The organism is Bradyrhizobium algeriense (assembly GCF_003062295.1).
GTDB lineage: Bacteria > Pseudomonadota > Alphaproteobacteria > Rhizobiales > Xanthobacteraceae > Bradyrhizobium > Bradyrhizobium algeriense.
In genome coordinates this window covers 1-105,448 of record NZ_PYCN01000024.1, presented here as the reverse complement: position 1 = coordinate 105,448, position 105,448 = coordinate 1, and the positions used below count along the sequence as shown (strand labels likewise).

97 protein-coding genes, 2 tRNA genes and 1 pseudogene are annotated in these 105,448 nt (G+C 62.2%); 55 read left to right on the top strand and 45 right to left on the bottom strand.

From position 1 onward, the window contains the following. Positions 1-362: 362 nt before the first annotated feature. The 8 genes and pseudogenes from C7G61_RS32125 to C7G61_RS45675 all read left to right on the top strand — a co-directional run bounded on the left by C7G61_RS32125 (position 363) and on the right by C7G61_RS45675 (position 7,261). Entirely contained in the window at positions 363-836 is a 474-nt protein-coding gene (locus C7G61_RS32125; protein WP_108521502.1) for a DUF992 domain-containing protein, read from the top strand. A 176-nt stretch (positions 837-1,012) separates the two neighbouring features. Beyond that, positions 1,013-1,843: an alpha/beta fold hydrolase gene (locus C7G61_RS32120; protein ID WP_108521499.1), complete on the top strand. Its 831-nt coding sequence runs from the start codon at positions 1,013-1,015 to the stop codon at positions 1,841-1,843. A 5-nt stretch (positions 1,844-1,848) separates the two neighbouring features. Continuing rightward, a pseudogene (locus C7G61_RS32115) lies at positions 1,849-2,004 on the top strand (DUF992 domain-containing protein); the annotation flags it as partial. 218 nt (positions 2,005-2,222) lie between these two features. After that, positions 2,223-4,271: an elongation factor G gene (locus tag C7G61_RS32110; RefSeq protein ID WP_108521497.1), complete on the top strand. Its 2,049-nt coding sequence runs from the start codon at positions 2,223-2,225 to the stop codon at positions 4,269-4,271. 134 nt (positions 4,272-4,405) lie between these two features. Beyond that, positions 4,406-5,239: a shikimate dehydrogenase gene (locus tag C7G61_RS32105; RefSeq protein WP_108521495.1), complete on the top strand. Its 834-nt coding sequence runs from the start codon at positions 4,406-4,408 to the stop codon at positions 5,237-5,239. Positions 5,240-5,326: 87 nt separating this feature from the next. Next, a complete protein-coding gene (locus tag C7G61_RS32100; protein ID WP_108521493.1) occupies positions 5,327-5,953 on the top strand; it encodes a hypothetical protein in 627 nt (208 codons plus the stop codon). Positions 5,954-6,181: 228 nt separating this feature from the next. Next, a complete protein-coding gene (locus tag C7G61_RS32095) occupies positions 6,182-6,808 on the top strand; it encodes a hypothetical protein (protein ID WP_108521491.1) in 627 nt (208 codons plus the stop codon). Between the two features lie 276 nt (positions 6,809-7,084). After that, positions 7,085-7,261 carry a hypothetical protein gene (locus tag C7G61_RS45675; protein ID WP_210205917.1) on the top strand — a complete coding sequence of 59 codons (177 nt, stop codon included), beginning with the start codon at positions 7,085-7,087 and terminating at the stop codon, positions 7,259-7,261. A 416-nt stretch (positions 7,262-7,677) separates the two neighbouring features. On the opposite strand, the gene C7G61_RS32085 is transcribed toward C7G61_RS45675, so the two are convergent. Next, positions 7,678-8,814 carry an alpha-hydroxy acid oxidase gene (locus C7G61_RS32085; RefSeq protein WP_108521518.1) on the bottom strand — a complete coding sequence of 379 codons (1,137 nt, stop codon included), beginning with the start codon at positions 8,812-8,814 and terminating at the stop codon, positions 7,678-7,680. 109 nt (positions 8,815-8,923) lie between these two features. On the opposite strand from C7G61_RS32085, the gene C7G61_RS32080 reads away from it, so the two are divergent. The 11 genes from C7G61_RS32080 to C7G61_RS32030 all read left to right on the top strand — a co-directional run bounded on the left by C7G61_RS32080 (position 8,924) and on the right by C7G61_RS32030 (position 20,721). Then, positions 8,924-9,103 (top strand): hypothetical protein, encoded by a 180-nt coding sequence (locus tag C7G61_RS32080; RefSeq protein ID WP_108521486.1) that lies wholly within the window; start codon positions 8,924-8,926, stop codon positions 9,101-9,103. Positions 9,104-9,314: 211 nt separating this feature from the next. Then, positions 9,315-10,661, top strand: a complete 1,347-nt coding sequence (gene glmM, locus C7G61_RS32075; protein WP_108521483.1) for a phosphoglucosamine mutase — start codon at positions 9,315-9,317, stop codon at positions 10,659-10,661. 147 nt (positions 10,662-10,808) lie between these two features. Next, positions 10,809-12,068, top strand: a complete 1,260-nt coding sequence (locus C7G61_RS32070; RefSeq protein ID WP_190242055.1) for an MFS transporter — start codon at positions 10,809-10,811, stop codon at positions 12,066-12,068. Between the two features lie 290 nt (positions 12,069-12,358). Continuing rightward, positions 12,359-13,192: an outer membrane protein gene (locus tag C7G61_RS32065; RefSeq protein ID WP_108521478.1), complete on the top strand. Its 834-nt coding sequence runs from the start codon at positions 12,359-12,361 to the stop codon at positions 13,190-13,192. 211 nt (positions 13,193-13,403) lie between these two features. Next, positions 13,404-14,228 (top strand): outer membrane protein, encoded by an 825-nt coding sequence (locus C7G61_RS32060; RefSeq protein ID WP_108521476.1) that lies wholly within the window; start codon positions 13,404-13,406, stop codon positions 14,226-14,228. Positions 14,229-14,307: 79 nt separating this feature from the next. After that, complete coding sequence (locus C7G61_RS32055) at positions 14,308-14,898, top strand: glutathione S-transferase family protein (RefSeq protein ID WP_108521473.1); 591 nt, start codon at positions 14,308-14,310, stop codon at positions 14,896-14,898. A 17-nt stretch (positions 14,899-14,915) separates the two neighbouring features. Further along, complete coding sequence (locus C7G61_RS32050; protein WP_108521471.1) at positions 14,916-15,386, top strand: GNAT family N-acetyltransferase; 471 nt, start codon at positions 14,916-14,918, stop codon at positions 15,384-15,386. A 255-nt stretch (positions 15,387-15,641) separates the two neighbouring features. Then, positions 15,642-15,836 (top strand): hypothetical protein, encoded by a 195-nt coding sequence (locus C7G61_RS32045; protein ID WP_108521469.1) that lies wholly within the window; start codon positions 15,642-15,644, stop codon positions 15,834-15,836. A gap of 79 nt (positions 15,837-15,915) precedes the next feature. Beyond that, positions 15,916-17,088 (top strand): phosphoserine transaminase, encoded by a 1,173-nt coding sequence (locus C7G61_RS32040; protein WP_108521516.1) that lies wholly within the window; start codon positions 15,916-15,918, stop codon positions 17,086-17,088. A 203-nt stretch (positions 17,089-17,291) separates the two neighbouring features. Continuing rightward, on the top strand, positions 17,292-18,881 hold the full coding sequence (gene serA, locus C7G61_RS32035; protein WP_108521467.1) for a phosphoglycerate dehydrogenase: 1,590 nt from the start codon (positions 17,292-17,294) through the stop codon (positions 18,879-18,881). A 178-nt stretch (positions 18,882-19,059) separates the two neighbouring features. Continuing rightward, positions 19,060-20,721 (top strand): mucoidy inhibitor MuiA family protein, encoded by a 1,662-nt coding sequence (locus C7G61_RS32030; protein WP_108521463.1) that lies wholly within the window; start codon positions 19,060-19,062, stop codon positions 20,719-20,721. An 83-nt stretch (positions 20,722-20,804) separates the two neighbouring features. Here C7G61_RS32030 and C7G61_RS32025 read toward each other — a convergent pair whose 3' ends face one another. The 5 genes from C7G61_RS32025 to C7G61_RS46225 form a co-directional block, all read right to left on the bottom strand. Beyond that, entirely contained in the window at positions 20,805-22,157 is a 1,353-nt protein-coding gene (locus C7G61_RS32025; RefSeq protein WP_108521460.1) for an esterase-like activity of phytase family protein, read from the bottom strand. 108 nt (positions 22,158-22,265) lie between these two features. After that, entirely contained in the window at positions 22,266-23,072 is an 807-nt protein-coding gene (locus tag C7G61_RS32020) for a heme ABC transporter ATP-binding protein (RefSeq protein ID WP_108521457.1), read from the bottom strand. Further along, positions 23,069-24,112: a FecCD family ABC transporter permease gene (locus C7G61_RS32015; protein ID WP_244608553.1), complete on the bottom strand. Its 1,044-nt coding sequence runs from the start codon at positions 24,110-24,112 to the stop codon at positions 23,069-23,071. The genes C7G61_RS32020 and C7G61_RS32015 overlap by 4 nt, the downstream gene beginning before the upstream one ends. A gap of 50 nt (positions 24,113-24,162) precedes the next feature. Continuing rightward, positions 24,163-25,116, bottom strand: coding sequence for a heme/hemin ABC transporter substrate-binding protein (locus tag C7G61_RS32010; protein ID WP_108521452.1), 954 nt, complete (start codon positions 25,114-25,116; stop codon positions 24,163-24,165). A 16-nt stretch (positions 25,117-25,132) separates the two neighbouring features. Next, the gene (locus C7G61_RS46225) at positions 25,133-25,339 is read right to left on the bottom strand and encodes a hemin uptake protein HemP (RefSeq protein ID WP_244608552.1); all 207 of its coding nucleotides are present in this window, start codon (positions 25,337-25,339) and stop codon (positions 25,133-25,135) included. 256 nt (positions 25,340-25,595) lie between these two features. Between C7G61_RS46225 and C7G61_RS32000 the strand changes: the two genes are divergently transcribed. From C7G61_RS32000 to C7G61_RS31975, 6 genes are all read left to right on the top strand, one after another. Then, positions 25,596-27,956: a TonB-dependent hemoglobin/transferrin/lactoferrin family receptor gene (locus tag C7G61_RS32000; RefSeq protein WP_108521448.1), complete on the top strand. Its 2,361-nt coding sequence runs from the start codon at positions 25,596-25,598 to the stop codon at positions 27,954-27,956. Positions 27,957-28,084: 128 nt separating this feature from the next. Further along, positions 28,085-28,420 carry a heme-degrading protein HmuQ gene (hmuQ, locus tag C7G61_RS31995; protein WP_108521446.1) on the top strand — a complete coding sequence of 112 codons (336 nt, stop codon included), beginning with the start codon at positions 28,085-28,087 and terminating at the stop codon, positions 28,418-28,420. A gap of 12 nt (positions 28,421-28,432) precedes the next feature. Next, positions 28,433-28,948 (top strand): heme utilization cystosolic carrier protein HutX, encoded by a 516-nt coding sequence (gene hutX, locus C7G61_RS31990; protein ID WP_108521444.1) that lies wholly within the window; start codon positions 28,433-28,435, stop codon positions 28,946-28,948. A 56-nt stretch (positions 28,949-29,004) separates the two neighbouring features. Then, a complete protein-coding gene (gene exbB, locus C7G61_RS31985; protein WP_108521442.1) occupies positions 29,005-29,766 on the top strand; it encodes a tonB-system energizer ExbB in 762 nt (253 codons plus the stop codon). A 4-nt stretch (positions 29,767-29,770) separates the two neighbouring features. Continuing rightward, positions 29,771-30,214, top strand: coding sequence for a TonB system transport protein ExbD (gene exbD / locus C7G61_RS31980; RefSeq protein ID WP_108521440.1), 444 nt, complete (start codon positions 29,771-29,773; stop codon positions 30,212-30,214). A 5-nt stretch (positions 30,215-30,219) separates the two neighbouring features. Then, on the top strand, positions 30,220-31,041 hold the full coding sequence (locus C7G61_RS31975) for a TonB family protein (protein ID WP_108521438.1): 822 nt from the start codon (positions 30,220-30,222) through the stop codon (positions 31,039-31,041). Between the two features lie 105 nt (positions 31,042-31,146). On the opposite strand, the gene C7G61_RS31970 is transcribed toward C7G61_RS31975, so the two are convergent. From C7G61_RS31970 to C7G61_RS31955, 4 genes are all read right to left on the bottom strand, one after another. Next, entirely contained in the window at positions 31,147-31,989 is an 843-nt protein-coding gene (locus C7G61_RS31970; protein ID WP_417021284.1) for a carbohydrate ABC transporter permease, read from the bottom strand. 46 nt (positions 31,990-32,035) lie between these two features. Further along, entirely contained in the window at positions 32,036-32,992 is a 957-nt protein-coding gene (locus tag C7G61_RS31965) for a carbohydrate ABC transporter permease (protein ID WP_108521514.1), read from the bottom strand. Between the two features lie 163 nt (positions 32,993-33,155). Continuing rightward, positions 33,156-34,502 carry an ABC transporter substrate-binding protein gene (locus tag C7G61_RS31960; protein ID WP_108521434.1) on the bottom strand — a complete coding sequence of 449 codons (1,347 nt, stop codon included), beginning with the start codon at positions 34,500-34,502 and terminating at the stop codon, positions 33,156-33,158. 72 nt (positions 34,503-34,574) lie between these two features. Next, on the bottom strand, positions 34,575-35,618 hold the full coding sequence (locus tag C7G61_RS31955) for a C-terminal binding protein (RefSeq protein ID WP_108521432.1): 1,044 nt from the start codon (positions 35,616-35,618) through the stop codon (positions 34,575-34,577). 251 nt (positions 35,619-35,869) lie between these two features. Between C7G61_RS31955 and C7G61_RS31950 the strand changes: the two genes are divergently transcribed. Continuing rightward, positions 35,870-37,555 (top strand): methyl-accepting chemotaxis protein, encoded by a 1,686-nt coding sequence (locus tag C7G61_RS31950; RefSeq protein ID WP_108521429.1) that lies wholly within the window; start codon positions 35,870-35,872, stop codon positions 37,553-37,555. A gap of 53 nt (positions 37,556-37,608) precedes the next feature. On the opposite strand, the gene C7G61_RS31945 is transcribed toward C7G61_RS31950, so the two are convergent. Then, positions 37,609-39,141 carry an ATP-binding protein gene (locus tag C7G61_RS31945; RefSeq protein WP_108521427.1) on the bottom strand — a complete coding sequence of 511 codons (1,533 nt, stop codon included), beginning with the start codon at positions 39,139-39,141 and terminating at the stop codon, positions 37,609-37,611. Further along, a complete protein-coding gene (locus C7G61_RS31940; RefSeq protein WP_108521425.1) occupies positions 39,138-39,857 on the bottom strand; it encodes a response regulator in 720 nt (239 codons plus the stop codon). The genes C7G61_RS31945 and C7G61_RS31940 overlap by 4 nt, the downstream gene beginning before the upstream one ends. Before the next feature lie 1,099 nt (positions 39,858-40,956). On the opposite strand from C7G61_RS31940, the gene C7G61_RS31935 reads away from it, so the two are divergent. Beyond that, entirely contained in the window at positions 40,957-42,093 is a 1,137-nt protein-coding gene (locus C7G61_RS31935) for an OpgC domain-containing protein (protein ID WP_108521423.1), read from the top strand. A gap of 212 nt (positions 42,094-42,305) precedes the next feature. Here C7G61_RS31935 and C7G61_RS31930 read toward each other — a convergent pair whose 3' ends face one another. Continuing rightward, positions 42,306-43,532: a Spy/CpxP family protein refolding chaperone gene (locus C7G61_RS31930; protein ID WP_108521421.1), complete on the bottom strand. Its 1,227-nt coding sequence runs from the start codon at positions 43,530-43,532 to the stop codon at positions 42,306-42,308. Positions 43,533-43,814: 282 nt separating this feature from the next. Continuing rightward, complete coding sequence (locus tag C7G61_RS31925; protein ID WP_108521419.1) at positions 43,815-44,453, bottom strand: response regulator transcription factor; 639 nt, start codon at positions 44,451-44,453, stop codon at positions 43,815-43,817. A gap of 380 nt (positions 44,454-44,833) precedes the next feature. Between C7G61_RS31925 and C7G61_RS31920 the strand changes: the two genes are divergently transcribed. Continuing rightward, positions 44,834-45,148, top strand: a complete 315-nt coding sequence (locus tag C7G61_RS31920) for a helix-turn-helix domain-containing protein (RefSeq protein ID WP_244608551.1) — start codon at positions 44,834-44,836, stop codon at positions 45,146-45,148. 166 nt (positions 45,149-45,314) lie between these two features. Here C7G61_RS31920 and C7G61_RS31915 read toward each other — a convergent pair whose 3' ends face one another. The 5 genes from C7G61_RS31915 to C7G61_RS31895 form a co-directional block, all read right to left on the bottom strand. Continuing rightward, positions 45,315-46,241, bottom strand: a complete 927-nt coding sequence (locus C7G61_RS31915) for a Bug family tripartite tricarboxylate transporter substrate binding protein (RefSeq protein ID WP_244608554.1) — start codon at positions 46,239-46,241, stop codon at positions 45,315-45,317. Positions 46,242-46,392: 151 nt separating this feature from the next. Beyond that, complete coding sequence (locus tag C7G61_RS31910) at positions 46,393-47,331, bottom strand: DMT family transporter (RefSeq protein ID WP_108521413.1); 939 nt, start codon at positions 47,329-47,331, stop codon at positions 46,393-46,395. 186 nt (positions 47,332-47,517) lie between these two features. Continuing rightward, positions 47,518-48,672, bottom strand: a complete 1,155-nt coding sequence (locus tag C7G61_RS31905) for an alpha-hydroxy acid oxidase (protein ID WP_108521512.1) — start codon at positions 48,670-48,672, stop codon at positions 47,518-47,520. 99 nt (positions 48,673-48,771) lie between these two features. After that, on the bottom strand, positions 48,772-49,593 hold the full coding sequence (locus C7G61_RS31900; protein WP_108521411.1) for an MlaD family protein: 822 nt from the start codon (positions 49,591-49,593) through the stop codon (positions 48,772-48,774). A gap of 103 nt (positions 49,594-49,696) precedes the next feature. Next, the gene (locus C7G61_RS31895; protein ID WP_108521409.1) at positions 49,697-50,596 is read right to left on the bottom strand and encodes a LysR family transcriptional regulator; all 900 of its coding nucleotides are present in this window, start codon (positions 50,594-50,596) and stop codon (positions 49,697-49,699) included. 103 nt (positions 50,597-50,699) lie between these two features. On the opposite strand from C7G61_RS31895, the gene C7G61_RS31890 reads away from it, so the two are divergent. After that, positions 50,700-51,689, top strand: coding sequence for a zinc-dependent alcohol dehydrogenase family protein (locus tag C7G61_RS31890; protein ID WP_108521407.1), 990 nt, complete (start codon positions 50,700-50,702; stop codon positions 51,687-51,689). 2 nt (positions 51,690-51,691) lie between these two features. Here C7G61_RS31890 and C7G61_RS31885 read toward each other — a convergent pair whose 3' ends face one another. Further along, the gene (locus C7G61_RS31885) at positions 51,692-52,621 is read right to left on the bottom strand and encodes a DMT family transporter (RefSeq protein ID WP_108521404.1); all 930 of its coding nucleotides are present in this window, start codon (positions 52,619-52,621) and stop codon (positions 51,692-51,694) included. A gap of 395 nt (positions 52,622-53,016) precedes the next feature. On the opposite strand from C7G61_RS31885, the gene C7G61_RS44975 reads away from it, so the two are divergent. After that, positions 53,017-53,181, top strand: coding sequence for a hypothetical protein (locus tag C7G61_RS44975; RefSeq protein ID WP_190242053.1), 165 nt, complete (start codon positions 53,017-53,019; stop codon positions 53,179-53,181). Positions 53,182-53,204: 23 nt separating this feature from the next. Here C7G61_RS44975 and ybaK read toward each other — a convergent pair whose 3' ends face one another. Further along, complete coding sequence (gene ybaK / locus C7G61_RS31880) at positions 53,205-53,678, bottom strand: Cys-tRNA(Pro) deacylase (RefSeq protein ID WP_108521402.1); 474 nt, start codon at positions 53,676-53,678, stop codon at positions 53,205-53,207. A gap of 279 nt (positions 53,679-53,957) precedes the next feature. On the opposite strand from ybaK, the gene C7G61_RS31875 reads away from it, so the two are divergent. Both C7G61_RS31875 and C7G61_RS31870 read left to right on the top strand, forming a co-directional pair. Further along, positions 53,958-55,250 carry an adenylosuccinate synthase gene (locus C7G61_RS31875; protein WP_108521400.1) on the top strand — a complete coding sequence of 431 codons (1,293 nt, stop codon included), beginning with the start codon at positions 53,958-53,960 and terminating at the stop codon, positions 55,248-55,250. Between the two features lie 50 nt (positions 55,251-55,300). Next, positions 55,301-56,923 carry a hypothetical protein gene (locus C7G61_RS31870; protein WP_108521397.1) on the top strand — a complete coding sequence of 541 codons (1,623 nt, stop codon included), beginning with the start codon at positions 55,301-55,303 and terminating at the stop codon, positions 56,921-56,923. Positions 56,924-57,106: 183 nt separating this feature from the next. On the opposite strand, the gene C7G61_RS31865 is transcribed toward C7G61_RS31870, so the two are convergent. Then, positions 57,107-57,376 carry a hypothetical protein gene (locus tag C7G61_RS31865; protein WP_108521395.1) on the bottom strand — a complete coding sequence of 90 codons (270 nt, stop codon included), beginning with the start codon at positions 57,374-57,376 and terminating at the stop codon, positions 57,107-57,109. A gap of 729 nt (positions 57,377-58,105) precedes the next feature. On the opposite strand from C7G61_RS31865, the gene C7G61_RS31860 reads away from it, so the two are divergent. The 4 genes from C7G61_RS31860 (at position 58,106) to C7G61_RS31845 (ending at position 60,801) form a co-directional block, all read left to right on the top strand. After that, on the top strand, positions 58,106-59,242 hold the full coding sequence (locus C7G61_RS31860; protein ID WP_108521393.1) for a DUF2336 domain-containing protein: 1,137 nt from the start codon (positions 58,106-58,108) through the stop codon (positions 59,240-59,242). A gap of 186 nt (positions 59,243-59,428) precedes the next feature. Then, complete coding sequence (locus C7G61_RS31855; RefSeq protein WP_108521391.1) at positions 59,429-59,851, top strand: DUF5413 family protein; 423 nt, start codon at positions 59,429-59,431, stop codon at positions 59,849-59,851. Between the two features lie 219 nt (positions 59,852-60,070). After that, the gene (locus C7G61_RS31850) at positions 60,071-60,265 is read left to right on the top strand and encodes an AraC family transcriptional regulator (RefSeq protein ID WP_244608550.1); all 195 of its coding nucleotides are present in this window, start codon (positions 60,071-60,073) and stop codon (positions 60,263-60,265) included. After that, positions 60,265-60,801 carry a DUF4112 domain-containing protein gene (locus tag C7G61_RS31845; RefSeq protein WP_108521389.1) on the top strand — a complete coding sequence of 179 codons (537 nt, stop codon included), beginning with the start codon at positions 60,265-60,267 and terminating at the stop codon, positions 60,799-60,801. Before C7G61_RS31850 ends, C7G61_RS31845 begins: the two co-directional genes overlap by 1 nt. An 82-nt stretch (positions 60,802-60,883) precedes the next feature. On the opposite strand, the gene C7G61_RS31840 is transcribed toward C7G61_RS31845, so the two are convergent. The 5 genes from C7G61_RS31840 to msrA form a co-directional block, all read right to left on the bottom strand. Further along, positions 60,884-61,168 (bottom strand): hypothetical protein, encoded by a 285-nt coding sequence (locus tag C7G61_RS31840; RefSeq protein WP_108521386.1) that lies wholly within the window; start codon positions 61,166-61,168, stop codon positions 60,884-60,886. A gap of 225 nt (positions 61,169-61,393) precedes the next feature. Next, a complete protein-coding gene (locus C7G61_RS31835) occupies positions 61,394-61,558 on the bottom strand; it encodes a DUF3309 family protein (RefSeq protein ID WP_108521384.1) in 165 nt (54 codons plus the stop codon). Positions 61,559-61,808: 250 nt separating this feature from the next. Then, positions 61,809-62,183 carry a hypothetical protein gene (locus C7G61_RS31830; protein WP_108521381.1) on the bottom strand — a complete coding sequence of 125 codons (375 nt, stop codon included), beginning with the start codon at positions 62,181-62,183 and terminating at the stop codon, positions 61,809-61,811. Between the two features lie 123 nt (positions 62,184-62,306). Next, entirely contained in the window at positions 62,307-62,717 is a 411-nt protein-coding gene (gene msrB, locus C7G61_RS31825) for a peptide-methionine (R)-S-oxide reductase MsrB (RefSeq protein WP_108521379.1), read from the bottom strand. A 96-nt stretch (positions 62,718-62,813) separates the two neighbouring features. Next, positions 62,814-63,530 (bottom strand): peptide-methionine (S)-S-oxide reductase MsrA, encoded by a 717-nt coding sequence (gene msrA, locus C7G61_RS31820; RefSeq protein ID WP_108521377.1) that lies wholly within the window; start codon positions 63,528-63,530, stop codon positions 62,814-62,816. 252 nt (positions 63,531-63,782) lie between these two features. Between msrA and C7G61_RS31815 the strand changes: the two genes are divergently transcribed. Beyond that, the gene (locus C7G61_RS31815) at positions 63,783-65,492 is read left to right on the top strand and encodes a caspase family protein (RefSeq protein ID WP_108521375.1); all 1,710 of its coding nucleotides are present in this window, start codon (positions 63,783-63,785) and stop codon (positions 65,490-65,492) included. Positions 65,493-65,595: 103 nt separating this feature from the next. Here C7G61_RS31815 and C7G61_RS31810 read toward each other — a convergent pair whose 3' ends face one another. Continuing rightward, positions 65,596-66,711 (bottom strand): ATP-dependent DNA helicase, encoded by a 1,116-nt coding sequence (locus C7G61_RS31810; protein ID WP_108521510.1) that lies wholly within the window; start codon positions 66,709-66,711, stop codon positions 65,596-65,598. Between the two features lie 200 nt (positions 66,712-66,911). Between C7G61_RS31810 and C7G61_RS31805 the strand changes: the two genes are divergently transcribed. Beyond that, a complete protein-coding gene (locus tag C7G61_RS31805) occupies positions 66,912-68,120 on the top strand; it encodes an LLM class flavin-dependent oxidoreductase (RefSeq protein ID WP_108521372.1) in 1,209 nt (402 codons plus the stop codon). Positions 68,121-68,182: 62 nt separating this feature from the next. On the opposite strand, the gene C7G61_RS31800 is transcribed toward C7G61_RS31805, so the two are convergent. Both C7G61_RS31800 and C7G61_RS44110 read right to left on the bottom strand, forming a co-directional pair. After that, positions 68,183-69,169, bottom strand: a complete 987-nt coding sequence (locus C7G61_RS31800; RefSeq protein ID WP_190242052.1) for an ABC transporter substrate-binding protein — start codon at positions 69,167-69,169, stop codon at positions 68,183-68,185. An 84-nt stretch (positions 69,170-69,253) separates the two neighbouring features. Next, positions 69,254-69,640: a hypothetical protein gene (locus C7G61_RS44110; protein WP_145963717.1), complete on the bottom strand. Its 387-nt coding sequence runs from the start codon at positions 69,638-69,640 to the stop codon at positions 69,254-69,256. A gap of 19 nt (positions 69,641-69,659) precedes the next feature. On the opposite strand from C7G61_RS44110, the gene C7G61_RS31795 reads away from it, so the two are divergent. The 7 genes from C7G61_RS31795 (at position 69,660) to C7G61_RS31765 (ending at position 75,245) form a co-directional block, all read left to right on the top strand. Beyond that, positions 69,660-70,607 (top strand): sulfonate ABC transporter substrate-binding protein, encoded by a 948-nt coding sequence (locus tag C7G61_RS31795; protein ID WP_108521367.1) that lies wholly within the window; start codon positions 69,660-69,662, stop codon positions 70,605-70,607. Positions 70,608-70,629: 22 nt separating this feature from the next. Next, the gene (locus tag C7G61_RS31790) at positions 70,630-71,583 is read left to right on the top strand and encodes a sulfonate ABC transporter substrate-binding protein (protein ID WP_108521364.1); all 954 of its coding nucleotides are present in this window, start codon (positions 70,630-70,632) and stop codon (positions 71,581-71,583) included. Further along, entirely contained in the window at positions 71,577-72,746 is a 1,170-nt protein-coding gene (gene ssuD / locus C7G61_RS31785; RefSeq protein ID WP_190242056.1) for an FMNH2-dependent alkanesulfonate monooxygenase, read from the top strand. Before C7G61_RS31790 ends, ssuD begins: the two co-directional genes overlap by 7 nt. After that, a complete protein-coding gene (locus C7G61_RS31780; protein ID WP_108521358.1) occupies positions 72,743-73,549 on the top strand; it encodes an ABC transporter permease subunit in 807 nt (268 codons plus the stop codon). Before ssuD ends, C7G61_RS31780 begins: the two co-directional genes overlap by 4 nt. A 7-nt stretch (positions 73,550-73,556) precedes the next feature. Continuing rightward, the gene (locus C7G61_RS31775) at positions 73,557-74,402 is read left to right on the top strand and encodes an ATP-binding cassette domain-containing protein (protein ID WP_108521356.1); all 846 of its coding nucleotides are present in this window, start codon (positions 73,557-73,559) and stop codon (positions 74,400-74,402) included. Positions 74,403-74,409: 7 nt separating this feature from the next. Further along, the gene (locus C7G61_RS31770; protein ID WP_108521353.1) at positions 74,410-74,994 is read left to right on the top strand and encodes a flavin reductase family protein; all 585 of its coding nucleotides are present in this window, start codon (positions 74,410-74,412) and stop codon (positions 74,992-74,994) included. Between the two features lie 71 nt (positions 74,995-75,065). Continuing rightward, on the top strand, positions 75,066-75,245 hold the full coding sequence (locus tag C7G61_RS31765) for a hypothetical protein (protein WP_108521351.1): 180 nt from the start codon (positions 75,066-75,068) through the stop codon (positions 75,243-75,245). A gap of 75 nt (positions 75,246-75,320) precedes the next feature. Here C7G61_RS31765 and flbD read toward each other — a convergent pair whose 3' ends face one another. From flbD to C7G61_RS31725, 8 genes are all read right to left on the bottom strand, one after another. Then, complete coding sequence (gene flbD / locus C7G61_RS31760) at positions 75,321-76,700, bottom strand: sigma-54-dependent transcriptional regulator FlbD (protein WP_108521348.1); 1,380 nt, start codon at positions 76,698-76,700, stop codon at positions 75,321-75,323. A gap of 55 nt (positions 76,701-76,755) precedes the next feature. After that, a complete protein-coding gene (fliN, locus tag C7G61_RS31755) occupies positions 76,756-77,106 on the bottom strand; it encodes a flagellar motor switch protein FliN (protein ID WP_108521346.1) in 351 nt (116 codons plus the stop codon). A 19-nt stretch (positions 77,107-77,125) separates the two neighbouring features. Beyond that, a complete protein-coding gene (locus C7G61_RS31750) occupies positions 77,126-77,752 on the bottom strand; it encodes a FliH/SctL family protein (protein ID WP_108521344.1) in 627 nt (208 codons plus the stop codon). Continuing rightward, complete coding sequence (gene fliG, locus C7G61_RS31745) at positions 77,752-78,834, bottom strand: flagellar motor switch protein FliG (RefSeq protein ID WP_108521341.1); 1,083 nt, start codon at positions 78,832-78,834, stop codon at positions 77,752-77,754. Before fliG ends, C7G61_RS31750 begins: the two co-directional genes overlap by 1 nt. Before the next feature lie 6 nt (positions 78,835-78,840). Then, positions 78,841-80,457 (bottom strand): flagellar basal-body MS-ring/collar protein FliF, encoded by a 1,617-nt coding sequence (gene fliF, locus C7G61_RS31740; RefSeq protein ID WP_108521508.1) that lies wholly within the window; start codon positions 80,455-80,457, stop codon positions 78,841-78,843. 171 nt (positions 80,458-80,628) lie between these two features. Next, a complete protein-coding gene (gene sciP, locus C7G61_RS31735; RefSeq protein ID WP_002714638.1) occupies positions 80,629-80,904 on the bottom strand; it encodes a CtrA inhibitor SciP in 276 nt (91 codons plus the stop codon). A 207-nt stretch (positions 80,905-81,111) separates the two neighbouring features. After that, a complete protein-coding gene (locus C7G61_RS31730; protein WP_108521339.1) occupies positions 81,112-81,804 on the bottom strand; it encodes a flagellar hook capping FlgD N-terminal domain-containing protein in 693 nt (230 codons plus the stop codon). An 11-nt stretch (positions 81,805-81,815) separates the two neighbouring features. Further along, positions 81,816-83,474, bottom strand: a complete 1,659-nt coding sequence (locus C7G61_RS31725) for a flagellar hook-length control protein FliK (RefSeq protein WP_108521337.1) — start codon at positions 83,472-83,474, stop codon at positions 81,816-81,818. A 348-nt stretch (positions 83,475-83,822) separates the two neighbouring features. Between C7G61_RS31725 and mnmA the strand changes: the two genes are divergently transcribed. From mnmA to C7G61_RS31705, 4 genes are all read left to right on the top strand, one after another. After that, on the top strand, positions 83,823-85,022 hold the full coding sequence (mnmA, locus tag C7G61_RS31720; RefSeq protein WP_108521506.1) for a tRNA 2-thiouridine(34) synthase MnmA: 1,200 nt from the start codon (positions 83,823-83,825) through the stop codon (positions 85,020-85,022). Between the two features lie 21 nt (positions 85,023-85,043). Continuing rightward, positions 85,044-85,682 carry a class I SAM-dependent methyltransferase gene (locus C7G61_RS31715; protein ID WP_108521335.1) on the top strand — a complete coding sequence of 213 codons (639 nt, stop codon included), beginning with the start codon at positions 85,044-85,046 and terminating at the stop codon, positions 85,680-85,682. A 54-nt stretch (positions 85,683-85,736) separates the two neighbouring features. Next, complete coding sequence (locus C7G61_RS31710; RefSeq protein ID WP_108521333.1) at positions 85,737-86,105, top strand: hypothetical protein; 369 nt, start codon at positions 85,737-85,739, stop codon at positions 86,103-86,105. Between the two features lie 115 nt (positions 86,106-86,220). Beyond that, positions 86,221-86,297 (top strand) — tRNA-Met (locus C7G61_RS31705). Here C7G61_RS31705 and C7G61_RS31700 read toward each other — a convergent pair. Beyond that, a complete protein-coding gene (locus tag C7G61_RS31700) occupies positions 86,254-87,918 on the bottom strand; it encodes a recombinase family protein (RefSeq protein WP_108521504.1) in 1,665 nt (554 codons plus the stop codon). The genes C7G61_RS31705 and C7G61_RS31700 overlap by 44 nt on opposite strands. Positions 87,919-88,422: 504 nt before the next feature. Here C7G61_RS31700 and C7G61_RS44390 point away from each other — a divergent pair. After that, a tRNA-Glu gene (locus tag C7G61_RS44390) sits at positions 88,423-88,520 on the top strand. A 390-nt stretch (positions 88,521-88,910) separates the two neighbouring features. After that, on the top strand, positions 88,911-89,093 hold the full coding sequence (locus C7G61_RS47540; RefSeq protein WP_044590027.1) for a helix-turn-helix domain-containing protein: 183 nt from the start codon (positions 88,911-88,913) through the stop codon (positions 89,091-89,093). A gap of 24 nt (positions 89,094-89,117) precedes the next feature. Here C7G61_RS47540 and C7G61_RS31690 read toward each other — a convergent pair whose 3' ends face one another. Both C7G61_RS31690 and C7G61_RS31685 read right to left on the bottom strand, forming a co-directional pair. Next, the gene (locus tag C7G61_RS31690; RefSeq protein ID WP_108521331.1) at positions 89,118-89,702 is read right to left on the bottom strand and encodes a mobile mystery protein B; all 585 of its coding nucleotides are present in this window, start codon (positions 89,700-89,702) and stop codon (positions 89,118-89,120) included. Further along, a complete protein-coding gene (locus C7G61_RS31685) occupies positions 89,699-90,151 on the bottom strand; it encodes a mobile mystery protein A (protein ID WP_108521329.1) in 453 nt (150 codons plus the stop codon). The genes C7G61_RS31690 and C7G61_RS31685 overlap by 4 nt, the downstream gene beginning before the upstream one ends. A 197-nt stretch (positions 90,152-90,348) precedes the next feature. Between C7G61_RS31685 and C7G61_RS31680 the strand changes: the two genes are divergently transcribed. The 4 genes from C7G61_RS31680 (at position 90,349) to C7G61_RS31665 (ending at position 101,992) form a co-directional block, all read left to right on the top strand. Further along, the gene (locus C7G61_RS31680; protein ID WP_108521326.1) at positions 90,349-92,835 is read left to right on the top strand and encodes an ATP-binding protein; all 2,487 of its coding nucleotides are present in this window, start codon (positions 90,349-90,351) and stop codon (positions 92,833-92,835) included. A 186-nt stretch (positions 92,836-93,021) separates the two neighbouring features. Further along, positions 93,022-95,688 (top strand): hypothetical protein, encoded by a 2,667-nt coding sequence (locus tag C7G61_RS31675; RefSeq protein WP_108521324.1) that lies wholly within the window; start codon positions 93,022-93,024, stop codon positions 95,686-95,688. A gap of 8 nt (positions 95,689-95,696) precedes the next feature. Beyond that, a complete protein-coding gene (locus C7G61_RS31670) occupies positions 95,697-97,223 on the top strand; it encodes a YaaC family protein (RefSeq protein ID WP_108521322.1) in 1,527 nt (508 codons plus the stop codon). A gap of 152 nt (positions 97,224-97,375) precedes the next feature. Beyond that, positions 97,376-101,992, top strand: a complete 4,617-nt coding sequence (locus tag C7G61_RS31665; RefSeq protein WP_108521320.1) for a hypothetical protein — start codon at positions 97,376-97,378, stop codon at positions 101,990-101,992. 599 nt (positions 101,993-102,591) lie between these two features. Here the strand turns inward: C7G61_RS31665 and C7G61_RS31655 are convergent. From C7G61_RS31655 to C7G61_RS31640, 4 genes are all read right to left on the bottom strand, one after another. Continuing rightward, positions 102,592-103,209 (bottom strand): hypothetical protein, encoded by a 618-nt coding sequence (locus C7G61_RS31655; RefSeq protein ID WP_108521315.1) that lies wholly within the window; start codon positions 103,207-103,209, stop codon positions 102,592-102,594. 33 nt (positions 103,210-103,242) lie between these two features. Continuing rightward, the gene (locus tag C7G61_RS31650) at positions 103,243-104,652 is read right to left on the bottom strand and encodes an AlbA family DNA-binding domain-containing protein (protein ID WP_108521313.1); all 1,410 of its coding nucleotides are present in this window, start codon (positions 104,650-104,652) and stop codon (positions 103,243-103,245) included. 147 nt (positions 104,653-104,799) lie between these two features. Continuing rightward, positions 104,800-105,060 (bottom strand): hypothetical protein, encoded by a 261-nt coding sequence (locus C7G61_RS31645; protein WP_108521311.1) that lies wholly within the window; start codon positions 105,058-105,060, stop codon positions 104,800-104,802. A 12-nt stretch (positions 105,061-105,072) separates the two neighbouring features. Beyond that, the gene (locus C7G61_RS31640) at positions 105,073-105,312 is read right to left on the bottom strand and encodes a hypothetical protein (protein WP_108521309.1); all 240 of its coding nucleotides are present in this window, start codon (positions 105,310-105,312) and stop codon (positions 105,073-105,075) included. Positions 105,313-105,448 lie beyond the last annotated feature (136 nt).

Genomic DNA, 105,448 nt, shown 5'->3' with positions numbered 1-105,448 from the left:
GGATCGATGGCGGCAGCAGCCAAACCTGATCAACGTCCCAAGGACGAAATGTCTTGCTCATCCACCGTTTGAATCACGACGCTTGTTCTTCGTCGAGAAAAATCCGATTACTCGGACAGGCTCCTAGGTCGTCATTCCGGGGCGCGCGAAGCGCGAACCCGGAATCTCGAGATCGTTTCACTCGATCGAGATTCCGGGTTCGATGCTGCGCATCGCCCCGGAATGACGTCGCGAACAACGACTGCTCCCGGCAAATTCTGGAACTGCCCGACACGTTGTGGCATAGAACGGTGAGCGCCGCGGGCACGGCGTTGTTTTTGATTCTTTGCTCGCATCACCGTTTTTCAGCCGGAGATTTCTTCATGCGTCGTTCTCTCATCCTCGCCGCCGCCGCTCTCGCCATGCTGGCTTCGTCGCTCGGCGGCGCCCATGCGCAGCGCGTGCAGGTCGGTGTGCTGGAGTGCCGCGGCGGCGCCAGCGTCGGTTTCATCGTCGGCTCCGTCACCAATCTCGGCTGCGTGCTGCGCGCCGACGGCATGCCGGAAGACCGCTACATCGCCACCATTCGCAAGGTGGGGCTCGATCTCGGCATCACCCAGGAATCGGCACTGGCCTGGGGCGTGTTCGCGCCTGTCGCGCGCCTCGGGCCGGGCGGCCTGTCCGGCGACTATGTCGGCGCGCAGGGCAGCGCGACCCTCGGCGTCGGCGTTGGCGGCAACGTGCTGGTCGGCGGCTCCGCCAATTCGATCGCGCTGCAGCCCTTGAGCGTACAGGGCCAGGTCGGCGTCAGCATCGCTGCCGGATTGGAAAGCCTGGAGCTCCGGCCGGGGCGTTAATTAACGCTGTCTCCCCGTCATTGCGAGCGAAGCGAAGCAATCCATTTCTCCGCGCGGGGATAGATGGACAATGACGGGTTAGGGGGACAGCGGGGGCTTCCGGCTTGTCCTTTTCCGCGCATATCGTTGCGCCTGCGCGGGTTACTTGCTGGCCGCTCCCTTCGGCACCGGCTAGCATGAATCATGAATTCAATCATCAGATTGCGTCCGGCCAAGCCAGGCTGGCTGTGAAAGCCGTCGGCGACGGCGACCCCGTTGTCTTTCTGCACGCCGCGGTCTGCGACAGCCGCATATGGCGCGCGCAACTCGATGCCGTCGGCGCAAGCAACAAGGCGATCGCGTATGATCGGCGCGGCTTTGGCGAGACGCGCTCACAAAAGGAAGACTTTTCCGCCGCCGCGGATTTGCTGGCGGTGATTGACGCCGTCGGGAACGGCGCGCCGGCGATCCTTGTTGGATGCTCCCAGGGTGGACGGGTCGCGCTCGACACCGCGCTTTTGCGTCCATCCCATGTTCGCGCCCTCGTTCTCATAGCGCCCGCCGTGAGCGGCGCGCCTGAGCCGATCCATCCGCCTGACATCGAGGGCCTGATGGCCAGGCTCAAGGACGCCGAACAAGCCGGCGATCTGGATCGCGTGAACGCCATCAAGGCGCATCTTTGGCTGGACGGTCCACTGCAGCCCGAAGGTCGTGTCTCGGGAGAGGCGCGCCGGCTGTTCCTCGACATGAACGCCATTGCGCTACGGTCGTCGCCGGTTGGCTCGAACCTCGATGTCGCGCCCGCCTTCCATCGTCTCGGCGAGATGTCGGCGCCATCGCTTGTGATCTGGGGCGACCTCGATTTCCCGCACATTCAGGAACGATGCCGTCATATCGCAACGACGATGCCGAACGGGTCGGGCCATATGTTGACCGGCATGGCCCATCTGCCGAGCCTGGAGCGACCAACCGAGATCACGGGCCTCCTCGCCGAGTTCATCGATGGCTGTTCCGACCGCCGGGCATAGCAAACGGCGCGCAGGGCAGCGCGACGCTCGGCGTCAGCGGCAACGTGCTGGCCGGCGGCTCCGCCAATTCGATTGCGTTGCAGCCGCTGAGCGTGCAGGGCCAGGTCGGCGTCAGCATTGCTGCCGGATTGGAAAGCCTGGAACTGCGGCCGGGACGTTAACTTTCGTCGTCCTTCGTCGTCATCGCTGTGCATGTTCACTAATTCGCTGATTGGATCGCTCCTCTGGAGGACCATCCGATGCGCGATGACGGGTTAGGTCCCAGCCCGCCTCACGCCGCAGCGCAGCGAATTTTTCCCGCTTGCCAAAATCACGAGACAGGCGGAGCATCCAATCCGCCGACCCAATCATGGGCCGAGCTCCAAACAAGGAGGCGGCAATGGGACAAGACGTCAGAAGTCCCCGAGGTCCACGGTGCATAGCGCTGGTGGGCCCTTTCCAGAGCGGTAAAACCACACTTTTGGAGGCGATATTGGCGCGAACAGGCGCCATTAAAAATGCCGGCAGCGTCGATGCCGGAACCTCGGTCGGCGATTCCAGCCCCGAGGCACGGAACCACAAGATGGGCGTAGGCCTCTCCGCCGCCACGACCAGCTTCATGGGCGATAGTTACACCCTTATCGATTGTCCCGGCTCGATCGAGTTCGCGCATGACATGCGCGCCGCGTTGCCCGCGGTCGATGCCGCGGTCGTGGTCTGCGAGGCGGATGAGAAGAAGCTGCCGCAACTGCAGATCATTCTGCGTGAGCTGGAAGATTTGGGCATTCCCCGTTTTCTGTTTTTGAACAAGATCGACCGCGCCAACAAGCGCATCCGCGAGACGCTGGCGACCCTGCAGCCGGCTTCGCGCGTGCCGCTGGTGCTGCGGCAGATTCCGATCTGGAACGGCGACCTGATCGAAGGTTTTGTCGATCTCGCGCTGGAGCGCGCCTTTGTTTATCGCGAACACAAGCCTTCCGAAGTCGTCGCGCTGGAAGGCGGCAATCTCGACCGCGAGAAGGAAGCGCGGTTCTCGATGCTGGAAAAACTCGCCGACCACGATGATGCGTTGATGGAGCAACTGCTGGAAGACATCCAGCCGCCGCGCGACGCGGTGTTCGACGATCTCGCTCGCGAATTGCGCGAAGGCCTGATCTGCCCGGTGCTGCTCGGCGCCGCGGCGCGCGAAAACGGCGTGCTGCGGCTGATGAAGGCGCTGCGGCACGAAGCGCCCGGCGTTGCGGAGACGGCGAAGCGGCTCGGCGTATCCGCGCAAAAGGAAGCGCTGGCCTATGTGTTCAAGACGCTTCATTTGCAGCACGGCGGCAAGCTGTCGCTGACGCGGCTGCTCGCCGGTCATCTCGATGACGGCGCGACGCTGCAATCTTCCTCCGGAGAGGCCGGGCGGGTTTCCGGTATTCAGGCGGTGAACGGCGGACACGACACCAAGCGGGCCGCGGCCGAGGTTGGAGACACGATCGCGCTCGGCAAGCTCGACGCGATCAAGACCGGCGATACGCTATCGAGCGGCAAGACCGCGCCGTCGGCGCTGGTGCAGATCGCGCCGACGCCACCGGTGCTGGCGATGTCGCTTGCGGCGAACGACCGCAAGGACGACGTCAAGCTCGGCCAGGCGCTGCTGCGGCTGAACGAGGAGGACCCGTCGCTGACGATGATCCAGAACCAGCAGACCCACGACATCGTGCTGTGGGGGCAGGGCGAGATGCATCTGCGGGTCGCGCTCGAGCGGCTCAAGGACCGTTTTGGCGTCAACGTCAAATCGCAACCACCGGCGATCGGCTATCAGGAGACCATCCGCAAATCGGTCACCCAGCGCGGCCGTCACAAGAAGCAGTCCGGCGGCCATGGCCAGTTCGGCGATGTGGTGCTGGAGATCAAGCCGATGCCGCGCGGCTCGGGCTTCGCATTCGACGAAAAGGTCGTCGGCGGCGCGGTGCCGCGCAACTATATCGGCGCGGTGGAGGAGGGCGTGGTCGATGGCCTCGCGAAGGGCCCGCTCGGCTTCCCCGTCATCGACGTGCAGGTAACGCTGACGGACGGCTCCTATCACAGCGTCGATTCCTCCGATCTCGCCTTCCGCACGGCGGCGCGGATCGGCATGAGCGAAGCGCTGCCGCAGTGCCAGCCGGTGCTGCTGGAGCCGATTCACATGGTGGAGATCGTCTGCCCGACGGAGGCGACGGCGAAGATCAACGCCATCCTGTCGGCGCGGCGCGGCCAGATCCTGGGCTTCGACACCCGTGACAATTGGCCGGGCTGGGATTGCGTCCGCGCCACCATGCCGGAAGCGGAGATCGGCGACCTGATCGTGGAATTGCGCTCGGCCACCGCCGGCGCCGGCAGCTTTACGCGGGCCTTCGACCGCATGGCCGAAGTCACCGGCCGCGCCGCCGACCAGATCATCGCCGCGCACCGCGTGGCGGCGTAGTTGACGGAGGGTCGCCGCTGCCTTGGCCGGCCGCGGTGGTCTGCGTTTAGCTTGACACACCTCCAGGGAAGATAAATTGATCGTCGTGGCCGGGCTCATCCCCGGCCATCGACGTCTTTGAGGAGGTTGTTGCCGTGACCAAACCCCCCGCCGCGTGCCTGATCGGATGGCCGGCCGCGCATTCGCGCTCGCCGCTGATCCATCATTACTGGCTGCGGACGCTCGGCATCGCGGGCGGCTATGTCATCGAGGCGGTGCCGCCCGACGAGTTCAAGGATTTCTTGTTTCGGCTGTCGCTGCGCGGCTTCGTCGGCGCCAACGTCACCATTCCGCACAAGGAGCGGGCGCTTTCGCTGTCGAAGCCGGACGAGCGGGCGCGCGCGGTCGGCGCGGCCAATACGCTGTGGTTCGCCGATGGCGAGTTGTGCTCGACCAATACCGACGTCGAAGGCTTTATCAACAATCTCGATGCTTGTACTGATGGATGGGACACATGCGAGGAAGCGCTGGTGCTCGGCGCCGGCGGCTCGTCGCGCGCCGTTCTGTTTGGCCTGCTCGACCGCGGCATCAAGCGCGTGCATCTTGCCAACCGCACCATCGAGCGCGCCCGCGCGCTGGCGGATCAATTCGGCCCGAGCGTGTTGCCCGTGGCATGGGATGCGCTCGGCGATCTGCTGCCGCGCGCCGGGCTGCTGGTGAATACGACCGCGCTCGGCATGAAGGGCCAGCCGCCGCTCGAAATCGATGTCGCGCGGTTGCCGTCACACGCCGTCGTCGCCGATCTGGTTTATTTGCCGCTCGATACGCCACTGCTGACGGCTTCGCGCGCGCGCGGCCTCAAGACCGCCGACGGGCTCGGCATGCTGCTGCACCAGGCGGTGCGCGGCTTCGAATTGTGGTTCGGCCGGCGCCCCGAGGTGACGCCGGAACTTCGCGCGCTCGTCCAGGCCGATCTCACGAATACATGATCGGCTGATCGCGGAGACTTGAGCCGGAATTTTTTTGAATGGCCGGGGTCAATGGTTACGTCAGGTCTGCCACCGGAGATTCCTGCCATGCCCGTCCGTCGCTTTCAGTTCGTCCGCCCGCTTGTCGCCGTTGCGATGGTCGCCGGCTCCACGCTTTACGCCATCGCCCAGCAGCCGCCGGCGCCGACGCGTGTTCGCGGCACCATCGAGGCCGTCGATGGCGATGTGCTCGCCGTGAAGTCGCGAGGCGGTGAAGACGTCAGGCTGCATATGGCCGGCGACATCAACATCGTCGGGATCACCAAAATCGCGCTGTCCGACATCAAGGTCGGTTCCTTCATCGGCACCACCACGGTGCCGGGGCCGGACGGCAGCCAGAACGCGGTTGAAGTGCACGTGTTTCCGGAAGCCATGCGCGGCACCGGCGAGGGCTCGCGGCCCTATGATCTGCGTCCCAACTCCACCATGACCAACGCCACGGTGGCGGACTCCGTGGTCGGCAATGACGGTCACACCCTGATGATCAAATACCGGGGTGGCGAGAAGAAAGTCGTGGTCTCCCCGGAGACGCCGGTCGTGACCTACGTTCCCGCCGACAAGTCCGACCTCAAACCGGGCGCCAAGGTGATCGCCTTCATGAAGAAGCTGCCGGACGGCTCGCTCGAGACCAGCCGGGTCAGCGTCGGCCGCGACGGGTTGACCCCGCCGATGTGATTTTCTTCCCTTCTCCCCTTGTCGGAGAAGGTGCCTTCGCGAAGCGAAGGCGGATGAGGGGTTCTCTCCGCGGAGACAGACCCCTCACCCGTCTCGAATGAGCTGACGCTCATTCGATCCACCTTCTTCCACAAGGGGAGAAGGGAAGCGAAGAACAGGCGCCCTGGAATAGCACCTCCCGTGCGGTGTTTGCGTTGAGTTGGGCGCTAACATCTTGGGAGGGATGCCATGCCAAAATCTTCTTCCTGGCCGCGAATGCTCGTGGCCTTGCTGACCTTTGTCACCCTGCTTGGATCGACGGCGTGGGCGCAGCAGCCGCCGACGGTCCGCATTCGCGGCACCATCGAGGCCGTAGACCTGCCCATGCTGTCGATCAAATCGCGCGAGGGCACCGACATGAAGGTCCGCGTCACCGATAACGTCGCGGTGTTCGGCGTGGCCAAGACCGAACTGTCTGAGATCAAGGAAGGCTCCTATATCGGCGTCACCGGAATGCCGGAGCCGGACGGCACCCAGAAGGCGGTCGCGGTGCATATCTTTCCGGAGAACCAGCGCGGCGCGGCCGAAGGTTTCCGGCCCTGGGACCAGCGTCCGAACTCGACCATGACGAATGCCACCGTCGCCCAGACGGTGAAGGGCACCGATGGCCAGAACATCTTGGTGAAATACAAGGACGGTGAAAAGAAAGTCGTGGTGCCGGAGGGCACGCCAATCGTTACCTTCGTCGCCGGCGACAAGTCCGAACTGAAACCGGGCGCCAAGGTGATCATCTTCAGCGCGGTGAAGAAGGACGACGGCACGCTGGAGGCGGCCCGCGTCAATGTCGGCCGCAACGGGATCACGCCGCCGATGTGAGGACTGTCCCGTGGCTAAAGCCCAATAGCGAACTCTCTCAACGGGTCGTCCCCGCCTAGTGCGCAATTGCGCACTAGGCGGGGACGACGGTAGAGTTTGCTTCGCCGCCATCACATTCCGGCCAAGGCGGAACTTCGTCATCCCGCCAGAGCCTTGATCTAGGTCAAGCGCGAGTTCAGTCAGAGTCGAACCCTGCCAGGGGGTGGATGCGAATTGGGTTGATTGCTGTCCGAACGCTCGGGCCCAATCGACAGGAAGGAACCACCATGTTTCGCTATGTTCTACCGGTTCTTGCAGCACTCGTTCTGGTTACGGCCAGCCTTATCCCGGATGACGCGTTCGCGCGCCGTGGGGGTGGTGGTGGCGGGTACCGAGGCGGTGGAGGGTTCCACGGCGGCGCCGTCCGAGCCGGAGGCGTTTACCGAGGTGGAGCCGTTCATGCCGGTCGCGTAGCGCGGCCCGGATATGGTTACCGGGGAGGGTATTATCCACGTCGCGGATACGGCGCGGCGGCGGTGGGGGCCGCAGCGGTTGGTGCCGCGGCCTACGGCGCCTACGGCGCTTACAACAACTGCTACGACGCGTACGGCAACTATATCTGCGGCCAGTATCGATACTGACACACGCCGGGAGCCTGACGCGGTCAATGCGCTACGTACTTTCCTTCTCCCACAAGGGGAGAAGGAAGGTTGCGCTCCATTCGCGAGTCGTCCCGCGAAAGCAGGGACCCACAAGCATAATTGCTTACTGTGGATGGAAGGCGTCTACCGCATCGCTTAACCGAAGGGCCGCGGCATATGGGTCCCCGCGCCCGAGCGCAATTGCGCACTGGGCGGGGACGACCCGTTGCGGGATCGTGCTAATCCGCCTTACACCGCCAGCACGTTGTCGTCGATCTCGGCAATCGTGTTGACGCCGCACAATCCCATTGTCGTGAGCATTTCCTTGGCGAGGATGTCGAGCGCCTTGGTGACGCCGGCTTCGCCGCCGGCGCCGAGGCCATAGGCATAGGCGCGGCCGATCATGCAGGATTTGGCGCCGAGCGCGAGCGCGCGGACCACGTCCATGCCGGTGCGGATGCCGCCGTCGAACATGATTTCAATCTTCGAACCGACCGTGTCGACGATCTCGGGCAGCACCTCGATCGACGACGGCGCGCCGTCGAGCTGACGGCCGCCATGGTTGGACACCACCAGCGCCTGCGCGCCGGTTTTCGCAGCGAGCTCGGCGTCCTCGACGTCCAAAATGCCTTTGAGGATCAGCTTGCCGGGCCAGATCGAGCGGATCCAGTCGATGTCCTTCCAGTTCAGCGAGGTGTCGAACTGCGACGCCGTCCATTCAGAAAGCTTGGTGAGATCCTCGGTGCCTTTGACGTGGCCGACGATGTTGCCGAAGCTGCGGCGCTTGCCGCGCATCACGCCGGCGACCCATGACGGCTTGCTGGCGAAGTCGAGCAGTTTCGACAGCGACCATTCCGGCGGCACCGACATGCCGTTCTTGATGTCCTGGTGGCGCTGCCCGATCACCTGCAGATCGACGGTCAACACCAGCGCCGAGCATTTCGCCGCGATCGCGCGCTCGATCAGCGATTTGATGAATCCGCGGTCCTTCATCACGTAGAGCTGGAACCAGAACGGCTTGTCGACGCTGGCTGCGATATCCTCGATCGAACAGATCGACATCGTGCTCTGGGTGAAGGGAATGCCGGCGGCCTGGGCGGCGCGGCAGGCATGAATCTCGCCATCGCCATGCTGCATGCCGAGCAGGCCGACGGGAGCCAGGATCAGCGGCATCGCGGCGGGCTCGCCGAGGATCGTGGTGGAGAGGTCGCGCTTCGATACGTCGACCAGGATACGCTGGCGGAACTTGATCTGCGCAAGATCCTCGGAATTGGCGCGCAGCGTATCCTCGGTATAGGAGCCGCGGTCGCAATAGTCGAAGAAGGCCTTCGGAACGCGGCGCTTGTGCAGCTGGCGCAGATCTTCGATGCAGGTGATGTGTTTCATGGACGTGTCCCGGCCCTTCTTGAATTCCTTCGTTGTGTTGTCATCTATCATGGTTGGTTGGCGAGCCAAATTGCATCTCGCGGCGCCATTGCCCAGGCAAGGACATGCCATGACCGGACCGCGCAAAGTTTCCAGTACCGACGCCGGCTCACAGGATCGCGCAGAAAAGCGCCGGTTGGACGAAGCCTTGGAGGAGGGGCTGGAGGAGACCTTTCCGGCCTCCGACCCGGTCAGTGTCACCCAGCCGCCGCCCTCGAAGGGCGACCATCACGTCAAGCGGCGGGACTAGCGCTTCGGCCCGGCGCAGCCTGTTTTTAAAAATATCAAGTTATAACAATTGGTTATACATGAAAACGGTCGCGATGGCCGTAATGATTCATCATATTTTTTGAAGCCATTTTGGCGGCTGAGGGATTATAACGGCTGCACGCTACCATGGAGCGCGTTCGGGGATTCCTGGCTATTATGGCCTGAAGAAGCCCCGAAATGCTGGGGGTCACATGAGCCGCAAATATTTCGGTACCGACGGAATTCGGGGCCGCGCCAACGGGTTGATCACGCCGGAGCTCGCGCTCAAGGTGGGGCAGGCGGCCGGCCTGGTGTTCCAGCGCGGCGAGCATCGCCACCGCGTCGTCATCGGCAAGGACACGCGTCTCTCCGGCTACATGATCGAATACGCCATGGTGGCCGGCTTCACCTCGGTCGGCATGGATGTGCTGCTGCTCGGCCCGATGCCGACGCCGGCGGTCGCGATGCTGACCAAGTCGATGCGCGCCGATCTCGGCGTGATGATTTCAGCTTCCCACAATCTGTTCGAGGACAACGGTATCAAGTTGTTCGGTCCGCAGGGCTTCAAGCTTTCCGACGACGTCGAAAAGCAGATCGAGCAGTTGCTCGACGAGCCGATCGACCGTCGCCTCGCGCAGAGCGCCAGCCTCGGGCGCGCCCGCCGCATCGACGGCGTCCATGACCGCTACATCGAATTCGCCAAGCGCACGCTGCCACGCGAGCTCTCGCTCGACGGCCTGCGCGTGGTGATCGATTGCGCGCACGGTGCGGCCTACAAGGTGGTGCCGGAAGCGCTGTGGGAACTGGGCGCCGACGTCATCGCGATCGGCGTCGAACCCGACGGATTCAACATCAACAAGGAATGCGGCTCGACCTCGCCGGAGGCGCTGGCGAAAAAGGTGCGCGAGATGCGCGCCGATATCGGCATCGCGCTCGACGGCGACGCCGATCGCGTCATCCTGGTCGACGAGCGTGGCCACGTCGTCGATGGCGACCAGTTGCTCGCGGTGATCGCGCAAAGCTGGAAGGAAGACGGCCGGCTCTCGAAGCCCGGCATCGTCGCCACCGTGATGTCGAATCTCGGGCTCGAACGTTTCCTCGAAGGGCAGGGCATCGGCATGGTGCGCACGCCGGTCGGCGACCGCTACGTGCTCGAGCAGATGCTCAAGCAGGGTTACAATCTCGGCGGCGAGCCTTCGGGCCATATCATTCTCTCCGACTACGCCACCACAGGCGACGGCTTCGTTGCTGCGCTGCAGGTGCTGGCCGTGGTGCAAAAACTTCGCCGGCCGGTGTCGGAGGTCTGCCGCCGTTTCGATCCGCTGCCGCAGATCCTGAAGAACGTACGCTACCGCAGCGGCAAGCCGCTCGACCATGCCGAGGTGAAATCGGCGATCATGGACGGCGAGAATCGCCTCAACGGCCACGGCCGGTTGCTGGTCCGTTCGTCCGGCACCGAGCCCGTGATCCGCGTGATGGGCGAGGGCGACGACCGCATCCTGGTCGAGGATGTCGTCGATCAGATCGTCACCGCGCTCGGTCACGCTGCGGCGGCATAAGCCAGCTTTATTTTGATGGTGCGCGATTGCTGATCGGTGGTGCGGCAACGCATCGCAGCCATAAGCTATTGATGCTGGTCGCGACGATGGCCCGGCCGTAGAACACGAGACATTGCCTGTCTCGCGATTCTTTTCGGGAATACGCCCTTGAACAAGCCCGTCATCGTCTCAGAGGAAACGCCAACCGCGCCGGTGGTCGTGCCTGACGCGGCGCCGGGCCTCGCTGTCAAGGCGGCTGTCGCGGGGCCGGCCTATGTCGTGCTGACCGGCATCAGCTTCTCGCATTTCCTCAACGACACCATGCAGTCGCTGATTGCCTCGGTCTATCCGATTCTGAAGGACGCTTACGCGCTGGACTACGGACAGATCGGCATGATCACGCTGGCGTTCCAGTTTACCGCATCGCTGCTGCAGCCGCTGGTCGGGCATTTTACCGACAAGAAGGCGCAGCCGTTCTCGCTCGCGATCGGCATGGGTTTTACGTTTTTCGGATTGCTGCTGCTCAGCGTCGCGCATCTCTATCCCATCATCCTGATCGCAGCCGCCCTGGTAGGCCTCGGCTCGGCGGTGTTTCATCCGGAGTCGGCGCGGATCGCGCGTCTCGCTTCGGGCGGGCGTTACGGATTCGCGCAATCGGTGTTTCAACTCGGCGGCAGTTTTGGTACGTCGATGGGGCCGGTGCTGGCGGCGCTGATCGTGGTGCCGTTCGGTCAGCCCTCGATCGCCTGGTTTTCATCGATCGCGTTTCTGGCGATCGTGATCCTGTGGCGGATCGGCGTCTGGTACAAGCCGCAGATCGTGACGAAGAAATCGGCCGTGGTGGAACGCCATCCGGACCTGCCGGATTCGCGGCGCGTGAAAATAGCGCTCGCGGTGCTGGTCGCGCTGCTGTTCTCAAAACAGCTCTACGTGTCGAGCCTGTCGAGCTATTACATCTTCTATCTGATCGACAAGTTTCAAGTCTCGACCCAGGCGGCGCAGCTTTATCTGTTCATCTTCCTTGCCGCCAACGCGGCGGGTGCGTTCTTCGGCGGGCCGCTCGGCGATCGCTTCGGCCGCAAATACATCATCTGGTTCTCCATCCTCGGTGCGCTGCCGTTCACGCTGGCGCTGCCATATGCGGGTCTCGTCGGCAGCGCTGTGCTGACAGTCTTCATCGGCCTCATCCTCTCGTCGGCAACGTCTTCGATCATCGTGTTTGCGCAGGAACTGATGCCGCACCGCTTCGGGATGATCTCGGGCGTATTCTTCGGCGTCGCCTTCGGCATCGGCGGACTTGGCGCAGCCGTGCTCGGCAAGCTCGCCGATCACACCGGGATCGCCTTTGTCTATCACCTCTGCGCGTTCCTGCCCGCGCTCGGCCTGCTCGCGGTGTTCCTGCCGAAGATGCCGAGACATGTACGTTGAAGCACACGCGCCGACGCATTTCCGCGAGGCGAGGGCGCGGCTCACGACATCAACAAAGTCTTAATGGCGCAGCAACACATCGTTAGGATGTTGTGTCGGTTTCGTCGCATTTGTCGTGTTGCAAATGCATCGTCACTCGACTCGCAAACGGCGCCGCGAAAAAAGTCATAGATTGTCAACCTTAAAAATTAGGGTTAAGCGCCGCTTAAGCATTTAATGCCATCGTCCGTCCGTGAGTTTTTGAAGTGGGGCTCATCGCAGTCAGCCTCACCGGACAAAGGACGAAGCCCATGCGTAGCGTTAAGTCTTTCATTGCCGCCGGTGCGGCCACATTATTGTCCCAGGCGGCGTTTGCTGCCGATATGGCCATTGCGCCTCCTCCGGCATATGCGCCGGCGGTAGTCGAGGATTTTGGCGGCTGGTATCTGCGCGGCGACATCGGCTTCAGTAACCAGCGCGTCGATCGGCTGAACAACGCGCTTGACTCCACGCTTACCTCGTCGGTGCAGAGGAACAACTTCAACAGCGCGGGCATCTTTGGCCTCGGCGTCGGTTACAAGGTCAACAACTGGTTCCGCGCTGATGTCACCGGTGAATACCGCGGCAACTCGCAATTCCACGGCACCGACCGCATCACCTATGTGGGTGGCGTCGGCACCGACACCTATCACGCCACCAAGAACGAGTGGGTCGTTCTCGCCAACGCCTATGTCGATCTTGGCACCTGGTGGTGCATCACCCCGTTCATCGGCGCCGGCGTCGGCGGCGCGCGGGTTGCGATCAACGGTTTCACCGACGAGGGCATCGCGCTGAATGGCGGCGTTGGCCCCGCATTGCCAGGTCTCGCCTTCGGCGACAACGTGTCGAAGTGGAATTTCGCATGGGCCGCGCATGCCGGTCTCGCCTACAAGGTCACGCCGAACTTTACCGTCGAACTCGCCTATCGCTATCTCGATATGGGCGACGGCCTGACGGGCGACCTTCGTGCGTTCGACGGCACCAACGGCATCAACAATCCGATGACCTTCAAGAACATCACGTCGCATGACCTGAAACTCGGTGTGCGCTGGGATCTGACCAGCCCGCAGGTCTACGCACCGCCGCCGCTGATCCGCAAAGGTTAATCGCGACTTCCATTCGTTAACGGTTGCCGAACGGCGCGGGAGTTTCCCGCGCCGTTTTGCTTTTGGCGCATGCTGATGCGGATGCAGCGGCTGACGAAAAATGTTGCCGGCTTTCCGACAAGATTTCGCCAATTGGATGCCGCGACAACGATTGGTTAAGGTTAACAGGCGATGATCAACGCAAGTTCAGAGTGTCCGATGGAGTGTTGCGATGCGTCGATTGTTGCTGGTGGCTGTGATGTGCGGAGCGGCGAGTGTCGCCTCGGCGGCCGATATGCCGGACCTGCCGTTTCTCCGCGGCAGCTTCACCGAGGGGCTGAGCACCAGCACGGTGAACTGGCAAGGTTTTTATGTCGGCGGACATGGCGCCTATGGCACCTCCAACATGAATTTTACGGGTGCGACGAGGACTGTCGCGGCGCGCCTCATGGACGGCCTGGAGATGGAGCAGGTCCAGCGAATATCGGAATGGCCGGTTATGGGAAAAGTGTCGGTCCACGGACACGGCTTCGGCGGATTCGTCGGCTTCAACTCGCAGTGGACCGACGTCGTCGTGGGCCTTGAACTGAACTACACGCACGGCAAGTTCGGCGGTTCGCAGACCGGCAGCATATCGCGGTTTTTCACGCTCCCTTCGGGATATACCGATAGCGTCACCTATGAAGGGACTGCGCGGATAAATATCACCGACATGGGCACGCTTCGGGTGCGCGGCGGCTACACGTATGGCTCGTTCCTTCCTTATATGTTCGCCGGCTTAGCGCTGGGGCAGGCCGATATCATTCGTACCGCCCGGGTTTTCGGAGTTCAGGTCAATCCGGCGGCTGCGCCGGGATTCCAGAATGTGCCATTCGATATCAGCGCAACCGACGCCCAGTATAGCCATTTGATCTACGGCTATTCGTTCGGCCTCGGCACCGAAGTGATGCTGGTATCGAACCTGTTCCTGCGCGCGGAATGGGAATATGTTCGCTTTGCCTCTTCGATCGACACCAGCATCAATACGGTGCGCGCCGGCCTCGGCTACAAGTTCTGATCTCGCCGACAGCGGCATCCAGCGCCGTTGACAGATTTGCCGCCGCCTGTTGCAGTGCCGCCGTAAACGAGGGCGGCGCATGAAGGTCTACGGCGATACCAATTCCGGCAATTGCCTCAAGGTGAAGTGGGTGTGCGACCATCTCGCGCTGCCCTACACCTGGATAGCGGTCGATACGCTGAAGGGCGAGACGCGCACCGCGGAGTTCCTCAAGCTCAACGGCGCCGGCCAGGTGCCGGCGATCGAACTCGACGACGGCCGCACGCTGGCGCAATCCAACGCCATCATCCGTTATCTCGCACGCGGTTCTCGTCTCATTCCGCAGGATGCGTTCGCGGCAGGGAAGATGGACGAGTGGCTGTTCTGGGAACAGTACAGCCATGAGCCGTATATCGCCGTCTGCCGCTTCCAGATGTTCTATTTGAAGAAGCCGGTTTCCGATCTCGACCCCGACAAGGTCAAGCGCGGCTATGCGGCGCTGGCGCGGATGGAGCACCAGCTCGCCATCACGCCCTTCCTGGCCGGCGACGCCGTCACGCTCGCCGACATATCGCTGCTGGCCTATACCCGCGTCGCGCATGAAGGCGGCTTTCACCTCGACGGCTATGCCGCGGTGCGCCGCTGGATCGGCGAGACCGAAAAATTCCTCGGCCTGCCGCCGGCGCGCTGACCACACCGGAAATTGTCATGTCTGCCATCTCAGAGGTCACCATCCGTCGTACCCGCCGCGAGGATGTCGGCGTCATCGTCGCCATGCTGGCGGACGATCCGCTCGGCGGTGTCCGTGAGCGGATCGAAGACCCGCTGCCGCAATCCTACTTCACGGCGTTCGAGCAGCTCACGCGCGATCCGAATATCCTGCTCGTCGTCGCCGAGGACGGCGAGGGCGCCGTGGTCGGCTGCCTGCAGCTCTGCATCCTGCCGGGGCTGAGTTCGCAGGGCGCCTCGCGCGGCCTGATCGAGGATGTCCGCGTCGCCAAACACTGCCGTAGCCGCGGCATCGGCGAGCAGATGGTGCAGTGGGCGGTTGTGGAAGCACGCGCGCGGGGATGCAAAGTGGTCGAACTGCTGACGCATCACACCCGCGTCGACGCGCAGCGATTCTACGAGCGGCTGGGTTTTGCGCGCAGCCATGTCGGCATGACCGTGCGATTTTGATACCCGTAGCGTTTTCGAGCGAAAGCCTGCTCCGGACTTGATCCGGGTGGAATCCGGTTCGCGTAAAGAAAACGCGTCAGAATAAAGGTCAATTGCGGTTGAAGCTTATTTGCGACGAATGCCTGAGGTAGTCGTCGACTCTACGATCCGGTTAACAACCGATAAACTACGCGTGCGTCCGTGATTTTACGGACCGGAACGTCTCCGCTATGCCGACGTCTCCCATGGGGCTTTGGGCAGCTTGGGGATTTCCAAATGAAAAGATATTCGATTGTCCGGATCGGAAGCGAATATGTCGTGCAGGCTGGAAAGACCAGCATTCTGAAGGTCTCGAGCCGGCGGGAGGCCGACAAGCTGATCACCGATGCCGCAGAACTCCTGCAGCAGGAGCCGGATCCAGTCTCGGACGAGCATCCATCAATCGGGCATGAAGCTCCCGAACTTCCTTGACGATCGGGCGCGATTCCCTTAATGACCGCGGCGGGACACCTCCCCCCAACGGGAGGCTTACTATCTGGAAGGATAGATGATGACCGTAGCGAAGCCCGCTTCGCGGCCCAACGTGCCGCATTTTTCCTCCGGCCCCTGCGCCAAGCGCCCCGGCTGGAACCCCCAAAATCTCAAGGACGCAGCCCTCGGCCGCTCGCATCGCGCGAAGGTCGGCAAGGCAAAACTCAAGCTCGCGATCGAACTGACACGCGAAGTGCTTGAAGTGCCGGCCGATTACAAGATCGGCATCGTGCCGGCGTCCGATACCGGCGCGGTCGAAATGGCGCTGTGGTCGCTGCTCGGCGCGCGGCCCGTCACCACCATCGCCTGGGAATCCTTCGGCGAGGGCTGGGTCAGCGACATCATCAAGGAATTGAAGCTGAAGGACGTCACCAAGCTGCATGCCGGCTATGGCGATCTTCCCGATCTTTCCAAGGCCGATCCGGCGTCCGACATCGTCTTCACCTGGAACGGCACGACGTCCGGCGTGCGCGTGCCCAACGCCGACTGGATCAGCGCGACCCGCGAAGGCCTCACGATCTGCGACGCGACGTCGGCCGCTTTCGCGCAGCCGCTCGATTTCGCAAAGCTCGATGTGGTGACGTTCTCCTGGCAGAAGGCGCTGGGCGGCGAGGCCGCGCACGGCATGCTGATCCTTTCGCCACGCGCGGTGGAGCGGCTCGAGACCTACAAGCCGGCCTGGCCGCTGCCGAAGATTTTCCGCCTGACCAAAGGCGGCAAGCTCAACCAGGGCATCTTCGAAGGCGAGACCATCAACACGCCGTCGATGCTTTGCGTCGAGGATTATCTCGATGCGCTGAACTGGGCGAAATCGATCGGCGGCCTCAAGGCGCTGATCGCGCGCGCCGACGCCAACACCAAGGCGCTGGCCGACTGGAAGGCGAAGACGCCGTGGATCGATTTCCTGGCGAAGGAGCCGTCGATCCGCTCCAACACTTCGGTGTGCCTGAAGATCGTCGATCCCGCGATCACCTCGCTGACGCCGGACGCGCAGGCTGACTTCTCGAAAAAGCTGGTGGCGCTGGTCGAGAAGGAAGGCGCCGGTTACGATTTTGCGTATTACCGCGATGCGCCCGCGGGCCTGCGAATCTGGTGCGGCGCCACCGTGGAAGCTTCCGACGTCGCGCTGCTGACGCAGTGGATCGATTGGGCATTCGCCGAGACCAAGGCTGCGCTGCCGAAGGCGGCTTGACTTTCTTTTTGCCTCTCCCCGTTCTTGCGGGGAGAGGTCGGCGCATCGCGCCGGGTGAGGGGCTCTTTCCGCGCGCACCTCGCCTGTGGCTGCCCCTCACCCCGACCCTCTCCCCGTAAGGGGGAGAGGGAGAAGAGCTCGCAAAACATAGCCATTCTGGCCTCGCAGGCCGATCCTCCCTTTGGGAGGTGAAGGAACATCAAATGTCCAAACCCAAAGTTCTCATTTCCGACGCGCTGTCTCCCGCTGCCGTGCAGATCTTCAAAGACCGCGGCATCGAGGTCGACTTCCAGCCCAATCTCGGCAAGGACAAGGACAAGCTCGCCGAGATCATCGGCAATTACGACGGGCTTGCGATCCGCTCCGCGACGAAAGCGACCGCCAAGATCATCGAGAAAGCAAAGAAGCTGAAGGTGATCGGCCGCGCCGGCATCGGCGTCGACAATGTCGAGATACCGGCGGCGACCGCCAAGGGCATCATCGTGATGAACACGCCGTTCGGCAATTCGATCACGACCGCCGAGCACGCCATTACCTTGATGCTGGCGCTGGCGCGTGAAATTCCGCAGGCCGACGCCTCCACCCAGGCCGGCAAGTGGGAGAAGAACCGCTTCATGGGCGTCGAGATCACCGGCAAGACGCTGGGCGTGATCGGCTGCGGCAATATCGGCACGATCGCCGCCGACCGCGCGCTCGGTCTGCGCATGAAAGTGGTCGCGTTCGATCCGTTCCTGTCGCCGGAGCGCGCCAAGGACATCGGCGTCGAGAAGGTCGAACTTGACGAATTGTTCAAGCGCGCCGATTTCATCACGCTGCACACGCCGCTGACCGAGAAGACCAAAAACATCATCGACGCGGCGGCGATTGCGAAAATGAAAAAGGGCGTGCGCATCGTCAATTGCGCGCGCGGCGGCCTGGTCGACGAGCAGGCGCTGGTCGATGCGCTGAATTCCAAGCACGTCGCGGGCGCCGCCTTCGACGTGTTCGTCGAGGAGCCCGCCACCAAGAACGTGCTGTTCGGCCATCCCAACGTGATCTGCACGCCGCATCTCGGCGCTTCCACCACGGAAGCGCAGGAGAACGTCGCGCTGCAGGTCGCCGAGCAAATGTCCGACTATCTGCTGACGGGTGCGATCTCGAATGCGGTGAACTTCCCGTCGATCACGGCCGAGGAAGCGCCGAAGCTGAAACCGTTCATCGAGCTCGCCGAAAAGCTCGGCTCGTTCGCGGGCCAGCTCACCGAGAGCGGAATTTTGAAAGTCCAGATCACCTATGAGGGACATGTCGCCGAGATGAAGATCAAGGCGATCACCTCGGCGGTGCTGTCGGGCCTGCTGCGGCCGATGCTGGGCGAGGTCAACGTGGTCTCCGCGCCGGTCGTTGCCAAAGAGCGCGGCATGGTGGTCGACGAGATCGTGCGCGCGGCGCAGAGCGACTATGAAAGCCTGATCACGGTCACCGTCACCACCGAGCGGCAGGAACGCTCGGTGTCCGGCACCGTCTATCACGACGGCAAGCCGCGGCTGGTCGACATCAAGGGCATCCGGGTCGATGCCGAGTTCGGCAAGTCGATGATCTATGTCACCAACGAGGATAAGCCCGGCTTCATCGGCAGCTTCGCCGGCCTGCTCGGCGCGGCCCAGATCAACATCGCCACCTTCCATCTCGGCCGCACCAAGCAGGGCGGCGACGCCATCGCACTGGTCGAGATCGACGGGCCGGTCCCGGCGGACGTGCTGACGAAGGTGCAAGCCTTGCCCCAGGTGAAGCAGGCCAAGGCGCTGGCGTTCTAACCGCGCATCGTTCTTTTCCCTTTGGAGAGGGGATTGCTTATGCTTCGCCGCGGTGCCGCCGCGGCGAAGCCACATGGAAACCTCAATCGAACCGGTTCCTCCCTCGCAACGTCTCACCACCGGGGGTGGTGGGCGTTTTCGCGCATCGCCATCCGGCGAACGGTTCAGGAGAGAATCCATGCGATTGATTGCGAACAGTTTTTTAACAACGAGCCTCGTCGTGTTGACCGCGCTTGCGGCGGGCCAGGTGCGGGCGGCTGACGTCGATGCCAGCTCGACGGTCGATGCCGTTACCGTCTATCCCGACGGCGCCAGCGTCACACGCGTCGTCACGCTCGACCTTCCTGCCGGCGACAATTCGGCCGTGCTGAAGGATTTTCCCCTGACGCTCGATCCATCCTCGCTGCGGGTCGAGGGTGAGGCCGCCGCCAAGCTCACGATCGGCGCGATCGATGCCCGGCCACCGCACGCAGCGCCGCAAGTCGATCTGCCCGAACTCGACAAGCGCCTTCAAGCGCTGCAGGACCAGCGCGACGATCTGCAAGATGCATACGACCCCGCCGTCGAGCGGCGCAAATTCGTCCTACGCTTTGCGGAAGCTTCGCCGGTCGGAATTGGCGATAAGGGCGAAGCTCGTCCGATCGCCGAATGGCGTGCAGCCTTCGCCGCAGTCGCAGAGGAGGTTGCGATCACCGACGCCACGATCCGTGGCGTCCAGCGCAAGCAGCGCGAGCTCGATCGTGAAATCGCGCGGCTCCAGCAGGATCGAGTGCAGAAGCCGCCGAGCAAGATGGAAGTGCGGATCGAACTCGCATCCGCCGCCGCGACCAAGGCGACGCTGCGGGTCACCTATACGGTGCGCAACGCGCGCTGGACGCCGCTCTACGATGCTCGGCTCGATACCGGCGCCAAGGACCGCAAGCCGGCGCTGGAACTGGTGCGCCGCGCCGAAATCACCCAGGAAACCGGCGAGGACTGGTCGAATGTCGCGCTCGCCGTCTCCACCGTGCGCACCGCGCGCGGCGGCAAGGCGCCGGATTTGAATTCGTTGATCGTGCAGTACCCGCAACCGCCGCGTCCCGTCGCGTCCGTCAGTGCACCCGCGAGTGCGCCCTTCGACAGAGTGCTGCAGTTTCGCTTTGGAGGAGGGACCAGCGGTGCGCTTGAAAAGGCGGACGAGAAACAGGCCGCGGCCGAAGTCGGCAGCTTCCAGGTGGTGTTCAAGATTCCCGGCCGCGTCAGCCTCGGCGCCAGCGAAGGGGCCAAGAGCCTGCGCGTCTCCAGTGCGAGCATCGCGCCCGATCTGGCGGTGCGCGCCGTGCCGGTGATGAATCCGACCGCGTTCCTCGAGGCGAGCTTCAAGCAGACCGAGGATGCCCCTTTGCTGCCCGGCGGGGTCGCGGTCTACCGCGATGGCGCCTTCGTCGGCCGCGGGCTGATGGCCGCCGCCAGCAAGGATGAAACCGTTCGGCTCGGGTTTGGCGCCGACGACAAGATCAAGATCGAGCGCACCGTCGTCAAACGCAACGAGGGTTCGGCCGGCCTGATCGTGACGACGTCGAAGACCGATGAACGCGCGTTCAAGACCAATGTGCGCAACGGCCATGATTTCCCGATCCGGATCGCGATCGAGGATCAGTTACCGGTCAGCGAGAACGAGGACATCGTGGTCGAGATGCTGTCGTCCGCGACCCCGCCGACCGCGAGCAACATCCGCGACAGACGCGGCGTGCTGGAATGGGCTTTTGACGCCAAGGCAGGCGAGGTCAGGGACATCAACTTCGCCTGGCGGATACGCTGGCCGAAGGACAAGGGCGTGGTGATGGTGCCGGCGGGGTAGGGCGCTCGGTGCTTATACGGCAGTGCTCGCCACGGACTTCTCCCTCTCCCCGCAAGAGGCGGGGAGAGGGAGGAGCGACACCGTCACTTCGCCTTCAAAAACTCTCCGACCTCCAGCAGCACGAACTCATTGTCATCCGCCTTGTTGGGATCGCGGCTCGACGAGAACGGTAAATTATTGTCGTTGCCGACGATGATATGGGTGTCGTCGACGCGGTCGACGTTCTCGATGGTGAAGAACGGGAACGTCAAGACGCCGTCGTTGAGCGGCTTGCGCGCCTTCTTGTCGGGATCCTTGATCTTCATCAGGTCGATATAGGCGATCTTGCGCACCGGCTTGCCGACATTGGCGTCTGACAGTTCGATCTTGTAGACGCGCTTGAATTTGGCGAGGTCCGGAAAGCAGTTCTCGCCGCGTTGACCCTGCGGGCAGGCCTTGTCCGCGGTGCCTTCGCCATTGTCGCGCTCGATGATCAGGCCGCTTGACGCGTCGATCATGTTGAAGTCGCCGATGGCGTTGCCGTTCTGCTCGAACGCGTAAGTCCAGTAGCGGCCGGTAAATTTTCCGGCGGCAACGTCGAATTCGATGATACGCGAGGCTTCCTTGCCGTCGACCTTTTCAAAATCCTTCTTCTCGGTATCCCACAGCGGGCCTTCCAGCAGGCCGTAGAGGAACTTGCCGTCCTTCGAGGCGGCAAAACCTTCATAGCCCTTGGAGCGGCGCAGGTTGACCGTGGTGTAGCTCGCGCCGGGTGCGCCCGGCGACTGCACCGACCAATGGTCGGGCGAGCGCACCGGCTTGCCGTCGGCCATGGTGTCGAACACGGCCAGGATCTTGCCCATCCTGTCGGCCTTCAGCACATAGGGCCCGAACTCGTCGCCGATCCAGAAGGTGTCGCCGATGATCTGAAAACCTTCGGTGTCGAAGTCGGCGCCGGTGAGATAACGTTTTGCGGTGTCCTCATGCAGGATGCGGAACGGCACCTTCCTGTCGGGATCGTGCAGGAAGATGGTTTCCTGCCGCTCGATCTTGCCGGTCGCCCAGTCGATCTTGTGGCGGTTGAGATAGAGCATCGAGTCGGCCGAGTTGTAGCGCGAGCCCATGCCGTTGTCGGTGAGCACCCAGAATGAACCGTCCGGCATCACCTTGATGCCGGAATGGCCCTGCAGCGGCTGGCCCTTGAACGGCAGCGATACGCTGGTCGGCCGCTCGTAGGATTTGCCCATCACGCTGCCGACGGCGTCGACGCGCTTGCCGGTGGTGTATTTGCCCGCAGTCTTGAGATCGTCAGGCGCGTCCGTGGGCGCATCGATGAAGCTCTGCGCCGGCAGCACGGCGTGGCCCTTCAGCGTGGCGGGAAACTCGCCTTCGCCTTGGGCGAAGGCGGCGCTGGCCAGAAATATCGACGCGACGGAGCAGAGCAATGACACGCGCATGGCGGACCTCCTGTGAATGATGATGCGGTGTGTCTTGCGGAGCGGCTGTTACAGTTGGCTGACAGTTCTGTGAAGAACCTGTAACGCCGTTGGATAAGCCTTGCGGCGTTATGCCGTGGGCGGGCCTGCAGGCCGCATGGTTTGCGGCAGCAGGAACGGGACGCCCTGATCGGTGTAGTCGATCGTGACGTCGACCTCAAAAATCCGGCGGATGGTCTCGGCCGTGATCGCATCAGTGCGGCCGCCGTCGACGGCGAGCTTGCCGCGATGCAGCAGCACGATCCGGTCGGCGAAACGCATCGCCAGATTGAGGTCGTGCAGCACGGCGATGACGGCCGTGCCATTCTGAGCGCGCCCTCTTGCCGTCTCCACCAGATCGATCTGGTGGCGCATGTCGAGGCTGGAGGTCGGCTCGTCCAGCAGCAGCAGGCCGGGGCCGTGCTGTTGTTCGCCGCAGGCGAGCTGCACCAGCACGCGGGCAAAATGCGCGCGTTGCTGCTCGCCGCCGGAGAGCGTCGGCAATTGCCGGTGACTGAAATGCGTGAGTCCGACCTCGTCGAGAGCGGCATCGACCAGCCGTTGCGCGGCGGCGCGGCCGGTGTCGCCTGCGCCCATATGGACGATCTCCTCGACCGTGAACGGGAAGGTGACGTTGACATGCTGCGACAACATCGTGCGGTGATAAGCGAGCTGTCGCGGCAGATAGAGATGGATGTCGCGCTGCTTCAATTTGATCTGCCCGCGCGTCGGGCGGAGATCGCCGGACAGCATCCGCAGCAGCGTCGATTTGCCGGCGCCGTTGGGGCCGACGATCGCGACCATCTCGCCGGCCGCAATTTTCAGATCGATGCCGTCGACCAGTGTGGCGCCCCCGACCGCCATCGAGATCGATTGCGCTTCGAGAATCGCGGTCATAGCGAAACCAGCCCGCGCTGGCGCAACAGCATCCCTAAGAAGAACGGCGCACCGATCGCCGCTGTCAGGATGCCGATCGGCATTTCCGCGGGCGCCACGATGGTGCGGGCCAGCGTATCGGCGCCCACCAGCAGCACCGCCCCCAACAGCATCGAGGCCGGCAGCAGCAGCCGGTGCGCCGGCCCGATCACCAACCGCAACAGATGCGGCACCACGATGCCGACAAAGCCGACGACGCCGCAGACCGAAACCGCAACGCCCGTCATCGCCGACACCAGCACGATCGAAATCCGCTTCAGCCGCTCGACATCGACGCCGCTGTGAAACGCCTCGGCCTCGCCCAATACCAGCACATCGAGCCCGCGCGCGATCGAGACGCAGGCGATCAAGGCGAGCCCCAGCACCGGCGCCAGCGTGGCGAGCTTGGGCCAGGTTGCGCCGCTCAGCGAGCCTAATAGCCAGAACGTGATGTCGCGCAACTGGCGATCGTCGGCGATGAACACGAGTAACCCGACGCCGGCATTGGCGATGGCGGCAATCGCAATTCCCGCCAGCAGAAAGATCGCAATCGACGTCCGTCCCGAGCGGCTGGCGATGGAGTAGAGGATGATCGTCGTTGCCAGCGAACCGATAAAGGCGGCGAGCGGCAACAATTGATTCTGCATAAAGTGGAGGCTCTGGCCGAACCGGCTGTCGGTGAACACGATCGCCGCGGCGGCTGCGAACGCGCCGCCGGAGGAAACGCCGACGAGGGCAGGATCGGCCAGAGGATTGCGAAACAGCCCCTGCATGATCGCGCCGGATGCCGCGAGCAGAGCGCCCACCATCGCCGCCGCAGCAATCCTCGGAATCCGGATCGACCACAGCACGAGTTGGTCGCGCGCGAGCGTTGGACCGGGTGCGGCGTCAGCCCACAGCCCGAGCGCGGCCGGCAGCCGCGCCAGCGGAATGCCGGCGGCGCCCATGGTGAGTGCGACCAGCGCCGCACCGGCAAGTGCTGCCAACAGACAGAGGAGGGTCAGCGAAGCAGGAGGGCGCAACGCGTATCCGCTGCGGCGCTTCGCCCGTTCCGTGCTGTCGGATAGCGCCGTCACTGCCGGCAGTTTGCGGAGAGTGCCGCCGGCTTGAATATCTCGGCCTGCGGCGCCAGCGCCGGATACAGCTTGATCGAGAGATCGCGTGCGGCTGCCGCCGTGCGCGGCCCGAAGCCGAGCAGGTAGAGGCCTTCCATGGAGATGAAGGTCTTGTTGGCCGCGACGGGGGTCAGCGCAAAGCCGGGATGGACGTATACGGCTTCGGCGTCCACCGAGTCCTTGCCGCGCTGGATCGACAGTACCACGTCGGGCTTTGCAGCCACGATCGCCTCGTCATTGATGATCTTGTAGCCGTCATAGCCATCGATCGCGTTGACGGCACCGGCCATCGCGATGATTTCGTTGGCGGCGGTCTTCTGGCCCGCGGCCATCGCCCGGCCGTTCAGCAGTGACATCACGAACATCACGCGCACCGGCTTGGTCACCTTGGCGCGCAGCTCGCGCAATTGCGCCAGATCGCCGGTGACGACATCGGTCAGGCATTCGGCCCGCTTGTCCGCACCCATCGCGTGGCCGACCAGCTTGATCTTGTCGATCAGGCCCTGTTCGGAAAAGGTTTCGGGCACCAGCACCAGCGGCACGTTGGCCGCCTCCAGCACGTCCATGGTTTCCTTCGGCCCGGACCCCTGTACCGCGAGCACCAGCGAGGGATTGAGCCCGAGCACGCCCTCGGCCGAAAGCTGCCGCATGTAGCCGACATTCGGTTTGTCGCGCAGCGCCGCGGGCGGATAGAAGCTGGTGGAGTCCACGCCGGCGAGGCGGTCCTCGAAGCCCAGCGCGTAGAGGATTTCGGTGATCGCGCCGCCGATCGAGACGATCCGCGCGGGATCTGAGATCGTGACGTCGCGGTTACGGGCATCATGTACCGTAATGCCTGCGGCGAGCGCGACGTTGCCGAGCAGGAAGCAGCCCGCAGCGGCCGACAATGCGAGTATGCGACAAAATGTCATTGCCGGTTCACCTGGTTCACTTGGTCAGGATCAGCTTGTTCTGCGACGTCAGCCGCAGGCGATAATTGTCCTCGCCATGCGCGATGATGATTTCGCGCTCGGTCGCGAACAGCTCGCGGCTGTCGATCCGGCTGCCGTTCATGGTGAGAAGGCGTCTCGCAGACGGCGGATTTTCGGCATGTTTTCCGGCGCCTCCGACATTGTCTCCTGAAGGTGCCGCCATAATTGCTGTGGTGTCCCGATGTTCCCGACTAGCTGCTTGTATAATTTGATCGGCGCGCAATCCAACTGCTGCACTTTACAATCGATATAAAGTGCGCCGTGCCGTCATTGACCGGTTCCGCAACGCGGCGTAACCAAGATGAACGCGATACGAGCGGGGGTGCCCGGTCGCGAAAATCGTTAGCCAGCAAGCAGCCGCGCATCACCGCGGCGCCCGCCAGCCAAACCCAAGAGACAGAACAACAGGTTGGGGCAGTATGGCTTTCGGGGTCAAGCATTCGCGCGCCTTGGTTTTGGGCGCATCGGCATTTTCGTTCGCATTGATGTCGTCGAGCGCGGCGTTCACGCAGGCGCTCGAAGCGGAGGCCGTCACGCGCTCTCCCGAGCAGAAGAAACAGAAGCAGGCCAAGCGCCAGCAAGCCAAGCCGCAGCAGGATGCGCAGACGCCGGCGATGAATGCGCGGGCGCAGATTGGAGCTGCGCCGGTGCAATCGCTCGATACGATTACGGCAGTCGCGACCAAGACCGAGGAGCGCGCCATCGACGCGCTGGCTCCCGTCAGCGTGGTGACGCTCGAGCAGATCCAGGGTCTGCAGCCGAACCGGCTGTCCGGCATCCTCTACCAAATACCTGGCGTGTCGGTCCAGGAGCGCGGCGACGATCCCTCGACCGTCATCAACATCCGCGGCCTGCAGGATTTCGGCCGCGTCGCGGTCGTCGTCGACGGTGCGCGGCAGAACTACCAGCGCACCGGCCACAACGCCAACGGCTCGTTTTTCCTTGATCCCGAGTTGGTCGGCAGCGTCGACGTGGTGCGCGGCCCGACCGCGAACGTCTACGGCTCCGGCGCAATCGGCGGCGTGGTGTCGTTCCGCACCAAGGACATCGACGATGTCGTGCGCCCGGGCGAGCGCTGGGGCGTCGACATGACCGGCTCCGGCGGCACCAACAGTGCGCGCGGCCTCGGCTCGATCTTCGGCGGCGTGCGCGCCGATCCCAATGTCGATGTATTCGGCGGCGCGGTCTACCGTACGCAGGGCAATTACAAGGACGGCAACGGCACCGAGATCGGCAATACCGGCAACGAGATCGCGGCCGGCCTGATGAAGCTGACGGTGCGCCCCGCCGACGGCCATGAGATCAAGTTCGGCGCCATATTCCAAGATTATCAGTACAGCATCGGCCAGTTCAATCGCGGGCCGACGACGACCGCCGCACTGCGCGCGCTGAACCAGGGATCGTCGGTCTATGCGTCCGATGCCAAGAACTACACGGGGACATTCACCTGGAAATACAGCAAGCCGGATGACAATCTCTGGGACTGGAATATGTCGCTCTACGGTAACCGCACCGACAATGACCAGATCAAGACCGCCCACCTCAGCACGACGCCCTCGACCTATTGCGGCGGCGGCTTCGGCAACAACGTTTCCGGCTGCGTGGGTGACAAGCGAGGCTACGTGCTCGATACGCTCGGGATCGACGTCTACAATACGACGCGGTTCAATGTCGGCGACTGGCGCAACGCGGTCACGCTCGGGGTCGATGCGTTTCAGGATGACGTGAGAACCTTCGACAGCCGCGGCAATTCCAACATCACCACACCCGGCGGCCTGCGCACCGTGTCTGGCGGATTCGCGCAGTTGAAGCAGAACTATTCGACCTGGTTCGAGGCCGTCAGCGCCATCCGCTACGACCGCTACGACCTTCATTCGCCGACGGTGGCGACCGGTGGCGGCGGCGACCGCTTCTCACCGAAGATCACCATCGGTGTGACGCCGGTGGCGGGCTTCACGCCCTATGTCAGCTATGCCGAAGGCTATCGTGCGCCCTCGATCACGGAAACGCTGATTGCCGGCGAACACGCGACCGGCGGCGGCCCTCCGTTCTTCCCCTGCCCGGGTGGTACGGTCGGATTGTTCTGCTTCCTGCCGAATCCGAACCTGCGGCCGGAGGTCGGCAAGAACAAGGAAGTCGGCATCAACCTGAAGTATGACAACATCTTCAACGCCGGCGATAGCTTCCGTGGCAAGATCAACGTGTTCCGCAACGATGTCTCTGATTACATCGATCTTGTTGGATCGACACCGCGGCCGCCCATCCTCTTCCCTACCCCGGGACTTTTCAGCCAGTTCTATCAGTACCAGAACATCACGCAGGCCCGGATCGAAGGCTTAGAGGTGGAGACGCTGTATGATGCCGGCCTGTGGTATGTCGGCGTCGCCGGCCACTTGATGCGCGGCAAAAACGTCGCGACCAATATCGGCCTTGCAACCATCACGCCGCGCAAAATCACCACGACCGGCGGCGTGCGGCTGCTCGACCGCAGGCTGATCCTGGCGGCGCAGTGGTCCTCGTTCGGCCCCAACAACGACGTGCCGGCCGGCTATCTGCCCGCGACCGGCTATGAACTGGTCAATCTGTATCTGACCTGGAACGCGACCAAGGACATTGTCTTCTCGGCATCGATCGACAATTTGTTGAACCAGTACTACCGGCCCTATGCGATCCCCGGCAGTTCCACCGACGGTACCTCGCAGAACGACGTGTTGTGGTCGAGCCCCGGACCGGGCAGGGTCTATAAGGCCGGATTGAAGATCCATTTTGGCGGAGCGTAGTTCGACGAGCTGACAAGCCAATAAAGTTGCACCGGGCCGCGCTGATGCTCCAGCGCGGCTGTGGTGCGTTCATGTTTCCAACCAACTCAAACCGTCCGCCAGGCGCAACCCAGCAAGGAGATTTTGAAATGTTTATCGCAATGAACCGGTTCCAGGTGAAGATTGGCTCTGAAGCGGCCTTCGAGACCGTCTGGCGCACCCGCGAATCCTACCTCAGCAGCATGGCCGGCTTCGTCGAGTTTCATCTGCTGAAGGGACCCGTCGCCGAGGATCACACGCTGTATTCCTCGCATACGGTCTGGGCCGACAAGGCTGCCTTCGAAGCCTGGACCAAATCAGACGAGTTCCGCCGGGCCCATGCCCGCGCCGACAACAAGACCGGCGAAAGCCTCTATCTCGGCCATCCCAAGTTCGAAGGATTCGACGTGATCCTGAGCGAGCGTAAGTCCAGCGCCGCCGCGTAAGGGGAGGGTGCGATGTTGAACACGGACTTTGCCGGCCTCAAGGCCCATATGGCTGAGAACCCAGGCGCTGTCATCGAGGACGTGGCGCGGGAGCGGAAAGTGAGCCCGCGCGCCGTCCTGGAGGCGATGCCTGAATCGATGGTGCGCATCGGCGCCGGCGGCGAGTTTGGCGCTGCCATGAACGATGTCGCGCAATGGGGCGAGGTAACGCTGATCGTCCATACCGACGATGCGATCTTCGAGTTCACGGGCTCGATCCCGGCGGGCGAGGTCGGGCGTGGCTATTTCAACCTGATGCAGCCGAAGGGATTGCACGGCCATCTCCGCCACGAGCGCTGTGCGGCTATCGCTTTCGTCGAGCGCCCCTTCATGGGCAAGTCGTCGGCCTTCATCGCCTTCATCAATGTCGACGGCGGCATCATGTTCAAGGTGTTCGTCGGCCGCGACGAGACCCGCGCGTTGCGCGGCGACCAGTTACAGCGCTTTCACGCGCTTGCCGAGAGGATCGCGCCCGCCCGCGCGGTGTAGCCGATCCCTTGTTGTCAGCCCGGGAGACGATCATGCAGCATAGAGTGCTGGGAATTATGATCAGTTGGTGTGGCGCGGCCGGCATGGCCGCCTTCCCGAGTGCGGCGCTCGCCGCCACCGATGTCGCGCTGCTGCCGCGCAACCTGTCGCCCTGGAACATGTTTGTGAATGCGGACGTCGTGGTGCAGGCGGTGATGATCGGGCTTGCCTTCGCCTCGCTGGTGACGTGGACGATCTGGCTGGCGAAAACCATCGAGCTCCGCCGCAAGACGGCGATCGCCAGGCGGCGCCTGAGCCTGCTGGAAACCGATACGGTGCTGGCCAAGGCAGAGCAGGAAAGCCACGGCGGCAATGACGCCGTGGCGCAGATCATCCAGTCTGCCGCGCGCGAGGCCAGCCTCTCCGGCGGTCATTTCGACGATGGGCTCAAGGAACGGGTGGCGCTGCGGCTGGAGCGGGTCGAGGCCGCAATGTCGCGGCAGATCGCCCGCGGCACCGGCATGCTCGCCACCATTGGCGCCACCGCGCCGTTCGTCGGGCTGTTCGGAACGGTCTGGGGCATCATGAATTCGTTCATTGGCATTTCCGAAGCCAAGACCACCAACCTCGCCGTGGTCGCGCCGGGCATCGCGGAGGCGCTGCTCGCGACCGCGCTCGGTCTCGTCGCGGCAATCCCGGCAGTCGTGATCTACAACCATCTCACCCGCACAATCGCGGCCCATCGGGCGTTGCTTGGCGACGCCTCGGCGCTCGTGCTGCTGCTGATCAGCCGCGAGGGCGACCGCGGCTCGTTCCGGCTCGCCCGCGCCGCGGAGTGAAGCGATGGGCGTGAAGCTCGGTCAAGCAGTCGGCGGACGAGCGCGCGGCGGCAGCGACGATCTTGTCGCGTCTCATGAGATCAACGTCACGCCGTTCATCGACGTGATGCTGGTGCTCCTGATCATCTTCATGGTCGCTGCCCCGCTCGCAACCGTCGATCTCGGCGTCGATCTTCCCGCCAGCGCCGTCGAGCCGTCGCCGCGGCCGGACAAGCCGGTTTTCGTCACCGTGAAGCCGGATCTTTCGGTAGCGGTCGGCGAGGAGATCATCGCGCGCGATACGCTGACGGCCATTATCGACGCCGCCACCAAGGGCGACAAGAGCGAGCGCATCTTTCTGCGCGCCGACAAGGCCGTCAGTTATGGCGATCTGATGGAGGTGATGAACCTCCTGCGCAACGCCGGCTATCTCAAGATCGCATTGGTCGGCCTCGATGGCCGAAGCTGAGCGCCATGAACGCGTTCGCCCTGCATGATGTCTCCGACCAGGCCGTCGTCCGGCGCTGGGGAGTTTCGGCGATGGCGATCGTTGCCGCGCATGCCGCGCTAATCGCATTGGCCATGAACTGGTACACCCAGCGGCCGGACCCCGGCGTGGCGATGCCCGCCATCATGGTCGATCTGGCGCCCATCACGTCGTCGCCAGAGGCGGCGCCGATGGACATGATGCCGGGACCTGAGATGCAGCAGGCGGACGCGTCGCCGCCCGAGCCCGCGGCCGCAGAGGCCGTGCCGGAGCAGATCGCGCCGACCCCGCCGCAGGAGAAGCCGGAGGTCGTTGCGCCGCCGGAGCAGAAGCAGCAGCCGGTACCGGAAAAGCCCGAGCCCACGAAGGTCGTTCCGGAACAGAAGCCGCTGCCTGTGAAGCCGAAAATCGTCAGGCCAGACGCCAAGAAGCCTACGGAGGCGACACCCGCGCCGCGCACCAGCGCGCCGCCGCGCGCCGAACGTCAGGCCCCTGCCGCATCGGCGATGAGCGCGGGTGCCGCGGCCTCCGCGATGGCCGCTTACAGTCAGCGCGTCCGAGCCCATCTGATGAGCTTTCATAAATATCCATCCGGCCACACCGAGCAAGGCGTCGTAAAGTTGTCTTTCACGCTGGGCCGCAACGGTCAGGTCGTGGCGGGCCGCGTTGGCGGCTCGTCGGGAGTTGCGGCGTTCGATGCTCAGGCCATGGCATTACTTCGCCAGGCCCAGCCGTTCCCCGCATTTCCACCCGAAATCACTTACTCGACGATGCCTATGACCGTTCCGGTAGCGTTCAGGCCCCGCTAGAACCGATCGTTTCGGTGAAAGTCACATATCAACGCACTTGCCGTTACGCCGGCCGGTGTGCCCACGCGCTTCAGCTAGCGGGATGAAGTCTGGCTGGTCGCTGCCTTACTCCTTCACCGCGCCCGTCAGCGACGACACGTAGTAATCCACGAACAGCGAGTAAAACAGCGCGACCGGCAGCGAGCCGAGCAGCGAACCCGCCATCAGCGCACCCCACTGGTAGACGTCGCCGGTGACGAGCTCGGTCAGGATCGCGACCGGCACCGTCTTGTTGGCGCCGCTCTGGATGAAGGCGAGCGCGTAGATGAACTCGTTCCACGACAGCGTGAAGGAGAAGATGCCGGCCGAAATCAGGCCGGGCACGGCGAGCGGCAGCGTGATCCGCCGCAGGATCTGCAGGCGCGTCGCGCCGTCGACCAGCGCGCATTCCTCCAGTTCATACGGGATCGACTTGAAATAGCCGATCAGGAGCCAGGTGCAGAACGGCACCAGGAAGGTCGGATACACCAGGATCAGCGCCATCGGCGAGTCGAACAGGCCGAACTGCACGATCACGGTGGCCAGCGGAATGAACAGGATCGAGGGCGGCACCAGATAGGCGAGATAGATGCCGAGCCCCACGTAGGGGCTGCCGCGGAAGCGCAGGCGCTCGATCGCGTAGGCAGCGAGCGTCGAGGCGAACAGTGACAGGAACGTGGAGCCGATCGCCACCAACATCGTGGTTTTCAGCCAGGTCGGATAGGCGGTGTTGAACAGCAGGTGCTTGATATGGGCGAGCGTCGGCGAGGAGATCCAGAACGGATTGTGCTCCTTGTAGTTCAGAAGCTCGGCGTTCGGCTTGAACGACGTAATCGCCATCCAGTAGAACGGGAACAGCAGGATCAGCACAAAGCACGACAGCGGCAGGTAGATCATCATCACCCGCCGCGCGCGGGAATCCCACGCCATGGTGTCGGGCGTGGCGCTGGCGACGTTGGTGGATTGGCCGGCTACGTCAGTCATTGGCTTCTCCCTGCTGCCATTTGCGGCGCGCGAGGCCGAAGTAGCTGAACAATGTCGCGAACACCAGGAACGGGATCATCGACACCGCGATCGCCGCACCCTCGCCGAGCTCGCCGCCGGCGATGCCGCGCTGGAACGCGAGTGTCGCGAGCAGATGCGTGGAGTTGACCGGCCCGCCGCGGGTGATGGCGTAGACGAGCTGGAAATCCGTGAAGGTGAAGATGATCGAGAACGTCATCACGATCGCGAGGATCGGCATCATCATCGGGAAGGTGATGTAGCGGAAGCGCTGCCAGGCGCTGGCGCCGTCCAGCATCGCGGCTTCATAAAGCGATGGCGAAATCGTCTGCAGTCCCGCCAGCAGCGAGATCGCCACGAACGGAATGCCGCGCCAGATATTGGCCGCGATCAGCGAGAAGCGCGCCGGCCAGGCCGTGCCGAGGAAATCGATATAGGTGGTGCGGATGTGCAGCACGTCGACCAGGAGATAGGAGATGATCGAGAACTGCGGATCGTAGATCCACCAGAACGCCAGCGCCGACAGCACCGTCGGCACGATCCACGGCAGCAGCACGATGGCGCGCAACAGGCTCTTGAGCGGAAAGTGGTTGTTGAGCAGCAGCGCCAGCCAGAAGCCGAGCGCGAATTTCCCGAAGGTCGCGATCGCCGTGTAGAACACGCTGTAGAACACCGCGCCCCACCACAACGGATCGGTCCACAGATACTGGAAATTCTCGAGGCCGATAAAGATGCCGCGCTGGCCGATCGTGGTGTCGGTGAAGGCGAGCCAGACGCCGAGGCCCAGCGGGTAGGTGAGGAATACCGCGAGCAGCCCGATCGCGGGCGTCAGGCACATCACGATCAGGAACGGCTTGTAGTCGAACAGGCGTGCGATCCAGCCCGGTTGCCGGAGCGCCACGCCGCGCGATGGTAGTGTGGTTACGGACATCAACATTTACCCCGATGCGAGCTATGCCAGGTCGTCGTCATTGCGAGCGAAGCGACTTGTCCGCCGGAGCTTAGCGAAGGCGGAAGCAATCCATGTCTGCATGGAAAGAAAGAATGGATTGCTTCGTCGCTCCGCTCCTCGCAATGACGGTCGCTCTGTTCGGCTATCGGCCCTGTCGCCGGAAATACCGCTTCGCACGCTGCTCGGCTTCCGCCGCGGCGGCTTCCGGGGTCGAGGCGCCGGTGGCGACCGCTGCACACATCTGGATCAGCACGTAATCGGCACTGACCGCACCTGTGGCAGTCGAGATCGGTCCCTTGTAGCCATCGTAGTAGGTGCTCTTCATCGTGTTCTTGAAGATCGACACCTTGGGATCGCCGGACCAGACCGCGGCGTCGGCATAGGCGGTGAGCGGCTGGGACCAGTAGCCGGAGTTGGCGTTGAGCCACGGCTCGTATTGCTCCTTTTCAAGCATGAATTGCAGGAACGCCTTCGCGGCATTGGGATACTGGCTGTGCTTGAACAGCATGGCGTTCAGCGTCAGGCCCGCCATCGGCGAGACCTTGGCGAGGCCCTTCGGCAACAGCTGATGCTCGCTGTCCTCGGCGATCGCCTTGGTGGCCGGATCGTTCTTCAGCGAGAAATACAGCGAGACGCCGTTGGCGGTCAGCGAGATTTCCTGCGAGGAGTAGGCGCGGTTGTTGCTGACATCGTTCCACGACGGCGTGCCGGCAATAAAGGTCGGGTAAAGTTCCTTGACCCAGTTCAGCGCGGCGATGGTCTCCTTGCTGTTGATGACGATGTTACCCTCTTCATCCAGCAGGGAAGCGTTGTGCGACCACAGCACCCAGTTGGCGAAGCCGTTGCCGTCGCCCTTGGCATTGCCCAGTGCGAAGCCGGCCGGCTTGCCGGCCTTCTGCAGCTTGCGGCACAGCTCCAGGATTCCGGCATGGTCTTCCGGAACCTTGTCGTAGCCGATCGATTGCAGCACCGATTTGCGGTAGATCAGGGGGCCGGCGGTGGCGCCGAACGGCAATCCGATCCAAGCGTTGCTCTTGCTGCGCTTGCCGTATGTCTGCGCCAGCGGAAGCCACTCGCCATAGCGCTTGCCGAGATAGTCGGCGACGTCGGTCAGTTCGACCAGCTTGTCGACATAGATGTGCGGCGCATCGGAGAAGCCGATGATGATGTCGGGGCCGGCGCCGGAATTCGAGGTCACCGCGGTCTGCTGGTTGATGTCTTCCCAGCCGACGAAATCGACCTTGACCTCGATGCCGGTCTTGTCGCTGAAGGCCTTCGCGTTGGCGCGGAACACGTCCTCGTCGGCCTGCACGAAACGGACCGGGCGCAGCATGCGCAAGGACGCGCCTTTCTCGATCGCAAACTTGGGGGCCGGGACGTCGACGGCCTTGATGGCGGATGCGGTTTGGGCAGACGCGCCGGTCGCGGCCAGCGCGGCGGCGGAAACGCCCAAAGCCAACGCGTCACGACGGGTGATGTCGTTCTTCATGCTTCTCTCCCTGTTCTGGTTCCCGGCGTTGCATCGCTGGTGAACCTGTCGTTCAAAACGCCTTTTGCCGCTCTAGCTGTTCGGGCCGCGATCCATGCTGACAGGTTGCCAGCGTCGAAGCGAGGTGTTTTGCAGCACCGACGGATTGACGCAGCTTACCGGCCACATCCCCTGCAGGACCAGTGACAATTCGTAGCCTACGCGGCGCTTGCGCGCCTCGTCAAAACGTGCCGATGCCGACGCCACATGCGCGGTCAGGGTGACGTTTTCCATCGAAAGCATCGGGTTGTTGTGGGACGGCGGCTCCTTTTCCAGCACGTCCAGCGCCGCATGCGCGATCCAGCCCTCCTGCAGCGCCTTGATCAGCGCTTCCTCGTCCACGGTGGCGCCGCGGCCGGTATTGATGAAGACGGCGGATTTTTTCATCTGGCGGAAATGCTTTTCGGTGAGCATGTGATGCACCTCCGGCCGCGCCGGCGCGTGCATCGAGACGAAGTCCGACTGCGACAGCACCTCGTTCAGCGTCGCCGGGATCACGCCGTGGTCGTACATCAGCGTTTCCTGGATGAAGGGGTCGTAGGCCATCATGCGCAAGCCAAAGGGCGCCGCGCGCTTGGCGACCGCACGGGCCACCCGGCCGAACGAGATGAAGCCGAGCGTCTGGCCCATCAGCCGGGGGATCTTCAAAAGCGCCGGCCGGCCCTCGGACCAGCGGCCGGTGCGCACCATCTTGTCCTGCTCGACCAGCCGGCGGAACCCGGCGAGAAGCAGCATCATGGCGTGGTCGGCGACCTCCTCGATGAAGGTGTCGGGGATGTTGGTGACGGGAATGCCGCGGGCGGTGGCGGCCTTGACGTCGACCGAGTCGACGCCGACGCTGCCGAGCGTGATCACCTTGCAGTTTTCGAGCGCGTCGATGACCGCCTTCGTGATCGGCATGCCCTTGGCGTAGATCGCGTCCGCGGTCTTTGCGGCGGCGATAAATTCCGCCTCGTTGGCCGGCGCCTCGATGATTTCGGCCCCGATCGGGTCGAGCGCTTCCTTCTCATAATCGTAGCCGCCGCCGGCCACCGTGAAGCTCGCCCCCTTCGGCGTCACCACCCTGAAATTCGGCATTTCCTGCTCCCGATTTTATTCTTCGGTGTTGGTTCAGGGCGGCGGGCGCCGCCCGTTTCTTTTACGCGACTTCATCTTTTACGCGACCTGACCGCTCCCCGCTACAATCGCCGGTTGCTGCTTCGATTGGAAGCGACGTTTTGAGCCGGGTTTCCGCTCGCCATCGTAACAAAGCGCTAAAGGGTCTCACGATATTGTGCGCCAAATCAATCGGCCAATCGCGTGCCACGCGCCTATTTCCGGAGATCCCCGTGAAGCTCACCAATCTCAAGATCACCCCCAAGCTCGGCATTTTGGTGGGTGTGACCCTGCTCGGCCTCTGCGTCGCCGGCTTGCTCGCGGGCTATCTGATGCAGCGTGAGATGCTGAATGCGCGGGTCGAGCAGACAAAAGCGATCGTCGACATGGCGCGCAACATGGCGCTCGGCTTGCAGAAGCAGGTTGCCGCGGGCCAGATGACCAAGGAGGCGGCGATTGCCGAGTTCAGCAAGCGCGGCAATACGCTGACCTTCGACAACGGCAACGGCTACGTATTCGCCTACACGATGGATGGCGTCGCTGTGCTGGCGCCGGTTCCCTCGCAGATCGGCCAGAACCGCATGGACATCGACACGGGCGGCAGAAAACTCGTGCGCGAACTGCGCGACGGCGTCGCGGCCAATGGCGAAATCATGCTGCGCTACGAATTCCGCAAACCCGGCGAGGAAGCGCTGATCCGCAAATTCTCCTACGCGGTCCCGATCCCCGGCTGGAACATGTTCGTCGGCACCGGCGCCTATCTCGACGATCTCGACACCAAGATGAAGCCGATCGCGGCCGTGCTCGGGCTCGCCATTCTCGGCATCGCGCTGGTTTCAGGCAGCATCGCCTGGATGATCGGCCGCAGCATATCGAAGCCGCTCAGTCAGCTCGGTACCCGCATGCAGGACCTGGCCGAAGGCCGGCTGAACGGTGAAATTCCCGGCATCGGCCGCGGCGACGAGATCGGCGCGATGGCCGCGGCCGTCCAGATCTTCCAGGACAATGCGGTGCGCATCCGCGGGCTTGAACAGAAGGAAGCCGAGGTGCAGGCGCGCGCCGAGGCCGAGCGGCGGGCGGCGATGGAAAGCATCGCCAGCGACTTCGAACGCAGCGTGACCGGCATCGTGCGCTCGGTGTCGACGGCGGCCGCCGGCATGCAGACCACCGCGCAGTCCATGACGGCTACCGCCAGCGACGCCAGCGCGCGGGCTGCGACCGTCGGCGCGGCTTCGCAGCGTTCGTCCGACAATGTCGGCACGGTTGCATCCGCCGCGGAAGAGCTCTCCAGCTCGGTGACCGAGATTTCCCGTCAGGTGGCGCGCTCCAGCGAGATCGCCAGCAAGGCGGTCAGCGACGCCGAACGCACCAACGCCACCGTCGGCGCGCTCTCGACCGGCGCCGAGAAGATCGGCGAAGTGGTCAAGCTGATCCACTCGATCGCAGCGCAAACCAATTTGCTCGCGCTCAACGCCACCATCGAGGCGGCGCGCGCCGGCGATTCCGGCCGCGGTTTTGCAGTGGTGGCGTCGGAAGTGAAGGCGCTCGCCAACCAGACCGCGAAGGCGACCGAGGAAATCTCGTCGCAGGTCGCGGCCATGCAGGCCTCCACCAGCGAAGCCGTGGCCTCGATCGGCGGCATCACCGAAACCATCGGGCAGATGAGCGAGATCACGGTTTCGATCTCGACCGCCGTCGAGCAGCAAGGCGGCGCCACCCGCGAGATTGCTCGCAACATTCAGTCGGTGGCGGCCGGATCGAACGAGATCTCCACCCATATCGGCGGCGTCACCACCGCGGCGGCAGCGACCGGCAAGGCAGCCTCCGAGGTGCTGGCGAACGCCCGCGAGCTCGACAACCAGTCCGGCGCGCTGCGCAGCGCGGTCGACGAATTCTTGGGCAAGGTGCGGGCGGCGTAGGGCGTGTGCACTCATCCCTCCGGCCTTTCGCGCATCGGCGGTCTGCTGGGTGATCAATATGATTTCGACGCGCGCTGCAAGATCGTGGCCACCGACGAAGGCTTTGCCGGCTCGAGAGCGTTGATGACGTCCTTTGCGCCCGCGACCGGCCGGCTGATAGAAGGCGGCCCGCCATCCAGCGCTGGCAAGCTAATGGCCGCGTGTAGTCCCTGTTCCTTGTTGATCAGGGCGATATCTCCGCCGTGGTGGCGGACAATAGACCGGGCAATGGAAAGGCCGAGGCCTACGCCTCCAGTTTCGCGGTTCCGCGAACTCTCCATCCGGAAAAACGGCGTAAAAACCTGCTCCTTGGCGGTATCGGGAATCCCAGGCCCATCGTCCGAAACGATGATTTCGATACTGTCTGCTCGTCGCTCCACGCTGACGCGCGCCCGCTCGCCATAACGAACGGCATTTTCGACGAGGTTACGGCATGCGCGGCGCAGCGCGTCCGGTCGGCAGCTGTAGCTGATCTTCTGTCCCTCGGAGAAAGAGACGTCATAACCGAGTTCGGCGAGATCGTCGCAGAGACTTTCCACGAGAGCTGAGAGGTCCACGGTCCGCGTGTTTTCTGCGGTTGCATCTTCGCGAGCGAATGCGAGGGTTGCCTCCGTCATCGTCTGGATCTCCGAAATTGTGGAGAGCATTTTCTCGCGGACGTCGTCGTCGGGCACGAATTCCGCACGCAAGCGGAGCGAGGTCAGGGGTGTACGCAGATCATGGCCGATGGCGGCCAGCATTTTGGTGCGGTCGTCGACGAAACGGTGCAGACGCGCTTGCATGCGATTGAATGCCTCGGCGGTGCGTCGGATATCGTCGGGGCCGGTTTCCGGCAGCGGTACGACCTCCTGACCACGGCCGAGGGCTTCGGCCGCTACGGCGAGCCGGCGCAATGGTTGCGCGATGCCGCGTGCGGCGAATACGGCAATGATCGACAACGACAACGCGGAGAGGCCGAGAGCCAAGGTGGATTTGGAGGTCCAGAAGCCGTCTTGCGCGGGTTTTGCAAATGCAGTGTTCAGCCATGCACCGTTCGCCAACCGGACGGCCAATCCCATGCCGGTGGCGTCATCGAGATAAAGAAATTTCGCTGGTCGAGACAGCGGCCAGGCTTCCGGCCTTAAATCGATCCATTGCGAGGAGGAGGCGCTGCCACTGCTGGCATTATTCCGGGCGAAATCCGGCCTCGCTTCGGCCGGCACGGTATGGCCGGGAAAGGACACGCGCGGCAATGGCTGGGCCAAACGCTCCCATGCCTCCTCTCGCCACGCGGAGGCATCCTTCAGACCGTTGGTCGATATCCAATATCTCGCTGTACTGGTGTTACTGGCGTTAAGGATATCGGTTTGAAGCGCCGGAGGCGTCGCCTCCAACACCCGGGCGAGCGAAGCGCACCGGCTGAGTATCTCGCCCTTGGCGGCCTTCCGAATCGTCTGCCCGTGCTCATCCCACGAAATGAAGAACACGATTGCTTGCGACAGCACTAACGACAGCAGCGTGAAACAGATGAAACGGGCCGCAAGACTGCGCTTCCACAAGTTCATCATGGTTGCTCGACCTGTGCGGCGAGGCTGTATCCACCGCCCCAGTGAGTCTTGATCAATGCTGGTACTTTCGGGTCAGCCTCGATCTTCTTCCGCAAGCGGCTGACTTGATTGTCAATGCTCCTGTCGAATGGATCGGCATCTCGGCCGACCGTCAGGTCAAGGAGTTGATTACGGCTGAGTACCAGGCCCGGATGATCGAGAAATGCGCACAACAGGCGGAACTCCGCCGTGCTGAGCGGCACTGCGACGCCGTCGTGTCCAACCAGCTCGCGCCGGTTGACCTCGAAGGTCCACCGATCGAAGCGCACGACCTTGGTCGCGAGTCGCCCCCTTTGCGGCGGCAGGCTTTGGACTCGTCGAAGCACCGCTTTGATACGGGCGAGAAGTTCGCGGGGATTGAACGGCTTGCTCACGTAGTCATCGGCACCTACTTCCAGGCCGACGATGCGATCGGTTTCCTCTGCCATCGCAGTCAACAGGATAACGGGAAGGTCCGTGGTGCTGCGCAGATGGCGGCAGAGGGACAGCCCGTCCTCGCCCGGCATCATAACGTCAAGAACCACCAGGTCCAGAGCACTTCGTTCGAGCAAACGGCGGAGTGCAACAGCGCTCTCCGCAAGGCTGATGCGGTAGCCATGCTGCATCAGATATTTGCCGACCAGATCGCGAATATCGCGATGATCGTCCACGACGGCGATGTGAGGTGCCGAGTCCATCTAGTTTGCTCCGTCCCGGATCATACTGAAGTCCTGCACCCAACCCATCGGAAAAGTGTATCAGAATGTATCGGCCGCATATGATCGACCGAAATCAAATGCTTGTGGCTGGCTTCACTGATAGCGCCGCGGCATCGGATCGGGATCGCAGGATCCCGATGCCGAGCCGGCCGATCCGAGCGGGAACCGGCCTCATGTGCATGATTCCCCGATCTGGCTGAAACAATTTAGGCACAAGCTGTCGCAGAACATTGTCCCGGTGAGCCATCTTTGTCGCAAATTGTCGCAGACCCGTATGCCTGCCAAGACTTGATGCAACTTAAGAAGCCGCATTCAGAGCAAGGTCATTGAAAAGTAGCAGGAGTGGCCATCACCGAGGCCGCAACTGTCGCGGACTATGCGATGCAGCATTCCTGAGACAGATCGCGACAATTCCCGGCACCGGCCGGCAAAGTTCTGCGACATCCGGACTTCATCGTGCGCACGCTCAACGAAGCAGGAGCGTTACATGTACGATGCGAGGCACGCCGTTTCCCACGGGGTCGTTCCGGAAATCTTGAAAGGCTCATCGGCCGAGGGCGATGAAGACTACGCTACACCGAAGGGACAGTTTCTTCGCAGAGCCGCAGTGCGAATAAGCTGGCTGCTCGTTTTCGTGTTGCGGAATACCTCGACCTCGACCGCGCCCCTTGATTTGCTGCACAGTGGAGATCGTAAGGCTGTTTCTCGCCTCGTGACGGAGGACGACGGTTTGACGCCCGAGCAGAATCCCAAGTTCGTGTGCAGAGTGCCCGCCTTTACTTCTCGCGGGTCATGCCTTCGTGTCAGTCACGAAAGCTCATCCTCTGGGCCGATCAGCCTGACTACCGTCGCGTACAAACGCTCTTCTCCAAGAGCCGACTTGAGGAGAAATCGTCAAGCGCCGAAGGCGGGCGGCCGTAATTGCGTGGCTCAACGGATCAATTGCGAAGCCGGCAACGCTCAACGTTGGCGCGCAGATTTGTCTCAAGTGACAGCGCAAAAATAATCTTTGAAGGTGAACCAGCTCACACCAGAGCCTCCAGCGGCAGGTTCAGTTTGCCGGCTTGGGATAACCCAGATGCACGATCGAGTCACCATCCCCAAGCTAATCGTCGGCGAGCTTCCGGAGTTGAAAGGCCACGCCCGCGACCTACGAATAGATGCCTGCCGAGGCATCGCGCTGTGGTGGATATTTCTCGACCATGTCCCCAACAACATCGGAAGTTGGCTGACGCTGCGGAACTACGGCTTCGGCGATGCCGCGGAAATATTCATGTTCGTATCGGGCGTAACCTGCGCGCTGGCCTACGGCAAGGCATGGCGCTGCGAGGGATGGACTGCAGTGATCCGCCGGACGCTGCGGCGAAGCTTTGACATTTATGTCGCATTTCTGCTGCTCACGCTCGCCTGCGCCATCCTGGTTCACCTCACAGGCGGCGGGCGTCTCGCTGACGAAAGCAATACGCGCATTCTATTGGACCATCCGGGCGCGACGCTCGCGCACGCGGCGATACTGCAATACCGTCCGGTCAACACCGACGTGTTGTCGATCTTCGTGCTTCTTCATCTCTTGTTCGCGCCGTTGCTGTGGCTGCTGCTGCGACTGCCGAACGTGACGCTTGGCGCGTCGCTGGCGCTTTATGTGCTGGTGCATGTCTTCGGCTGGACCGTCCCGGCGTGGCCCAGCGGCCATTGGGCCTTCAATCCGCTGGCCTGGCAGCTGCTCGTTGTGCTTGGCGCGTGGTGGATGCTCGAGGAAAAGAGAGTCCGGCCGTGGCTCACCTCACGCACGGTGCTTGGACTTGCGGTCCTGTATCTGCTCTTCAGCCTGGTCATCGCCTTGAGCTGGCGCATCAAGCCGCTGGAAGCACTGATCCCGCAGGCGCTGGCGGAGCTGCACCCGTTGGATAAATCGAATCTCGATCCATTGCGATTGCTGCATTTTTTGGCCGTAGCGGTTTTGGCAGCATGGTTCGTGCCTCGCAATTGGCGAGGGCTGTCGACGCCGGTGATGCGCGGCGCGATCTGCTGTGGCCAGAACTCGCTGCCAATCTATTGCCTCGGCGTTCTGCTGGCGTTCGCCGGCCACATGGCGCTGTTCGACATCTCGGACGGGCTTGCGATGCAGATAGCGGTGAGTCTCGTTGGCATTGCGGCGATGATCGCGACCGCAACGCTGCTGAACCTGGTTAGCATCAAGCCCAGGCAGCGCTAGTTTAGCGAACACTGCGATCAGCGAGAATATCAATGAAAGACGAAGAATGCCGTCATCGCCGATGATCGCCGCCAGGCTGCGGCGCTGATGGCATTTAGTTTGTGCGCTCGCGCCATTGCAGCAGCTTACCTTGTCCTATGCTGCCGTGACCGTGGGGACGTAGCAGTCCTCTGGATCGGGCTGCGGTTCAGCGATGGCAACCGATCGGGAAATTACGCCGTTCGTTTTTGTCCGATCGCCTCGAACTGCGCCTTCTGCTCGTCGCTTAACGTAGCATAGAAGCCCTCGAGCGCGGCGCTCACCAGATAGACCGCTTGCTGCATGTCAGCGAGCCGCACGTCCACTGCGTCAAGGCGAGCGGATGGTGTGATCGCGTCTTTCGGCTGGCATCCGGCGGTCAGGATGTCGACAGCCCTGGCATTGGCGTCCTGCAGCACTTTAAGAGCCGCGCGTTGAGTGTCGTTCGGGTGTAGCCTGGCCTCGATCTCGTCCGCCGGCCATTGCAACACGGCCGGTTGTTGCGCCGCGCCGCAACCTTGGGCAGGCGCTTCCGTGGCCCTGCTTGCGGCGGACGTCCTGCGTCGATCCTCGGCGAGTGCATTGAGCCGTGCTTCCTGTTCGTCGTCCAGCAGGTCGTGGAATTTCCCCAGCGGCTCCCGCACGGCTAACACTGCCCCGATCATCGCCCCGATGCGCTGGTGCATGACGGCCAACCGGGCCGGTGCTGTGAACGCCGTCTGCGTCAGACACGACGCCCGAATCATCTGAGCGGAGAAGATCCATGCGTTGGCAAGATCGTCCAAAGCGGCGCGCTGCGCCTCATTCGGCTGTATCGCCTGCTGAATCTGATTGATGGGGAGGCCGGCAATTTCGCGGCCGTCATCGCCGCAGAGCCGCTGTAGCGGAGGGACCCTGCGATGTCTTGGGCCGTGTGGGCGCGGTCCCGTATAGGCGGCGAGATCATCACGGCCGTAAGGCGCAAAGATCGCGGCATAGATGTCAGGATAACCGTAGTCCCAGAAGCCGATGCCGTCCTCCCAGATGGTGTAGTCGTAGATATCGTAAATGGCGAATGGCCAGAACAGCGGCCCGACCCATCCGTATCCGCCGTCGCCGTGTCGCCACCACCCCTTCGCGGTGCGACCGCCATGCCAACCCGCCAACGCTGCAGCAGCGACGATTTGCCTGCGCACCGCCGGGTTGCCAAGCCCGGAATCCATAGCGTTGCGCACGTTTTGCGATTTGAGGGAAGCCGTTCGGATTTGGCTGTGACGAGCAAGGGCACGACCGTGATGTAATCCCCCTAGTGACAATACGCGGGCTGCTGCGAATTTCGCGACCCCGAGGGGACCGATGCCAAGACGTACCCTGGCCAGGGCCGGACTCGACAGCAGGGTTGCCAGAACGACAACGGCGATTCCAATGCGGGTCTTCGACATGGCACCCTCCCGCGCCAAGCCTTATCGCGTCACTTTGGATGACGCGGAGAGGAACCGAAAGTTCCCTGCATTTGCCATACAGACCAAGGCATCGCGCTGAAAGCCAGCGGTAACGAGATCACCTCCGGTCCTCCCCGATGGGCGGACATTCTCAGAGTCCGTCGGCATGTCTCAAAGGTGCCCGGAAGCGGATACTGGCTGGCGATGGAAGCCGCCTTCTTGAAATCGTCGTGCTTCTGAACAGCTTCGGTATGCTAATAACCATTGTGTTGAGAAAACTCTTCACGCCGGCGGTCCGTTACCGGACGTGCCGCCCAAAACGCCGACCCGCTCGGCGAGGGAAACCAGCTGGGCCAGGGATTGAACTTGCATTTTCTCCATCACCTGTTGGCGGTGGGCTTTGATTGTGCGTTCGGTCGTGCCCAACGCGTTCGCGACCTGCTTGTTGGTGTGGCCGCGAATGATACGCTCAAAGACTTGCCGTTCGCGCGGCGTCAGTTTCCCGATATGAGCGCGAACCATGTCCAGCGTGCCCTTCAGGCGACGCGTCGCTTCATGGCGCGCTATTGCCTGCTCAATTGCCCGAAGAAGGTGGTCCGATGATACGGGCTTGGTGAGAAAATCGTCGGCGCCCGCCTTGATGGTCCGTACCGTCGTCCGAACATCGGGATAACCAGTTAGAAAGACGATAGGCAGGGTCGAGCCGAGCTCGCTCAAACGACGCTGGAGCTCCGGACCGCTCAGTCCCGGTATCCGTACGTCGAGAAGAATACAGCCCATCTCACTCTCGCTGGGCATACGATCCAGCAAATGCTGAGCCGACGGATAGGTCACGACCTCGTAGCCAGCCTTCCTCAAACGACGTTCTATTGCTGTTCGGAAAGAAGCATCGTCGTCAACAACATGCACGCATCCCGGCAACAGTCGCTCCTAAGACTAGGCTAGTGGTCTGGCAAGCGGCCTCCATCGATGCGCGCACTGTCGTTAGTAATCGCGCCACGCCGCCCCCGCACAGGCGAGCCGCTAGAGATTCTCTAGCGCTTTCCCAGCGAGCGGGAACAACAATCCTGAGAAGTCGGTGATCGGCAATAGGACGAGCACCGGTCGGGTCTCTTTGGCGCAAGAAAAGCTATTCAGCGCAATTTGTGAGACTGTAATGTTGCATTTCAAGCGCTCCCCAAGGTAACTTTAACAACTCGGGAAATTTCGATATCTCGAAGGGAACTATCGGTAGTCCATTTGAGCACGACCGACCGGACCCGCGACTGAGACCGGTTCGCGGAGGTTTAACGGGACATCAGTTGAGCCGCATCAAAGAGTTTGTTGATGCTCACGTTTCGAAAGAAATCGGGATATCCGAGTTAGCGGGCTTGATCGGATTGAGCCAGTTCCACTTTGTTCGGGCGTTTAAACATTCAGTGGGACTTTCGCCTTATCAATACGTCCTGTCCGAACGGATCAGTGTTGCGAAGGAGATGTTGTCGGTAAGCAATCTGTCGATTGCCGACGTGGCGCTCGCGGTCGGATTTAGCGGTGCGCCTCAACTGAACCGCGTGTTTCGAAAGTTGATTGGAGTTACGCCAACGGCCTTTCGACGCGAGAATGATTTGTGTTGAATCGTTGGATGCGCCGGCCTTCGAGAGAGTTAGTTTGGCCGCGCTGCGAAACGCCCGAACTATAGCACAACGAGATAGATCGCCGTAACGGGCCGCGCTACGCGCGAACCCGTTGGCACCTCCTCACCCTGAGGGCTCAATGGTTGCTCCGCAGTGCGGTCTCGTCCTACTGCTTCTCAATCCCCGCTTCCGTGATCAGCTTCTCCCACACCTTGAGCTGGTCCTTCACAAAGGCGTCGAACTCTTCCGGCGTACCGGAAAACGCCTCCATGCCGCGCTCGGCGAGCTGGCTCTTGATGTCGGGCCGTTCGATTACCTTGCGGATTTCCGCGTTCAACCTGGTGACCACGTCCTTCGGCATGTTGGCCGGGCCGAAATAACCCTGCCATGAGGTGATGTCGAAACCCTTCACCGTGGCGTCCATGGTAGGCAGATGCGGCAGCAGCGCCGAGGGCTTTTTGGTCGTGACCGCAAGCGCCTTCAGCGCCTTGGCGTTGACGTGGGGCAGGCCGGTCGGGACATCGATGAACATCATCGAGACGCGGCCGGCGATCAAATCGGTCAGCGCAGGTGGCGAGCTCTTGTAGGGGACGTGAAGCAGATCGATCCTGGCGAGACGGGCGAACGTGGCGCCCGACACGATCGCCGACGAGCTGCCGCTGGCGTAGGAGTATTTGCCCGGCTCCTTCTTGGCCAGTGCGATCAGCTCGGCCACCGAATTTGCCGGAACGTCCGGATGGATCACGAGCATGAACGGCAGGTCGCCGGTCCGCGCGATCGGCGTGAAATCCTTGATCGGATCGTAGGTCATGTTCTTCAGCAGATACGGATTGGCCGAATGCGACGTATTCGTCGTCACGAACAGCGTGTAGCCGTCGGGCGCGGAGCGGGCGACATGGCTCGCCGCGATCGAGCCGTTGGCGCCCGCCTTGTTCTCGATCACCATGCTGACGCCGAGGGCTGTACCGAGTTCTTTCCCGATCAGGCGCGTCGTGGTGTCGGTGCCGCTGCCGGCGGCGAACGGCAGCACCAGCGTGATGTTGCGGTTCGGGTAAGGCGCCTGCGCGGTAGCCGTGGCGATCGTCGCCAGCATCAGGGGAGCCACTGCGGCGACGTGCCGGTACCGTTTCCATAACGCGAACATATCGTTGTTTCCTCAAGTTATTTTTATGTTGAATTGGCCGGCAAGCTAGCCTGCCCGGATCGAAAGGGGAAGCCGGTACGACGCCACGCGGCGGGCCGGCTCAAGCCTTCTTCGCCGAGGCCCGCCTGGAAGCGATCACGACACCGGCCAGCACCAGCGCATAGCCCACCAGATGGAATATCCGCAATTGTTCGCCGAGCAGCAGGATCGCCATCGCCGAGCCGAACACCGGCACCAGATGAAAGAACGGCGCGGCACGGTTCGGCCCGATCAGCGCCAGCCCGCGGTTGAAGAACAGATAGGCCAGCGTCGAGGGAAAGATCACGGCATAGCCCAGCGTCGCCATCGAAATGATGTCGAACTTCAGCGTGGCGCCGGTCGAGAATTCCCAGATCGAGAACGGCACCAGCATCAGTGCGCCGCAGCAGGTGGTGAACGAAATCAGCGACAGCGCGTGCGTCACCGGCCGGCGCGGGATCAGCGCCGAATACAGCCCGAACGACACCAGTGAACTGGCAAACATCAGGTCGCCGCGGTTGAAGCTGATGCTGGCGAGTGCGCCAAAATCGCCGCGCAGGATGATGGTCAGGACGCCGGCGAGCGAGATGGTGATGCCGGCGAGCTGCGCACCGGTCAGGCGGATGCCGAACAGCGCCAGCGACCACAGCGCGACAAACAGCGGTCCGGCCGACTGGATCAACAGCGCGTTCAGCGCCTCGGTATATTGCAGGGCCCAGTAGGAGATCGCATTGTTGTAGGCGAATCCGACCAATGACAGAAACAACATCATCGGCAAATGCGCGCGCAGCACCGGCCAGTCCTGCTTCAGGTGCGGCCAGGCAAAGGGCAGCAGGATCAGAAAGGTGCCGATCCAGCGGACGCAGGACAGCGTCAAGGGCGGCACGTGGCCGGCAACATGGCGCGCCAGCACGATGTTGCCCGCCCAGAACAGCGAGGTCAGGCTCAGCAACAAATAAGGCTGGTTGTTCAGCCACCGGACCGGATCGAGGGCAGGCGGCGCTGGTGCGGGCTGGGTCATGGTCGCGAGGCCAGATAGGCCGGATTTTCCGCCGCGCGACAAGTCCCATGCATGCAATGCTACAATGTCTTGAATTGTCGCGATCCCGTAGCCCGGATGGAGCGCAGCGCATCCGGGACAGCCCACCAATCATTTGCGCGAAAGTCCCCGGATTGCGCTGCGCTCCATCCGGGCTACGCCAACCACTCAAAACTTCCGTACCAAATCCGGCGTGATCTCGCTGATCGAGCGAATACCAAGCAGCGCCAGGTCGCGGTCGATCTCGGCTTTCAGCAGCGTGATCGCGCGCTGCACGCCGGCTTCGCCGCCGGCGATCGCGGCATAGAGGAAGGGACGGCCGACCCAGACGAAATGCGCGCCGAGCGCGAGCGCCTTGATGACGTCGGTGCCGCGGCGGATGCCGCCGTCGACCATGATCGTCATGCCCTTTGCCTCAGTCGCGATCTCCGGCAGCGTGCGCAGGCCCGACATCGTGTAGTCGAGCTGGCGGCCGCCATGGTTGGACAGCATGACGCCGTCGACGCCGCTCTCGCGCGCGATGCGCGCGTCGGCCGGTGAGACTAGGCCCTTGATCACGAGCTTACCCTTCCAGCGTTTGCGGATCAGTTCGACATGTTTCCAGGCGAGCTGGTCGCGGGCGCCGATGTTGCGCATCAGGTTTTTCGCCAGCACCGGCGGGCCGCGCTTGGCATCCATGTTCTCGAAATGCGGCATGCCGAAATTCATCACGGTGCGCGCCCAGGTGCCGAACAGCCAGTGCGGATGCGTGACCGTGTCCCAGAACACGCGCGGCGTGATCGCGAGCGGCACCTGAAAGCCATTGCGGATGTTGTTCTCGCGGTTCGGCGGCACCGGCACATCGGCGGTGACGACGAAGGTGTCGTAGCCGGCCGCCGCTACGCGATCGATCAGCGGCTCGATCCGCTCCGGCAGGCCGGCGAGATAGGCCTGATACCACGCGGCCTGATTGGCGGCGCGCACATCCTCCAGCGTGATCAGCGACGAGGCGCTGAGAATCATCGGCACATTCTCGGCCTTCGCCGCCTGCGCCAGCACGATGTCGCCGCGATAAGCGCACAGCGCCGAGGAGCCCATCGGCGGAATGCCGAACGGCGAGGCGTAGGTCTTGCCGAACAGCGTGGTGGTCTGGTCGCGGCCGGAGACGTCGTTTAGCACGCGCGGCACGAAACCGTATTCGTCGAGGGCCTTGCGGTTGTCGCGCATGGCCGCGTCGGTCTCTGCACCGCCGGAGATGTAGCCGTAGAGGAATTTTGGAATCCGGCGCCGTGCGACAGGCTCGAAATCGTCGAGCGCGAGATACTTTTGCAAAGCGCGCGGCACCGCGCTCTCGGTGCGGGTCACGGTCGCGGGCGGCGCGGTCACAGCGGTGGATTTGTCGAGCACGTCGGGCGTTCCGTTATTTTTGGTTTTGATTTCAAGCTATCGTCTGGCGGGCGAGGCGGGGGGCCTGCTGCCGTACTTGCTATTGTTGATGGATTGGCTGATTTCGCCAAACATTTTTCGCGTGTCCGCCATCAGCATCCCGGATTTCTTGTCAAAACTTTCGATCAGCTCGCGCATCGAGATCACGGTCGGCAGCAATTCGCCGCCATATTTGTCGCTGGCGAGGCTGCCGAAGAAATCCTTGGTCTTGGTCAGCGCGCCGTCGACGGCGTTGACGCCGTTTTCGGCGGTCGCGATGATGCTGGTGATCTTCTCGCCGTCACCGGACAGCGAGGCCGTGAAGGTCTCGAAATTCCGCAGCGTATCCTTGATCGCTACCTCATTGTCGGCGATCACCCGGTCGACGTTGCGCAGCGCCACCCGGATTTTTTCCTGGGTGTTGAGCGTCCCGTCCCGATCGGCGGTCAGCTCGGGAATGCCGTCCGGGCCCTTTGGCGGCGGCAGCGCTTCGTCGGAGCCGCCGGTGAAGGAGATCGCGGCGATGCCCGTCAGCCCCTGAAATTCGAGGCCGACTTGCGTGTCGCTTTTCACCGGCGTGTTGCCGTCGATCATGGCCAGCGCCACGACGCGGCGCGGATGGTCGAGCTTGAGCGACACCACCTCGCCGACCCGGATGCCGGCGAAGTTCACGCTGCCGCCCTTGCGCAGACCGGACGCCGAGCCTTCGAAGATCACCCGGAACGGCACCTTCTGCTTGGCGCTGACGAACTTCTGGTAGCCGAGAAACCCGCCCAGCGATCCCCCGATCAGGGCCAGGACGAGCGTGCCGATCAACAGATTGCTGGCGCGAACCTTCATCGAATGCCTTAAGCGAAACACGCTTCAGGAGTAACGGATCTGGCAGATAAAGTCACCGCGGATGCATGCGCTGCCAGCTTTCCGTGGCGGGCGTGATCGCCGTTCACGTCATCAGCCCCGGCAAGGCCGCCGCCAGCGCGTCGACCGCAAGACGAACCTTCAGAGGCAAATAAGGCGCCTGCAGCCAAAGCGCATAGCCGTCGTACAGGAAACCGGTTTGATTGGGCAGTAACGGGACAAGGGCGCCTGCCTGAATCCGTTCGCGAACCAGCCAATAGGGCAGCCACGCAACTCCCATCCCCGCAGCCGCAGCATCGGCGATGGCGTCGAGATCGTCGAGCCGGAACCGGCTGACCGGCATGAGCTGCATCGGAGGCTGATCGTCGCGCGGAAACAGCCAGGGGCTCGCATGACCGGAACGGCCATAGAGGATGGCTTGATGTTTGCCGATATCCTCGATCTCTCGCGGGGTTCCGTGAGTCGCCAGATAGGATGGCGAGGCGCAGACAATCATGCGCTGGCGCGCGATGCGACGGGCGATCAATCCAGCCTTGTCCTCCAGCGTGCCAGTGCGGATTGCGAGGTCGAAGCCGCCGTCAGAAAGATCGGTGAGAGAATCGCTGAAAGAAAGATCGAGCTCGAGTTTGGGATGCCGCCCCGCCAACTCCAGCAACACCGGAGCAACGCAGCGGCGGCCGAACAGCACGGGCATAGTAACCCGCAGCTTGCCGCGCGGCTCGGAAAGTTGTTCGGCCGCGAGTGCGTCCGCGGCCTCGGCTTCAGCAAGCACTGATCGGCACCGATCATAGTAGGCGCGGCCGAACTCGGTCAGGCTCTGACGGCGCGTGGTGCGGTTGATAAGGCGAACCCCCAGACGTTGTTCGAGAAACCGGACGTGCTTGCCGACCATGGGCCCAGACAGATCGAGCGCATCCGCCGCGGCCGCGAACGAGCCGAGGTCGGCGGCTTTGACGAATACGGCCATGCTGGAAAGACGATCCATAATTCAAAACTATTAGTTTCGACTGTCCTGCTTGGGAAGGGATTTATTGCTCCAGTGAAGCTCGGCATTACCTATTCAGCTCAATTGCTTTGGAGTTTGTCGAATGGTTCGCGTCGTCCGTTTTCATCAGCATAGGGGTCCCGAGGTGCTGCGCATCGAGAATATCGATGTGCCACCGCCCGCTCCGGGCGAGGTGCAAATCCGCGTTCGGGCGTTGGGCCTCAACCGTGCCGAAGTGCTGCTCCGTTACGGCTCTTATATCGAGACGCCGACATTACCTTCCGGGCTTGGCCTGGAAGCAGCCGGCATCGTCGAAGCGGTCGGTGCAGGCGTCGACAGCTTCGCGCTGGGCGATGCCGTCAGCGTGGTGCCTCCGCTATCGATGGTCCGCTGGCCCGCCTATGGCGAGCTGGCGAGCTTCCCTGCCGAACTCGTCGTCCAGCACCCGCGTTCGCTCAGCTTTGAGGCGGCGGCAGCGATCTGGATGCCAACCGTTACCGCCTATGGCGCACTGATCGAGATCGCCACGCTGCGGCGGGAGGATTTCGTGGTCATTACGGCGGCATCCAGCAGTGTCGGACTTGCCGCCATTCAGATTGCCAACCAGACCGGCGCGACTGCGATCGCGGTCACGCGGACGTCCCGTAAAAAGCGGGCCTTGCTAGGGTTCGGTGCCGCGCATGTAATCGCTTCGGCGGAGGAGAATCTGGAAGCGCGGCTGAAGGAAATCGCCGGCCCCACGGGCGTTCGGGTCGTGTTCGATGCGGTTGGAGGCCCGATCTTTGAGCCTCTGACGGCGGCGATGTCGACAGGCGGCATCCTCATCGAGTATGGCGGCCTGAGTTCGGAGCCGACACCTTTTCCGCTGTTCAATGTGCTGAGCAAGCGCCTGACGCTGCGCGGCTACCTCATGCACGAGATCGTCGGCGACCCGGCGCGGCTTGAAGCCGCCAAGGCGTTCGTGCTCGCGGGGCTGAAGTCGGGTTCGCTACAGCCGGTAATCGCAAAGACCTTTTCGTTTGATCAGATCGTGGAGGCGCATCGATTTCTCGAGTCGAACGAACAGTTCGGCAAGATTGTCGTGACGCTCTGAGCTCAGCCCGTCTTCGGTTTTCGCGACGCCACGAATACCCCGGCCAGCACCAGCGCGAAGCCGATGAAGTGAAACGCCTGCGGGTGCTCGCCGAGGAAGACGATCGACATGATGGTTCCGAACACCGGCACCACGTGGAAGAACGGTGCGGCGCGGTTGGCGCCGATCAGCTGCACGCCGCGATTGTAGCAGAGATAGGCGATCGTCGAGGGAAACAGCGCTACGTAGGCGAGCGTCAGCAAATTCGCGGTGTCAATCCGCATCAACGGCTGTGCGAACAGTTCCCAGATGAACAGCGGGATCAGGCAGGCCGCGCCGGCGCCGAAGGTGAAGGCGACGAACGACAGGCCGTGGATATCGGGGCGTTTCAGCGACAGCACCGAATAGATTCCGAAGATCGCCAGCGCCACGATGAAGATCAGGTCGCCGATGTTGAAGTCGATGCCGGACAGCTTGGTGAGGTCGCCATGCATCAGGATGATCAGCACGCCGGCCATCGACAGCATGACGCCCGCGGCCTGCGCCAGCGTCAGCCGTACGCCCAGCAGCAGCAGCGACCACACCGCGACCACCAGCGGGCCCGCTGACTGCAGCAGCAACGTGTTCAGCGCCTGGGTGTGCTCGAGCGCCCAGTATTGCAGGGTATTGAACGCGCCGATGCCGGTGATCGAGAGCAGGATCATGATGCCGAGGCGGCTGCGGATCGCGGCCCAGTCGCGGACCAGATGCCTCCAGGCGAACGGCAGGATGATCAGGAACGCGAACGACCAGCGCAGGAACGAAAGCGTCACCGGCGCGATGTGGCCGGCGGCCATCCGTCCGACGATGGCGTTGCCGGCCCAGCACAGCGCGGTGATGCAGAGCAGCAGGTAAGGCTGGTTGGCGAGCCAGTTCCCGGATCGGGCGGATGAAGTCTGTTCGGTAGCCGACATTTCAGGATAAGGCCCGGTTCATGGCGCCGCGGCCCGCCCGGCCGATGTCGCCAGGCCGGAAATGTAGCCCGGCTCTGCCACAGACACGGATTTGCGGTGCTCATCAATGGTGCAGGACGCATCGCGACCATGCAGCCGGCCTTAATTTGTTCCTTGTCTGTTGTTTGGGGTTGCCAGCGGGTGGGCGAGTATGCAATCAAGGGACGATAGACTAATGCGACCCAACCTTGGTTTGTTTTCCGGGCGCATGCGGTGGGTTATTCCGGGTTAATTTCAGTACAGGGCGTTCGTTCGATCGCTGGGACCACGGTTTTGCAGGCGGCGGCTGCGCAGCAGCTTCGTCTGTCCGTGAGGCGAATTTCTAGAGATGATGGGTTATTCCTTTGAACAAGCCAATGTCGGCCGAAGAAGCCGAAGCCGAAACACGTCACCAGTTTGCCGTTCGCGCCAATTCGATACTGGCGTTCATCGAATGCGATGAGGAGCAGCGCCCGAAACTGCGCAGGGCCATCATCGAGGCGATGCTATGGGCGCAGACGCAGCCACAGCTCTCCCCGTAGGGCCCCGCCGGAGCCGGGGCCGCTCACGCCACCAGTGCGCGCGCGATCGCGCCCGCAGCTTTCACGGCGTCCTGGGGAGCGAGTTCGACCTGCAAGCCGCGCTGGCCGCCATTGAGGAACACGCTGGCATGGCCGAGCGCCGCTGCCTCGATCGCGACCGGCACGCGCTTCTTCTGCCCGAACGGCGAGATGCCGCCGACATGGTAGCCGGTCAGCCGTTCGGCATCCGCCGGCCGCATCATCTTGGCCGCCTTGGCAGCGAAGGCGCCTGCGAGCTTTTTCATGCTGACTTCGCAGTCCGACGGCACCACGGCGCACACCGGCTTGCCGTCGACCTCGGCCATCAGCGTCTTGAGCACGCGCGCAGGCGGCACGCCGAGCGCTTCCGCCGCCTGCAGCCCGATGCTCGCCGCATCCGGGTCGTAGTCGTAGGCATGCAGGGTGAATTTCACGCCCAGCTTTTCCAGCGCCTGCGTTGCGCGGGTGGTTTTCGACATGGCCTTTCCGTCATTGCCGGATGTTAATGGGTCTCTCGCCCGGTGGTCAGGAATTTTACGGGGATATCAATGGGTTGGAGCCTTTCTAAGGCCCCCTTAAAGATGCCTTCTCACTTGCCTAGAGCAGCCGCTTCCTTTATCCGGTGGGGCTGCCTTGCATGCGAACGGCCCCGGCCGTGATTTTGGCTGGGCAAGCTAGCGCATGATCCGGAAAAGTGGCTACCGGTTTTCCGGAAAGGTCATGCTGGGACCATCAGATTTGCAGGGAACACTTTAGAAATGGCCAACGTTGTCGTCGTCGGCGCCCAGTGGGGCGACGAAGGGAAGGGCAAGATCGTCGACTGGTTGTCGGAGCAGGCCGATATCGTCGTGCGCTTCCAGGGCGGCCACAATGCCGGCCATACGCTTGTCATCAATGGCCAGACCTACAAGCTGGCGCTGCTGCCGTCCGGCGTGCTGCGCCCCTCGAAGCTTGCGGTGATCGGCAACGGCGTGGTGTTCGATCCGCAGGCCTTTCTGGACGAAGTTACGAAACTGAAGGGCCAGGGCGTCGCCATCAGCCCGGAAAACCTGCGCGTCGCCGAGAACGTCACGCTGATCCTGCCGCTGCACCGTGATCTCGACGCCTTGCGGGAATCTTCCAATGCGGTCACCGCGATCGGCACCACGCGTCGCGGCATCGGCCCCGCCTATGAAGACAAGGTGGGCCGCCGCGCCATCCGCCTGATGGACCTCGCCGACCTCGACACGTTGCCGCACAAGATCGACCGTCTGCTGGCGCATCACAACGCGCTGCGCCGCGGGCTCAATCTGGAGGAGATCGACGGCGGCGGCATCCTGAAGGAGCTCACTGCACTCGCGCCAAAACTGTTGCCCTACGCCGAGACGGTGTGGCGGCTGCTCGACATCAAGCGCCGCGAGGGCAAGCGCATCCTGTTCGAGGGCGCGCAAGGCGCGCTGCTCGACGTCGACCATGGCACGTACCCTTACGTCACCTCGTCCAACACGGTGGCGGCGCAGGCGGCGACCGGCACCGGCATGGGGCCGGCCTCGGTCGGTTACGTGCTTGGCATCTGCAAGGCCTACACGACCCGCGTGGGGCTGGGACCGTTCCCGACCGAGCAGGATAACGACATCGGCCGCAAGATCGGCGAGCGCGGCCGCGAGTTCGGCACTAATACCGGCCGTCCACGCCGCTGCGGCTGGTTCGATGCCATGTTGGTGCGCCAGACCGTCCGCACCTGCGGCATCACCGGACTCGCACTTACAAAACTCGACATTCTCGACGGCTTCGACACCATCGAGGTCTGCACCGGCTACATGCTGGACGGCAAGGAGATCGACCATCTGCCGGCGGGCGAGGGCGCCCAGGCCCGGGTGGTTCCGATCTACGAGACCATCGAGGGCTGGAAGGAGCCCACCGCCAACGCCCGCTCTTGGGCAGATCTCCCGGCCCAGGCCATTAAATATGTCCGCCGGGTCGAGGAACTCGTGGGTTGTCCCATCGCATTGCTTTCCACCAGCCCCGAACGCGAGGATACTATTCTGGTACAGAACCCGTTCGAGGCTTAACGGGATGTTACCGCCAAGGCTCCAATATCGACCTGCAGTATTGAAGAGAAATGGCTGATTATTACCCGCTGATCGCACGCGCTATCGCCGGCCTGGACCCCAATGCTCCAGGCGAGAGCCGCCGTGCGCTTTATGAGCGGGCCCGCACCGCGCTGATCGCGCAGTTGCGCAGCGTTCAGCCGCCGCTTTCCGAATCCGAAATCACCCGCGAACGGCTGTCGCTGGAAGAGGCTGTGCGCAAGGTCGAATCGGAAGCCGCCCAGCGCGCCCGCGAGGCAAGCCGGCCCGGTGGCGGCGGTGGCGCCGCGCGCGGCGGCGATGCTTTCCGCCGCGCCAATGCCCGGCCGCCGGAATCCGCAGGCCCTCCGGGCGCGCCGCCCGGTGCGATGCGCCAGCGTCCGCCTTCTCCTCCTTCGCGCGAGGCCCGTCCGCCGCTTGGCCAGGATGAGCAACGCCCGCCGCGCAATCTGCGCGCCGATGCGCCGCCGCCCGGCGCGCCGCGTCCGCAGCCGCCGCAGATTCCGATGCAGGATGCCGGGCTCCCGCCGCCGCCCCCTCGCGGAGGTGGCCCCCGCCGCGGTCCCGACAACGGCGCACCGCCGCAGCCGCCCGGCATGCGCGGCTTCCGCGACATCGCCGCCGACGCCGACGATCTCGGCCGCGCCGCGGCCCAGGCCAACCGCGCCGCGCGAAAGACCTATGCCAACGTGCCGTCGCCCTCGCCGGAATTCGACCGGCTCGAGCCGAGCATGGAAAACCGCGGCGCCGATCCCGACGCGCCCTATTCGTATGACGAATCGCTGGAGGAGGCCGACCGTTACGCGCCGCAGCCGCCGCAAATGCCGCCGCCGCGTGAGCGTTCGCGGCTGTCGCAGGATCGCGACCGCGAGCCGAAGAAACAGCGCGCCCGGTCGGCGGCGGTGTTTCCGTTCAAGAGCGCGATTGCGGTCGGTATCGTGCTCATTCTGGTCGGCGCCGGCATCCTGTGGGGCAAGTCGGCCGTCACGGCCGTGGGCGGCCTGTTCAAATCCTCCACTGTGGTGGAAGCACCGAAGGATCCGGCCGCACCCCAGTCGCGCCCAAAAATCCCCGATCGCGTCGGCCAGCCGTCGCCAGGCGAGAACGTCGCGCCGGTGGCGCAGCGCGTCGTGCTGTATGACGAGGACCCGTCCGATCCCAAGGGCAAGCAATATGTCGGCTCGGTGATCTGGCGCACCGAACCGATCAAGGCGAGCGGCAACCAGAAGCCGGATGTCGCCGTGCGCGCCGACATCGAGATTCCCGATCGCAAGTTCAAGATGACGATGTCGTTCCGCCGCAATACCGACAGTTCGCTGCCGGCGAGCCACACCGCGGAATTGACCTTCATCCTGCCGCAGGATTTCTCCGGCGGCGGCGTCGGCAACGTGCCGGGCATTTTGATGAAGTCCAACGAGCAGGCGCGCGGCACGCCGCTGGCAGGCCTCGCCGTCAAAGTCACCGACGGCTTCTTCCTGGTCGGCCTCTCCAACGTCGATTCCGACCGCGCCCGCAATTTGCAGCTCCTGAAGGAGCGCTCCTGGTTCGACGTGCCGCTGGTCTATGTCAACCAGCGCCGCGCCATCATCGCGATTGAAAAGGGCTCCCCCGGCGAACGCGCGTTCAACGACGCGTTCGCGATGTGGGGGGAGTAGCTCTGGGGGAGTGGCTGGAGCGCAGCGGATGCGCTCTCAGCCTGAGCTGATCTCCGTTGAGCCAGGAGATCGATCGTTAAATCGATCTCCTGCGCGGGTAAAGAATCCAGCAGGAAGACAGCCTCAGCATTGCACATCATCCGGCTGAGGCCGTTCGCGTTCGTCTTCGAGCGCAGCGGCCGATCACTCGGCGGTGGCGGCTCGCCTCCGTGCGGCGTGCTCGCGGTCCATCACGGCGCGGCAGCCCGGACTGAGATTCGCGCGTTGCTTGACCATGCAGGCGGTGATTCGCTGGACGTTGGGGACTTCATGGCCGCATAGCCGCATGGCGTCGCCGGTGCACATTTGCTGCGCCTCCGACGAGAAGGCGAGGTTCGGGCGGGCGAAAAGCGCCGTCGCCGCGCAGGCGATGGCGACGAGAAGTGCGATCCTGCTTGTACGGTGGAAAGTCATCGATGCGATCCCCAAGGTTGCGCGCGCGGTGCTGGCCGCTGTTCATTGGGGGCGCTGCACGCGGCTTGCGCTGCCGCACACGTCATCCATCACCCGGGAATCACCCGGTGTGTGGTTGCTCGAATTCTGCCGATGTTCGAATCAAAAGTGCTGCGCCGCCCCGCAACGAATTATGCGCCAATGCTGTGAAGCTGCAATGGCTCGCGTCAACACTTTCCTAACTGTTGCGTGCGCGACACGTCGACCGAAGCGCAGATGCGCGACAACGCGGTTTTCGAAGAAGGAACAGATGCGGGCCCGCTACCCAACCCTTCCATGGCGCGCCTTCCCTGACCCTGCGATCCCTGGGGCCGAAGGCGGATATTGCCCGGCCCGGCGGGCCCCAGCCGGCCGGGCTCGCCTTCCACGCCACAAAACTTAGTACAAATGCGGATAATCCCGGGTTCGAAACAACCACCCGTTAGGGAAGCCCGGGTACGATCGGTGGCTATTGCTCGCACCCGGCTCGTTGCTTTCGTTGGAGTGAAAAGGCTGCCGACACCGGCCTTTCGAATGGCGCCCAAATGCTTGTTCATTCCGCTACAGATGGATCCACGACGACCCCGGCCATCCCTGCGATGGCGCGGCCACTGGAAGCGTTCCGAACCGTGGGCCTGAAGGCATGACGCGAGCCGGCGGAAACGGGGTCATGCGGCGAGCCGGCACGACCGATGCGGAGGTGGGATAGCCATGCCCGCCGCTTCGTCGGATCTGCGTAAAGAATTGAACGGCGCCGAAGAGAGTGGACCCGAGCACGACGCCCGGATTTTTGGCGAGGTGACGGACCTGTTCCTGTCCAATGTCGGCCGTCTCGGCGACTCCCAGATCGCAGCCGTTGATGGCGTCCTCGCCCACCTGGTCGCGCGGGTGGAAGCCGCAACCGTGATCCAGCTCAGCGAGGCGCTCTCCACCATCGAGCGGGCCCCGCGCCAGACCATCCGCCAGCTTGCGTTCCACGAACAGCCCCAGGTGGCCGCGCCGGTGCTGAGAAGCTCCAGCTGCGTTTCGGAAGCAGACCTTCTTGAAATCGTCAAAAGCCGTAGCCAGCAGCACCTGCTGGCGATCTGCGACCGGAAGACGCTCAACGAAGCGCTGACGGACGCGCTGATGAGATTTGGCGACGTCAACGTCTCCAACGCGCTTGCCCGGAATTCGGGCGCGCGTTTCTCCGAATGCGGTTACGCGACGCTGGTGGGCCGGGCGGAGCGTGACGAAGGGCTGGCGGAAAAGCTCGGCGTTCGCATGGATATTCCCGGCAGCTTGCTGCGGGAACTCATTGGCAAGGTTGCCGACGTCGTTCGCGCGCGCTTCCTGACGGCACCGCGGCCTGTCGCGCGCCAGAAAGCCCAAAATTCCGCCGCGGCGGTCGCCGCACAGGGCGGCGTAGCCCGGAAGGCGATTGACTACACCCAGGCGCAAAGCGAGGTCGTTGCGCTCAATCGCACCGGCAAGCTGAGTGATTCAATCGTCAACCGGTTTGCGGTGCGGGGCGAATACACGCACGTGGTTGCGGCCCTTGCCTTGAAGGCCGACGTCAAGGTCGAGGCGATCGAACCCCTGCTCGAAGCCGACCGGGTGTACGGACTGATCGTTGCCTGCAAGGCCGCGCGGCTGACCTGGTCGACCACGACGATGATTGTCCGCAACCGCCCCAATTGCCCGCCATCCACCGACCGGGAACTCGAACAATGCGTGGCGGTGTTTGAGTCGTTGTTGCTGTCGGTGGCGCAATGGACCATTCGATGGGGGTCGGATCGGATTCTGGCCAGGAAGAATGAGCCTGCCGCGGCGCCGACGGCGGGCAAGAAGGTGAGCCAGCCTGCTTGACGTCGCCTTCGCAGACGCGCGAAGGTTGCATGGAAGGCTGCTTGCCCCTTGACTCCATCCTGACTGGATTTGAAATTGCCTGCGACCAGGGCGTTGATGAGAAGCCGGATCATGTCCGGTTACGGAAGCGCGCGGTTGGTCCGATGGTGAGTCTTCTCGATCCATAGACTCAACGCAGAGGTCGCCATGAAACGCTATCTGATCTTCGGAACGATCGGCCCTCCCATCGGCGGGCTCCTGATGCTGTTCGCGACCTCGATGGCATCGGGTTACTGGGCCGAAACCAGCTGGTCGGAGATCAGCAAGTTCCTTGGTGCCTTCGTTACGACGCTGCCATACAGCTATCTGTTTGGCATTGTGCCGGCGCTGATGATCGGCGCCATCGACGACATTCTCTATCACGTCAAGCGCATTGCTCCGGTGGCGCGGATACTTATCGTGGGCGCAATCGGCTTTGCCGCCGCCTCGCTGCTCTATGGCTCGCGCGGGCAGGATACCGGCGTGATGCAGTTTGTGCTCTATGGCGTCGGCGGCCTGGTGCCCGCGATGCTGTCGTCCTGGCTGACGCACAAATACGCCGACACGCCGCAGGCGGCGCATTCGACCTGAACGATAGAGCGCAGGATGGGTGGAGCCAACGGGCTCTCTTCCGTCGTCCCATGCGAACGCATGCGAACGCAGGGACGACGACCCAGGACCAGCCGACCACGCAAAAACGGCGGACCTTTCGGCCCGCCGCTCATGCGCAATGTGATTGTAATACGCTTACGTGAAAAAAGCCCCGAGCCGCTTCAACCGTGGTTGAGGCTTGAACTATAGATTTTTTTCGTGGCCGATCTATCCGGTAAATGCCGGGGTCGGGGCGTTGCGCAAGGCGGCGGACTTGCTGGCGCATGCCGCTTCAACGACCTGTCCTATTTCAACCGCTGCTTCCGCCGCCGCTTCGGCCTGACGCCGACGGCGGCGATAATACGCAGTGATAATTTGACGCAACTTGCACCCCGCATTCACATTACCATCTGATGGCCATGTCAAACGACGATATCTATACGCCGCACCGTTCACGCTCCGGGCAGTCTTCCCGGACGCGCGCGCCCGGGCGCGGCCCGGTCATCGACCAGGAGGGGCGCGAGCTCCCCGAGGCGAACCTGCACACGCAGTTCGAGGGCTTGCGGTTCGATTTCGGCCATTCCGCCGCCAATCCGTTCGGCGATCTGACGCGGGAGCAGCGGCTGGCGCGGCTCGATGCCATCGCCAAACTGCTGGACGTGGCCTTCATCGTGCCCGGCACCAAATTCCGCTACGGCATCGATGGGCTGATCGGCCTGATCCCCGTGGTCGGCGACATCATCACGACGGCGATTGCGCTGTGGGTGGTGCGCGAGGCGCGTGCGCTCGGCGCGCCCTGGCACATCACGGCGCGGATGCTGGGCAATGTCGCGGTTGACGGCGTGGTCGGCCTGGTGCCGGTCGCTGGCGACGCCTTCGACGTCATGTTCCGCGCCAACGTCCGCAACGTGCGCATGCTCAAGCGCTGGCTCGACAAGCAGCCGCGCTGACGCATGACGCTGGAAAAGATGTCGCCAAAAAACATGCCCTCGGAGATGCTCCGAGGGCAGTCGATTTATCGATGGCGGAATGTCAGGCCGCGTCGGCCTTGTCTTCGGCGCTGGCGGGCGCACGCGGACGGCGCGGCAGCGGGAAGGCTTCGCTTTCATAGAGCGTGCGGATGCCGCTCTGGTCGAAGCGGGCTTCCTCGACCTGCAGGTAGGCGCCATTCAGCGAGTCCGCCGGCAGCTCCTCGATCGCGAAGCGAACTGCTTCCGCCGCGGTGCCAAAACGCCGATAGGCGAAACCAGCCCGCTTCTTCTTGCGGATCGCGGCGGGAAACAGTTCGGCGGCGGTGTTGTAGCTGAAGGGACGCATGGACGGTGACCTCAATCTTTTTCGGCTCTTGCGTGTGAGCAATGGGGATTGGATGACGGTGGGCCACTATGGCGGGGCCGCGCCGTGCACGTCATTTCAGGTCCTAATATAAGCTTCTTTGACGGAAATGCGACCCCTGAAGCCTGACATCGGGGGTGATGATGAATCCACGCATGACTGCGTGGAACACAAATTAATTCAAGTTATTTCAATGGCTTATGAGGCTCATAGCTTGCCGAGCAGGAGCAGGATGAGAAGCACGATTAAAATCACGCCACCGAGGCCCATCGTGGAATGGCCGCGGCCGTAGCCATAGCCGCCGAACCGGCCGGAGAAGCCGCCGAGGAGGAATATGATCAGGATAATGACGAGTATCGTTCCAAGCGACATGGCGCGCTCCGCGAAGGCCCGCGGGCGTCCCCCAAAACGCCCCCGCGGAACGGATCAAAGCATATTCCAGGCCGCAAGTCCTTGGTCGATCCGCCGGATGGGGGAGCACACTTCCCTTCTCCCCTTGTGGGAGAAGGTGGCGCGCAGCGCCGGATGAGGGGTTCTCTCCGCGGAGACAGACCCCTCATCCGTCTCGCTGCCGCTTCGCGTCAGCGATCCACCTTCTCCCACAAGGGGAGAAGGGAAGAAGTCATTTCTTCGTCTCGTCGATCGGCAGCACCTTCAACGGCGTCGCATAGGGCTCGACGCGAAGGCTATCGCTGGCGATCAGGCCGATCTTGTGCAGCGGCGCCTGCTCGAGATCGCCGCCGGCGGATTTGCGCACCGCATATTGCCACGCGCTCATCGAACCCTTGGCGACCAGCATTTTGGCGACGCCGCCGGCGTTCTGGCCTTCGATCTGGGCAAGATCGCCCTCGCTGATCCCGATCACGATTTCGTCCTTGGCGGTGATGATTTTGAACAGGGAGACCTTGTCGGCGGCAAGGGCAGGCTGGATCACGACGCTCTCCATGATGAGGGCGGCAAGCCCCAGACCGCACAGCAGACGTTTGGAAATGTGCATTTCGAAATTTTCCTTGAAGTTTGCGCGCCGGGCAAACCGGGAAAAGTGTCCCACCAAACAAAATCCCCGCGCGACCAGCCCTTGGTCGCGCGGGGATTGGAACAAGTTCGACCTCTGCCGAAACTATTTCGGCTGCAGCTTCAAGGCCGCCGAGTTGATGCAGTAGCGCAGGCCGGTCGGGCCGGGGCCATCGGGGAAGACGTGGCCGAGATGGCCGTTGCATTTCGAGCACAAAACTTCAGTGCGGACCATGCCGTGGCTGACATCGCGCTCCTCGTCGACATGGCTGTCCACGGCGGGCGCTGTGAAGCTCGGCCAGCCGCAGCCGGAGTCGAACTTGGCGTCGGATTCGAACAGCGTCTGGCCGCAGCCGGCGCAGGTATAGGTGCCCTTGCGATGCTCGTGCTCATATTCGCCGGAGAACGGCCGCTCGGTCGCCTTCTCGCGCAGCACGGCGTACTGCATCGGTGACAATTCCTTGCGCCACTCGGCCTCGCTCTTGACGACCTTGCCGGATGTTTTGGTGTCGGACATGCAATCTCCCTCGTTGTCATTCCGGGGCGCGAAGCGAACCCGGAATCTCGAGATTCCGGATATGGTCCTTCGGACCATTCCGGAATGACGAGCGTACTAATTGGTAGCCTTGGCGTTGCTCACCAGCGTCGGCTTCTCGATGTAGTTCTCCGCAAAGATCTTCTTCAGGTTCTCGATCTTCGGCATGTCATTGAAGACAATATAAGGCTGGTTCGGGTGCAGCGTCAGGTAGTCCTGGTGATAGTCCTCCGCCGCATAGAACGCCTGCAGCGGGCCGACCTTGGTCACGATCGGCTTCTTGTACACCTTGGCGGCGTTGAGCTGGGCGATATAGGCCTCCGCCACCTTCTTCTGTTCGTCATTGGCGGTGAAGATCGCCGAACGATATTGCGTGCCGGTGTCCGGGCCCTGGCGGTTCAATTGCGTCGGGTCATGCACGACGGAGAAGAAAATCTGCAGGATCTTGCCGTAGCTGATCTTTTTCGGATCGTATTTGATCTCGACCGCCTCGGCGTGTCCGGTCGTGCCGGTGCCGATCATGGTGTAGTTCGCGGTCATCTTGCTGCCGCCGGAATAGCCGGACACCGCGTTGAGCACGCCGGCGGTGTGCTGGTACACGCCCTGCACGCCCCAGAAACAGCCGCCGGCGATCACGGCGGTCTGGATGCCGTCGGCCGCCTGCACGTCGAGCGCGGGCGGGGGAATGATGACGGCTTCCTCCGAGGCGCGCGAGGGGCTGATGGCGACCGCGGCGATGGCCAGCGCGCCGATGGCGGCAGCGCACAGCGACAGGCTGAGATGGCGAGGGGACATGGTTTCCTCTTTCGGCAATGGTTGGGGGCAGTCTAGAGCGGGATCGGCGTTTCGCAATCGGCTCAATTCTCTCCGATGCCCAAGATACGGCGCTGCTTGCGGATTGTTACGGCGTGCGCCACACGAGTTCGTGAATAAGGCCATCTGCCCAAGCATTTAGAGGGGACGCTTGACCGGTGCGGGCTTCCCTTTCCACAATGAACCGCAGGTCGCGCCCCGCGACCAAAATCCATGCGCCGGAGCGTTTTGCTGATGTTGCGGGCCTTATGGCTGGGTCTCGTCATGCTTGCCGCCACCGGCCCCGCGCGGGCGGCCGGCGATATCGACACCTGCCGGAATTCCACGGCGGAACCCACGGCACGCCTGGCGGCCTGCGAGAGCGTGATCGCCGACGAGAAGATCACCGGCCCTTCCCGGGCCGCCGCCTTCTGGTTTCGTGGCGACAGCCTGGTGAAGAAGCGCGATTACGACGGCGCGATCGCGGCGTTCACCGCTTCCCACGAGATCGCGCCCCAGAATATCAACGTCATCAACGCGCGCGGCATTGCCTACAGCTACAAGGGCGACGACGAGCGTGCGCTCGCCGACTACGATTTGTGCCTGCAGTTGCGTCCGACTTACGGCAGTGCCTACAACAACCGCGGCCTGATCTTCATGCGCAGGGGCGAGCTGCAGCGCGCCCTCGACGAGTTCGACCTGGCGGTCAAGCATATCTCCAATGATCAGAGCCGCTACCTGCACCATTACAACCGGGGCCGCCTGCAAGGGTTGATGAAACGGTACGACGCTTCGCTTGCCGACTTCGCCGAGGCGCAGAAGATCAATCCCGACGGTCCGCAAGTTCCGGCCTACCGGTGCGTTACCTACACCGGCATGGGCAGGTTCGATGATGCGATAGCCGACTGCAATGCGGCGCTGGCGAAGTCACCGAACAATGTTTACGGGCTGACCAGCCGCGGCAATGCCTATCTCGGCAAGGGCAATCTCGACGCCGCCCTCGGCGATTACGACCAGGTGCTCAAGATCAATCCGAACTACGTTCGCGCCTATGTCGGCCGCGGGCAGCTATTCGAAAAACGCCGCAACCTCACCGCCGCACGCGCCGACTATCGCTCGGCCGCCAACGCCGTGGCGGTGCGGCGCGAGGACATCGACACCACGCTGGCGCGCGCCGTCGCCAAGGAACGGCTGGAAGCCTTGCTGGGTACGGCCGCGCCCGCGGGCAAGGCTTCGCCGCCGACGCCACAACCAGCCGGGCCGCGCAAGGTCGCGCTGATCATCGGCAACGGCGCCTACAGGAATGTTGCCCCGCTGGACAATCCACCGCGTGACGCCAAACTGCTCGCGTCGACCTTTCGCGAACTCGGCTTTGTCACGGTGACGCTGGCGCCGGATCTCACCCGGGATAAATTCTTCGCCACCCTGCATGAGTTCGGCATGGAGGCGGAAAAGGCGGATTGGGCTGTCGTCTATTATGCCGGTCACGGCATGGAGATCGGCGGCGTGAATTATCTGATCCCGGTCGATGCCAGGCTGAAGGCCGATAACGATGCGGAGACGCAAGCGGTTGCGCTGGAGCAGGTGATCGCATCCGTGGCCGGCGCGCGGAAACTGCGGCTGGTGATGCTCGACGCCTGCCGCGACAATCCCTTTGAAAAGACCATGCAGCGCACGATTTCGCTAAAACTGGTCAACCGCGGCTTTTCCAATATCGAGCCGGAAGCCGGCTTCATGGTGGTCTATGCCGCCAAGCACGGCGAGACCGCGCTCGACGGCGATTCCCTCAACAGCCCGTTCGCCACGGTGCTGGCGCGCGTCATCAAGGAACCGAGGATCGAGGTGCGGAAGCTGTTCGACATTGTCCGTGATGACGTCTGGAAGGCCACCAATCGCACGCAGCAGCCGTTCACCTACGGATCGTTGCCAGGCCGCGAGGATTTTTACTTCGTGGCGGGGAAGTGATTGCTGCCGTCATTGCGAGGAGCGAAGCGACGAAGCAATCCAGACTGACTCCGCGGTGAGATTCTGGATTGCTTCGCTTCGCTCGCAATGACGGTAGAGACCGTTACACCACCACGCTCAGCCGCTTCGCCGCGCGGGTGATGCCGGTGTAGAGCCATCTTGCCCGGCTGTCCTGGAACGCAAAGCTCTCGTCGAACAGCACCACGTCGTCCCATTGCGAGCCCTGCGACTTGTGCACCGTGAGCACATAGCCGTAGTCGAACTCGTCATAGGGCTTGCGCTGCTCCCACGGGATCGCCTCGATGCCGCCCTCGAAGCAATCATGACGCACCGAGACCTTGGTCACCTTGTGGCCGAACTCCTCGTCGGGCGAGAGCCGCATGGTCAGGATTTTTGATTTCGCCCGCGGCTGGGTGCGCGACTTCACCCGCCACAGTCCGCCGTTGAACAGGCCTTTCTTGCGGTTGTTGCGCAGGCAGACCAGCTTGTCGCCGGCCACCGGAAAGGGGTCCTCGATGTTCTGTTTCTGGCGAACGCGCATGTTGTAGGCGCGGCGGGTGTTGTTGCGGCCGACCAGCACCTGGTCGGCGCCCATCACGCGATCCGGATCGAGTTCGCTGCGCGGCACCACCTCGCTCTCGCCATGGCGGCCGATTTCGAGTTCGCGCCCCTCGCGGATATCCATCGACATTCGTACGATCGGATCGTCCTGCGCCTGGCGATGCACCTCGGTCAGCATCGCGTCGGGCTCGCAGTCGGTGAAGAAGCCGCCGCCCTGGATCGGCGGCAATTGCGCGGGATCGCCGAGCACCAGCAGGGGGCAGTCGAACGACATCAGGTCGCGGCCGAGTTCGGCGTCGACCATCGAGCATTCGTCGATCACGATGAGCTTGGCCTTGGAAGCCGGTGCGTCGTCCCACAGCTCAAAGCTCGGCTGCTCGACGCCGGATTCCTTGGCGCGATAGATCAGCGAGTGAATGGTGGAGGCGTTGTCGCAACCCTTGTTGCGCATCACCAGCGCCGCCTTGCCGGTGAAGGCGGCGTATTTCACCTCGCCATCGACGCCTTCGGCGATGTGCCGCGCCAGCGTGGTCTTGCCGGTACCGGCATAGCCGAACAGGCGAAACACCGGCGGCGTGCCGCCCCTGCCGGGCTTGGCCTTCAGCCAGTCGGCAACGGCCTTCAGCGCGGAATCCTGATGCGGCGTGAACGTGGTCATGTGGCCCAGATGGAGAGCAGAGCGGGCGGTGAGGCCGCGACTCAACGGAAGCGTAAAGCTAACCATTCGCGCGCTCCATGCAAGGCTGCTTCCGCGCCACGGAATTGCTGTTTCGCGGTCGAGGCTGGACTTGGGATGCATGGCGAATACACTGCCTGAAAACAACAAGCGGGCTTAACAAGCGGTCCTGGGGAGGCGTCATGAAATTCGGCATCTTTTACGAGCTGCAGCTGCCGCGCCCATGGCAAGAGGGCGACGAGCTCCGGCTCTACCAGAACGCGCTGACGCAACTCGAGACCGCAGACCGGCTCGGCTATGACCACGCCTGGGTGGTGGAACATCATTTCCTCGAAGAATATTCGCACTCGCCCGCGCCGGAATCCTTTCTGGCTGCGGCCAGCCAGCGGACCAAAAATATCCGGCTCGGACACGGCATTTTTCAGCTCACGACAAATCATCCCGCGCGCGTCGCCGAGCGGGTCGCGGTGCTCGATCTCCTGTCAAACGGCCGCTGCGAATTCGGCATGGGCGAGAGCGCGTCGATCACTGAGCTGACGCCGTTCGGCCGCGACATGGAAACCAAGCGCGAGGTGTTCGAGGAAGCGGTACAGGCGATCTTTCCGATGTTCACGAAAGTGGGCACCGAGCATCACGGCAAGTATTTCGACATTCCCCTGCGCAACGTGGTTCCCAAGCCTGTCCAGAAGCCGCATCCGCCGCTGTGGATGGCGTGCTCGCAGCTGCCGACCATCGAGCGCGCCGGCGAGAACGGCTTTGGCGCGCTCGGCTTCCAGTTTGTCAGCGCGGAAGCGGCGCATGCCTGGGTGCATGCTTATTACAACGCGATCACCAAGCGCTTAAAGAAGCTCGCCGATTACGAGATCAATCCGAACATGGCGCTGGTCTCGTTTTTCATGTGCGCCAAGACCGACGAGGAGGCGCGCGCCCGCGCCGACGGCGCCACCTTCTTCCAGTTCGCACTGCGTTATTACGGCGCGGCGCAGAATCGGCAGCGTCCGGATCCCGGCACGGTCAACATGTGGGACGAGTACAACAAGTGGAAGCGCGACAATCCGGAGGCGCAGGAGGCGGCGCTGCGCGGCGGCCTGATCGGTTCACCGGAAACCATCCGAAAGAAGCTGCGGCGTTTCCGCGCTTCCCATATCGACCAGGTGATCCTGCTCAACCAGGCGGGCAAGAACACCCATGCGCATATCTGCGAGTCGCTCGAGCTGTTCGGCAAGGAAGTGATGCCGGAATTCCAGAACGACCCCGAGCATGACGCGTGGAAGAAGGGCGTAATGAGCGGGGCGATCCAGCTTGAGGAGATCGACACCGAGGCCTTCAAGGACCGTTACGGCAAGCTGGCGGTGAGTGTCTCACCGGCGCCGAAGGTGGCGGCGGGATAGCGTTTCGGCGGATGTCGAACCGGGCGCGGTGCGATGGGAGAAATCGCACCGCGCCCGTGGCGTCAGTTCGAATTTGCCGCCGCCGTAAAGCTGCGATCGACCGCCTTGCTGACATCGAGCTTCTTCGGAAGGATGCCGTAGCGGGTGGCGCGGTCGGATGCTTCCTGGACTTCCCTGACGATGCTTTCATCGATCGCGATCGGGCTGGTACGTTGCGCCTTGTAGGCGCTCAACAGCACGTCTTCGGGAAGCTTTGTGAGTTCCGCGGTGTTCTTGGCGTATTCAGGCAGATGATCCAACGACCATAGTCGCGCTTTGTTGAGACGCTGCACGAGATCCTGCACGGCCGCGCGCTTGGTGGCGATGGCTCCATCGGATGCGACGATGAAGGTGACGGTCGGCGTCAGGCCTTCACCGTTGGCAACGACCCGCGCATTGTCCTTCAGCGTGGCGTAGGACACGTAGGGCTCCCAGACCGCCCATGCGTCGATCGAGCCGGCCACCAGCGCGATCTTGGCGTCCACCGGCCCGAGCGGCGCGAAGGTCGCATCATCGATCCTGTATCCGGCCTTCTCCAGCGTTGCATCGATCAGGAACTGGCCCCAGCCGCCGCGCGTTCCGGCGAGGCGCTTGCCCTTGAGGTCGGCGGTTGACTTGATCGGCGAGTCCTGGCGGACGAGGATTGCTTGCGTCCTGGCATCGGAGCGGGTGCCGCCGATAGCCTTGATCGGTGCACCGGCCGCATACACGGTCAGGAACGAGAGATCGCCGGTGTAGCCGACATCCAGCGCGCCTGCGTTCAGCGCTTCGAGGATCGGCGCGGCAGCAGGAAATTCCGACCATTCGATCTTGTAGGGCAAATCCTTCGCGTAGCCGGAGATTTCGAGCAAAGAACGGTTGCCGCCCTTCTGGTCGCCGACACGGAGCGTCACCGTATCCGCGGCCAGCGCGGACGCGGCGATCGCCACACCGACCGCCGCGCTGAACAACGTTGCACTGACGCGATGCAGACGCGCACGGGCGCGCGATTCAAGTTTGGTTGCATTCATGTTTTTTGATCTTTCTCGTTTCATGCACTGCATTGCGTGGGCGCAATCAGCGATGCGCGAAGCCTACGAGTGACCGAAGCGCAGTCAATGAAATGACTGTCTGAATTGGGTTGCGAGGTCGCAATGAATCGTTCGTTCGAATTCATCGTCGTGAACGAAATCGTATGCAGTGCCGCTATCGCTTAAATACTGTGCAGCAAGGAGCTTGTGACAGGTGCTTTGAGTCATGCCCTCGAATTTCGCGGCGCGAAGCAATCGGCAGACAAAGTCACAGCGCTGTGAAGCGTTGGATGTGGTTCCGGTCGCGCGTGCCGCGGGAAAAAATATCGTCGAAATCATCCATCCAACAATAAATGCGTCGTGGCGTTGTCGAATGGCAGAACGCGCATTGCTATTTTTTGCAGGTGCTCGACAGTTCCAACCGATGATCCCATCATCTGACATCGCATGATCGCGAAACGTCGCGCGCATGGTCGTTGGGAGATCTGGAATGAGACGTCGGGAGTTTCTCGGATTGTCGTTTGGCGGCGCAATTGCTGCGCTGTCGCCGCGCGCACAGGCGCAAGCCTCGATCAAGGAAATCCGTATCGGTTACCAGAAGACCGGCGTGCTGGTGATTGCGCGGCAGCAGGCGGTGCTCGAAAAAAGGTTCGCCGACAAGCAAATCGGCATCAAGTGGATCGAGTTCACGTCGGGCCCGCCTTTGCTGGAAGCCATGAGCACCGGCAGTGTCGATTTCGGCGCGGCCGGCGATTCTCCTCCGATCTTTGCTCAGGCTGCGAACGCCAATATCGTCTATGTGGCGGGTTCGCGGATCGCCAGCGGGCAGGGTATCCTGGTTCCCGCCAACTCCAGCATCCGCACCATTGCGGACCTCAAGGGTAAGCGCGTTGGATTTGCAAAAGGCACCAGCGCGCACAACGTGGTGATCGCGACGCTGGAGAAGGCCGGACTGGCCTACGAGGATATCACGCCGGTCTATCTGTCGCCGCCGGATGCAGGGCCCGCATTCGCCAACGGCAGCATCGAGGCGTGGGCAATCTGGGATCCTTATTTTGCGATCGGCGAGAAGCGGCAGAACGGTCGGATCCTCGTCAATGCCGTCGAAGTCGCCAAGACCAATACGTTCTATTTGGCGAACCGTAATTTCGCGAACACCTATGTGCAGGAAACCCGTGAAGTGATCGACGGCCTGGCGGAGGCTGCGCGTTGGGCCGAGGCCAATCGCGGCGAGGTCGCGAGCGCGCTTGCCGCTGTGACCGGCGTGCCGCTCGAGGTGCAGACCGTCGCGGCCAACCGCGCATCATTTCTGATTGGTCCCGTGACCGACGAGATCATTACGACGCAGCAGGGGGTCGCCGACCGCTTCCACAAGCTCGGCCTGATCCCGAAGCCGATCGTCGTGCGCGACATCGTCTGGCGCCATACCCAAAGCTGAATTCCAACAAGGGACGTAACTCATGACGCGCTTGATACAACGCTGGATCGCCGGCGCGGTGCTGTCGATCAGCGTGGTCGCGGCCACCGTCGGCGCCGCCTACGGGCAGGACAAGGTGGTCCGCATCGGCTTCCAGAAATACGGCAAGCTGGTGCTGCTCAAGAGCAAGGGCACGCTGGAGGAGAAGTTGAAGGCCTCTGGCTACAAGGTCGTGTGGACCGAGTTTCCATCCGGCCCGCCGCTGCTCGAAGCGCTCAATGTCGGCGCGATCGATTTCGGCAACACCGGCGAAGCGCCGCCGATCTTTGCCCAAGCCGCGGGCGCACCGATCCAGTACGTCGCCTATGAGCCGCCGGCCCCGAAGGGCGAGGCGATCCTGGTACCGAAGGACAGCAAGCTTAATTCGGTCGCCGACCTCAAAGGCAAGAAAGTCGCGCTGAACAAGGGCTCCAACGTTCACTATCTGCTGGTGAAAGCGCTGGAGAAGGCCGGCGTCAAGTATTCCGAGATCGAGCCGGTGTTTCTCGCGCCGGCCGACGCCCGCGCGGCGTTCGAGCGCGGCGCGGTCGATGCCTGGGTGATCTGGGACCCGTTCCAGGCCGCCGCCGAAGCCGCCACCGGCGCGCGCACGCTCACCGACGGCACCGGCATCGTCTCGAACTATCAGTTCTATTTCTCGTCAAAGAAGTTCGTGGAGAGCGATCCGAAGATCGTCGATCTGGTGCTGACACAGCTCAGCGAAGTCGATGATTGGGCCAAGGGCGACATCCATGCCGTCGCCGAGCAACTTGCGCCGGCGATCGGGCTTTCCGTTCCCGTCGTCGAAGTTGCCCTCAAGCGGCAGTCCTATGGCATCAAGCCGATCACGGACAGCGTGATCGCCGACCAGCAACAGGTCGCGGATACGTTCTTCGCGCTCGGACTAATCCCGAAGCAAATCAGGATTTCTGACGTGGCCCGGAGGTCCGGATCGTGAGCACGCAATCCAACGCCAACATTCTCTGGTTCCTGCCCACCCATGGCGACGGCCGTTATCTCGGCACCACCACCGGCGGACGCGAGGTGAACTTCAACTATTTGCGCCAGATCGCGCAGGCCGCAGATCAACTTGGCTATTTCGGCGTTCTGCTGCCGACCGGGCGAAGCTGCGAGGATTCCTGGGTGGTGGCCTCGGCCGTGGCGCCATGGACCGAACGGCTGCGCTATCTCGTGGCGGTGCGGCCCGGGCTGCAGTCGCCAAGCGTCGCCGCGCGCATGACCGCGACACTCGACCGGGTGTCGAACGGACGTTTGCTGATCAATGTCGTCACCGGCGGTGATCCGATCGAGAACAAGGGCGACGGCATCTTCCTGTCCCATGACGAGCGTTACGAGGTGACGCGCGAGTTCCTCAACGTCTACAGCGATCTGCTTGCGGGCAAGACCGTCAATGTCGAGGGCAAGCATATCCGCATCGAGGACGGCCGGCTGCTGTTCCAGCCGGTGCAGTCTCCGCGGCCGCCGCTCTATTTCGGTGGATCGTCGGATGCCGGCATCGGCGTCGCCGTCGACACCGTCGACAAATATTTAACCTGGGGCGAACCACCGGCGCAGGTCGCCGAGAAGGTCAACCGGGTGAAAGCCGCTGCCGCGGCACGCGGGCGAAAGCTCTCGTTCGGCATTCGCCTGCATGTGATCGTGCGCGAGACCAATGCGGAAGCCTGGAAGGCGGCGGACGAACTGATCCAGCATGTCACCGATGAGACCGTCGCTTCGGCGCAGAAGATCTTCTCGCGAATGGATTCAGTCGGCCAGCAGCGCATGGCGCAGTTGCACGGCGGCCGTCGTGACAAGCTTGAGATCAGCCCCAATCTCTGGGCCGGCGTCGGCCTGGTGCGCGGCGGCGCCGGCACTGCACTCGTTGGTGATCCCGACACCGTCGCGGCGCGGATCAGGGAATATCAGGATATCGGCATCGATACTTTCATCATGTCCGGCTACCCGCATCTGGAGGAGGCCTATCGCTTCGCCGAGCTGGTGTTCCCGCTGCTGTCGCTGGCGCAGCCAAACAACGTGACGCCGATCCGCCTCAACACCGGGCCGTTCGGCGAAACCATCGGCAATGAATACCGCCCGCAAAAACAGGCATCGCAATCATGAGTCTTATCGACAGTTTTTCGCGCGTCAGTGCACCGAAACTGCCGCGGATCGACGGCCTGATCCCGTGGATCGTGCCGCTCGCAATCATCCTGATATGGCAGCTTGCCTGCGTCACCGGCTTCGTGTCCGCACGCGTGCTGCCGGCGCCAAGCGACGTCGCGCTGGCAGGATGGAAGCTGCTGCTCTCAGGTGAACTCGCCCGCAACATCTGGGTCAGCTTCTGGCGCGCCAGTATCGGATTTTTGATCGGAGGCAGCATCGGCTTCTCCTTTGGCCTTGCCAACGGTCTGTCGCCGATCTCCAGCAAGTTGACCGATACGACGCTGCAGATGGTGCGCAACATCCCGCATCTTGCCTTGATCCCGCTCGTCATCCTGTGGTTCGGGATCGATGAATCGGCAAAACTGTTCCTGGTCGCGCTTGGCGTGTTCTTCCCGATCTATCTGAACACGCTGCACGGCATCCGCACCGTCGATCCGCAACTGATCGAGATGGGTCGTATCTATGGCATGACCGACGGCGAATTATTCCGCCGGGTGATCTTCCCGGGCGCCCTGCCGTCGATCTTCGTCGGCCTGCGTTTCGCGCTCGGCATCATGTGGCTGACCTTGATCGTGGCCGAAACCATCGCCGCGTCCTCCGGCCTCGGCTACATGGCGATGCAGGCGCGCGAGTTCATGCTGATCGACGTCGTGGTGCTGTCGATTCTTATCTACGCCTTGCTTGGCAAGGTCGCCGACAGCGCCTCGCGGGGGCTGGAGCGGCTGACGTTGTCCTGGCACCCCGCCTTCCAGAAACATTGAGGATGATATGCAAGAAGCCCTTCGTTTCCGCCTGTCGGACGCCGAGCCTCTCGGGCGCGCCGAGGTCATCGAGCAGGCGCGCTTTGCGCGCCGCGGCGGGAGAACTGCGTCTCGCGGCCTTTCACTGACCATCCGTGATTTGCGCAAATCCTTCGGCGACAATGAGGTGTTGCGCGGCATCGACCTGCATATCCCCGCTGGCCAGTCGGTTGCGATCGTCGGCCGCAGCGGCTGCGGCAAGAGCACATTGCTGCGGTTGATCGCAGGTCTCGAGACGGCGACCGCGGGCAGCATCGATTTCGGCGAGGAGGTGCGTGCCGAAGACATTCGCGTGATGTTTCAGGAACCGCGGCTGTTGCCCTGGGCTCGGGTGCTTTCGAACGTCGAAGTCGGACTGGGGCGGGAACGGACCTCGGCAGACGCGCAGGCCCGCGCCGAGAGCGCACTGGTCGAAGTCGGTCTCGCCGACAAGCGCTCCCAGTGGCCGGCGGTCCTGTCAGGTGGACAGAAGCAGCGCGTGGCGCTGGCACGGGCGCTGGTCAGCCAACCGCGTGTGCTGGCTTTCGACGAGCCGCTCGGCGCGCTCGATGCGCTGACGCGGATATCGATGCAGCGGCTGCTCGAACGGGTCTGGCACGACCAGGGCTTTACCGCGATCCTGGTGACGCACGACGTGTCCGAGGCCGTGGCGCTGGCCGACCGCGTGCTCGTCATCGAGGACGGGATCATCGCGCACGATATCGATGTCGATATTCCGCGCCCGAGGCGGCGCGGTTCGGCGCAACTTGCCGCGCTGGAAGGTTCGATCCTGAAAAACCTGCTGCAAGGGACTGAAGACACGTCCGACCTGTGAGGTGGCCATGAACTCTATCGTCCGCGACGTTTCGATCGACCGCGAGGCTTCCTCCGGCGATTTCCGCAATGCCATGCGCCAATTGACGGGCGGCGTCAGCGTCATCACCGCGGGTATAGGCTGGGACATCTCGGGCATGACGGTTACTTCGGTATCGTCGCTGTCCATCGACCCGCCCGCCTTGATCGTCAGTATCAATCGGGAAGCGTCGTCCTGGCCGCTCGTGAAGCGGTACGGCTTCTTCGGTGTCAACATCTTGACCTCGGACCAGATCGACATCGCCGAGCGATTTACCGGAAAGAGCGGACTGAAGGGTGCCGAACGCTTCGCCGGCGCACATTGGACGACGCGCGTATCAGGGGTGCCGCTACTGACAGACGCCCTGGCCGTGATTGATTGCGGAGTCGAGGATATGGTCGAACGGCATTCCCACGCGATCGTCATCGGCCGCGTACTCGATGTTGCGGTGTCAGCACGCATTGCGGCGCTGGCCTACTGGCAGGGGAGCTATGTCGCCATCGATCAGGACGAGGATGCGGCGAGGCTTGCGGACGTCAGCGTGCCGGCGCGGCACGTCGCGCGGAAGTTCTGACGGAGGTCCTCAGGGGATACGCTGTCGTGCCGGGCTGGCTTTTTTGCCGCGTCCGATCTAAAACCCGGCGAATGAAACGTCTCGCAACCTGGGTGTTTTACGGCGTCGGCGCGCTCGCGATCGCCTATCTCGCTCTGTACGCCTATGCGGTTTTGACCGGGCGCGACCTGCAGCCCGGCGATCCTATTCACATCTTCCGCAAGCCGGATGCGCCTAGTTATTCCGGTATTTCAACGTCATTGCGAGCGTAGCGACGCAATCCACCTCTCCGCTTGTGGCGCTATGGATTGCTTCGCTCCGCTCGCAATGACGGCGAGGGGTCTTGCTTAACCCGCCGCGACAAAACGCTGATGCTCACCTGCGCCCGCCGGGGTGATCGGAATGCCGCCGTCGGCATATTCGTTCAGCTTGTTGCGCAGCGTGCGGATCGAGATGCCGAGAATGTTGGCGGCATGGGTGCGGTTGCCGAGGCAATGCTTGAGCGTCTCCAGGATCAGGTCGCGCTCGACGTCGGCCACGGTGCGGCCGACCAAAGCGCGGGTGACCTGCTCGGCGGCAAAGGTCGCGTGCGCCACCGCGGGCGCGGTCTTGGCGAGGTCGAGGCGGTCGCCGTCGGGCGTTAGGATCGCGTCGGCGCCGATCTCGTCGCCCTGCGCCATCAGCACCGAACGATGGATGGTGTTTTCCAATTCGCGAACGTTGCCCTGCCAGCGGTTCGACGTCAGCACGCGCCTTGCGTCGGCCGAGATCGGGCGCAGCGGCACGCCGTTGGCGTCGGCATATTTCTTCGCAAAATGCTGCGCCAGTTCGAGGATGTCGGCCGGACGGTCGCGCAGCGGCGGGATCTTCAGGTTGACGACGTTAAGACGGAACAGCAGGTCCTCGCGGAACGTGCCTTCGCGCACGGCCTCGGAGAGATTGCGGTTCGAGGTGGCGATGATGCGGATATCGACCGGCACCGGCTTGGTGCCGCCGACGCGATCGATGACGCGTTCCTGGATCGCGCGCAGCAGTTTGGATTGCAGCCGGACGTCCATCTCCGAGATTTCGTCGAGCAGCAGCGTGCCGCCGGTCGCCTCCTCGAACTTGCCGATGCGGCGGGCGACGGCGCCCGTGAAGGCGCCCTTCTCGTGGCCGAACAATTCGGACTCCAGCAGATGCTCGGGGATCGCCGCGCAATTGATCGAGATGAACGGCCGCTTGGCGCGGGTCGAGCGCGAGTGGACATAGCGCGCCAGCACTTCCTTGCCGGTACCGGATTCGCCGGTGATCATCACGGAGGCATCCGAGCCCGCGATCTGCTGCGCCAGCTTGACGACCTTGCCCATCGCTTCGTCGCGATAGATCAGATCACGTGAATCATTGGCGACGGCGGCGAGCACCGCGGCGATCAGTTCCGGATCGGGCGGCAGCGGGATGTATTCCTTGGCGCCGGCGTGGATCGCAGCGACCGCGGCGCGGGCGTCGTTGGAGATGCCGCAGGCCACGATCGGCACATGGATGTGCTCGGCCTCCAGCCGCATCACCAGGTCGCGGATGTCGAGGGCGACGTCGACCAGCAGAAGGTCGGCGCCCTTGCCGCCGCGCAGCACGGCCATCGCCTGTTCGATCGCCTCGGCATGAGTCACCGATGCGCCGTTTTCCATCGCGATCTTGGTGGCGGTCGTGAGTTGGCCCTTCAAGGTGCCAACGATGAGAAGCCGCATTTTTTATCTCCTGTTCGTCTGTTCGCGCCGTTCGCGGCGCGTGTCGCCAAAATTGTTAGCTGCGTTCCGCCTTGATGATTTCCGTCATGGTGACGCCGAGCTTGTCTTCCACCAGCACGACCTCGCCACGCGCCACCAGGCGGTTGTTGACGTAGATGTCGATGGCTTCGCCGACGCGACGGTCCAGTTCGAGCACGGTACCAGGTCCGAGCTTCAACAGCTCGCCGACGTCCATCTTGGAGCGGCCGAGCACGGCCGAGACCTGCACCGGCACGTCGAACACGGCCTCGAGGTCGGCCGCGATGCGTGAGGCCTGTTCGTCCTCGTTGTAGGCGAGATCGTCGATCGGCGGGGCGTCCGCGGCGTTGAGATCCGGCAACGGTACCTGTGCGTCGGTATCACTCATGGTTCAGTCCTCATGGCCTCTACGTTCCGGCCTGATCGCGGGACGCCAGATAGCGCCCGACGAGTTCGCTGATCTTCGCTTCGATGACCGCGCGTTCCAGCACCACGCCGCCATCCGCCCATTCGATCCGGCAGTCGCCGGTGGCAATTCCGGGCTCGGCCAGGATCACCAGCCGGCCTTCGAAGCCGCTCTGGGCTGCCTGCCGTTCGATCTTCTCGCGGGCGGCCTCGTAGAGCTGGTCGTTGATGCGGACGACGAGATGCGGGGTTGCGACCAGATGCGAGAAGCAGTCGCTGACGAGGGCGGTGATCTCGCCGAGCGGCTCGCGGGCGATGAGTTCGCTGCACAGCTTGCGCGCCACCGCGACCGCGACATCGACGGCCTCGGTCTCCATCCTGGCCTCGATGCCGGAGAAACGCGTGGCGATGCCGCGGATGGTGATGCCGATCTCTTCCAGCGCCAGCGCGGCGCGGCGGTCGCTCTCCACCCTGGCCTCGTGCTGGGCCGCCTCGTAGCCGGCGCGGTAGGCGCGTGCCTCGGCCTCCGCGATCTTTTGCGCGATCTCGGCGGCCGTGGCGGCACGCTCGCGCGTCCTGTCGGGCGCCGCGAAGTCCGTGTCGAACAGGAATTTTGCGGGTGCGGCCATCAGTACACCAGCTCGTCGTCGGCGCGGTTCTTGGTCAGCGTGATTTCGCCCTTGGCGGCCATGTCCTTGGCGAGGTTGACGAGCAGCGCCTGCGCCTCGTCGACGTCGCGCAGCCGAACCGGTCCCATCGCCGCCATGTCGTCCATCAGCATCTTGCCGGCGCGCGACGACATGTTGCCGAGGAAGAAGGCACGTACCTCCTCATTGGCGCTCTTCAGCGCGATGCCGAGCTTGGCCTTGTCGATATTACGCATCAGCGTCTGGGCCGAGGCGGAGTCGAGCTTGATGAGGTCGTCGAAGGTGAACATCAGCGCCTTGATGCGCTCGGCGGATTCGCGGTTTTCCTCTTCCAGCGAGGTGATGAAGCGGGTCTCGGTCTGGCGGTCGAAATTGTTGAAGATCTCGGCCATCACCTCGTGGGCGTCGCGGCGGCGGGTCTGCGACAAATTGGACATGAATTCGGTGCGCAGCGTCTGCTCGACGCGCTCGATGACTTCCTTTTGCACCGCTTCCATCTTCAGCATGCGGCCGACCACGTCGAGCGCGAGGTCCTCGGGCAGGATCGCCAGCACCCGGGCGGCGTGCTCCGGCTTCAGTTTCGACAGCACCACCGCAATGGTCTGCGGGTATTCGTTCTTGAGGTAGTTGGCGAGCACCTCCTCCTGGACGTTGGAGAGCTTCTCCCACATGTTGCGGCCGGCGGGGCCGCGAATTTCGTCCATGATGCCGGTGACGCGCTCGGACGGCAGATATTGCTGCAACAGCCGTTCGGTGGCGTCGAAGGTGCCCATCAGGGCGCCGGATGCCGACATCCGCGAAACGAATTCGAGCAGCAGGTCTTCCACGACATCGGCCTCGACGGTGCCGAGCGTCGACATATGGATCGACAGTTCGCGCACCTCGTCGTCAGCAAGGAGTCCCCAGACCTTGCCGCCATATTGCTCGCCCAGCGCCAGCATCAGGATGGCGGCGCGCTTCGGGCCGCTCAACGGCTTGCCCTTGGGCCGGGCGTTCTGACGGCTCGCCAGCGCCGAGATGACGGTGGTGATGTCGTTGGCATTGTTGGTTTGCGGTACGGCCATGTCAGGTCACTCGGCGGGTTCGCTGAGCCATTGGCGAACAATGGAAGCGGTCTCGTTCGGATTTCGTTCGGCCAGTTCGCCGACCCGGTGCACGGCCTGCGCGTGGACCTGGCCCTGGACCTGGGCGACGTCGATCAATTGGGCGGTGCCGCTGTTGCCGGCGATCAGCGCCTGCCCGGGCCCGAGTTCGGCTGTGCCGTCGGTCAAAGCCGGCGCCGGTTCGGCCAGCGCGGGAATGACTTCGGCAGCCAGGATGCGCTTGACCAGCGGGCGGATCACCATGAACAGCACGACAAGGCCGAGCAGCATCATGACGCCGAGTTCGATGACATACATGACGTCATCCTTGGTGAACTGCAGCATGCCGAGAAGGCCGGTCGGCTCCACGACCGCAGGCACGGTCGGCGCTTCGGCAAAGCGAAGATTGACGACCTCGACCTGGTCGCCGCGCTTCTGGTCGAAGCCGATCGCCGATCGGACCAGGGTGGCGATGCGGTCGAGCTGTTCCTTGCTGCGGTCCTGATAGACCATTTCGCCTTTTTCGTTCTTGGAATAGGCGCCGTCGACCAGCACCGCGACCGAGATCCGGTTGACCCGTCCGGCCTCGGTGACCTCGGTCTTGGTGGTGCGGGAAATCTCGTAATTGTTGGTCTCTTCGCTCTTCTTGCTCTGGTCGCGGGCCGCAGGCCCGGTGGTGTTGGTCTGGTTGCCGGGCAGTTCGTTGTTGACCGTGACCTGGCCGTTGTTCTCGGCGGTCAGCGAGGATTCCTCGCGGGTCTGGGTGGAGCGCAGCACGCGGCCCTCGGGATCGAACTTGTCCGAGGTCTGGGTGACCTTGTTGTAGTCGAAATCGGCGGTGAGCTGGACGCGGGCGCGGCCCTGGCCGACCACCGAGGAGACGATCGCCTCGACCTCGTTGCGCATGCGTTTCTCGAACGCCGTGCGGCGCTCTTCACCGACGGCGATATCGGCTTCCTTGCCGGCGCCGTCAGCCAGCAGCCGGCCGGCTTCGTCGACGATCGACACCCGCTGCGGCTTCAGCCCGTTGACGGCGGAGGCGACGACATGGCGAATAGCGCGGATCTGCTGGGGTTCGAGGCTGCCGCGCACCCGCAGCACGATCGAGGCCGACGGCTCCGGCGTTTCGCGCGAGAACAGCGGCCGCTCCGGCAGCACCAGATGCACGCGGGCCGCCTGGATGCGGTCGATGGCGCGGATGGTGCGGGCGAGTTCGCCCTCCAGTGCGCGCAAATGATTGATGTTCTGGACGAAGCTCGTGGTGCCGAGGGCGTCCGATTTGTCGAAAATCTCATAACCGACGCCGCCGCCCTTGGGCAGATTGCTTTCGGCCAGCTTCATCCGCAGCCGCGTGACCTTGTCCTTCGGCACCATGATGACGGCGCCTTCGTTGCGCAGCTCGAAGGGAATCGCCTGGCGTTCCAGGTCCTTGATGATGCCGGAGGAATCTTCGGCGGAGAGGTCGGTGAACAGGGTGGTCATCTGCGGCGTCGTGACGCGCATGATGACAAAGGCGAAGAAGCCGAGCAGCGCGGTCGTCACCGCGACCATGGCCATCAACCGCGACGCGCCCAGGCCTCTCAGGAAAGCAACGAGACTTTGCACCAACCGCCCCCAGGGGATTCGGTCCCTGGGACCGACTGGGCAATTATTGCCTAGGGGATGGTTTCCATATGGTTAACAGCCGTTAAAGCCGCCACGAATAGTTCCGACATGAAAAAAACCGGCTTCGCAAAACGGAGCCGGTTTTCATCAAATCTTTCGGTTCGGGAGAGTTTACTGCCGATATTGCTGGATCCGGGTGGTCCGGAGACCTGCCAGACCATGCTGATCGATGGAAAACTGCCAGGACAGGAATTCGTCGACCGTCAGGGTATAACGGCTGCAGGCTTCCTCGAGGGAGAGCAGGCCGCCGCGGACCGCTGCAACGACCTCGGCCTTGCGGCGGATAACCCACCGTTTGGTGCCGGGCGCGGGCAGGTCAGCAATTGTCAACGGGCTGCCGTCAGGCCCGATGACGTATTTTACCCTCGGGCGATGGGGTTCTGTCATGGCGTACTCACAAACTCTCAACCACTGAACTCACCATGACAACCTACGCCTGCCGGCTTAAAAATTGCCTAAGCCCACGGCTTCAATACGAATCTCCTTGAAAATGACGGAAAATACGTCCGCCCGGGTTCCCTGTGACGCTTTTGCGTACAATCAGGGGTTGCCGGGTCGGAAGTGACGGATCTAACGATGCGAGCTGTGGGTGCGCTAGCTGGAGGTGGTGGTCGGACGGACCACCCGCTTGATCTTGTCGGTGGTATAGTTTTGGCCGCCGATCGAGAGCAGCGGCGGGGAGGCGCTGAGATCGACTGAATCGACGATGCCCTGGACCTCGGTGGAGATTGCGACGCTGTTGCCCGAACTGTCCTTGCCGGTGGCGGTCATTGTGTAGGTGCCGGCCGGCCACTGGACGCCGTCATTGCCCTTGCCATCCCAGACGAAACTGGAATTGCCCTGTTTGAGCGAATACGACCCGGTAAAGGCGGTCTGGCCCGTCGAATTGGTGATCGTGATCGTCGCGCTGGTGTCTTTCTCGGCCTGAAAATTCCAGGTCGCCGATTTGTCGAACTGCGCCGTGCTGCCGTCGACGGCGACCGTGTTGCCGACATAGACCAGCGCCTGGGTTGCCTGGGCGCTCTTTTCGATTTCGATCAGCGACTTCAACTGTTCGTTCGATTTGAGCTGCTGCTCGACGCCGGCAAATTGCACGAGCTGCTGGGTAAACTGGTTGGTGTCCAGCGGATCGAGCGGATTCTGGTTCTGCAGCTGCGTAGTCAGCAGCGTCAGGAAGGTCTGGAAATTATCCGCAATTCCCGTCGTCTTCTCCGAAGCGGTCTTGTTGCTGGTGCCGGTGCCGGGCGCCGAGACGACCGTCGTCGGCATGTTTACATCAACTGCCATGGCGCTCTCCGTTAAACTCTGATATCGACGCCGCCGCTCGAACCGAGCATGCGGCCATAGCTGCGGCCGGCGACGGCAGCAGGAACGCTGTCCTCTTCGCTGACAACAAGGCGATGGGCGTTGGGGTTGGACTGGTTGCCGTCGTTCTGCCCCTGCGAGGATTGGTCGCGCAGGCTGAACTGCAATCCGCTATTGCCGGTCGAGAGCCCGGCATTGTCGAGCGCGCGCTGCAACTGGTTGGCGTCCTGACGCAGCATCGACAGCGTTTCCGGCCGTTCGACGGTCAGATGCGACGTTATCTGGCCGTGGCGATCGATATCGATGCGGACATCGATGCGGCCGAGTTCTGCCGGATCAAGCCGGATTTCGAAGCGGGTCTTGCCGCTGTTGGCGGAAGCGGCGATTTCCATCGCAAGCCCGCTCAGGGGCACCGCGGCGCTTGTAGCTGCGGTTGCGGTGAGTTGAGCCGCGGCGGCGGGGGCGGTCGAAGCAGATGGTTGCTGCGTCTGGATCGCGCCGGCCGCCTGCAGGCCGTTGCCGGAGGAGTTGACTGGCGTCTGCCCGATATCGGAGGCGGCAAGATGCGCGTTGGCTTGGGCGTTAGCGGCCGGCGGCGCGATGGAATTGCCGGACGCGTCGGCCTTCACGGCGTCGACGATGCCATTTTCTGACCTCGGCTTGCCCGCGGCTTCGGTCGGCGCCGCCACGGCGGGCACGATGGTGTCCGCGGCAGGTGTTGCGGGCGCGGCGGTATCGGTGGTGCCGGCCTGCTCGACTGCCGTCGTGGCCCCTTTCCTGGCGAGATCGGGGTTCTTGAGTTGCGCGGCGGCTTTGGTGGCGGCGGGCGTCGCCGCGACCACCGCTGCGGCCTGAGCGATGCCGGTTGTGATGGACGGGTCGGCGGATGTGGCTTGGGCGCTGACGGCCTGGCCGATGCCGCCCTGCGCGCCGGTCTTGGCGCCGCCGTCGGCCTGCGCGGCGTTCACGGTGGGAGCGACTGGCGCCGTCTCGGCGGCGAGCGAGGCGATCGCTGCCGCAGCGATGGCAAGCGGCGCAGTCGCCTTGTCGGTTGCTTGTGTCGCGGAAGCTGTCGCCGCCGGCGCTGCGGCGGCAGGGATGGCAACGGCAATGGCGTCAGCCGTCGCCACGGCCGTTCCATCCTGCGCTGTCCCGGTCTGATCGGTGACGGGGGATGCGTCGGTGGAAGATGCCTGCGTCGTCTCGTCGGACTTCGCGCCATCGGCCTTCGCCGCGTCGGCCTTTGATTTGGCGCGGCGGGTCGTCGCAGCATTGGTGTCGGTATCGGTATCAGCCTTGGCGTCGACCTTGTTGTCGTTGCGCGTTTTGTCGTTGCGTGCCTTGTCGCTGCGGGCGTTGGCCGCGGCGTTGCGATCATTGGAATCGTTGCGCGTGGTCTTGTCCGCCTTGTCAGATGCGGCAGCATTGTCGCGCGAGCGGTTGTCGGACGCGGCTTGCGCATCGTCGGAGCGGCGCGCGGCGGGCGCGTTGTCCTGGGTGCGATGGTCGTTGTTGCCGGCGGTCTTATTGCTGTCGACCAGCGCCGCGAAGCTGCCGTTTCCGGCTGACGGCTCGGAATCCGGCCGGGCTGACCTTGCGGCCGCGTTCTGAAAAGATGCGTTTGCCGATACTTCTGACGTGACACTAACCACGGGCGACCCTCGCGCTGAGCTCTCGGCTACCATTCAGCAAGGACCGGGCCATCCACCGCTGTAAAAAATATCGAGTTATTTCAATTGTTTATGGAGGGGGCGGATAAATTGCGGGGCATCATCGCACCCCCCCTTTTCTGCCCGGCGGCAAGATTTGCCGTCCTGGACCCTCTCCAAAAATGGGTATCGGCTGATTGCCTCGCGCCAATACGGCCTATATTAAAGAGCGGCATCCGATCCGGCCCGGTATGGCCGGACGAGACCTTAAGGCCTTATAATAAAAAGGCTTTTTAACCCTGGCCGCGAGTCGCGTTAGCGCGCTTGCGATTGAAGTCGATGACCTCTGGCATGCGAAACAGTTTGGATCTCGAAGGCCGCCCGCAGGACACGCGGATCGTGGTCGCCATGTCCGGCGGCGTCGACTCGTCGGTGACGGCTGCCTTGCTGAAGTCCGAGGGCTATGACGTGGTCGGGATCACGCTGCAGCTTTACGACCATGGCGCGGCCACCCACCGCAAGGGCGCCTGCTGCGCCGGCCGCGACATCCACGACGCCCGCAATGTCGCCGAGCGGATCGGCATTCCGCATTACGTGCTCGACTATGAAAGCCGCTTCCGCGAATCCGTGATCGACAATTTTGCCGACAGCTACGCGCTCGGCGAAACGCCAGTGCCCTGCATCGAGTGCAACCGCTCGGTCAAGTTTCGCGATCTCTTGGCGACCGCGCGCGAACTCGGCGCGAGTGCGCTCGCGACCGGGCACTATGTCGCCTCGCGCCGCCTCGCCGACGGATCGCGCGCGCTGGTGTGCGCTGCGGACGCCGATCGCGACCAGAGCTATTTCCTGTTCGCGACCACGCGCGAGCAGCTCGATTTCCTTCGCTTTCCGCTCGGCGACATGACCAAGCCGCAGGCGCGCGAACTGGCGCGACGCTTCGGCCTCGAAGTCGCAGACAAGCAGGACAGCCAGGACATCTGCTTCGTGCCGACCGGGCGCTACACCGATATCATCGGCCGCCTGAAGCCGGGCGCGATCGAACCCGGCGACATCGTCGATCTCGACGGCCGTACCATCGGCCGGCACCAGGGCATCGTTCATTTCACCGTCGGCCAGCGCAAGGGACTGGGCATCGCCGCCGGCGCGCCGCTCTACGTCGTCAAGCTCGATGCGGCCAGCCGCCGCGTCGTGGTGGGGCCGCGCGAGGCATTGCGGATGGATCGCATCCGCCTTCGCGACATCAACTGGATCGGCGACGGGCTGCTGGATCGCGTCATCGGCGACGGCATCGAGATGTTCGTGCGCGTGCGGTCGACGCGCGCGCCGCAGCCGGCCTGGTTGCGCGCGGTCGATGGCGGCTATGAAGTCGAACTCGTCGCCGGCGAAGAGGGCGTCTCGCCCGGCCAGGCTTGCGTGTTCTACGATGCGCCGGCGGGACAGGCGCGCGTGCTCGGCGGTGGATTCATCAAGAGCGCGACCGCAACGAATACGGTGGCAAGGGCAGGGGCGCAGCAAACGATGACGCCGCTCCCCGAGGTGATGCGCACTTAAGAAAAAATCGGGGCAGAGGGAATGGCTGGGGACATCGACCGCGAGGGGGTCGAAAAGGCTTATGGGCGCTGGGCGCCGGTCTACGATCTCGTGTTCGGCAAGGTGTTCGACGAGGGCCGCCGGTCGACCATCGCGGAAGCCGACAAGATCGGTGGGCGCGTTCTCGACGTCGGCGTCGGCACCGGGCTGTCGCTGTCCGAATATTCGCGCAACACGAAATTATGCGGCGTCGACATTTCCGAACCGATGCTGCGGCGGGCGCGGAAGCGCGTGCGCGAGTTCGGCCTGACCAATGTCGAAACGCTTGCGGTGATGGATGCCAAGAATCTCGCGTTTCCGGATTCGTTTTTCGATGCGGTGGTGGCGCAATATGTCATCACGGCGGTGCCGGATCCGGAACGTACGCTGGATGATTTCATCCGCGTCTTAAAACCCGGCGGCGAACTCATTCTGGTCAATCACATCGGCGCCGAAAGCGGTCCGCGCCGGATGTTCGAACTGGCATTCGCGCCATTGGCGCGGCGGCTCGGCTGGCGACCGGAATTCCCATGGGAGCGCCTGACCAACTGGGCTGACAAACATGGCGGCGTCACCCTGACCGAACGGCGGCCGATGCCGCCGATGGGGCATTTTTCGCTGATCCGTTTCCGGAAGTCGTGAAGCGCGCGACAGTTTGACTGCGGAACCTCCCTAAGTGCAGGCCGTTTCCCCTGCATGGCAATGAAACGCGCCCTTCTGATCTCATGTGCTCTGATGGTGGCTGCTGATGTGGCGGGCGCACAGGCGCCGCCAAGTCCGACCACGCCGCCGGCCCAGACCGCGCCGCCCTCGCCGCAGCGTGCCGCTGATTGCGCGCCTATGCAGCCGTTGCCGAAGCCCGGCGAGAAGGCTCCCGAGGGAACGACCACCGGCCAACGGGCCGAGCCGCTTGGCGACAAGCTGGCGCGCTCGGACGGCGTATTGTGTCCGCCCCCAGGCGTCGATCCCGAAATGCACGCGCCTGCGCCGCCGAACGGCGGCAAGACGCCGGTGATTCCGCCGCCCGGCAGCCCCGGCGGCGACCCGACAATCCGGCCGAAATAGCGCTATTTCGCAGGCGGTTGGCTGGACCGCCGGCTTTGCTTGACAGGCCCTTAAGCCACTCCTTATATGCCGCGCGTTCGCGAATGCGGTATGGTGTGCCGCGAAGGTGAACCGTGGCGAGGTAGCTCAGCTGGTTAGAGCACGGGAATCATAATCCTGGGGTCGGGGGTTCGAGTCCCTCTCTCGCTACCACCTTTCCCCACACTCCTCGAACGTTGGTGGGGAACACAGGTTCATTCAGTAAAGCAGTTAGGCGCCCGGCGATTTCGACCGTGACGCCGCCTGACCGCGAAGGGTCTCTAAATACCGTCACTGTCTCAACGAGATCTCGAATTGCTTCCGTCGCCTCAGAATCTCCTGCGTTGATACCTTTCGACAGCGCGTCTTGAAGTTGGACGAGCTGTTGCTCATAGCGGGCCAGGACGGCCGGATGGAGCGAGATAACGTCTGAAGCTGTGGGCTCGACGCTCAAATCCCCCGTGATTTTCTTGCGCTCCTCGTCCAAAAGGCTCGAGCGAGGGCCCAAGATCGCCGGGTCGCCATGCCCCTTTGCGATCGCATCGACTAGCCGATCAATCTCGCGATTGATTTCGCCGAGTCTCAGCTCAAGGTGAGCTCGCTTGGCATTCGATTTGGCTGCGAGGCGCTTACGCTCTTCGTGATAGGTACGCACATACTCGGCGATCACGCTCGGATGCCGCATCTCAGACTCTAAGCCAGAAAGAACTGCGCTTTCCACGGTGGCGAGATAGAATGTCTTTCCGTCGCGACATGTGCCGCTTTCTGTCGCTGCTGAACAACGGATGCGGATGCGGAGCGACTTATCTTTGCCGCTTGTTGACATACCTGCACCACAGGATCCGCACCGGAGGAGCCCCGACAACATGTGGCGCGGTCGCCGCTGCCGGTTTGGGAGGGTTTGGCCGCGCGCTTTTTTCCGGTTCTGTGCGGCGTCGAAAAGCGTCTGGGGGATTATGCGGAGCTCCGGCACGTCCGTGATCTGCCATTCGCCTTTGGCATTTGGGCGCGAGAGTCGCTTGCCCGTGTCAGGGTCTTTGATCATCCTCACTTTATTCCAGACGAGGCGCCCCGCGTAGAGTTCATTCTGGATTATACCGGTGCCGCGCTGCAGGTTGCCGTTAATCGTCGAAGCATTCCATGAGCGCCCGCGTGGCGGGGATACCCTTTCGTTGTTAAGGTCGTATGCGATTTCACGAGGCGTCCTTCCTTCAACGTATTCCTCGAAAATGCGCCGGACGATTCTCGCTTCAGCTTCGACAATTACCCGCTTGCCCTTTTCGCCTGCGGCTGGGGTGTAGCCATAAGCCTTTCCGCCCGCGTTGAGGCCCTGGCCGACACGGCCAGCCAGACCCCTCCGCACCTTATGAGCATTATCCTCGCGAAAGAGTTGGCCCACTAGTCCGCGAAGCCCCACCAAGACTGTATTCACCACGCCTTCGTGGACGGCGCGTATTTCAATACCAAGAAAAGAAAGCCGCTTATGAATACCGGCAAGGTCCTCCATGTCACGCGAGAGACGGTCAAGAGCCTCGACGACTACGACATCGAATGACCGATCTTTTGCTTGATCCAATAACCGGAGCAAGCCATCCCGTCCCATAATGGAGCCGCCAGAACGGGCTTTATCTTCGTACACTCCAATTATGTTTATGCCTTGTCGTGAGGCGTACTCCCGGCAGAGGGTGACCTGGTCTTCGATCGATCGCTCATTTTGAAGGTCGGTCGAGAATCGGGCGTAGATCACCGCCACCTTCTTGATTGAAGGTTCGAGTGCTGAGTTGATCTCGTTCATGGTCTTCCCTTGCCGCTTGGCGTGCCAATGCGCGTGCTAGGCGTAGAATCGCCTCATCCGGAATCAACTGCAAGGGCAATTTCTGAAGTCTGTGACGCATGACTAAGCGGCTCGCTCGCAGACGAGGCTCTGCTTAATGCGTCGATCAGAAGCTCGGGAGAGCTTGGAGACCCGACGGCGAAAACGATTTCCGACCTTCGTATCAACTCGGTCCATACATGGAGCGTGCCGCCGCACGCATGCCATGGAAAGTTCAAAATCCCCTTGTCGTAAAATCAGAAAACTTAGCGCACAGATCGGCCGATGCTGATCTCGCGAGAGGGGAGCAGTCGTGCGAGGTTAGAAGCCGCGATCTGCGCAGATTGACGTGTGATAAATTCGGAGCGTTAACAAAGTTGTTGTGAAAGGCCCCGCCGCAACCGGAACCTGCACCAGACCTTTATGAGCGACGGGATACCGATCGACTTCGTTAGGCCAAGTCAATCCGCTTCATGATCATCTTGAAGAGAGTTCGGTGATGGAGATCTATCGATGTCAATCTCGGCTCGTCTGCAGACCCTCTCAAGGCTGAAACAGGGGTTCGATTCCCCTAGGGAGCGCCAGCAAACTCAGGCACTTAGGTAGCCATCAGCCGCGTTCGTTGAATATTGGTTGAATAAGACGCTGGTGAACAGCGGCGGACGCTTGGGGAATTTGCTGCCGACATTAGCAGACTAGCCTCGGCGCGATGCCTCACCGTGGCTGGCGCATTCGCGAAAAATTTCCTCGTCGCCCTTGGTGTCCGGAAATATTCAAACCGCCGCTGACGTGCGCTGTCGTACGCGAGCGCCCTCGGATGTTCGCATTGACGTTGCTCGTCGCACAATCAACTCTTGTCCTGTCGAGCTTTGTGCGAATAGGAGGGCCACGTGAGATACAATCGACGAGAGAAAAGTGGCGGACAACAGTCACAAGTCAGTCTATCCGCTCCGAAAGCCGCAGAACCGAGCTCGATGCCATTCGCCCAGCGGCTCACCTGCACGATTGACGATGCATGCGAAGTGACCGGCTTGGGACGCACGAAGCTTTACGAGTTGATAGGAGCTGGGCGTATCGTCACGACAACGATCGGACGTAGGCGACTAGTAGTGGTGCGCTCACTTCTGGCGCTCCTTGACACCAACATGTCGAACTAATGGACGTGCAGCCATGATGGCCCGTCAGGATCGCGCGAACTTTATGAGCGGTTCGAGATCGTGATTGTCCGCAGCCTTGAGCGCTGCGATGTAGGTGTCGCGGGCCGTGCCTGCGGCTCGGAGATCCGCGCCACCCCAGGTGAAACGCTTGCCGCCGAGCTGAGTGATCAAAACGTCGGCGGCGAGACGAGACCAACGGCCGTTTCCGTTTGGAAAGGGGTGTACGGAGACGAGCCTGTGATGGAAACGCACCGCGATCTCATCTGGAGGATAAGATTTGTGCTCAATCCAATATCGCGCGTCGTCAATCGCCTGGCGAAGCGAGACCTCGATCAAATGAGGAGCGACACCGAGATTGCGTTCTGTTGTCCGGTATTTTCCCGCCCAGCGCCAGACGCGCTCGAACATGCGGCGATGCAGGCTCTTGAGGAAACTTTCGCGGGTCACGACGTGACGGCGGCCGAATGCCCATCGATTGCCTGTTGCGATATTCTGCTGTTCGAGTTCGTTCAGCTCGCTGCGCAAGGTGATATGGGTCGGGATGAGGTCTTCCCTTTCCGCCGGCGTTAGTGGGGTCGCATGATCGTCGGCGGCATGTAGATCAGTCATTCTTCATCCCAGAGGCGCGCGGGGCGCTTCAGCAAATCTTCGATCGCCTGCTCGCGGAGCGCGCGGGCGGCCCTCTTGTCCTTCACGGCTTGGTCTTCCAGCCGCATCGTATGCTCAATGGCCTTCGACTGACGTTCGGCGACGAGTTCGGCCCGCTCGGTTACCACTTCTGCCAATGGCCGCTCCGGCACAAGCACGTAGACAAGACGGCAGCCAAGAGCTTCGGCCGCCCGTTGCAGCGTGTTGAGAGTGACACTGCCTTCCCGTTCGGACTTTTCAAGTTCCACGATGCGAGGCTGGGATACGCCCAGACGTTTCCCATATTGTGCTGTGGTCATGCCGAGGGAGTCACGGATCGCCCGAAGCCAACCCCTTGGCGGACGTTGGAGCTTGGTGAGCGGGCGCAAGCTCGAGAATCGCTTGTCTAGATGGCGGATCGCATCTTTCATCTGATAAGGTATAGCATATTATTAGTGAATAGATCAATAATGTATAGGTTATTATTATGGCAAAAATTATAAGGTATACGTTATTGAAAAGATGTGGACTGCATACCGTTCAATCGATAATTTGAGAGCTTGCTCATCCCTCAGCCCATTGCAGATGTTCTTGGAATGTTCTGGACGCTAGCCCCACGGATCTGACGATGAAGAAGGCCGCCCCGAAGAAAAAAGCGCCCGTTCAGCTCACTGCCGGAACCGGCTTCCGCAATGAGAACTGCATCGGCGCGCGCTTTCTTCTCGATCTCTTGGCGGGGACCAACACGCTCGGCGTGGATTTCGGCAAAATCGATCGCTTGCAATGGCAGGGACGCGACCTGGGCTGGCTTGCAGACGATCTTGTCGTTGAGTGCACAGCTTCCACAGGCAAGCGCTCCGCCGGCATTTCGATAAAAAGCGACCGGCAAGTTACGAGCTCGGGCTTCCCTCCTGATTTCGTTGGCATCGCATGGGCGCAATGGTTCGGCGTCAAGACGGAGCGTGTCCTTCGCGGCACCGACGACGCTGTCGCCCTTATGGTCGGAAGTCTTGCGCATGACGTTGAAGACGCCTGGTCGAATCTGCTCAGCGACGCCTTGCGCACAACGCCCGAGCGCATGACGGCCCGACTTGCCGAACCCGTAGCTGATGAGGGATCGCAGTCTTCCGCCCTTCAGCGCGCACTGTTCGCGAGCCTGGATTGCCCGGACGAGCTTCGAAACGAAGGAGACACCAGTGACAGCGCCACGATGCAGCTTCTTCGCCGCATACGGTTGATGCGCTTCGACTTCGAGGCAACGCCATCCCGCGATCATGATCACGCGCTCCGCGACTGCCAGAACATTCTGCGGTCCGGCGACACTGACGAGGCGACGAGTCTGTGGTCCCGCCTTGTTGCCATTGCCGATGCCAACAGGGCGGGCGGGTCGATCGATCTGGCCAGCTTGCTTGTTGAGCTGCGCGACCAATTCGATCTGCGTGATCATCCCGACTATCGGTACGATTGGGAAGTCCTGGACCGGTCAAGCCGCGAACTCATGGCTGACATCCGCGGCGAGATTTCTGGCCTGGCGCCGTTACCACGCAGCGAGGCCCGTGCCAAAGTGCTCGATTGTCTTAATCGGGACCGGGCATGCTTTCTCGTCGGAGAATCCGGAAGCGGGAAGTCTGCTTTGGCCAAGCAGATCGGCGAGGCGGATTATGATCGGTGCCTCTGGTTCGCCGAGTCTGCGGTAGACCATGATACGGAATCGGCGTTCGAGCGCGAAATCGGCCTCACTCATCCGCTTGGTGAAATTCTGGCCGCTTCGCCGGCGCCGTGCCTGATTGTCTTCGATAGCATCGAACGCTACTCACCGCGTGCGCGACGCCTCGTGCATCGCTGGATGGCGGCGCTCCTTGCCGAAGATGGTCTGAAGCATGTCCATCTTCTGGTGACGGGCCAGATCGAGCCGGCACCAAAACTCATCCGAAGCTTCATCGAGGCCGGCCTGCCGGCAGCACTGCATAGCGCGACGTCTCTTGATCCGCCGTCGGAGGACGAAGTTCAGGGACTCGTCGCGCCGATCGCGGAACTGCAATGGGCGTCATTGCGTCCCGAGCTTCGTCCCTTGTTGACGAACCTGAAGATCCTCGACTGGCTGGTCGCGGCGGCGCGCAGCGGGAAGGCAATAAATCCGGCCTCGATCATCGGCGTCAGCTATCTCGTGGATACGCTGTGGGAGCGCTGGATCGAGGGCGATACGGATCAGCTCAGCCGCTCGCATCTCCTGATGCGGCTCGGGACCCTCGAAGGCGACTCGCTTCTCGTCAGTGTGCCGCGCATGCAGCTGAGCCAAAGCGAGCAAGCTGCGCTCGGGAGCCTGACTGCGTCCGATCTTGTCCGTATCCGCGACCAGCGCGTGCGCTTCACGCACGACATGCTCGGCGATTGGGCGCGGCTGAATGTACTGATCGGCGAACCGGGCCTTTCTGCGCCATCCGTTCGCGCGCGCGCCAAGCTTCCGCGCTGGCACCGCCCCATACGCCTCTTTGGGCAGAGGCTTCTCGAACAGGCCGAAGACGGCCCGGAACGCTGGCGACAAGCGGTCGAGGGTCTGGAAGATGGCACCGAGGAAGGCGCAATCATCCGCGATCAGCTCATTGAAGCGCTGTTCCTTGCCACGAACGCGGTTCCGCTGCTGCAACGCAGTTGGGATGCCTTGGCGGCAAATGGCGGTCGCCTTCTTAGACTGATGCTTGAGCGTTTCATGTTTGCCGCCACGTTGCCCGATCCGAGGATCGGCGCGCTGCTGTCCTCGACGGAGGAGAAGGGCGAGTGGGAACATCTCTTCCGACTGCCGTATTGGCCCTATTGGGGTCCGATGCTGACCGTGCTCCACGCTCATCGCGAAGAAGTCGCGCGGCTTGTTCCGCATGCTGCCGCCAAGCTTTGTGCACTTTGGCTGAAGTCGGTCCCGGTGGAATTCGGCGACGGACAGCCGATGCCTTGGCGGAAGGACGCGGCCGAGCTCGCTCTTGCCATCGGTCGGGAAGTCCAGGCGCTTAATGCCGAGGGGAACTATTATTCTGATGGCCATGACAAGACGGTGTACGAGGCCGTCTTGTCCGCCGCGCCCGAAATGCCGGACGAGGTTGCGCAGCTTTGCCTTTAGCTTGCGCAAAGGCGCGATCTCGACCCCGCTATCGTCGCACGGGTCGAACAGGCGCATGAACGGCAGCGGGAACAACGGCGCCAATTTCTCGAGGCGAATCCGGAAAGACGGCAGAGGTCGTCGTTTCCTCCGGCTTGGCCGCACGGCGAACTGCGTGATCCTTGGCCCGACGGCCCGCGCGATGGCGTGCAGAATGCATTTCAGGAGGCATGTCTCGACACCGGGGCCTTTCCGGCGCTCGTGCGCGCAAGACCGGACGCCGCGCTTGAGGTCTTGTTGGCTGTCTGCATCGAGCCGCCGAAACATGAGGATCTTGGCCGCAGCTCGATGCCCGAGACCGGCCTCGATCACTGGAATGGCGGCGATCCTCCCTTGTATTGTCGCGGTCCCTTCCTTCAGTTTCTCAAGGATGCCCCCGATCAGGGACTGTCTTTTGCGCTGCTGCTTGTCAATTTCGCGACCCGGCGATTTTGTGAAGGCCACGGGCTCACGGTTCACATCGGAAACGAAGCCCGCCTCTGGTACGGCAATTGGTACGTCTTTCGCTGGCATCATGATTGGCCGGTCACATTTGGCTCGACAATTCATTGCGTGCTGATGGCGGTGGAGCGATGGTTCTACGAGAAGATCGAGCGCGGCGAGGATATCGCCCCATGGATCAACCGCATCCTGAAGGAGAGCGAGTCGCTTGCCTTCGCCGGCCTTCTCTTGGATGTCGGGAAATACCGCCCGGCGCTGTTCGCCGGGGTCCTAAAGCCGCTTCTCCAGAACTGGCTATTTCTCAATTGGGACAGCGAAATTTCCAACCTGCGCAGATCAGGAAGTTCCGGTGCCATGGGTCTCTGGGCATACCAGCCCGGGGTCATGATTGAGCTTGGACGCGCGTGGTATCGGATGCCCCATCGCAAAGACCTGTTGCTCTACATCGGCGGTGGCATCGTCGAAACGTTGGTCGCTGACGAAGCAGAACGGCCCTTTCTCGCCCAATTGCGATCGGGATGGGTTACCGACCTCAACGGCGAGGAGATGCCGGAAGCCCTCCGTCTGCTGAGCGAACGCCTAAATCCCGACAACTACACCTTCGAGACGCGCGACGGAAAACGGGTATCCGTCAGCTTCGACTGGTCGGAAGCGGTCAAGCAAAAGAACCAAGAAGACCTTCAGCGCATCGCCACGGACCAGACAGTCACAAGCTTTCCCTTCCAATGCCGGCAAGTGCTCGATTCCGATGAGCGCTTTTCTCAGGATCAGCTTCCTCAGTTCTGGGAGTTCGTGCAGGGTATTGAAGACCTCTCGCCGCGGCTTGCCCGCGACGGCGATCCGCTGCGTCAGATCGAGGATTTGCTCTGCGGCGCCATCGCCGTGCTCGTCGTCAAACATGATGACTGGCTCGCGGCCGATCCGGAACGCATGGCTTGGTGTCGCCGCAAACTAGAATCCGTGGTCAGCCATCCGCCTGCGCCGCTTCGGTTCGATTCTGCTGGCGCCAACGGTGACGAGAAATGGGATTCTTTCGCGGGCGAGGCCGGAGTTGCTCTTCTCGCGCGTGAGCGCAACGACCCCTTGGCCCGCCGCCTCGTTGCGGCCGGCGTTCTCTCTTTCCATTACAACACGACGAGCCGGACTCTGATCCGCGCTGCTCAACGCCGGGAACAGTTCGGCGAAGACTTCGACCGCATGCTTGGCATGGCGATGCGGTGGGCTGCCCAGCGCCCTGCTCACAACATTGCGCAGAGGGTCAGGACCGACACCGACGTCGAGGAGGATCACACCGGCAAAGAGCCGCTGATCGAGCAATTTGTCGATCGGCGGTTGCCGACAGAGCTTCCAGATATTCTCGCATTGAGCGCGCAGGCCGAGGAAGAAATCGAAGCCATGCGCGCGCGCCAATTCCCCGAATTGGAGCGCATGCGTCGCCGCGAGAGGGGCACGCGCCGCCCCGGCAGTGAAGTCGAAACCCTTCATCGCGGGCGGTTGAGCCTCGACACCCGTCTTCTTTCGGCAGCGTTCGCCTGGCTGGACCTCGCGTTGGCGCGGCCAGACGAGAGGGCCAAGTGGCTCGGGCTCGTTCGGACCTTTCTCGATATCACGCTCGGTCTGATTCCCGTGATCACCGACCCGCGGCGGCAGCAGACCGAGGATCATCCAGACGAGTTTGATGCCTGGGTCTATGGCCTCGTGGCCGGCACAATTCCATGTATGACAACCGCCGAAGATCACCGGACGCTATGGCAACCGATTCTCGATCGCGGCCCGCCAGCGCATCAATGGATCGAACGGTTCTTCTGGGAGTGGTTCACCGTCGGTGTGCGAGCTGCACAAACGCCCGAGCGCTTCACCGCAATCTGGAGCGCGATGATCGAGCATGCGCTGCAAAGCCCGGCATTGGATCCTGCGACAGGTCGATCCTATGATCTCGATGACGCCGTTTTCTGGCTCATGGGCCTGGGCACGAAGATCAACAAGATCGGCGAGAAGCCGGAATTCGCGGCCGCCATTTCCGGAATGGAAGGTCTTTTCGCGAGGGTTGCCGAGCGCTGGTTCAAGAAGTCGAAACTGGTTTCCGGCTTTCTCTATTGGGTCACGCAGCCCGCGGCCGCCGGTCTCCTTGTCCCCGCAATCAGGTGGCTCGCGCCGGTCTTCCCGAGCTTCGATTCTTATGATTGGCGGGATGGCCTCGAAGGCAACCTGATTTCATTCCTTTGGGCATGCTGGGAGCACAAGCGCGAGCAGATTTCGGTCGATCCCGATCTGGAGCGGGATTTTCGCGCATTGCTGGCAACTGTCGTTTCCCGGGGGAGCCACGCCGCTATCGCTCTTCGGGATCATGTCGTCGGTTCCGCGGCCGCTTGAGCATCGCAATGCAGGCCGCCGATCATGGACAAAAAGTGCGCATGGACATCCTCCGCAGAGACGCCGAACGGAAAATTTTTGAAAAACTCCGTACCCATAATTGGTCGGAGAAGATCGAACGCGAATTCCCGGACGGCCTCATCATTTCAGCCGAACGCGGCGGCCATCGTCACACCATCGCGTTGATTTACAGCTCCGCCACCGACAACAATATTTACAAGTCTCTCGCTGCCGAGGTTGAGCACATCTTCTTTAATGGCCAACCTTACCTTGTCGAACAGTTCACGCAAGGCGTTATCAAGCCCGTCGGTTCGGTCGATGATTTCCATGAAGTGCTGTTGGAATGGAATAGAGTGAGTGCCGATGGAAAGTTTGTGCCCGACGGCCAGGAGATGCCGCCCGTAGCCGACCCGACGATCCTCAGGTCGCGGTTGCTACTTTCCGACGAGCCGATCGCGGCAATCTGGTTGCGGCTGCGCCAGCTTCAAAGCGTCACGCTCGCGCGTAAGATGATCGAGGCTCGCGCGGCAGCCGAACATGTAGCGCTGGACGCCGATAACATACAGTCGAAGGCTCAGGGCGTGGCCTACGCGTTGCGCAACGCATCTGACTACTTTCAAGCCAGGGATGGGCAACCCTTCAGCCAGCGGGTGCTCAATCTCTACTATGGCAGTCTCTCTTTTGCTTTTGCGGAAATGCTCGCCGCGCCACGTGGCGCGAAGGCGCTTTCGGACATCGAGCACAGCACTAAGGCCGGTCACGGACTCTATACCGTCGATGGAGTATCCGACGGATTGGAGCAAATCGTTGTCGGTGTCTTGCCTGCCGGATTTTTCCCGGCTTGGGCGAAAACGATGGGCACGCAGATCACGCAATTCCCCGACAGCAAGCCGCGCCGCTATAGTCAGCTCGCCTCGGCGCCAGAGCATAGTTGGCTCACGATCGAATCTCTGTTTGCTTCGATCCCGGAGCTGTCCGACCTGTTTTCCAATATATTTACGGCCAAGCCACGCTGGATCATGCCGGTCTACGATCAAACGGCAAATCAAGGCATGTCTTTGTTCGGCGATCAGAAACCTGTGACCCGCAGTTATGTCCTTCTGGTCGATGACATGGGGCGCGTGACCAAAGAGGACATTGCGTTGTTTCCTGGGCCGATCAGCGAAATCGGCGAGGTGCCTTCTGAAGGCGCCGGCCGTCATTTTCGGGTTGCCGTTGAACATCCGCCCGGACAATTCTGGTGGGAGAGCCTTCGCATCCACCATAGTCCGTTTCAGCGAGACGCCCTAATTCTTCCCATCTTCGGCGTGGTCAACGAGTACCGGGCGATGTCGGTTGTCCTGCTCTATGCGCTCTCGATCATCGTGCGTTATCGCCCAAGTATCTGGCGTCGTGTGCAGGAGGGAGACCTCGACCATATGCGCGTGATCATCGAGGCCTTTCTCGCGGTAGCCGAACGCGTATTGCCGGAACAGTTCTTGGCGACCGTCACTGGCCAACGGATCGTGGCCAAACATCCGGGCTCGTTCTTTTGAGACGAACAAGGACTTCTAACCAAGAAAACGAACTGATACAAACAGAAATGATCGTTCCCTCACTGGTTGTGTTGACTTACCTGTCTTGAGAGGTCCGTTTAACTCAGATAGACCCTCACGGGTGAGCCCGCGATGCGGATCAGAATGAATTCATGGACGCAGCGACCGTAGCTCACCTAGCCGCTCTTAAAGAGAGCCTGCAAACTCTCGACGATTCTGGAGCCGACGGCTTCGAGGGTTTGCTTGCCGCCGTGCTGTCGGAAGTTTGCGGGCAGCCATTTCGGCTGGCTTCCAGTGGCTCTCAACGCGGGCGCGATGGGGATTCTGCGTTTGATGAGGGAGCGACATACTTCGAGGCTAAATTGTATGACGGCCCTGTCCCGCGCAACACCGTCTCAAACAAGATCCTGGAGCTATCCGTGGATGACAAGGGACAGGTCGATACCTGGATTCTTTGCGCCACCGCTCCAGTAAGCACACAGCACGTCGAAATGTATCGGCAAGCCTTGGCTAAAGTCGGGATCGGTTGCCTGATCCTGGATTGGCAGGATCAGACTCTGCCTCAACTCGCCGCACTGCTTGCAATGGCTCCGGCAAGAACGGAGCGATTCCTTAAAGACAACAGCAAAGATAAACCCAAGGTGGCAGCTGTGCGGCTGGATCTCGATGCCATTGCTGCCGACACCGAATTTACCGGTCAATCCTCTAAACTAGCTCAGATGGTTCGGGAACCTGCGCTGGGCCTGGGACTGGTTAAGGATGCGAATAGGCGGTCCTTGACCCAATCATTCTCTGATAGGAAACGAGCGCGTCTATTCTTTGGACAGCCGCTTGCTCCTCTCGATCCTACAGGTCTGCCGTGGTTCGAACGTGCGGCACTCGTAGGCAGCCTTACGGGAGCATTCGCGGGAACGCCTGATGAAGCGATTTTCGTTGTGTTGGGCGAAGAGGGCACAGGAAAATCATGGCTGGTAGCAAAAGCCTGGCTTGCCAGCACCCCGACGCCTCTCCTTGCCGTGTTTACGGCAGACGAACTTGAGATGCCCTTGGCGATGCACGATGCCGAAGGGGTCCTTATTGCCAAGCTCGCTGAGCAATCCGAGGGGACGCTAACCGAAGCTGCGAAAACGCGCTGGCAAAGGCGGTTCAAGGGCTGGCGGGCCAATCCGGGCCCGGACAATGTCCGGCTTGTTGTGTGGGTAGATGGACTCAATCAAGCCCAGGAGTTTCCATGGCCGCGATGGATGGATGGCATTGCGCAGCTACTGTCCGCAATCGGTGGACGCCTGATTGTTACAACGAACGAGAGACACTTCGCACAAAGGCTCCGGTCGGTAGCGATGTCCGACCTTCGCAGAATTATTGTCAAAGAGTGGACCGAGGACGAGCTCAAATCAATTCTCGCCGGCAGAGGAATTGTTTCAGATAGGCTCAGCGCTGACGTTTTTAATTCACTGCGAAATCCCCGAATTCTCGGCATTGCCATGGAGCTTCTGGATGGCAAGGAAATTGAGGGATTTGAAGAACTGACTGTCGGACGACTGCTGTTTGAGCACGTGCGGCGTTGTGAGCGTGATGGAACCACCGACGTTCCTGCAGACGCTTTTCGAAAGGCCCTCCAAACTCACGCCGACACGATAATCGGGAGACTGTCGAGCCAACAGCATGACGATCTCATGATTTTCGACGCTGATCTCGATCGCCGGCTCAAAGCTGTCTCCAACAGCCGATTCTTCGAAGGCGTTGCTGGAGATCCGGATCGTTATACAATTAAGGACGACGGTCTCCCCTTGGCGCTCGGGCTATGGCTCGTAGACGCACTTCGGAAGGAGGAACGAAATCAACGCGATCCCGCGGCTAGGCTTGCGGATATCATCGAGCCCATCCTAGCCCTCGCCAAAACTTCGGAAGTGATTCTTTCTGCGCTGCAAGTCGCCTGCCTTGCAAGCGATTGCCCTGTTTCCGTCGGGGCCGCGCTTGCCCAGTATTATATCGGCCTGCAGAATATTCCTGAAAGCGAGTGGCCCGCGTTTGAGGCTCTCGTGAAAGCTTCACCCAAACTGTTCTTGGAGGCAGCCAAGAACTCCGCATTATCGGGCGCCCATCTGACGCACATGCGCTGGCTTACCGTTGCTTTACTCGCAGCGCGCAGTAATCCGAACGGTCTAGCTGCTACGTCAAAGGAAGCTATTGCATGGTTGAGCTGCTATTCGCTCGCGCCAGAGCGCCGCATGTTCACCCATCCAGGTCATGATCCAGTCGAAAAGATCGAGGCCGAACGTTTAAAACGAAAAAATGAAATAAACAGCAAGGTCGCGGCTCTTTCCCCCGACGAACGCAAGTTCATGGAAACCCGTCTTAAGAAAACCGATGGAAAGGGTCTTTCCCGGCTGCATTTACTCGCTTTGGAACTTCTTTCAGGAACAGCATTGGCTGGAGCAAGCGACGCTCTGGTCGATTGGGCATTTGGAAATGCCCTGAATTCCGGCACCGATTCCCCAGATAAGCAATTCGAGCACCTTGTGCATCTTAACGCGGTGGACTGGCTCGATACTAGGGCAGCTCTTCTTCACGCGAGCGCTACTCTTGCGGCCGCGAACGCGTCACCGACCGGCGAGTGGGCTTTGGTCAGAGTGTTAAGGGCCACAGGGCATTCAGACGACGCAGCCAGAGCAAACGAGATAGCCGAACGTCTAACTAAGGATCGCCCAAAGTTCGGCGGAATGAGTCGTACGGAATCATACAGTGACACTGATCCGTGTGATCCGGAATCAGGTGTCCCATCCAATATAGAAGCTACGGCAAACGCTTATCAGAAACTTGATGTGACCACCCTTCGTCAAGGCAGAGGCGCTACACCACAGGACATGCTATTTGCGGATGCGCAGCCCGCTCTAGCTCGATTTAAACCCGATGCGGCAATTGCGGTTCAACGCGCGTTCGCTCGTGATGTGATCACCCGGGACGGATTGCCCAAACGTCAGGGTATATTGGCCCTTGCTCCAGATAGCGCAATTCTTGATTCAGAATTAGTTGATCGGCTTATTGAATTTGCAACGCGCGCACCAGCTTCCGAGCTAGACCCGGAATCTGATAAACAGGATGCTTGGTTGTCTACTCAGTACGCTCTTTTTACAGGCATGCCTCATAAGAGTGGGAATGAACAGCTGGCGATCCTGGCCGATCTTCAGGGCCGTACCCTCCTGGTATCGACACTCGAAAAAGTAAGCCCTGCCGATGAGAGTGCTGTTGAAGCGCAGCTGAACCGGGCAATGCAGTCGGGCGACGCCGACATGCAGATGCGGGTTCTGAGCTTTATTCTCTACAGCAAGTCGCCGCTGTCGAAGCGCTCACGCGAGCATGTATCGCAGCTTCTTGCATCGCCGGACAAAGTGGTCCGGTCGCAGGCCGTAGGGATCGCGGCTTATGTTCGCGATCCCGACATTCTTCGAAAATTCGTCGAGACTGGTTGGGACGCGAGAAATTTTGACCTTAAGGCTGATCACTATTTGATCTGGTATGGGTCGTCTGCGCTGTTGCGTGCGGCAGCAATGGGCATCCTCGATCCGGCGGAAGCCGTTGATCGGATCGCCGTGGGTTTCTACGGTTTTGCGTTATCCGAATTGCCCGGCGCTGGCGCTACGGCAGCGGCAACTCGGATCGATGCGGCCCTAAAGAGGGCGGCAAACATCACTGAAATCCCTGAATTTCCTCTGATAGAGCAGCCGGTTGTGGCTCATTCCGATCAAAGCCCCCCATTGCTCTCCCTGGTAGATGAACCGCAGCCTCGGGACATCAGTAAGATGTTTGATCGGTTGAACGAAACGGAAGAGGGTTATCTTGCTCGGCAAAGGCGGGCGTGGCAGGCGTACGACCGATTTAGTTCGGAGCTAACGGCTGCCGACGCCCGCATTGTTCTAGACGATTTCTCATGGGGAGGCTTCGATGCACTTGTCGCTCAGGATATCGATCTTGCAAGATCCTGGGCAACCTTGCTGGAAGGATTGCCGAGCAGGACCTTTCGGTCGCTTCATTTTTTTGCTTTAGGAATGGCTAAAGCCCTGGCTAAAAGTGATGTCGCGATTGCGGTCGCATTGTTCAAACGGATCGCCGAAGAACCAGCTTTTGTAAATCGCGTCGTAGGGGTTTCAAGAATCCCCGCCGAGTCAGTTGCAGTCTGGTCAAACGCCGACGTGCCTGAGATCAAACTGATATGTTTTGAGCGCCTTGACCATGCGGCGAACGATAGCGACCTAGCTGTCGAAGTATTGGCAGCCTTCTCTGCAGGGATGTCGAACACAATCGCCGAATATGTAGATAAAAAACTGGCAATCGGCGAGCCGTCTGAGATCGCGCGCGCGATCATGGTGTCTGGATATTCGGACTCTAACGCGCATGCCACGGGTGTCTTGGAGCAGTTCGCGAACACTAGCGGGTTCGTTAGGCACGCCTATGAAGCTGCGCACTATGCATACGAACGAAATGTTTGGGCCAAACAATGGTTTGAAAAGATGAAAACGGCACAAAGCGCCGAAGAGTTTTGGCGTTACGGAGTGCTGTTCACTAAAGTGGTTGATGGCCGCTACGCCATCTGGGAATCGAATTTGTCCGTGTCTAGCGGCGCCTTTGATAGATTTTTTGTTACTATCGAGAACCGCATGAATAACCGGATCAAGAAGTGGAACAACAACCGGCAGAAGAAGTTTTTTGGCCAGGCGGTGCCTGATCCAGTATTTCTTCTACCACCTGTTACAAGAGTGGTGAACTGACACCAAGCGCCATGGTACTTTGCTGCAGACTTCATTTTGAATCGGCCGCCCAGCGGTGCGGATCTTTCAGAAGCGGCATTCTTGATTGACGCCTTCGGCATTCCGTTTTGGGAGACCGATGATGCGATACGGATTGAAACGGAGTTCCTGGAATGGAGGAAGGATATGCTTGGCCGGCTCTGATAGCCGCTTGATCGCTGCAGAGCCAGGGGCTTGCCGGAGATCTCAATAACACTGGCCTGACGGTTCTCGTTACGCTCGCCAGCGGGCGATCAGCTTTGCTGACGGGCGATGTGGACTACGCACACCTAACGCACGCAAAGGCGAAAAGGTGGATCACCTCGTCGGCACCCATCACCGCGCGCGCTTTGAGGCGCGCGCAGCGTCGGTGCCGGCGCCGACAAGCGGGCATGGAAAGCTTGTGCTCTCCTACGGATACCGCAATGTCTATCGTCATCCCCACGTCGAAGCCTTGCGCAAGCATGCGACTGCCGGCTGGAAGACGTGGATAACCACTGCCGGAAGAAAGGGTGTTGCAGGGCGAGGCGATCGGATTATGAAATGAGCTGAGAAGCCAAAGCCCTCGTCCGCCGCGATATTCAGTATTTGTCGTCGTTCATCAGCGCCGTAAGATGTCGCAATTCGCTGGCTAGGTTCTGCGCGCGGGACGCATTGGTCTTTAGGGCAGCGACACCCGCGATTTTCGCAGGGTCGGCGCAAGCCGCTTTTGCAGAGACGGCCACCTGGCAAAGCGTCCATGCGCTGTCGATGGCCATATCGAGCAGGTTTCTGTCGACGTGGGCATCGTGGCTTGGTCGTTTTCGAACTTCGCCATGCCAACCCGGGTTTCGAATGAAGGTCGGCATGTTGGACGAGGGGAGCATCGTGCCGTGCACGACCGCATGCCGGTAGTCCATCAAATCGAGCGCGGCGAGGGAGGCTATCTGAAGGGTTTGTTGCGCGGGTACTGAGAACTGCGACCAGGGTTTGCCCAGCTCCTTGATCCAGTCACTGACCGACGTCTTGTCGGTCCACGGACGCGTGCCTGCGACATTATCGCCGCGTAACGCCCAAATCGCGGTTTCGAGATTGGATTCGAATTGGCCCCACACCAAAGCTAGAACGCCGATCCGTTGCAACACGTCGTCGGGAAAGCCCCAGTTGGCAACGCGCTTAAGAATCGCTTGCGACCGCTCGGTGTGCTTTGGTAATTTCATAGGAAATGCGTCTAGCCTTATCCAGTGGGTTCGTTACGTGTCGAACAGCCGCATGCCCGCGACTTGAAGTTTTGCGAATTCACGCTCCACCAGTTCGGGTGTGAGCCACGTAATAGGTTCGAACCAGCCGGCATTGGCGAATAGGTCGAAAACCGGTAGCGCGACCCGGCGAAACGCCATGAAATAATCGTCGCGTAAATCAGGCCAAGACAACGTCATCGTCTTCGCAAAACGGTCGTCGGTGAGTTTCACAGGACTCACGAAATTCGTCTCATCCCACATCAGTGTGCGCCCGGCGAGACCTCGCCAGTCCATGCGCACCACGATCTGATGAACACCCGGAATCTCCTGGCCGAGCAGCCGCGCGTGAGCCAGCAGCGAATGTAGCTTCACGAAGATCTGCAACGGCGTGAGGTGAGGCAGAACGCCGTGACGCACAGTCACATAATCTTCGTGATATGACTCGATCGTTACGGCCAGCCCGCATCCGTAAATCCGCCAGTAGTCGAAGGCGCCTGTCAAAAGGCCGGTGTTCTCTAGGCGCATGCCCTCAAGATAACTGTATTCTTTGCCGAGCAGGGTTCCGATCCGGGTCTGTGGCGCACGTTCTGGAACGGTCAGCGGGAGGAAGGATGCCCATCCGGTGTAGGCGTATTGATGCATCGCGACCGATACGCGTTCATTGACATTGCGAACGTTCTCGATCTCGATAGGCTCGCCGCCCGCGTCCAAGAGGATGTAGCCGAGCGTGGCGAACTGCCGTCCTGCTGCGCGAATACGGGTTTCCTCCGCCGGCGCGAGCGCGGCGAGAGCTTCCGTCTGCGTTGTGAAGTCCTGCGCGATTGCATCGACTGCGTCACGAAGCATATCGCGACTCTGAGTGCTCGGCTGGGACGGTTTGGCGATCGACTGGCGCAGGATCTTACCAAGGAGATCGGATCGGTGCGACAGGCAGCGTTCGAGCAGTGTGTTCCAGTCATCCGCATGCTTGATTTGTACGCTTTCCGGGCCGGCCGCCCGGATGTAAATCTCGCCTTGCCGGATTCCGATAGGACGACCCTTATCGTCCTGTGGTCCGTCGGCTGCGGCGATCACCGGTCGCGCGCCGTGAGACGGTACGATGACCACGGGGTAGGGTACGCCTCCATGCTCAGCGTGATCGACTCGGATCTGAATACGCGGTTCGAGGTAGCGCTTTACAATTGCCGATATCGCGTCTTGGTTGAACAGCTCGGCGTCGAGTTCCGTCGCTCCCTGAGGTTGGCGGGTTTTGTCGTCCACCCCGAAAATGAGGTATCCGCCGCCATGATTGGCCAGAGCTGCGATGTGGCGCGCCAGCTTGGCCCTTACCTCGGCCTGCGAGGTGTCCATCCAAGCTTTATACTCAACGCCAAGGTCCTCGCTTCGTCCGGCAACAAGCTCTGACAGATCTGATTCGGGCATGCGCCGGCCTTCTTTAAGAACGCGGAGCCGGCGGGTCCGGCAGACTGGCCCAGATTATCACCTTCCAAACGCGTGCGGACGCGAATGTTCGAGATTGAGACTGGCCTCCGCGAGAGCCGTGGTGAAGCGGCCGCCAGCAGGGGCGACCTAGTTGGGCCGCTGGTTGATCAACAGATTGCCGACCGTCTCTTTGACAAAGGCGCGGACTTTCTCTTCTCGAGCGGCGGCCATAGGGGACAAGGGCATGGTGTCCGCCAGCTCAAGCAACTTACTCCTCATAGCCGAGCGATATTCGTCCGGATCGTCCGCCATCGTCGCGATAATCTCAAACATCGTTTTCAGCATCAATTGCGTGGATACGTTGCTGGCAATGTAGCGCGCTGTTGCTATTTCTTCGTCTTCCGCCATCGTCTGCTCTCTTTACAACGTGCTGAGATTGTCAGGCACTTCACCGAACTTCTTGATGATCTTTGCATCGCCGGTCGCGGGATCTCCAGTTCGGCTGAAGGCCACAGCTCCCACCTGGCCCGGCTTGCGCGACAAAGCTTCCGCGTGCATGACCACTGCCACCGGATTTAAGCACTCGGTTGGTTCGCCAGCCGCAATGCCATCGTCGGCAACGACGAAGGGCAGCGCCACGAAGTAGGTTACTTCCGCCATGGTTCGCTCCTAGGAGCCTGTCCGAGTAATCGGATTTTTCTCGACGAAGAACAAGCGTCGTGATTCAAACGGTGGATGAGCAAGACATTTCGTCCTTGGGACGTTGATCAGGTTTGGCTGCTGCCGCCATCGATCC

Coding starts and splice junctions, on each gene's coding strand:
- C7G61_RS32125 (WP_108521502.1), top strand. CDS start 363: ATGCGTCGTTCTCTCATCCTCGCCGCCGCCGCTCTCGCCATGCTGGCT.
- C7G61_RS32120 (WP_108521499.1), top strand. CDS start 1,013: ATGAATCATGAATTCAATCATCAGATTGCGTCCGGCCAAGCCAGGCTG.
- C7G61_RS32110 (WP_108521497.1), top strand. CDS start 2,223: ATGGGACAAGACGTCAGAAGTCCCCGAGGTCCACGGTGCATAGCGCTG.
- C7G61_RS32100 (WP_108521493.1), top strand. CDS start 5,327: ATGCCCGTCCGTCGCTTTCAGTTCGTCCGCCCGCTTGTCGCCGTTGCG.
- C7G61_RS32095 (WP_108521491.1), top strand. CDS start 6,182: ATGCCAAAATCTTCTTCCTGGCCGCGAATGCTCGTGGCCTTGCTGACC.
- C7G61_RS45675 (WP_210205917.1), top strand. CDS start 7,085: ATGTTCTACCGGTTCTTGCAGCACTCGTTCTGGTTACGGCCAGCCTTA.
- C7G61_RS32085 (WP_108521518.1), bottom strand. CDS start 8,814: ATGAAACACATCACCTGCATCGAAGATCTGCGCCAGCTGCACAAGCGC.
- C7G61_RS32080 (WP_108521486.1), top strand. CDS start 8,924: ATGACCGGACCGCGCAAAGTTTCCAGTACCGACGCCGGCTCACAGGAT.
- glmM (WP_108521483.1), top strand. CDS start 9,315: ATGAGCCGCAAATATTTCGGTACCGACGGAATTCGGGGCCGCGCCAAC.
- C7G61_RS32065 (WP_108521478.1), top strand. CDS start 12,359: ATGCGTAGCGTTAAGTCTTTCATTGCCGCCGGTGCGGCCACATTATTG.
- C7G61_RS32060 (WP_108521476.1), top strand. CDS start 13,404: ATGCGTCGATTGTTGCTGGTGGCTGTGATGTGCGGAGCGGCGAGTGTC.
- C7G61_RS32055 (WP_108521473.1), top strand. CDS start 14,308: ATGAAGGTCTACGGCGATACCAATTCCGGCAATTGCCTCAAGGTGAAG.
- C7G61_RS32050 (WP_108521471.1), top strand. CDS start 14,916: ATGTCTGCCATCTCAGAGGTCACCATCCGTCGTACCCGCCGCGAGGAT.
- C7G61_RS32045 (WP_108521469.1), top strand. CDS start 15,642: ATGAAAAGATATTCGATTGTCCGGATCGGAAGCGAATATGTCGTGCAG.
- C7G61_RS32040 (WP_108521516.1), top strand. CDS start 15,916: ATGACCGTAGCGAAGCCCGCTTCGCGGCCCAACGTGCCGCATTTTTCC.
- serA (WP_108521467.1), top strand. CDS start 17,292: ATGTCCAAACCCAAAGTTCTCATTTCCGACGCGCTGTCTCCCGCTGCC.
- C7G61_RS32030 (WP_108521463.1), top strand. CDS start 19,060: ATGCGATTGATTGCGAACAGTTTTTTAACAACGAGCCTCGTCGTGTTG.
- C7G61_RS32025 (WP_108521460.1), bottom strand. CDS start 22,157: ATGCGCGTGTCATTGCTCTGCTCCGTCGCGTCGATATTTCTGGCCAGC.
- C7G61_RS32020 (WP_108521457.1), bottom strand. CDS start 23,072: ATGACCGCGATTCTCGAAGCGCAATCGATCTCGATGGCGGTCGGGGGC.
- C7G61_RS32010 (WP_108521452.1), bottom strand. CDS start 25,116: ATGACATTTTGTCGCATACTCGCATTGTCGGCCGCTGCGGGCTGCTTC.
- C7G61_RS46225 (WP_244608552.1), bottom strand. CDS start 25,339: ATGGCGGCACCTTCAGGAGACAATGTCGGAGGCGCCGGAAAACATGCC.
- C7G61_RS32000 (WP_108521448.1), top strand. CDS start 25,596: ATGGCTTTCGGGGTCAAGCATTCGCGCGCCTTGGTTTTGGGCGCATCG.
- hmuQ (WP_108521446.1), top strand. CDS start 28,085: ATGTTTATCGCAATGAACCGGTTCCAGGTGAAGATTGGCTCTGAAGCG.
- hutX (WP_108521444.1), top strand. CDS start 28,433: ATGTTGAACACGGACTTTGCCGGCCTCAAGGCCCATATGGCTGAGAAC.
- exbB (WP_108521442.1), top strand. CDS start 29,005: ATGATCAGTTGGTGTGGCGCGGCCGGCATGGCCGCCTTCCCGAGTGCG.
- exbD (WP_108521440.1), top strand. CDS start 29,771: ATGGGCGTGAAGCTCGGTCAAGCAGTCGGCGGACGAGCGCGCGGCGGC.
- C7G61_RS31975 (WP_108521438.1), top strand. CDS start 30,220: ATGAACGCGTTCGCCCTGCATGATGTCTCCGACCAGGCCGTCGTCCGG.
- C7G61_RS31970 (WP_417021284.1), bottom strand. CDS start 31,989: ATGGCGTGGGATTCCCGCGCGCGGCGGGTGATGATGATCTACCTGCCG.
- C7G61_RS31965 (WP_108521514.1), bottom strand. CDS start 32,992: ATGTCCGTAACCACACTACCATCGCGCGGCGTGGCGCTCCGGCAACCG.
- C7G61_RS31960 (WP_108521434.1), bottom strand. CDS start 34,502: ATGAAGAACGACATCACCCGTCGTGACGCGTTGGCTTTGGGCGTTTCC.
- C7G61_RS31955 (WP_108521432.1), bottom strand. CDS start 35,618: ATGCCGAATTTCAGGGTGGTGACGCCGAAGGGGGCGAGCTTCACGGTG.
- C7G61_RS31945 (WP_108521427.1), bottom strand. CDS start 39,141: ATGATGAACTTGTGGAAGCGCAGTCTTGCGGCCCGTTTCATCTGTTTC.
- C7G61_RS31940 (WP_108521425.1), bottom strand. CDS start 39,857: ATGGACTCGGCACCTCACATCGCCGTCGTGGACGATCATCGCGATATT.
- C7G61_RS31935 (WP_108521423.1), top strand. CDS start 40,957: ATGCACGATCGAGTCACCATCCCCAAGCTAATCGTCGGCGAGCTTCCG.
- C7G61_RS31930 (WP_108521421.1), bottom strand. CDS start 43,532: ATGTCGAAGACCCGCATTGGAATCGCCGTTGTCGTTCTGGCAACCCTG.
- C7G61_RS31915 (WP_244608554.1), bottom strand. CDS start 46,241: ATGCTGGCGACGATCGCCACGGCTACCGCGCAGGCGCCTTACCCGAAC.
- C7G61_RS31910 (WP_108521413.1), bottom strand. CDS start 47,331: ATGACCCAGCCCGCACCAGCGCCGCCTGCCCTCGATCCGGTCCGGTGG.
- C7G61_RS31900 (WP_108521411.1), bottom strand. CDS start 49,593: ATGAAGGTTCGCGCCAGCAATCTGTTGATCGGCACGCTCGTCCTGGCC.
- C7G61_RS31895 (WP_108521409.1), bottom strand. CDS start 50,596: ATGGATCGTCTTTCCAGCATGGCCGTATTCGTCAAAGCCGCCGACCTC.
- C7G61_RS31890 (WP_108521407.1), top strand. CDS start 50,700: ATGGTTCGCGTCGTCCGTTTTCATCAGCATAGGGGTCCCGAGGTGCTG.
- C7G61_RS31885 (WP_108521404.1), bottom strand. CDS start 52,621: ATGTCGGCTACCGAACAGACTTCATCCGCCCGATCCGGGAACTGGCTC.
- C7G61_RS44975 (WP_190242053.1), top strand. CDS start 53,017: ATGTCGGCCGAAGAAGCCGAAGCCGAAACACGTCACCAGTTTGCCGTT.
- ybaK (WP_108521402.1), bottom strand. CDS start 53,678: ATGTCGAAAACCACCCGCGCAACGCAGGCGCTGGAAAAGCTGGGCGTG.
- C7G61_RS31875 (WP_108521400.1), top strand. CDS start 53,958: ATGGCCAACGTTGTCGTCGTCGGCGCCCAGTGGGGCGACGAAGGGAAG.
- C7G61_RS31870 (WP_108521397.1), top strand. CDS start 55,301: ATGGCTGATTATTACCCGCTGATCGCACGCGCTATCGCCGGCCTGGAC.
- C7G61_RS31865 (WP_108521395.1), bottom strand. CDS start 57,376: ATGACTTTCCACCGTACAAGCAGGATCGCACTTCTCGTCGCCATCGCC.
- C7G61_RS31860 (WP_108521393.1), top strand. CDS start 58,106: ATGCCCGCCGCTTCGTCGGATCTGCGTAAAGAATTGAACGGCGCCGAA.
- C7G61_RS31855 (WP_108521391.1), top strand. CDS start 59,429: ATGAAACGCTATCTGATCTTCGGAACGATCGGCCCTCCCATCGGCGGG.
- C7G61_RS31845 (WP_108521389.1), top strand. CDS start 60,265: ATGGCCATGTCAAACGACGATATCTATACGCCGCACCGTTCACGCTCC.
- C7G61_RS31840 (WP_108521386.1), bottom strand. CDS start 61,168: ATGCGTCCCTTCAGCTACAACACCGCCGCCGAACTGTTTCCCGCCGCG.
- C7G61_RS31835 (WP_108521384.1), bottom strand. CDS start 61,558: ATGTCGCTTGGAACGATACTCGTCATTATCCTGATCATATTCCTCCTC.
- C7G61_RS31830 (WP_108521381.1), bottom strand. CDS start 62,183: ATGCACATTTCCAAACGTCTGCTGTGCGGTCTGGGGCTTGCCGCCCTC.
- msrB (WP_108521379.1), bottom strand. CDS start 62,717: ATGTCCGACACCAAAACATCCGGCAAGGTCGTCAAGAGCGAGGCCGAG.
- msrA (WP_108521377.1), bottom strand. CDS start 63,530: ATGTCCCCTCGCCATCTCAGCCTGTCGCTGTGCGCTGCCGCCATCGGC.
- C7G61_RS31815 (WP_108521375.1), top strand. CDS start 63,783: ATGTTGCGGGCCTTATGGCTGGGTCTCGTCATGCTTGCCGCCACCGGC.
- C7G61_RS31810 (WP_108521510.1), bottom strand. CDS start 66,711: ATGACCACGTTCACGCCGCATCAGGATTCCGCGCTGAAGGCCGTTGCC.
- C7G61_RS31805 (WP_108521372.1), top strand. CDS start 66,912: ATGAAATTCGGCATCTTTTACGAGCTGCAGCTGCCGCGCCCATGGCAA.
- C7G61_RS31800 (WP_190242052.1), bottom strand. CDS start 69,169: ATGAATGCAACCAAACTTGAATCGCGCGCCCGTGCGCGTCTGCATCGC.
- C7G61_RS44110 (WP_145963717.1), bottom strand. CDS start 69,640: ATGCGCGCGACGTTTCGCGATCATGCGATGTCAGATGATGGGATCATC.
- C7G61_RS31795 (WP_108521367.1), top strand. CDS start 69,660: ATGAGACGTCGGGAGTTTCTCGGATTGTCGTTTGGCGGCGCAATTGCT.
- C7G61_RS31790 (WP_108521364.1), top strand. CDS start 70,630: ATGACGCGCTTGATACAACGCTGGATCGCCGGCGCGGTGCTGTCGATC.
- C7G61_RS31780 (WP_108521358.1), top strand. CDS start 72,743: ATGAGTCTTATCGACAGTTTTTCGCGCGTCAGTGCACCGAAACTGCCG.
- C7G61_RS31775 (WP_108521356.1), top strand. CDS start 73,557: ATGCAAGAAGCCCTTCGTTTCCGCCTGTCGGACGCCGAGCCTCTCGGG.
- C7G61_RS31770 (WP_108521353.1), top strand. CDS start 74,410: ATGAACTCTATCGTCCGCGACGTTTCGATCGACCGCGAGGCTTCCTCC.
- C7G61_RS31765 (WP_108521351.1), top strand. CDS start 75,066: ATGAAACGTCTCGCAACCTGGGTGTTTTACGGCGTCGGCGCGCTCGCG.
- flbD (WP_108521348.1), bottom strand. CDS start 76,700: ATGCGGCTTCTCATCGTTGGCACCTTGAAGGGCCAACTCACGACCGCC.
- fliN (WP_108521346.1), bottom strand. CDS start 77,106: ATGAGTGATACCGACGCACAGGTACCGTTGCCGGATCTCAACGCCGCG.
- C7G61_RS31750 (WP_108521344.1), bottom strand. CDS start 77,752: ATGGCCGCACCCGCAAAATTCCTGTTCGACACGGACTTCGCGGCGCCC.
- fliG (WP_108521341.1), bottom strand. CDS start 78,834: ATGGCCGTACCGCAAACCAACAATGCCAACGACATCACCACCGTCATC.
- sciP (WP_002714638.1), bottom strand. CDS start 80,904: ATGACAGAACCCCATCGCCCGAGGGTAAAATACGTCATCGGGCCTGAC.
- C7G61_RS31730 (WP_108521339.1), bottom strand. CDS start 81,804: ATGGCAGTTGATGTAAACATGCCGACGACGGTCGTCTCGGCGCCCGGC.
- mnmA (WP_108521506.1), top strand. CDS start 83,823: ATGCGAAACAGTTTGGATCTCGAAGGCCGCCCGCAGGACACGCGGATC.
- C7G61_RS31715 (WP_108521335.1), top strand. CDS start 85,044: ATGGCTGGGGACATCGACCGCGAGGGGGTCGAAAAGGCTTATGGGCGC.
- C7G61_RS31710 (WP_108521333.1), top strand. CDS start 85,737: ATGGCAATGAAACGCGCCCTTCTGATCTCATGTGCTCTGATGGTGGCT.
- C7G61_RS31700 (WP_108521504.1), bottom strand. CDS start 87,918: ATGAACGAGATCAACTCAGCACTCGAACCTTCAATCAAGAAGGTGGCG.
- C7G61_RS47540 (WP_044590027.1), top strand. CDS start 88,911: ATGCCATTCGCCCAGCGGCTCACCTGCACGATTGACGATGCATGCGAA.
- C7G61_RS31690 (WP_108521331.1), bottom strand. CDS start 89,702: ATGACTGATCTACATGCCGCCGACGATCATGCGACCCCACTAACGCCG.
- C7G61_RS31685 (WP_108521329.1), bottom strand. CDS start 90,151: ATGAAAGATGCGATCCGCCATCTAGACAAGCGATTCTCGAGCTTGCGC.
- C7G61_RS31680 (WP_108521326.1), top strand. CDS start 90,349: ATGAAGAAGGCCGCCCCGAAGAAAAAAGCGCCCGTTCAGCTCACTGCC.
- C7G61_RS31670 (WP_108521322.1), top strand. CDS start 95,697: ATGCAGGCCGCCGATCATGGACAAAAAGTGCGCATGGACATCCTCCGC.
- C7G61_RS31665 (WP_108521320.1), top strand. CDS start 97,376: ATGGACGCAGCGACCGTAGCTCACCTAGCCGCTCTTAAAGAGAGCCTG.
- C7G61_RS31655 (WP_108521315.1), bottom strand. CDS start 103,209: ATGAAATTACCAAAGCACACCGAGCGGTCGCAAGCGATTCTTAAGCGC.
- C7G61_RS31650 (WP_108521313.1), bottom strand. CDS start 104,652: ATGCCCGAATCAGATCTGTCAGAGCTTGTTGCCGGACGAAGCGAGGAC.
- C7G61_RS31645 (WP_108521311.1), bottom strand. CDS start 105,060: ATGGCGGAAGACGAAGAAATAGCAACAGCGCGCTACATTGCCAGCAAC.
- C7G61_RS31640 (WP_108521309.1), bottom strand. CDS start 105,312: ATGGCGGAAGTAACCTACTTCGTGGCGCTGCCCTTCGTCGTTGCCGAC.